We start from the raw sequence: 115,343 nt of genomic DNA, 5'->3' as shown, positions 1-115,343 counted from the left end.
TCGCTGCATCAAAAAGCAACACATTTTTGCCACGGCGTTTTGCTGCTTCAGCAATTTCAACACCGATGTAACCAGCACCGATAACGGCAACGTTTTTCACGTCTTCTGATGCTAACTCTTTATCAACCGTTTGTCCGTCTTGGAATTTTTTCAAGAAATGGATGTTTTTCAAGTCACGTCCAGGTACTTTTGGTGAAATCGGTACAGAACCAGTTGCGATGACAACTTTATCATAAGATTCAACGATCGTTTCACCATCATTGGTTACAGCGTGCACTTCTTTTTTCTCAAAATCGATATGATCAACCACTGTTTCCATATGGATTTTTGCACCTTTTGCTTCAAAATCTTCACGTTTTGTATAGAACAAGCCTTCGTATGAATCGATTTGACGTCCAACCCATAAAGCAGTCCCACAACCTAGGTAGCTTAAGTTTGTATTACGGTCGATCATTACGACCTCTTGGTCTTTGTAGTTATCTAATAGTGTATTGGCAGCAGCAATCCCCGCGTGGTTTGCACCGATAATAACTGTTTTTGTCATGGAAAATTTCCTCCTTTTGTTTACATTGTCATTATAGCTTGCTTGTGAATTTGAAAACTATCAACTTTTTCGCGATTTTAAAAATTTATGACAGTTTTTCGTTGATATACGTCACTTTCAGCGAATCAAGTTTCTATATCAAAATTATTTTCGTCTTGCAAGCAAAAAGATTGTGAAAAATTATGTATTTAAACCTAAGGGTTTTCCTTGTTATAAAAGCATTCTGCAAACCGATTGAATAAATTTCACAATATTCTACTGCTTTTTCGTACCTATTGCGGCAGCGATTCGCCGTGTTATACTGAAGAGAAAAACAGATAGGATGGGATCTTGATGAAGAAAAAAATCGTATTGCCACTACCGCCCTTATTGTCGGCATTAGAGCCACAGGATTTTTATTTAGAAGAAGAACTGCTTTTCGAAGGTGCTTTCTTCGAAGGCGGTGACTATAGCTATGATGCTTGCAAAAATCTCATCTTGAAGCAATGTCATTTCAAGAAGGCGACGATGCAAAAAACACGCTTGAGTCAATGGGAATGCCAAAACGTTCTTTTTGAGAATTGCGATTTTTCTAATCTGGAATGTTTTGGCGCCAGCTTTCATCGGGTTCACTTTAAACAATGCAAATTGACCGGCACCAATTTTGCGGAAAGCTATTTCCGTGACTGCACCTTTGAAGATTGCGTGGCGAACTTTGCTTCTTTTAGCAACACCAATTTACGGACGATGCTGTTTCGTCAGTGCCAACTAAACGACAGTGAGTTTTATGAAATGGATTGGAAACACTTGACGCTACAAGAAAACCAGTTGAACAATAGCAACTGGTTTCACACAAAATTAGCAACTTTAGATTTTCGGACCAATCAATTTCAAAAGATCGCGTTGTCCTTTGAACAATTGCGGGGGCTAACGGTCGATCAAGAACAAGCCTTGGTCATCGCCGCCGGTCTAGGTTTGGTGATCGATTAACGAATTCTGCGCCATAAAGCAATCAACATCCAGATGGATAACACTAAACTGATCAATAAGGCTATCCCCCAACCGAAAATACTATTGGTAAAAGGCAGTGGAACATTCATGCCAAAGAAACTGGTGACGATGGAAGGCACAGTCAATAAGAGAGACCAAACGGTCAAAAACTTCATGGTATCATTCAAGTTATTGTTTAACAGATTATTATAGGTTCCAGATAGTTGCTCTAAAATTTGAAAAGCCAGCAACGTCATTTCCACTGCCTGTTTGGCTTCGATCAGGGCATCATCCAGCTGTTCCCGCTCGTCATCATCCATCAAGCGATAAATGGATAACGCTTTGATCTGCTCCAAGAGGACCGCATTTTGTTTCGTGGCAGACACTAAAAAGACTAAACCGACTTCCAAATCGGACATTTGCAGCAGGTTTTTATTGGTGGTTTTTTCCCGTAGTCGCTGATTCAAGCGAATCCGTTCACTATTGACTTCTTCGACTAGCGGAAAAAACGTGCCTGAAATCAAGAATAAGCTTTGAAACAAAAAGTGCAGCGGTGTTTGCTGCGGCTTTTGCAGGATCAAGCGCTCCATCATCGGAATCACATAACGGGTATCATGGGAGGCAAAAGTAAAGATCTGCTTCTTTTTTAAAATAAACGTCATTGGGCTGGTCTCAAAATGATTGTCTCGCTTTTCTTGCTGAGGTACGTTGAAAACCAGCAGCAATGCTTCTTCTTCGGCATCGTATTCGACTCGTGCGCGTTCGTTTTTATCTAGAGAATACGTAAGCATCTCATCCGACAGATGATATTGTTTTTTGTAGTGCCATCACGCTTTTTGCGTCTTGCTGGTCGACTTGAATCCATTCATAGTTTCCATCATAAAAGACATGTTTGTTTTCCACAGTCCATCCTCCACTCTTGCTTTCTTCTATTATAAAAGAAAACAGCCAGAAGCCCAATCAAAGGACTTTTCTGGCTGTATCGGCTATTGCTATTTGCGGGCGTCTTTCAAAGCATCTTCCACCATTGTTAAAACGGCCTGTGCCGCTTGCGGGTCTTCGACAAAATTGAATTGATCGCCATCGATCTGGATCTTTGGACTCTCATTGTATTCTTCGTACCATTGATCGTAGCGTTTGTTCAACTCTTTGTAGTAGTCGTATAACGAAGGATCAAAGGTCAACTGCTCATATTCCCGCCCACGTTTTTCAATACGCTCTAGCATCGTTTCAAAAGAAACGCGAATATGCACCAAAAGATCTGGATGCTTTTTGTGGGCTGCATACGGCAGCTCTTCCAACATATTGGCTAACAATTCATCATAGACTTTGACTTCGGTATCGGTTGCTCGCCCAAGGTCCGCATTTAAATGGAACAACAGTGAATCCTCATAAATGGAACGGTCCAAGACGTTATTGTCGTCTTTCATAGCTTGCTTGATACTTTCAAATCGTTTATTTAAGAAATAGATTTGCAGTAAAAACGCATATTTATTTGGATCTGCATAAAATAATGGTAACACTTCATTGTCATCGATCGATTCATAAAAGGCTTGACTGCCAAAATGATTGGCGATCAATGCGGTCAAACTTGATTTACCGGCACCAATCGTTCCTGCTAATACGATCACGCTCATATCCCCCAACTCACTCATCACTAAATATTGTATGTTGCATTTGCGATATCAACTATACAACACTATATCTTGTGCCGTCAACTGAAACTTTCGAAGCACAGATCAAGAAGTTTTTCAATAAAAGTTTAAAGATTTTTGCTTTTTTTTGAAATCTCATACGGAATGCTTAACGAAAGAGCCTTCTTCTAGTAAAATAGGAAAGGATCTTTAATTAAATTGTGTTTTTGTCAGGAGATAGTTACAATTGACTGACAAACGATAAATGAATCATGTGGGGTAAGCTCCCTAGAGAAATGAGGAAAATAATGTCAATTGGTACTGGCATAGCTACAGGAAAAATCATCTTAATGGGTGAACATTCAGTTGTTTACGGTGAACCAGCAATTGCTTTCCCTTTTGCGGGAGCAAAAGTACAAGTCGAGATCACAGCAAATGAAACAAACACCTTGATTTCAAGTTACTATCACGGTCTGCTTGAAGAAGTCCCCAGCCACTTAAAAAATGTCAAAGACTTGCTGCATCGTCTGCAACAAGATTTCCACACGGGTCCTTTTGCAACCTCCATCGTCAGCACCATCCCTTCTGAACGGGGAATGGGTTCTAGCGCGGCGGTCGCTGTTGCACTGACTCGCGCTTTTTTTGATTGGATCAAAAAAGACTTTACAAAAGAAGAATTGATGACCTATGTCAACTTTTCTGAAAAAATCGCTCACGGCAATCCTAGCGGGATCGATGCTGCGGCAGCCAGTGGGACGGATGCCATTTACTTTATCAAAGGGCATCCCATCACTTCGTTTCCCCTCACGATCGACGGTTATTTGCTCGTCGCTGATACTGGTATCAAAGGGCAAACGAGAGAAGCTGTCAAAAGTGTCGCCCATCTTTTTGAAACCAGCAAGCAGCTGGCCAGTCAAGCGATCCAGCGTTTAGGGATCGAAACCAAAAGAGCCAAAGAGGCAATTATAGCCAATCAATTAGAAATATTAGGCGAAAGCATGAACAATGCCCATCAGGCACTGCAGCAGTTAGGGGTCAGCAATCAGCAACTGGATCAGTTGGTTTCCTCAGCATTGGCACACGGGGCTTATGGGGCGAAGCTGACCGGCGGGGGCCGAGGCGGCTGTATGATCGCACTAACCAAAACGAAGGAACAGGCTGAAAATATCAGCCGTATTTTATTGTCCGATGGCGCTCGTGCGGCATGGATACAAGGATTAGGAGTTTATGAACATGTATAAGGGAAAGGCTCGTGCCTACACGAATATCGCATTGATCAAGTATTGGGGAAAACAAGACGAAACCTTCATTTTACCGATGAACAATAGTTTGTCCCTGACCCTCGATGCTTTTTACACAGAAACAACGGTGGCTTTTTCACCCGATTTTACGCAAGATCGCTTTACATTGGATGGTGTGGTGCAAACAGACGCTGCCACAAAAAAAGTTGCGGACTTTTTGGATCTGGTACGAAAAAAAGCGGACTGCCCGTGGTATGCCACGGTGGAAAGTCAAAACTTCGTCCCAACCGCTGCTGGACTTGCCTCTTCTGCCAGCGGATTAGCGGCATTGGCGGGTGCCTGTAGTGAAGCACTGGACTTAAACTTGTCGGAGCAAGCGTTATCCCGTTTGGCCCGTCGCGGTTCTGGTTCGGCTTGTCGGAGTATCTACGGTGGCTTTGCTGAATGGCATCAAGGCACCGATGAGACTTCTTTTGCCACCCAAGTGCCGTCGAATGGCTGGGAAGAAGAATTGAGTATGATCTTTATTTTGATCAACGCACAAGCCAAAGAAGTCTCCAGTCGTGAGGGGATGCGCCGAACCGTTGAAACCTCGAGCTTTTATCCAGGCTGGCTTTCTGCCACTGCGAGCGATCTAGTGAAAATGAAACAAGCGATTGCCGAAAAAGACTTTACTGCTTTAGGTGAAACGACCGAGGCCAACGCCTTGAAAATGCATGGAACGACCTTAGCCGCCGAACCACCTTTTACTTATTGGTCTTCTGAATCTTTACGAGCTATGGAATGTGTCCGAATGCTGCGAAAAAAAGGATTGGCTTGCTATTTCACGATGGATGCTGGTCCCAATGTCAAAGTTTTATGCCAAAAACAAGAAGAACAAACGATTTTACGTGAATTAAGTGCTCACTTTGCCTCAGAACAATTAGTAACTGCTCATGCGGGCAAAGGATTAGCCTTTTTACCGGTGGAAGAATCTTCCCCCATCAACTAAGAAGCCATTAAGAAGCCATCGATTAGGAGTGTCGAAATGATTGAACTATCCGTTCCTGGAAAACTATTTATTGCTGGTGAATACGCCGTTGTCGAACCTGGTCATCCTGCAATCATCGTTGCCGTTGACCAATTTATCACGGTCACTGTTGAAGAGGCCCGTAAAAACGGCAGCATCCAGTCTGCCCAATACAGCGACCTGCCGATTCGCTGGACGCGTCGCAAAGGCGAATTAGTCTTAGACCACCGAGATAACCCGTTCCACTATATTTTGGCAGCCATTCGTCTGACGGAAAAATATGCCCAAGAAAAAGGCATCCCCCTTTCCTTTTACGATTTAAAAGTGACCAGTGAACTGGATAACTCGAATGGTCGCAAATATGGCCTCGGTTCTAGTGGTGCCGTGACTGTTGCCACGGTCAAAGCATTGAATCTGTACTATCAAATGGACATGGATCGGTTGACCCAATTCAAAATTGCGGCTCTTGCCCATCTCGCTGTTCAAGGCAATGGGTCGTGCGGTGATATTGCGGCCTCTTGCTATGGCGGCTGGATCGCTTTTTCAACCTTCGATCACGACTGGGTCTTAGCCAAACAAAAAGACCATACCTTAACAGAATTGATCGCTTTCGATTGGCCAGGATTATCGATCCGTCCCTTGACGGTTCCGAAATCTCTTCGACTATTGATTGGCTGGACAGGCTCTCCTGCTTCCACCTCTGATTTAGTGGATCAAGTCTATCAATCCAAAGAAGAAAAAGAAAACGCCTATGCGGCCTTTTTAGCAGCCAGCAAAGACTGCGTCAATCGATTGATCGACGGCTTCTTAAATGAAGACAGTCGCACGATCAAAAAAATGATCACGGAAAATCGAAAGCTCCTGCGGGAGTTGTCCGCACTGACTGGTGTGCCGATTGAAACTCCAGCACTTAAAAAGCTTTGTGATCTAGCAGAAAATTATTGTGGTGCAGCCAAATCTTCCGGTGCCGGCGGCGGCGATTGCGGTATCGTGATCGTTGACCAAAAAACCGGTATTTTACCATTGATGAGTGCGTGGGAAAAAGCCGAGATCACCCCCTTGCCGCTGCACGTTTACCATTACCGGGAGGACCTATCATGAATCGAAAAGATGAACATGTTTCCTTAGCAAAAGCGTTCCATAAAGAACACAGCAACGATTTTGATGCAGTTCGCTTGGTTCACCAGTCGTTTCCACAAATTGACGTGGCTGATGTGTCAATTGCGACGACTGTCTTTGACCGCTCATTTTCCAGCCCTTTTTTCATCAATGCCATGACCGGCGGCAGTGAAAAAACCTTAAAAATCAATCAAGAGTTAGCAGAGATCGCACAAGCCTGTGATTTGATGATGGCAACCGGCTCCGTTTCGGCTGCCTTAAAAGACCCAAGTGTCGCCGATTCTTTCCGTATCGTCCGTAAAGCCAATCCTGACGGCTTCTTATTAGCCAATATTGGCGCGGGTAGTCCCATTGAAAATGCACAGCGGGCAGTGGAACTGTTTGGTGCCGATGCCTTGCAGATCCATCTGAATGCACCGCAAGAATTAGTGATGCCCGAAGGCGATCGTCAATTCAGCCAATGGCTGTCCTTATTGGAAAAAACGATGGCTTCTGTTGCCGTTCCGGTTGTCGTAAAAGAGGTCGGCTTTGGGATGTCCCGTGAAACGATCCAGCAGTTACTGGCGATCGGCGTACAAACGATTGATGTTGCTGGCAGCGGCGGCACAAGTTTTACTCAAATCGAAAATGCTCGTCGAAAAAAACGTGAATTGGCGTATTTAGACACCTTTGGTCAATCCACCGTGATTTCCTTGCTGGAAGCAAATGAGCTCCAACAGCCCTTTACCCGCATCGCTTCAGGCGGGGTTCGGGATGCTTACGATATCTTCAAAGCACTTTGCCTTGGTGCAAATAGCGTAGGACTATCCGCCACGATCCTCGTGCTGCTTTTGTCAAAAGGCAAAGAAGAAACTATCGCCACCTTACAATCATGGAAGGAACAGCTGCAGCTGCTCTACACAATGGCAGGACAGACAAGTACCAAAGACCTTACCAAGGTCCAGCTGATTTTTTCTGGTGCTGTCAAAGAGTGGTGTGAAGCACGTCAGATTCCCTTAGCAAAGTATAGTTTGCGTTAAGCGATCCAATCGCTGACTACCACATCAAATAAGTAAAAGCAGTATAATTCGTTTTTTATTGTACTGCTTTTTTTGTGCGCTTTTCTTTATAATAGAGAATTCTCCATTTAACATTTGGATATCAATGTTATTTAATCGCTACTTGATAATCACTTTCATTATCAGGTACGTTGTTTTTTTACCATCTTGTTTTCGAATGTGCTATGCTCAAGTTGAGGGAGGAACAATCGATTATTTCTTGAGAAAAGGATCGGTTTTTTCATTCCTAGACTACATTCAAAAGGAGGCGTTTCTTATGAGCAAATCAGAATCGTCGGCTGTTTTTTCAACGATCGCTTGTTTGCTTTTGATGGCAACTGGCTTTCTTATGGCATCTTTTTCCATTCCTTACAGCTTTGTCCCTTATCTGTTAGCGATTCTTGCTGGTGGTTGGAAACAAACCTGGGAAGGCACGCAAGAATTGGTGCACGACAAACGGTTGAACGTCGATCTATTGATGGCATTAGCCGCCATCGGTGCCTGTATCATTGGTCATTGGTTTGAAGGGGCGATGTTGACCTTTATCTTTTGTTTGAGCGGTGCCCTTGAGGAATATACGACCAACAAAAGTACGCGAGAAATTAGTTCATTAATGGCACTGCAACCAACGACTGCCTTAAAAATGATTGAAAGTGGCGAGCTCGTCGAAGTACCAGTAGAAGCCCTTCAGTTAAAAGATACGATTATGGTGGCAAAAGGCAGTGCGATCCCGATCGACGGTATCGTGATCCAAGGAAACAGCAGCGTTGATGAGGCGGCCATCAGTGGCGAATCCATTCCTGTCGAGAAACGTTTAGGCAGTGAAGTCTTTGGCGGAACCATCAACCTCGGTCAGCCATTGTACATTGAAGTTACCCAAACGAGTGAAAACACCCGCTTTGCAAAAATCATTCAATTGGTGGAAGAAGCACAGCAAATGCCAAGTCAAACGGCGACCCTGATAGAGAAAATCGAACGGATCTATGTGCCGATCGTCTTGATCGCCGTCCCGCTAATGATCGTTTTGTGTACGTTTTTCACGAATTGGGGGTTCCAAGAAAGCTTTTATCGCGGCATGGTCTTACTGGTGGTGGCATCTCCTTGTGCTTTAGTCGCCTCTGCTACTCCTGCGACCTTAGCAGCCATTTCTCACGCTGCTCGTTTAGGCGTTTTATGCAAAGGCGGACAAGCCTTAGATGCCTTTGCCAATGTCAAAGCGATCGCTTTTGACAAAACCGGAACGCTGACTCGTGGCAAACCTGCTGTCACTGATGTCCATCTGTTGCTGGATGAACCCTTTATTCCCCAACTGATCGTCGGGATGGAAAAACAATCAAATCACCCACTGGCTGAAGCGATCTTGGCGTATTTTCATGATGAAAAGCCGTTGGAATTAGCCGTGGAAGAACAAGCGGGGGTCGGTCTAGCCGCCACTTACCAAGCTGCCCATTGGACGATTGGAAAAGAAGTCGATCTAACCTCTGTTGCCGCCAGTGAGCAAACCCGCATCCAAGAATTGAAAGCAACTGGAAAAACCTTGATTTATATCAATCGTGACCGTGTGTTAGCAGGGTATTTAGCGCTATTGGATCAGCCCCGTCCTGAAGCTCGCGAGAGTCTTGCCTACTTCAATGAGCAGGGGATTCATACGACGATGCTGACGGGTGATCATTTAGGTACTGCTAAAGTGATCGCAGCAGAAATCGGCTTGTCTGACTACGAAAGTGATTGCCTGCCTGATGAGAAAACCACTCGGATCAAAGAAATGAAAGAAACCTACAAAATCAATGCGATGGTCGGTGATGGGATCAATGATGCCCCCGCCTTAGCGACCGCAAGTGTGGGGATCGCGATGGGCGAAGGAACCGACGTCGCAATGGATGTGGCGGACATCGTCTTGATGAAAAATGATTTGCTGCGCTTGGTCGACAGTCACCGTTTGGCTAAAAAATTACAGCGGATCATCAAACAAAACATCGTCTTTTCTATCAGTGTCATCTTGTTGCTGATTGCTTCAAACTTCCTTGAATTTCTCACGCTGCCTCTAGGGGTCGTGGGTCATGAAGGAAGCACGATATTAGTTATCTTAAACGGGTTGCGTATGCTTTTGCCATTACACAAAGAAACACCCCAGCAAGCCAAACCAACCCGCAAAGATTGCGATGATTGTGTCTTGTATCAACAGTCTTTGCATACGTGACCACTATTTGCACTAGCAAAAACGCCCATTGTTGGCACTTCACTAGAAGTCCATCAACGGGCGTTTTGCTGTTTTTTCCTATTTATGCGTGATTGGCAAGTTGTTCCGTGTAGAGTTTGCCATCGTACATCTTAAAGAATGGATAATAGCAGAGAATGGAAACCCCTAAGTTGATCAAAGCGATCAGGATGGCTCGGAAATCACCGCCGGTTCCTAAAAACGCCCCAATTCCGACTGGCGAGATCCAGGGAATGCCCGTAATGACTTTATCGACAAAGCCAAATGAGCTAGCAAAGTAAGCAATCGTGACGTTGATCAAAGGGGTTATGATAAAGGGGATGATCAAATACGGATTGTAGACGATCGGTGCCCCGAAGATCACTGGTTCATTGATATTAAAAAGTCCTGGTAAGATCGCTGCTTTTCCTAAGACTTTGAGCTGTTGTGATTTTGCCACAAACAGCATCAATAAAACCAATCCAAGCGTACTTCCTGCGCCGCCCATAAAAATATACATGTTCACGAAATCCCCAGCAAAAATATTATTGGCACCATCGATATTTTCCGTTAGAGCCACCAACAGGATGGGATTGATGAAACTATTTTTAATAACAGCCGTCCCATGAACCCCCACTGCCCATAAGAGATGGATAAGGAGCATAATCACGATGATTCCTAACCAAGAACCCGTCAACTCTTTCACGAATTCAAAGGGTTTGGACAGCAATCCGTAAAGATCCGTGTGGAAAACCGCCAGTACCCCGTTGATCGCCACCATCAAAAAGGCGATCAAAATCGCTGGGATCAATGACGCAAATGCTTTGCTGACTCCATCAGGAACTCCTTCAGGCATCTGGATGGTGATCTTTCTTCTTACACAAAAACGATAGACCGACGTAGCAAGCACTGCGGTGATGATCCCAATAAAGATGCCTACCCCGCTAAAGCGTGTGATCCAACCGCCTATGGCGATCCCATTGTAAACAATGGCAGTTTCGCTTTCTGACTGCAGCAATTGAGCTGCCCCATCGGTAATGTCGACTTGAATGATCGTCATTAAAAAGGCAAACAAACTTAATAACGCCCCTACAAAACTGCTCATAGTCAAATGATCTTCTTTATGATAAATCTCAGTTAAATAATACCCTGTTGCTAAACAATAAAAAACAGCAATCGAGCCGACAGACATCGTGGTCACGACACTATAAAGCGGGGAAAATCGTAAAATCGTTTGTTCGAAAAAGCCAGCCAGTGGTGGAATGATCTGCGGTAAATTATTGATGATCAAAAAGATCGATCCGACGATCGTAAAAGGGACGGTAATGATCCCTGCTTGCATGATTGCGCGAATAAAGCGTAAATTCGCCAACTTATTCAAAGGCGGCATCAAACGCGTTTCTAAAAAGGTAAAAACACTTGTCATCGTTACTCCTCCAACGAAGGGATCGCCCCTTCTTCAATCAGCTTTTGATACCAATAAAAGCTGTCTTTTCTCACTCGTTTTTGTTCTTTTTCCTGTGCATCATTGCGATCCACGTAAATGAAGCCATACCGTTTTCGAATCCCCTCATGTACACTGATCAAATCAATGGCAGACCACGGACTGTATCCGATCAGATCCACCCCAGCATTGATCGCGGCTAAGCATTGGCTGATATGCTGCGACAAATAATCGATACGGTACGGATCATGAACCGTGCCATCTGCTTCTAGATGATCTTCTGCCCCTAAGCCGTTTTCGGTAATGATGATCGGTAAGTGGTAACGATCATAAAGAGTCTGCAACGTCGTTTTCAGCCCCAAGGGATCGATGGTCCAATTGAAGGCATTTTTCTTCAAGAACGTATTGGTGAACCCTTTGTAAAAACCACGCTCCATAATGTCTTCACTTTGCTGATCGCTGATACCGTTTTTCATATCCCCAGCTTCCGTCGGCTGCTCCACTGTCACTGTGGTGTAGAAGTTCATCGCGACAAAGTCAGGCAGAGCCCGTTTCATCAACGCCTCATCCTCCGGACCAAAGTCAATCGTGAGCCCGTTTTGGTTCAAATAATCTTGAAAGACCGTGTTGTAACGACCGAAGCAGGCAAAATCAAGGTAAGCCCAGTTCCGGACACTGTTGAAATACAACGCTGCTTGGTTGTCTTCTGGTCGACTAGTCGCCGCATAGACCAACGAAATATTCGGCACCGGTCCGATTTTGCCATTCGGAACGATTTCATGACACGCTTCGAAAGCATATTTTTCAGCGATCATCAGGTGATGAAATTGCTGGTATTTTTCTGATAATGGAATTTTTTTCCCTAATATTTTTTGATCCACCAGCAGCATGATATTTGGTTCATTGATCGTCAGCCAGTGCGTCACTCGATCCCCATAGGCTGTAAACAGCGTTTTGGCATATGCGGCAAATGCCTCAACAGTGCTGCGTTTTGTCCAGCCGCCTTCGTCTTCCAATGCTTGCGGCAAGTCAAAATGGTTCAACGTCACAAAGGGCTGAATTCCGTGTTTTAGCAATTCATCAATGACATCGCTGTAATGATCCAATCCTTTTTGATTGACGGTACCGCGCCCTTCTGGTAAAATTCGCGACCAAGCGATCGAAAAGCGGAAAATTTTGATCCCCATTTCTGCTAACAAGGCGATATCCTCTTTGTACTGGTGGTAATGGTCGACAGCCACTGTAAAATCTGCGATCTCATGGTTGTCTCTTGGACGAGTATCTTGGACACTCAGCCCCTTACCGTCGGTTTGATACGCCCCTTCGGTTTGGTGCGCGGAAATCGATGCTCCCCACAAAAAATCGGTTGGAAATGTTTGTTTCATATCGTACTCCTTATCCTAAATAAGATGCGTTTGACATCTTAGAATTATTGCTTGCATGGCAAAGACAATATTCTGAATTATCTCTTATTTTTCGCGGTAACGCAAAAAATAACTCCTGTCAAGTAAGACCCTCTTGAAGAGCTGCTACTTAGACACAAAAAAAGCAAAGTCCAGTTTCCTAGACTTTGCTTATGATTTAGAAGTAGCAGCTTATTTTTTCTCTGCTTTGTCTTCGTTCAATAGTGCTTTTCTTGAAAGGTTCACACGACCTTGTTTGTCGATTTCTGTAACCTTCACTAAGATTTCGTCGCCTTCTTTGACAACGTCTTCCACTTTGTTGACCCGTTCGTTCGCAAGTTGTGAAATATGAACTAAGCCGTCTTTGCCTTTGATCAAGTTGACAAACGCACCGAATTTTTCAATACGGACAACTTTCCCAAGGTACACTTCGCCAACTTTTACTTCTTTCGTCAATTCTTCAATGATCTTGATGGCTTTTTGGATCATTTCTGCATCAGCAGAAGCAATCGAAACTTTTCCGTCTTGATCGATATCGATTTTCACGCCAGTTTCATCAATGATGCCATTGATGGTGTCGCCGCCTTTACCGATTACATCTTTGATCTTCGCAGGATCGATTTGGATCATTTCGATCTTCGGTGCGTATTGGCTTAACTCTTCACGAGGAGCAGCCAATGTTGATGTCAATTCATTTAAGATTTCCATCCGCGCTTTTTTCGCTTGATCTAATGCTTCTGTCAAGATTTGTTCAGTGATTCCTTGGATCTTGATATCCATTTGTAACGCAGTGATCCCATCTTTGGTTCCAGCAACTTTAAAGTCCATATCGCCAAGGTGATCTTCTAAGCCTTGGATATCCGTTAAGATCGTGTAGTTTTCACCATCAGATACAAGTCCCATTGCGATACCTGCAACTGGTGCTTTGATTGGCACCCCTGCATCCATCAACGCTAAGGTTCCTGCACAAATACTTGCTTGAGAAGAAGAACCATTTGATTCTAATACTTCTGCAACTAGACGGATTGTGTAAGGGAAGTCTGTTTCATCAGGAATCACTTGTGCTAAAGCACGTTCGCCTAATGCACCATGACCGATTTCACGACGTCCTGGTGAGCCAGCACGACCAGTCGAACCAACAGAAAATTGAGGGAAGTTGTAATGGTGGATGAATCGTTTTGATTCTTCAACCCCTAATCCATCAATGATTTGGTGTTCACCTAAAGGTGCTAACGTACAAGCAGACAAGGCTTGGGTTTGTCCCCGAGTAAATAGACCAGAACCATGAACACGTGGCAATAAGCCAACTTCTGATGCCAATGGACGGATTTCGTCTAATTGACGGCCATCCGGACGAATCTTGTCGATGGTGATCAATTCGCGAACCACATCTTTTTCAAGATCTTCTGCGATTTGTTTCACTTCTTTCAAGAATTGTGCTTCCTCTTCATGTCCAGCAAATTTTTCTGCATACACTTCTTTCACTGTGTCTTTGACTTTATCGATCTCGTCTTCACGAGCCAATTTTTCTTCCGTCATAACAGCAGTTTTCATTGTTTGGTAGTAGCCGTCGAAAATTTCTTTTTTCAAGTCAGCATCTACTTGTAACAATTTGACTTCCATTTTTGGTTTGCCCACAGCTGCGACAACTTCTTCTTGGAAGGCAACCAATTCTTTGATAGCATCAAAACCAAATAATAACGCACCTAACATGTCTTCTTCAGAAACTTCTTTCGCTCCTGATTCAACCATGTTGATGGCTTTTTTCGTTCCAGCTACTGTCAATTCGATATCGGTTTGTTCTGCTTGTTCTACTGTTGGATTCAAGACGTATTCGCCATTGACCCGACCGACATCGACACCAGCGATCGGTCCGTCAAACGGGATATCTGAAATAGATAACGCTAAAGAAGAACCTAACATTGCCGCCATTGCTGGCGTACAATCTTGTTCAACACTCATTACGATGTTTGTAACTTGTACTTCGTTACGGAAGCCTTCCGCAAACATTGGACGGATCGGACGGTCGATCAAACGGGCAGTCAAGGTTGCTTCCGTACTTGGACGTCCTTCACGTTTGATAAAGCCACCAGGTACTTTCCCTACGGCATACATTTTTTCTTCGTAATTGATCGTTAATGGGAAAAAGTCGGTATCTTTTGCTTCCTTAGATGCAACCGCTGCACTTAGGACAACCGTGTCGCCATAACGAACCAATACAGCTCCGTTTGCTTGCTTGGCTAATTGGCCAACTTCTACTTCTAATGGGCGGCCGCCCCAAGTTGTTTTGAATACTTGTTTTTCTGTCATGTTCTGCTCCTTTTCATCGGATCCCAGCAAGTCACTACTAAACAAATGAAAAAATCGGAATGTCGTTCCGCTGCTTTCATTTGGTTAGTAGGATGCTGCTTACAAGGACCCAAAATTCTTTTTGGCTGCGCTTTTTGATTCACCAGTCAAAAGGCCGCTATTTCGGTGTTTCACTTTTTAGATGGCTCGAGCTTACCTGTCAGACTGCATCAGCTGTTTTAGCCGACAATGCAGTCGCAGTGATTCCGCTGCTTGGTCACTACGCTCGCTGCTCTCACCTAGTAGGTTTCATCATCTGCTCTGTGCGGCTTGCGCCGCTCAGTCGCAGTGATTCCACTGCTTGGTCACTACGCTCGTTGCTCTCGCCTAGTACTATTCATCATCTGCTCTGTGCGGCTTGCGCCGCCCAGTCGCAGTGATTCATAGCAAAAAAGTGAGATTCGGGTTGAACCTCACTTTTCTTTGTTTGATTAACGACGTAATCCTAAAGCTTGGATTAATTCGCGGTAACGTTGTACGTCTTTTTGACGTAGGTAAGCTAATAAGTTACGACGATGTCCAACTTTTTTCATCAACCCACGGTATGAATGGTGGTCTTTTTTGTGCATACGTGCATGTTCGTTCAAATGGTTGATTTCTTCTGTTAAAACAGCGATTTGAACTTCTGGAGAACCAGTATCTCCTTCATGACGTGCAAATTTGTTGATGATTTCGTTTTTGCGTTCTTTTGAAATTGCCATGTTTTTCACCTCTTTTTCTTTTTCCCCTGCGACTGAGTAAAACGTTGGTGATTCGTTAAACCAAGTAACAGGTACTGTGCTTTTCACACGTAATTACTTTACTTGATTCTAAGTAAAAAAGCAAGTTTATCTACCTATTCTTTTCGTTTCTTTTGAAAGCTCCTCCGAAACTTATGTTATACTTAGGATACTACTCTATCTAAAGGAAGTGTAAGGATGAGCGTTCTTTCCCGAATCGAGAGCATGAAAAATGAATTATCGCTTTCTGAGAAGAAACTCTTCGCATTCATGGAGGCCAATCCTGAAAAAGTGCCATCGATGACTGCGAGTCAATTAGCAGAAGCCACTGGGATCAGTGCACCAACCGTTGTACGTTTTGCGAAAAAAACTGGCTTTGCTAGTTTGACAGATTTAAAAATACAATTATCTGCCGAATCCGGCTTGCGCCACAATGCCAATGAGCATTTAGGTTATGCCGATGTTGAATTAAACGAGCCCTTTCATGCCATCACCTCAAAATTGAGCCACAATGCCCAGGTGACCATGAATGAGACGGCCCAATTATTAGAAGAACAGCTGATGTTAGCTGCCGCTGAACTGATCGCGACTCGTGAGCGCATTTTTGTCTGCGGGATCGGTGCTTCCTCATTGATCGCACAAGATATCCAACAAAAATGGACTCGCTTAGGCAAGATCGTCGTGTTTGAAAATGACTACAATCTCTTGTTGCCGCAACTTGTCAAAAACGAGAAAAAAAGTCTGGTCTGGGTCATTTCCAACAGTGGACACACGCCTGAGATGGTTCACTTAGCCGAAATCGCTAAAAATCTTGGCGTTCCGATCCTGTCACTCACCCGCTTTGGCAGCAACCCGTTGACGAAGTTGGCGGATGTTCCCCTGCAAGTGTCCCGTTCCAAAGAAGCCAACCAGCGGAGTGCCGCTACCAATTCGATCATCGCCCACCTATTAGCGGTCGATGTCCTTTTCTATGTCTTTTTAAGTAAAAATGAAAAGCTGGCACGCAATATCTACGCGTCACGCCAAGCCATCGCTGATTTTCGTGAGAAGTATTTGTAAAATGTTCATACCCAAAAGAAATCCGCAGGAACATGTTCCTGCGGTATTTTTGCTTCCAATCGGACACTTTGATCAATCAATGGCATTTCTAGCAGCTACTTCTGCCAACCAAAAACTGGACGCTTTAGGATAACGCTCGAAGTTATTCTTCAAATCTACTCGATAAAAACCATAGCGGTTTTTATAAGCGTTCAACCAGCTCCAGCAATCCATAAAGGTCCACATATGGTAGCCGAAACAAGGTGACCCATCTTCGATCGCGCGATGCAGCTGACGCAAATGGTCTTCAACAAAGGTAATCCGATACGTATCATTGACTTGCCCCGTGGCATCCATGAACCGTTCTTCCTCTGACACCCCCATGCCATTTTCGGAAATAAACCATGGCATGTTTTGATAGTCATTCTTCAGACGCATCGCAATATCGTAGATCCCTTCTGGATAGATTTCCCAGCCACGATGAGGATTGATTTTTTTCTCTGACCAATCGTACCCACGAAACAACTGACGCGGCTCAAAGGGATTGGATGCTCCATTCTGCGGAAGGGGCGCTTGGATCCGCAACGGTTGATAATAATTGCAACCGATAAAATCTACGGTATTTTCACGAAAAATTTCCGCATCTGCTGCCTCATATTCAGGGGTCAATTGATGCTCCTTGAACAAGCTCGTTAGTTTTTCAGGAAATTGTCCATAAACGACACAGTCCAAAAAACTGCGAATATACAAGAGGTCCGCCCATTCAGCGGCTTCTCGATCAGCCGCTTCTTGGCTTTTTGGATAAACAGGTGACAAATTCAAGATGATACAGATTTCTCCATCAGGAAGTGCGAGTTTACGAAACTCAGCAACCGCCTTCGCATGAGCTAGCAAAGTATGATAACCCACTTGGATCGCCCGCTTGAAATCACGCACTTGCGGCCAATGAGCATCTCCGTAATACCCACATTCAATATGCACCAATGGTTCATTAAAGGTCGCCCATTTTTTCACTAAATCGCCGAATTGTTCAAAAGCAGTTTTTGCATAAAATGCAAAATGGTCCACGGATTCCCTGGCTTCCCAGCCTCCTTTCTCCATCAGCCACCAAGGCATGTCAAAATGAAACAAATTAATGATCGGTTCGATGCCTTGATCCAGCATTTCCTGAAAATATGCCCGATAAAACTTTACTGCCGTCTGATTCAATGTTTTTCCGTCTGGTAATAAGCGGGTCCATGCAATCGATGTCCGATGGGAATTTAAGTTCATGGCCTTCATGTTTGCCACGTCTTCACGGTATTGATAGTAGGTATTTGAAGTGTCGCTTGGTCCGACACCATCGTAAAAGCGTGACGGCTCTAACTCAAACCATTTGTCCCATGTAGAGGGACTTTTGCCGTCAACAGACGCAGCCCCCTCGGTTTGCGGTGCTGACGCGGCCGCTCCCCATAAAAAGTTTTTTGGAAAGTGAATCATTCTTTTGCTCCTTTCTGAGTTACCTGCCACGTACGGTCAGGGTTGGATCGTTGAAATACAAATCGATACTGCTGACCTGTTGTTTCGACTTCCAGACAAAACGATGCAGTATCTTTCAAAGAAATTGCCAGCTGCTGCACTGATGCTTCATCGATCACGAGTTGAAAAGCTACTTGCCCTTGATTAGGCACCCATACTTTTTGAAAGCCACACAGGACTTTTTTCCTCGGCACATATGCTTTTGTGTACTCTTTTAGATAACATTGAATGACTTCTTTGCCAGAAACTGCAGAATGATTTTCGAGTGTGCCGCTAACGATAATGCCTTCACCTGCATATTCAGCCGAAACCGCGCTGCAAGTAAAAGAGGCATAACTAAGACCATAACCAAAAGAATATACTGGTGTGCCGTTTTGATCGAGGTAGTCTTTTTGAAACGCTGTGTTGCGATAATTATAACAGACTGGCAGCTGTCCAACCGTATCAGGAATAGAAACTGCTAATTTCCCACTAGGAACCGTTTCGCCAAAAAGAATCCGAGCAATCGCTTCCCCTCCATATTGGCCGGGATAGCCAGCGTAAAGCAGTCCATCGAATACTTCTTTCAAAGGGGCTAAGCAATGCGGTCGACCAGAAATCACGATCCCAATCAGCGGCTTTTTCCTCTTCTTCAACGCAAACAGTAAATCCAACTGGCATTGCGGCAAATCGAGGGTAGCTAAGTCGATGTTTTCTCCGCTGGTCATTTCCTGAGATCCCCTTAAGGCGGCGCCGTTCTTGTCAAAATCCGTTGTGAAATCACGGGCACTGGAGCCACCAATCGTCACTAAGATGACATCAGCGTCTTCTGCGATCTGACAAGCCCGCCGTCGTTGCGCCGTTGTTCCATTGGCGATTTCGCAGCCTTTTTCGTAGGCGAAATCCACTTGATGCGTATTTAATTTGGTCAACCCTTCCCAAAGAGTCATACACATTGCTTCCTCCTTAAATGGGGTATAATCCCCCAGCTGATGATACAGCTGTTTAACGTGAGGCCCAATGACAGCAATTTTTTGTCGCGTTTTCTTCAAAGGCAAAATGCCATTGTTTTCTAGTAAGACGACAGATTCTTCTGCTAATTTTAAGGAAGCTTGTCGGGCCTTTTCTTTGTCTGGTAATGAAACGTGGGGCGTTGCTTCTTTAAACAAGCCAAGTTTTTCTTTCAAAAGAAGCACACGCCGGACCGCCTCATCGATAACCGTTTCCGCAATCAATCCGTCAAGGACAGCTTCTTCCAATACAGGGAAAACTTCGTCCCATAAACTAACATCTACACCGCTGGTCAAGGATTTGGCGGCTGCTTGCGAGCGACTTCCCAGCCAGTCAGCAATCCGATCCAACCCACACCCATCAGCCATAACGATTCCCGCAAAGCCACTTTCTTCTCTTAAAACCTCTTGCAGCAAATACGCATTGGCATGGCAAGGAACGCCATCTAGATCATTGTATGCAGCCATACACCCCAAAGCCCCAGCAGCAATCCCCGCTTTCATTGGTGGCAGATGAATTTCACGGAATTCCCGATCACCGATCGCCACTGGTCCTGCATTGTGCCCCCCCATTCCTGCACCTTGGGCAGCAAAATGCTTCAACACCGCTAAAACGTTCTGTTTTTCTATCGTTGTTTTTAATCCTTGCAATCCTCTGACGGCCGCTTTGGTAAAGCTGCTGGTTAAAAATGGATCTTCACTGAAACATTCTTCAGTTCGTCCCCAACGCGGATCTCTAGCAATGTCCAATGCGGAAACTAAGCCGACATGGGCCCCTTTTGCTCGAATCTCTTGAGCAGTGATAGTTTGGGCCGCTTGATACAGGTCGGGATTCCAACTAGAACCGACACTAAAATTGACCGGAAATGTCGTGGCTTCCAAACCTTGGTGCCCGTGGGGACACTCTTCACTGAGAAAGGCTGGAATCCCCAACCGAGTGTGCTCCTGCAAATAAGTTTGAATCATAAGGGATAGCTCATAGGACTCCGCGGTCGTCAGGCCAGTTTGCTGATTTCTACCTGACCAAGGATCAGCCCGAAACACGCCGTAGATCCAGCCAAGACTGCCAAAACGAGCTACTTCTTTTTTAAAGGTTTCAGTCAACATAATTTTTCCGTTAGTTTTTTCATAGACTTCCCAACCATACAGACGCTGATTCAGCTGGCCGATTTTTTCTTTCAACGTCATTTGCCGTAAAAGTGTCTCAATCATATGCTTCTCCATTTCTATTTAGTCTTCTAAATAAAGCATGATGGTCTGGATTTCAAATGGCTGGAAATGGATTGTGATGCTTTGGGCATCCAGCGGCTCAATCGGCAGTTCAGCGACGGTTTCTTCCAAAAGATTCGTTAAAACCGCTTTTTTGATTCTTTTTTGGCAACGCAATTGACAGGCGGTGGTTTGATTATGATATTCATACAACCGCACGATCAGTGCCTCTTCATCTTCGGCTTTTTTCACCGTATCCAGCAAGACATTCTTTTGATCGACTGCTAGAAAAGCTTCTGCTGATAGTTGCGGCACACCTGGAACGGTTAGAACGGGAACATTCAATGCCAAAGCTTCTTCCATCGTTTGCGCGTCTTGCCAAGTCCCTTCGTGGGCGTACAAGGAGTAGGTAAACTCATGAAAGCCTTGATCCGCTTCTGGATACGGATCGATCGGCGATTTGATCAAAGAAAGCCCGATCTTTTGATAATCCGTATTGAACCCATATTTCGAATCTGTCAAAATACTAACCCCATAATTTCCTTCTGAGAGATCAACCCATTTTTGACCACAGCTCTCAAAACGTGCTTGGTCCCATGTCGTGTTTTGATGCACAGGTCGTTTTACCTGCCCAAACTGAATATCAAATGTCGCTTCCAATGTGTTGACATCAATCGGCAGCAATGCCTTCAGCAGCAATTGATGCTGCTGCCAATCAACCGCTGTTTCAAAATCGATTCTTCCGGTGCCATGATAAAAATGTAGCCATTGGGTAATAAAAGAATCTTCAAACTGACGTTTGATTTTCAAGGTATCACGAATCTCACCTTGCTCAACGACCTCAGCTGAGAGAACTTGCTTCACAGGATAAGGCTTCTTCTGGTAATAAATATCAATATCCCACGCATCATAATCCATCGGCAGATCTTCATAAGCCACTAACTGATTCAACCGCTCGCCTTTTGGTACGATCTCTCGTTGATGCCGTTTGTCAATTAAAGAGATGATGTCAAAGTGTTCGTCAAAAATCACTTTAAAATCCGCCGTTTCAAATGATTCCTCCAGCCGCATTGCCACTTGCTTTGATTGAGGCACAGCTGAGACAGGGGTCAATGTTTTGCAGCTCAAGCCAGCCATGGCGGGAATTTTGACTAAGAGCCGGTCATCATGGGTCCGCTGAGTCGAGTAAGCTTCTTTGACCCCTGTTTGATCGTCTAAATAGACCAGACCCGTCCGAGCTTGTCCCAGCGGGTTAAAGACATGCCATGAAGTAGCTTTGGGTGCTTGTGTTTCTGGAAGCAAAGCGTGGATCAGCTCGCAGCCTTTATCAAAGAGCTGCCGATACTCTTGATCCGTCTGATCATAGACTTCTTTGATCGAGCTTCCCGGCAGAATATCGTGGAATTGATTGAACAGCAGCTGTTTCCAAAGTTGTTCTAATTCAGCTTGTGGATAGCGATTCATCCCACAGATACTATAAAGTTTTTCAATCGTCTGTAAGAAGAATTCTCCTTGACGATTGGCCTTTTTGTTTTTTCCGATGGAAGTCAGGGTCCCGCGATGGTATTCAAAGTACAATTCGCCGTACCAGACCGGTCCTGGTTTTTCAGCAAAAGAATTTGCCAGTCGATCAAAAAAGCCCCCCACATGATTGCCTGTGATCGTCGGCATGTCTGGCAATGTCTTTTGCAGCCGTTTTTGAACTTCCAACATCTCTTTCGTCGGACCTCCGCCACCGTCACCATACCCATAGGCAATCAAAATTTCGTCGTGCTGATCTTTTTGCTGATAACGTTCAAAACTCCCCTTGATCGTATAAGGATCTAGCAATCCATTATACGTCGTATAATAATCTCTTGGACTGTATCCTTCACTGATGGTTGTAATAAAATGCGTCAAAACGCGGCTTCCATCAATTCCTTGCCAATAGAAGGAATCATATGGAATTTGATTAAACTGGTTCCATGACAGCTTCGTCGTCATAAAGTATGGCGTATTTGTTTTGCGTAAAATTTGCGGCAAGGCGGCTGAATAACCGAAGACATCCGGTAGCCATAAGATGCGGCTATCGACTTGAAATTCCTCTTTCATAAACCGTTTGCCATAAAGGATCTGACGAACCAGTGATTCTCCTGAAGTCAAATTGCAATCGGCTTCCACCCACATCGCCCCGTCAACTTCCCATCTTCCTTCTCGAACTTTTTCTTTGATTGCAGCGTAAAGTTCAGGATAATGGGTTTTCATGGAGTGATACAGTTGTGGTTGGCTTTGAAAAAACGTGTAATCTGGATACTCCTCCATCAATTTCAAGACCGTCTGGAAACTGCGCTCGCCTTTTTCAATTGCTTGCTGCGCCGTCCAAAGCCACGCCAGATCGATGTGGGTATGGCCGACAGCCGTCACCTTTTGTTTTGGTTTATGCGCTGGTAGGTAACACGATGAAAGCAGCTGCTTTGCTTTTGTGAGACCTTCATAGAATGCCGTTGAGTAGGGGGTACGAAAATCCAAGACATTGGCGACTTGACCAAGGACTTGTTGATAAAATGCTTCGTCACCGCCAAACGCACGAATGGCACGCCAACTATCAAACAGCGTATAAAAATCATACCAGATATCATTAACTGCAGGATCCAACGCCAATAAATTGACCTGCAGCGGGAATGGTTTGTCGGATCGGCCTGAGAACAGATCGATCTTCAGATTGACTACTTTTTGTAGAAATTGTTTTGTCAATGTAATTTCTCGATGATTGACATCGATGGCTTGGACATAGGTATCGTCCAAATAGATTTTTATTTGGGGATTGGTGGTGTTGTCCCACTCTGAAAGGCTTGAGTACACTTGCAGGACACAAAGATTTTCCACCCAGTCAGCAGGAACTTGAATGCTACCTTGCAATTGGTAATAGGCATTTTTTTCTCCAAAATAAGTCCCTTGCTCATACGGTACCCAAGTCTCTCGTTTTAAAAAAAGTGGGGCTACCGGTTGCTGATGACGTACGCGGTATTGTTTTAATTTGTATAAAATTTTCCGAATGCGTTCAAACTCATAAGGCTGCATAACTCTCATTTTTCTTTGGACTCCTCTAGCAGATTTTTGAAAAAAACGGGTTGAGATTGATCGTCTCGGCCCGTTTTCCACTTATCACTTTATTTAGTTTGCTTTCCAACGGTCATAAGCCGCTTGGTAGACTTCGACGTATTCGTCAATGCCCATTGCTTCGATCGTTTTCACATAGTCGTCCCAATTATCTAACGGTTCGACACCTGTGATAAACTTGGCTTCCATTTGTTCTACATAAGTTGTCAAATCAGTGGCAGTTGCTGCTACCTTATCGTTTTCTTCAATCGTTAAATACAGCAGCGGAAATGGTACTTCAGCGATGTCTTCCATCTTCTCAGCTGTTTCTTTGGCAACCCAATCGTTGAAACGAGTATCCGGTTCTTCATTCGCCGTTTTACGGATATGGTATTCGTCGGTTGTATCGATAACAAGGTTTGGCGTTGTCAATCCGTATGCTGGTGTGATCTTGCCACGTTCGTCTTCGGTATTGTTAGTATCGATGCCGTCTGCATAGACACGAACTTTTTCACCGTCCGCATTTTCTTGGTACTCCCATAAAAACCCTTCTGGTCCTTGTTCGATATATTTTGAGCCTTCTTCTGAATAGAAGTAATCCACCCAGCGCATAGAAGCTTCTGGAGAAGGATTGACATTGGTCAAAGCAAAGGTCCCTCGTGAAATTCTTGGACTACCGGGAATCTTAGCTTCTGGAGCCCATTCAGAAGTCACTGGTTGGAACATTGGATCATTCATAGCCTCTTCCTCACTGCGACCAGTAGTAAAGAAGCTGAAATAGTCGGCAAAAAGCCCAAGTTGATTGTTTTCACCCTTCGCTTTTTTCTGTTCATCTGACTGTCCATAAACTTCTTTATCTAGCAAGCCTTCATCGTACAATGTATTCATATATTCCAAGAATGCTTTGTAGTTTTCTGAAGTCGGTGTGTAGGAGACCACATCATCATCCACTTGGATGCCGCGGGTCCGTAAGCCAAAGGCAGCCATCAACCAAACTCGTGTCGAGTTCATATCAACATCCGTCAATGGGATCTCGTCTGCTTGACCATTGCCGTTAGGGTCTTCGTTTTTAAAACGTGTCAGAAGCTCTTGCAATTCGTCTGTGGTTTTTGGCAGTTCAGATACACCTAAATTATCGAGCCACGTGCCGTTGTACCACATCGGACCTTGCCACCAGATTGAGGTTGCATTCCGTGAGATCATCGGCAGAGAGTAGATGTGCCCATCCGGTGTTGTGATCGACTTCAAGATTGAGGGATCTTCTTGCGTCAGTGCATACAGGTTTGGCATGATTTCCGGCGTGATATACTCCTCTAAGGGAAGCAAGATCCCTTGTGAACCGTAATCGATCTCCATCGAAGCAGTCAATGCTTGCGAACCAGCACCATAAACGATATCCGGTAAATCTCCAGAAGCAAAGGCTAAGTTCAGTTTCGTACTAAAGTCAGCGGATGGCGGTGTCGTATAGGTCAGTTTGATGCCAGTTTTTTCCTGATAATCCTGTAATGTCGGCATGTCTTCCCATTCCGCCAACCCTACACCAGGTGCCATGATATTCAGTGTCAGTTCTTCACCTTCTTTGATGATCGGAAACTGACTGTCATGATTGATGGCCACTTCTTTCTTTTCCCCAGTACCTTCATCTGAAGAATTACCGCACGCACCTAAGACGAGCATACTGCACAAAGCAACACCTACTATTCCTAAAAGTTTCTTTTTTACTCTCATTTTCTTCCTCCTTTAAGTTTTTTTATCCTTTAATTGAACCAACCATCATGCCCTTGACAAAATACTTTTGTAAGAACGGATAGACGATAATTACCGGTAATGAAGAAACGATCATGACGCCGTACTTGATGACTTGAGCAAGTTGTTGTTTGCTATATAGCATATTCGCCATTTCTGAAGTCACATTATTGACGGTATTTGATGACATATCTTGAAGAATCAATATTTCTCTTAAAATCATTTGTAACGGATACATTGATCGATCAGAAAGATAGATCAATGCGTTAAAAAAGCTGTTCCAATGTCCGACGCCATAGAATAAAGCCATTACCGCAATGATCGGCGTTGATAGTGGTAAAACGATCTGCATGAATAGCCGAAAATCAGAACAACCATCCACAATTGCTGCTTCTTCCATCTCCCGTGGAATCGTGGATTGAAAAAATGTTCGCGTGACAACAACATTGTAAACCGAGACGGCTCCTGGAATCACTAGTGCCCAGACAGTATTCAACATGCCTAAGCTGCGAATCAACAAGTAGCTGGGAATCAAGCCACCGGACAAGAACATGGTGACCAACATAAAATTGGTGAAGGCGCGTCGCCCATAAAAATCCTCTCGTGATAAGGCGTAAGCGCAAGGTAAGGTCACTAAGAGATTGATCGATGTCCCTAAAACCGTATAATAAATCGTGTTCAAATAGCCACGCCAGATACTGCTATTGCCTAGTAGTGTTCGATAGCCTTCAAAGGTGATTCCTTTTGGCAAAAGCCACATTTCACCAGAGTTTACCAGATGCGGATTTGAGATTGAAGCACTGATGATATAAATCAGTGGATACAAAACGATCAGCAAAGAAATTGCTAAAAACACATAAACAAAGATCAAAAAGATTTTATCAGCACGGGTATCTTTTATTAAAGACGTTGTTTTCACTTTTGGTCCTCCCTTCTACAATAAACTAGAGTTGCTTAAACGTTTGGCGATATGATTGACTACGATCAACAAGACTGAATTGATCAATGAGTTAAATAAGCCGACTGCCGCAGCAAAACTGTACTGCGCATCTAACAGCCCTTGCTGGTAAACAAAGGTCGCAATCACATTCGAGGATTGCATATTCAAAGGATTCTGCATCAAGATGATTTTTTCAAACCCAACTGACATCAAGCTGCCGAAGCTCATGATCAATAAGATCACCATCGTGGGCATGATCGTTGGAATATTGATATACCAAACGCGTTGAAGACGAGAAGCGCCATCGATCGTTGCCGCTTCGTGCAGTTGCGTATCAACTCCAGATAGGGCTGCCAGATAAATCACAGACCCCCATCCCGTTCCTTGCCAAACGCCCGACAGTACATAAATCGTTTTAAACCAGCGAGGATTGGTCATAAAGCTGATCCGCTCGAAACCCAAAAATTCTAATAGGTGATTGATGATCCCTGTTGAGGGAGATAAGAAAGCAATGACCATACCAACCATGACCACCACAGCAATAAAGTTTGGAGCATACGTGACTGTTTGGGTAATTTTTTTAAATGGGCCGTCTTTGATCTCATTCAAAGCCAATGCCAGGATGATCGGCAGCGGAAAACCGACAACCAATGAATAGATACTGATTCCTAAAGTATTTTTGATGAGTTCCCAAAAATAATAGGAATCGAAAAAACGTTGAAAATGTTTAAACCCAACCCAAGGACTGCCCATAATCCCTAATGAAGGCATATAATCCTTGAATGCAATAATGATTCCATACATCGGTCCATACGAGAAAATCAAAATAATCAAAAACGCTGGCAACACAAACAAGTACAATTGCCGATTTTTCTTGATCTTCATTTTTATATCTTGTTTCTTTGTTTTAGGTACTGAAACGGTTTGTCTGATTGGCGCTGTTTCCATTCTTCCTCCTCCTTGCTTGGTGTTAGCCTTATCATGAATTGTATTCGCTTTCAAATCAATGTGTATTTTTTTCCCTATGTGTCGAAACGCGAATCCCAACTGCCCCAACGTTCGGGTGACTGATATCCGACCATAAGAGATATGGCTCATCCGCATTTTTATAGACTGGTAACGGTTTTTTAGTGGCTAGATCAATTAGCTCGTCTTCTTCAGTTGCTCCGATCTCTGTTAAAGGAATCTGTTCGCAAGCGACTGCAGCGATACTGCGAAATGCAAAATGAGCCTTGCCGTCTTTTTGATAGGTCAAATACCATTCATTTTTCCAAGCTGTTGGTCTTGCCCGCGTTTCATAGATGCCTTCACCATATAGCGCCAACCAATGGCCGATTTCTTCTAAGCGTTGGGTCTCTTCGAATGTAAATTCGCCATCAGGTGTTGGTCCGACGCCTAAAATCAAATTCCCCCCTTTACTGACTACATCAATCAAGGTTTCCAGCAGTTCTTGGCTGCTCTTAAAAGTATCATTCGGCACATAGCCCCAATCATTTCCAATCGGGATATTGCTTTCCCAAACTTTTTTAGGAATTTCTGCTAATGCAGGAATTTTGCGTTCTGGTGTCACATAATTTTCATGACGGCCCCCCATCATCCGATCAACGATGATCAATTCCGGCTGTTTCTCACGCGCAATCTCAGCTAAACGATCCATTTGTAGGTCTTCTTTGCCTTGTCCGCACCAACCGGCATCTAACCAAAGAAAATCGACTTTTCCGTAATTGGAGGTAATCTCCGCAATCTGGCGATGCACAAACGACACATAGCGTGCCCAAATTTCTGGATGAAGATGGGTATCGTAACTGGCATGACGGCCTTTGACGGTATCATCATCCAACCAGTAAAAAGGAGAATACCAGTCAGCTTTAGAATAATAGGCTCCTGTGGCGATCCCTGCTTCTCGAAATGCCGTAAACACTTCTTGCAATATGTCGCGTTTAAAGGGACTTAATTTCCCGCCGATTTTAAACTCTGATTCCATTGTATTGAACATCGAAAACCCATCATGATGCTTTGTTGTGAATAAACAGTACTTAAACCCTGCATCCTTACAGATTTTTGCCCATTTGCGGGTATCCAGCTTCTTCGGTTCAAACTGATTGATCAACTGCCAATAATCCAAACGCAGTGCTTCGATGGTTTCTCGATAAGGGTGGTTTGCTCTAGCCCATTCATCTTTTTCAGATAATTGCCAAGACTCAACGATCCCCGCTTCGGCATACAGCCCATAATGGAAGATCACTCCGAATTTCAAGTCTTGAAACCATTCCAGACGTTGCTTGAGCATTTCTGTTTCTGGGACTAGTTCTTCTTGAACGTTCCCTTTGGCTTCTTCAATATCACCGCGAATCTTTGTCATTCATTTGCACTCCTTTCTTTGTTCTAAATGTAAGCGAAAAAAATGTCCTATAACAATATGTAAGTTTTTTCGCTATGTTAAAACGAACAACTTCGTCTATAAAAGGTGCAAGGAATAAAGCTTGATTTCGATGAACGTTTTTGGAGAAATGTAGCGTTTCAAATACATTTGCTGTGTTTTTCTTGTTTTCGATGTGTGATTTTTCCATTTACTCCCACTGGCTATATATCAATGATACGATTAGAACAACAAATAAAGCGGATACAACAAAACTTGTATCCGTAAGAAAGTGAGGGGCTTATGAAACAAACGAATGGTATTTATCATGTTTCCTATCAAGTCGGCGATTGGTTACTTCATTGCCTGAAGTTGCAGTTACTCTGGTTTTATTGGGTATTTCGATACGGGATATTTTTAGGTATTTTTCCTGCCACCGCTACGATTATCCAAGCTTTTTTCGATAGCTTCCAAAAAAAGGAACGACCAGCGTCTTTGAAGACTTGGTTCAAAACTATCGTGAAAAAAAATTTCCGTCGTGCCAATCAATTAGGCGCCATGCAAGCGGGTTTGTTGTTGTTCTTATGGTTGGAATTACGTATCTCTAGTACTTTTATCCAAAATAGCTTGATTCACTTTTTTTTGCTGCTGCTATTTATCAGTGCCCTTTTGATCAGCTTGTACCTTCTGCCGGTCTATTTGCGTTATGATTTGACGCTTCTTCACTATTTTAAACAAGCAATATTACTAATGGTTATCAGTGTTCCCCAAACAATTGCGATGATTTTGGGAATCTTAGTGATTACTATCATTTTGACTTTTTTGCCAATCTTATTAGTCATCGGCTTTGTTCCCTTTTTCCTATTCCCCAGTAGCTGGTTCTCTTTTCAAGCGATTCAGCGCTCGGAATCACTGATGAAAGAAGGACGCTCGTGATGAAGGACATTTTTATCCAAAGTAATGAAAACCTCGATGATTTTTTTAGTCACGCACTGCAAGAACTAGAATTGAGGGAAACGCCGAATGGCCATCCCTTGCGCTTGATTCATCGACCCGGTTCCCTGAAAATTTGCCACGGCCCACTAGAAACGATCATTTACTATCAAGAAAAAGCGCATTTGTTTCGGGCATTAACTTTATGGGTGCATGAAGATCGCCCAGTCTATGTCTTAGAAGAACAGCCGCATTTTGAAGCAATTGGACCAATGATCGATCTGTCCCGCAATGCGGTGATGACCGTCAAAAAGCTGGAACGGTTCATTTTATTAACAAGTAAGATGGGCCTCAACCGCCTCATGCTCTATATGGAAGATACTTATGAAATTCCTGAGTACCCTTATTTCGGACATTTGCGCGGTCGTTATACCCAAGTAGAATTAAAGGCTCTAGATACCTATGCCCAAGCCGTAGGAGTAACTTTGATTCCAGCGATTCAAACATTGGCACATTTGACGAATCCTTTAAAGTGGCAGTTCGCTGGAAATATTCGGGACACAGAAGATATTCTACTGGTGGGAGAAGAAGAAACGTATACTTTTTTGGAAGCAGCGATCCGTTCGATCCGTTCGTGTTTTGCAACTGATCAACTGCACATCGGTATGGATGAAGCACACCAATTGGGGAAAGGAAAGTATTTAGAAATACACGGGTTACAAGACCGGTTCACGATTATGGCCGCACACCTAAAGCAGGTAGCTGCGCTTTGTCAAAACATAGGTTTTGAGCCGATGATGTGGAGCGATATGTTTTTTAGAATCGGTGCGCCTACGGGTGATTACTACGATTCAGACGTGTGTTTTCCGACAGAATTATTTGCTGACCTTCCTGCGGTCAAAATGGTTTACTGGGATTATTATCATCATGATCATGCCTCTTATCAGCGAATGTTTGCGAAACACCGGGAATTAAAACAGCCGATCGTCTTTGCTGGAGGTATCTGGACGTGGAACGGTTTAGCGCCGAACTACGGCAAAAGTTTCGCCACTATGCGTCACGCCTTGCAAGCCGCCAAAGAAAACGATGTCCAAGAAGTCTATGCCACACTTTGGGGCGACGACGGAGCTGAAACACCAGTGATTGCTGCGCTACTAGGTTTGCAATATTTCAGTGAAGCGCAGTTTGGAAACGACCTTTCGTTAGAGAATTTAACTAAAAAATTTCAGCTTTTTCACCAGTCAATAGCCAACGACTTTTTACTGCTTGATCGCTTTGATCAAACTGCAGGTGTGCAAAAAAACAATCCTCACGGAGAAAACCCCAGCAAGCTGTTGCTCTACCAAGACTTGCTGTATGGCTTGTATCAAGAAAATTTAACTGATCTTTCTTTAGCATCCTACTATCAAACATTGGCTCAAGAGTTGGCTGCTGTGAAAGCAACACGGGACACACAAACGATGTTTGCCTTTTATCAGCAGCTGGCTGATGTTTTGGCACAAAAAGCCTGTATTACCAACCAGATCACCAGTGCCTATAAAAGCAAGGATCGCACCGGACTGCACCAAGCAGTAGATGCGCTCAGTGTCTATAAATCCGCCTTGCAATCCCTTTATGAAGCCCATCGTCAAGTCTGGTTTGACTGGAATCGACCTTTCGGTTTTGAAATTATCGATCTGCGATACGGCGCCTTGCTGATGCGCTGCGATACGACACTCTGGCGGCTTACTGCCTTCTTGGACGGGGAGCTCGATACGTTGGAAGAATTGACTCAACCGTCCTTACCAATGGTGACCCCTTTCAGCGGCAGTACTTCTGTGGGTCGCAATTTATTTCATGGAATCTATAGTGCGGGGAAAATTTCTGATGTTTAAAAGAAGGAGTGAGAACTTATGAAAATATCCTTGCTGCGCCGAACCGTCATCGTGAGTCTGCTGACTATTGTTAGCCTATTCTTTCTCTATTTTCTAACAACCGGTTCTTCTGCTCCAGTTCATGCCCAACCTTCAGAAAAACTGGAGATGACAGGCAATATTACAAATCAAGCAGCGGCGGAGGCGTGTTTGGCAGTGCTGAAAGAAAATTTACAAGCAGCCTCTGACCAAGACGCGACAGCCTATGCCGCAACGCTAGTGGCAGCGGCACGAGCAGAGACGACCCAAGAATTAGCTGATTTTTTTGCAGAAGAACAGCTGCAGCACACGCTGCTTTCTTTTGAAGTCGTTAAACAAGAGACAGGATCCATGCTGGTCGCGGCGCAACAGAAAACGATCAGCCCAAAAGATTCTTCCTACCGTGATCACATCACAGAGGCTTACCATACCTTTGTCAAGGAAGCAGATGGCTGGAAAATTCAAGAAACAGTCATGACGAATACAGAATTTCTTTAAGTGATTGAAAAAGGAGTTATTTTTAATGAGAACGTATAAAAATTGGCCTGCCGACTACCCTGACCCAAACTGGTTCCTCCATGATCGGTTTGGCTTATTCATCCATTTCGGCCTATTCAGTATTGGCGCTCGACACGAATGGTTTATGACGACAGAAAAAATTGAACCCACCACCTATCGCGAGAACTATTTTTCTCAGTTTGATCCTGATCTTTTCAATGCAGAGGAATGGGCTCAAACCGCAAAGAAGGCCGGTTTTCAATACATGGTCTTCACGACGAAACATCATGAAGGCTTTGCCCTTTGGGATACCGCTCTCAGCGAATACAAAGTGACCAATACCCCCTTCAAGCGAGACCTCTTAGCAGAACTGCTGCCGGCATTTCGCAAGGTCGGCATTAAGATTGGGCTGTATCATTCGCTGATCGATTGGTATCATCCAGATTTCACGCTCGACGGCCTGCATCCGCAACGAGAGACTATTCAAGCCCGTCAGACGAATAGCCAGCGTGACATGCGCCGCTATCAAGATTTTTTAGCTGGTCAAGTCACTGAACTATTGACTAACTATGGAACCATCGATTATATGTGGTTTGATTTTCCATATAGTCATCGAGATTGGGGATGGTCTAAAGGCAAAGGTGCCGCCGATTGGGATAGTAAGCGGATCGAACAAATTTGTCGAAACCTGCAGCCGAACATGCTGCTGAATGACCGTCTGGATTTGGGCCGAGGGATTACCACCCCTGAGCAATTCCAACCAGACAAACCATTAGAAGCGGATGGATTGCCTTTGATATGGGAAGCGTGCCAAACGATGTACGAAACGTGGGGCTATGATCGTGATGCTCAGCACTGGAAATCCAGTGAAATGATGACCAAAATGCTGATTGACACAGTGGCAAAAGATGGGAACTTTCTTTTAAATATCGGCCCAAATGCTCGTGGAGAAATCAGCTTACCAACTCGCAGCCATTTAGAAGCCATCGGTTCATGGATGCATTATCATCAACAAGCGATTATCGGCTGTGGTGCCAGCTCTTTTCAACCGCCTATTGACAGTCGTTACACCCAAAACGGGAATAAACTTTACTTGCACCTCTTTTCTTATCCATACAAATCCTTGCATCTTCCAGGGCTTGCAGGACGCGTAAAGCATATCCGTTTCTTACATGATGGCTCCGAATTGTTTTATCGAGGATTTGATCCCGAGGAAGTGCTCACTTCAACGGAAGCCATCATCAACAAAGAGGACCTTGTTCTCAGCTTACCCGTCTGCCCACCAGATGTGTTGGTACCAGTGGTCGAGATCACTTTAAGAGAAATGTAAGCACCCGTTGCACTGCCCTAAATGAAGAATCTATTTATACAAAGACGTTGCCCTTACTTCCTTTACAAAAAAATGACTAGAAGCGGATCGCTTTTAGTCATTTTTTATGGCTATTTGTTCAAGAACTCCTACAAATTTGCCTATACGAAAGTAGCCTACCAGCTTGTTGAACAGGTGATGAGAACATCCAGACGAGTTGCGTGCTTAATCCATCCTTAACGGTACTTACCACAGGAGGTTCAAAGTTCCTTAGACAAATAAAGAACAAGATCGTCATTATTGCAGCAAGGCGCATTCATCGCACAATTCTGATTATTGAACCAAACACCAGATCCATCTGGAATATAGCCTTGTTTTACATACAGTCTCTGGGCCGATCCATAACCATTATGCAGGCCTACCCCCAATGTCACCACGGCAGCTATTTCTCGTGCCTTTTCTTCGGCTGCTTTTAAAAGCTGACTGCCTACCCCTTGTTTTTGATAGGATTCAAAAACATTAAAATCCACAATTTCTGGATACAAGCCTTTAAATGGTCCGTGCTTTGCTAGAGGGACCAAGGTCAAATACCCGGCAGTTGTGTTGTTTATTTTGGCAAGCAAAACGCATCTCTCCCCCGCTTCTTGCTCGTTTAAATAATCAATCAAGAGCTGCTGGCGAGAAGGCCATCCTTGCTTTAAAAACATTTGATCCATTTCAAGGATATCTTTTCTCTTCAACGGTTGAATGTCTATGACCACTTATTTGCTCCATTTCTCCCCCTCACTCGGGGCTATGTTCATTCTATACAGTGTGTCGCTGGCATTGATTTGCCTTATCGTTAAACTTATTCATCATAAAAAATAATAGGGATTATCAGGGATTGCTGCTTCACCCAATTCCTCTAGCAATCAGCTGAATGTCGCTTCCCACCCATCATAGAGCTTTTGAACTGTCTCTTTTGGCCGATTGGGTTCATTATAAACTTTTTGGCTAATGGCCGCTTGGAGCCAAAAAATCGCTTGGATCACTTCACGACTAGTCTGGGCCTCAGGTACATCCGCCCAGACGGATAAAGCGATCGCCTGTGTTTGGGCAAGCTGTTCCTGTGCAACTTGTTGTCCATTGGCAAACGTCGTCAACTGGAATTCATTGCTGATTTTTTCGTAGGTTGGATAAGTATAGCCTGCCGCTTCTCCTAAGACATAATAGAAAAAATTATCATTGTGATTGATCATGGTATAGCCTTTTTCAAAAAAGACATCTGCCGGCGCCATATTCTGGTTCCACCGGGTCCAATAGGAGATTTGGCAATTCTCCGTCAACGTTGTCTGCTCTTGGCGATTCAAGCGGTAAAACCCATCATTCCAGACCCGCACAACAAAGCCGAGACTTTCAACAAAGGCCGCCAGCTCATTGACATAATCAATAAAAACTTCGATTCCGCTAGCTTTTTCCCCATAGCGCTCGCGGGCTGCTTCGATCATTTGCGGAAAGTTTTCTAAATGATCAAAATCAATAAACTCATCGGCACCAATATGAAAATAGGTGCTGTCTTCAAACAGTTGCGCATATTCCCGATAAACTTCCTGAATAAAAGCTACCGCTTCTGAATCCAAAATGTTCAGTGCTCGTTCATCACGCGTGCCATCGGCTGTCGGTAATTGCCACTCGGGCTTTTGAGCCAATACTTGCCGCAAATGACCAGGAGAATCAAAATCAGGGATAATGGCAATTGCATGATTTCGAGAATACGCAATCAATTCACGAATTTCCTGCTTGGTCAAATATTCTTCCGAAACGATTTCTGGAAATTGCTGGGATTCAATCCGAAAGCCTTCGTTTTCCGAAAAATGAAGCTGCAGATGCGTAAATTGGAAGCAAGCCATACTGCGGACGATTGCTTTCAAATCAGTTAGAGAATAAAATTTACGCCCGATATCGATCATCAGACAGCGTTCTTTAAGCGCTGCTAGATAGCTTTTCTGTGCTAATTGACCTGTCGCTTGATCTCGGCCATATTTGGTTAACGCGTAAAAGACGTGTTCTGGCGAGGACACACTGATTGTTTGGGTTTCAAATCGAAAATCAGCATCCAGCTGCGGATCGACCACTATTTGCGGGAGCGGTTCCTTCGCCGACTGCCAACCTATCTCCTCAAAAAAGACGGCAGCTCGTTGCTGAGCTTCTTTCAAATCAACTGGTATATTCATCTCATTCTTCCTCTTACTTTCAATAATTTACGTTCAATAATTTCTCATTTTTTGGTTCATTTCACGGTATTGCCCTGGGGTCACACCCACTATTTTTCGGAACTTTCTCGTATAGTTGGAAACATCATAATACCCATTGTTACGAATAATTTCTTTGATCGGCAAATCTGTTTCAATCAGTTCTTCTTTGATTTTTTTCAGCCGTAATTCTTGAATATATTTGGAGAAGGTTTTGCCACTTTCTTTTTTTACAAAACGGCTGACATAAGAGACAGATACACCCACTTCCTCTGCCACCGATTCTAGCGATAGCTGAGAGGAATGATAATTTTCTTGAATAAAACTGAAGATTTTCTCATTCATTTCCGACTCGTCATCCAGCGGCTGTTTCTGCACCTTTGTACAAATCTGCTGGGCAATCGTTAACAAGGCCGTCTGCAATTGGTTCAAGCTGTTGAAATCGGCACTTTCAGAAGCAGTATGCAGTACCTCTGCCCCCACCAGTTCACCGCCGACTTGCGCGATCGTATTCAACAAGTAGTAGCCGTACATTTTTTGGACACGAGGCGAAGTCTGCTTGCTTTCGCCTTCTTCAATCAAACGTTGGATCGTTTCACTGGCAATTTCAATATTTCCTTGATTCAAGGCTTGGATCAATTTTAATTTTTGATTGTCTGGATAATTGATCGGTAAATGTTTGGTCTCTTGGGAAAGCTCCGCATAGTAGCTGATTTGCTTCCCTTGACTTCCTTGATTTTCCAGTGCCGCCAATCCTTCGATATACGATTCATTAATAGCCGTTAGTTGATCCACCGTCATCCCGACACCCATTGCGGGTGTTAGGGAGATCGCTTGGGTAATTTTTTCCGCGATAGCATCTACAATTTCTTTTTGTTCTTTGCCATCAACAAAGCCAACGGTCAATGCCAGCATTTCTGTGGACAAAATTTCAGTGGCATATGCCGTATAATCAGCTTCTTTGATTTCTTCGATATAATCAATTAAAAATTTCTTATCCCCTTGCTTGGCTTTGGTATCAACAGTTTTCGTATCAATGGCGATCACAAAATAATTCGACTTAGGAAAACAAACATGGACAGCTTCCAAAAGCAGAGCCAATTCTTGTTCTGAACGGAAACGTCCACTCATTAATTTGCGCAATACTTGTTCTCTCGCATGGGGTGTTTGTAAACGAACTTCCTGATGCAGTTCTTGGTGCTCTACCAAAAATGCCGCTAGCGTATTATGGACATCATCCATCGAATGAAGAGTCATTTTTGGATCACGATGAAACTCCTGAACCAGATTTTCTATTTTGCGAATCGGCCGATAACTGCGTAAACCAAGCATCACGACTGCGGTGATACCCGTAAACAATATGGCGATAAATACTAGGACGAACTGTTCTTGCACACGGTTGACTGAAGCCAATGCTTGATTCGGATTGGCGACAGCTACGACCGAAATATTCAATTCTTTGTTGGCAATTGCTTGAACAAAATACGTCGATTGTTCAAACCGCATTCGTCCTGTTTGAATGCCTTTTTTCATTCGCTCAGGATGATTTAAAAAGCGTGCTAACTCATCATTGGTGGTACTGGCTAATAACTGATACTCATCATTGATGATATAGGTATTGCTGAGCCCATCACTATTGCTTAAATCAAGGATTCTCTTCAAATTGTTTTCTTTGATTTCGTAGATTGCTGCGCCGTAAACGGTCATTTCTTCACTTTGAATTGGAACGATATAAAAGAAACGCGAATATCGCTGTTCTCCACCAGCACCTTCCAATGTCAGTAACGTCGGCGCTGGAGAGTCCAATTGTGCGACCAATTGAACTTGGTCCATATCGTTTTTTGGCAGTACCTTATTCAAGAATGTGTCGACTGACAGTGAGCCAACGGTTGAATAAAGGGTCGCCGGGGCTTCTTTATAATATAAATAGACTTCTTCGACTAGATCGTTAGTGATTTTATATGTCTGCATCGCTTCTTTTGCTTCTTTAGTCAAGTAAGGATGCTGTAGGTATTTCAATGAAACAACATGATCATTGGTCATTTTTTGGGTCAGATAATTCAATTGAATAAATGTATTTTCTAATGAATATTTCAATTGGATCAATTGATTTCTGGCCGTCAGCAGTACTTGTTCATTGATACTTTTGACAGATGTATCATACCAAATCCATGACACGGCTAAAAAAGGCACTAAAAACACGATTAAATAAGAGCTGATGGAACGAATGATTCCCCTAAATAGTTTTTGACGATTCTGTTCCGTGTACTTTCTCATTTGCATCACCTATTCTCTGTTATTTCAAAAGCTCAAAAACGCTTTCATTTATCGGTACTTATTTAGGAGAAAAGAATGTATGATACTCTAATAAAATACGCTTTATTTTAATAAAAAACAATGTTTTTTTACAAGTTAGCTATCAGGCTTGTATTTTCTTAACCAGTTATAACAAGCGCCTAATAAATTTGATTCATTGCCAAAACGACAGGCACAAATGTTTGGCACGATAACAGTACTTGGAATCTGTTCAGCAATCACAGCCAATCGTGCGTTTACTTGAGGGATCAAGAAACGGCTAGCACTGATTCCACCACCAATCAAGATAATTTCCGGATCAATCATGTACTGCAGGCTATAGCAAGCTGCCGCCAGCTTATCGACAAAATCAGCGACCATTGGCAGACATCGCGGATCTTGTTCTTGAACCAGTGTATCAATGCGCTGCCCATTGATTGTTGGATCTCCGATACGCTCTGCTGTTTCTTCCACAAGAGTTCTGGTTGACCCTGCGATGCTCCAAAGTTCCCAATCCTTTGTTTCGGTCGGAAAAAGCATATAGCCAAACTCTCCTGCTAGTAAGTGTTTGCCGCGAACCAATTGATGGTTAATCATTAAGCCACCGCCAACGGATGTACCTAGGACAATTGTCGCAAAGGACGCACAATTTTGAGCGTGACCCAACCACTTTTCTGCCAATAACGCACAGTTGCCATCATTTTCGGCAGCCACTGGACATTGGTATTTGCTTCGCAAATGCCTAACCAGTCTTTTGCCAAATCCTTCATACAAAGGTGATGTCATCCCGATTTCTTGGCTTCGTGGATCAACCAGTCCCGTTGAGCTAATAGCAATACCATCAAATGTTGCGGCATAGAATGCATCGATGTGTCGACATATGCGTTGCGTGACTGTGGCATATTCCTTGTTCATAGGAAATTGAGTCAATTGTCTGCGTTCCCCTTGACTATTCACTAACCCACATTTAATAGCAGTACCGCCAATATCAATTGCTAAAATCCACATTTTCTTGACCTCACAAGGCTTTCTTTTATCTTGCATTTAGTATACGCAACCAATGTTTTCGGCGACCATATGTATTTCTTGCAACAGTGTGTCAAATCCGCCCAAGCCATAAAAAAGCCCGCAACGAAAGATATCTTGCATTTAGAAAGAATATACGTTGTACAGAAAGTGATAGCTTATCTGCTTATTTTTAAAACACTAAAAAGATCAGGTTTAACGCTCAGCTTCACAAAACTGTTCATCCTGCAAAGCAAAAAAAGAAATCCATTAGATACGGTGCCTGAGAATTTTGTCAACAAATGAAACAGCTACCCTTTTTTTGAGATAAGCTATCTAGTTTATAAAACAAAAAACCGTCACGCATAAGACATCCTCTCATGCGTGATCGGCATTCTACTTAGTCATTGCTTTTTAGAATTTTTTAGAACTTAGTTGCTGACTCTGGGTGTCACAACAGAAAATCTATTCGCAGTAAACTAATTTTGTTCTGTTCTTACGCTCTGGTCATTTATTGCTCATTTGATTCATAAAACCTCAATAAACGCTTGTGCTCGTTCAATACAGTCCCTGCTCCAAATAATCCACCAACGGACCCAAGTACTTTTTATCCGTCCAATCACAATCTTGTCCGTTGGCTTCCATGAGTGCCTTCGTCTGTGGGTCATAGGTGTGAGGCGCTTTCTTAGCCGCAGCTTTTCTTAACATTTTCACTAAGTTTCGTTCAAAGAAATTCATTTTGCTTTCCTGCCATTGTCCTCTGCCGTAAAAAAGGGGGATGTCTTTTAGCGGACCCGTGAGATTCTGTTCTCTGAGTTTTTTCACAACATCTTCTTCAGGAGCAGAGGCTCCCGCACAAAAGATAAGTATCTCTTTGTCTTTTAGCTGGTTGGTATTCTTTTTTAAAAAGGACAGTCCAGCAATACCCGATGCATAGATTCCCCCACAGAAGATAATTGTGTCATAATCCATTACTTCAGCTATTTTCGCTTTTGGGGTTTCTAGGCTGGAAAAACCTGTTGCATCTTGAAGCCAGTGGACATACTTTTTGACAGCGCCGTATTTCGATTGATAAACAATCATGCCGTTTTTCATGGGGGAACTCCTCTCTGCAGTTAGGACTGCACCTTATGGTTTTGTGCCAGCTATTGCTTGTTCTAAAAACGTTTCGTACGCTTTTTCCTGTTGTGCATAGATTTCATCTAGTGGAATACCAGGTGTCGTTACTGAGAAAATCGTACCGATTCCGATCGTGTAAATGAGCATATGCATGTGTAGCTGTTTGGCGGTTTCTATACTGATAGTCAAATCGGCGGCAATCCTTTGGGCTACTTGAGGATTCGTCTCTAACTGATACAGATCTTCTAATGACGAAACATTCGCTCTTTTTTGTAAGACAAAAATACTCAAAATATGGGGTTCTTCTTTCGCCAATTGCAAATACGCGTGTCCGGTACTGCGAAACAGATCCTGGGGGTCGCTATGGGCTTCTAGATACGCTTGTAAAAATTGCCGTGCTTTCTGCTCTACTTCTGTTCGCAGGCCCTCCATATTGGTGCAGTAACTATAGATGGGCTGGACTGAACAGCCTAACTTCTCGGAAATATTCTTGACGATCACTTGCTCCATACCGCCTTTTCGAGCAATCTCAAAGGCGGCATCAACCACCATTTCCTTTGTTATTCGTTGTTTCGGCATTCATTGCCCTCCTTAAGCACAAGTTTCGTTATATAAACTCTTTATATAAAGAGATTATATTCTTTTGTTCCTTCGAAGTCAATTGGATCCAAGATGCTATCCCTCGCTCTTTCTATTGAATAAACAGCTGTCGCTTTCTCACAAATCATCGTTCATAGGGTGTAAATCTTCCGTTACTTTCCAATGATTGCTGGCTCTTTTATCCGCACAAAAAGGTACAGCCCACAGAAAAAGGCTGTACCGTAGATAATACGTATGGACTCTTTTACACTCGAAGCTGCTACACTTCTGGGGTGTCCTCTGGTGACGCTTCGGGGATCGGTTCTTCCTCTTCATACAAGGAGGAAACCCGCGTATACCATTCAAACACATGGGTAATGACCACTTTAGCTGCCGCATACACAGGAATCCCTAAAATGACCCCAACAAGGCCAAACAGTTTTCCTGAAGTCAAGAGGACTAACAGGATCGTGACAGGATGAATCGACAACTCGTTTCCTAGAACTAATGGCGAAATCAAGCGGCCTTCAATGGTCTGCTCAATGACAAAGACGATCAGCACTTGGATCAGTAACACGGGTCCACCGACGATTCCTAAAAAGACCGCAGGGATCATGGCCAAAAAAGATCCTAAGTAAGGGATCAAATTTAGAAATCCCGCTGCAATCCCCAGTGTGATGGCATAATCTAAGCCAATGATACTAAACCCGATCATAAACATCACTGCGACCGCAAACGCCACCGTCAGTTGTCCCCGAATATAGGAGGATACTTGATCGTTCATCTCTTTTAAGACGACCAGTGATGGCTGGCGCATTTTGGTTGGCAGAAATTTAACAAAATAAGGGGCTAGTTTACGGCCATCTTTCAGTAGGTAGAACAAAATAAATGGCATGGTAATGACCGCTAAAACGATCGTTGCAACGGCGCCGAAGAAACTGCCTAGATTTTGAATCGTGCTGCGGGAAAGGTTTTGGACGATATCCGTCAAAGAAGAAATCAGCTTCTCATTGGAGGCTTCGATCTGCTCTTGGACTTGCGAGAAGATTGGATCAGAGAGAATCTCATTCACCTTATTCTCGATGATCGTCAAGTAGCCTGGCAAATTATCCGCAAAGCTCATGGATTGCTCTTGGATCTTAGGGATGATCACCACCACACCCCAGACGATCAGACCAACCACTAAAATAAAGAGACCGAAAATACTGTAGATTCGTTTGATTCCCTTGCGTTCTAAGTAGTCGACGGTGGGGTTCATCAAGTAATACAAGATCCCCGCCAAAATGATTGGCAATCCGACGATGGCTAAAAATTGCCAGACGGGTTCAAACAAATACGACACTTTCGTAAAGAGCAGCAAAATTAAGAGAATCAATAAAATGACCAGCAAGCTGGTCACTGCTTGATTGTTTAAAAACCATTTCCAAAACCAGGAATGCGACTTTTTCTGCGTTTCTTTCATGACATTCTTTGCCTCCTAGTCGTACGTCACCTGCATGCCGACTTCTAGTTTCGGCAGAACAGTTGGCGTTAAATAAATCGCACTTGAAAGCTGATCTTCAGCCGGCACTTCGTCAAAGACAAAGGTCACATGCTGGATCGTTTGCAGGATTTGGTTTACGACCGTCCCTACATATTGGACTTGATAGGTCTGATCACCAAAAGTGATCTGGTCCCCTTTTGTGACGACTAACGCTTGCGAATCAGGAATCGTTTGAATGACTGAATATTCTCGCAGTGTGTCGGTCGCTTCTTCCCCAAAAAAGATGATCATTCTTTCTTGCGAATCGATCGCTTGTGGACCGATTTCTTTGATCGTCCCTTTTTTCATATGACAAACTCCCCTTTCTATCTTCTCGTTTATTATAACATAAAGAGTTTTTCTACCCGCCCAAAACCGCATTCTATGGTAGAATTAAATAGGAATGAAACTATTAGGAGGTTTTTTTATGTTGCAAACGATTTATTTAGGTACGTACACTCGTCGCGAAAGTAAAGGGATCTATTCGATCGCTTTAGATACGGAAAAAGGAACACTGACCGATTTGACCTTATGCGTGGAAGAAAAAAGTCCGACTTATCTTGCCCGCAGTAAAAAAGAAGCAGTTTACAGCGTCACAGAAGTAGATGGCAACGGCGGCGCAGCTGCTTATACCCCAGACTTTACCTTGCTGAATACCGCAACGGAAGAAGGCGCACCACTTTGCTATGTAGCAGTTGATGAAACCCGTCAGCTTTTATATGGTGCCAACTACCATAAAGGTGAAGTGAATGTTTATAAAATTCTAGAGGATGGCAGCATCGAAGCAACGGACAGCATCTACCATGATGAACCCGTCGGCTCTCATGAAAACCAAGACAAACCTCATGTCCACTATACTGACTTAACACCAGACCAACGTTTAGCAGTTTGTGACCTTGGAACAGACCGGGTATATACTTATGATATTTCAGAAGATGGCAAACTGACAGAAGTTGCCGTTTACGTGGCAGAAGACGGAACTGGCCCACGTCACTTGGTCTTCCATCCAAATAACCAATACGCTTACTTAGTGGGCGAATTAGACAGCTCATTGACTGTTTTACGCTACAATGAAGCAGATGGCAGTTTTGAGAAAATCCAAAAGGTGCCAACGATCCCTGCAGACTTTACGGATTTCAACAGTGGCGCTGCGGTACGTATCTCGAACGATGGCCGTTTTATTTACAGCTCAAATCGCGGCCATAATTCAATCGCTGTTTTTGAAGTAACCGATGAAGGCGCTGGCCTGACTTTTGTTCAATCAATCTCGACTGAAGGCGACTTCCCTCGCGACTTCGATTTGGACCCGACAAACGATTATCTCGTTTGTGCCAACCAAAATTCTGATAACCTAACGTTATACAAACGCGATGAAGCCACTGGCAAATTGACTGTCTTAGAAAAAGACATCTACGCACCAGAATGTGTCTGCGTCTTATTCAAAAAATAAAGTTTTGGAGGATTCCCCCATGTTTGATAAAACACCAAAGGAACTTGTGCTCAAAGATTTTTCTAATATCTACAATAAATGTCAATCAACCTTTGAACTAGTGACGAGCCGCAAATACAATGAATCATTGGTCCTATTAACGACTGCAGAAACGTATGCGATCGCTGAAAAAGCCTATATTCGCTGCGATACTGCCAAAGAGCTGCAAACAGCGGAAGTCATTGCTTTCTTTGATGCTTTTGAGATCTATTATTTTGAATTAAAACAAGTCCTTTTTCATGATGACGATGATTTTGTTTCTTTAAAAAATCGTTTAGAAAAAATGAAAGACACTTACGAAGCATTGACAGCCTCATTTCATTTGTTATGATGAAATCAAATCAAATGTGAAAAAGGTGACGTTATGAACCAAGAACAAGTGTTGGATCGTTTACGAGAAGAATTGGCCATGCCGTTTTTCGAAGCAAAACTAGAAGACAAAGAGTATTCCGAAGAAGACTACCAACAAGTCAAAGTGGATTTGGTAAAATACTTTGATGACTATGTACGCAATGTAGAAAATTAAGAAACAGCCTGCGATGATTCCTTCATCGCAGGCTGTTTTACTGTTATAACGTCACTAGAAAGTTTTGATTCGTCGTAGCTTCGATTTGAGGATGCTGTTTTAAATAGTCAGCAATCAGTTCCGTCATATCGACTTGAATCTCACGAACGATTTTTTCGGCAGAAAACATGGCGTAGTTGCCGCCACCTACTGCACGGTATTGATTAATGACGATCTCTAATTCTTGATCCATCGCAATGGCTTTTTCTTCAAAGTCCAAGCGGGTGATTCGCTGACCGACGGGTTGACTAAGATCGATCGTATACTCGATGCCTTCATACATATCGTAGTTATAATATTGCGGCTTTGGCTCAATAAAAGCAGGATTGAAGACGATCTGACCGTCAACAACGGCTAAATAATCCGCCGTTTGTTCTAAAGCGGCTTTTAATTCGGCACCTGTTATTTTGACTACAGCTAACGTATTTGGGTAAATATAATTAGTGATCACATCTCGCATCGTGATTGTTGCGCCAAAGCCTTTGCCCTCATTGTTGAAAAGAGCAGTACCAGAAATTTTGGCGCCGCTGGCAGCCATCTGAACACGATTGATAAATTCAATATAAGGGTGCTCTTTCAAGCGTGCCCCCATCGGATCGGTGATTCGCATATCCCCACTGACTTTGCCTAACGGCTGATCTAGCCAGGTTTGTAATTCTTCTTCGATGGGTGCTAACAAAGCCAACGTCTCTTGATCTGGGACAGCATCTGCAACAGGGATCAACGCAGCCGTACTGTTTGTGACATGAACCCCTGTCTGATTTTTTTCAACCGTCAATTCGATGGCGCCGATAAAGCTTCCACGATAACCGGGCTGTACAACGGGGACACCATTGATTTTTGTGGCGATCTCACGGTGCTGGTGTCCTGTGAAGAACGCATCGATTCCTGAGACTTCCTGCAATAATTGATAGCCCTCATTTTCACCAGTCAATAATTCGGTCGGTTCTCCAGTGACTAAATCACGCTCGAAGCCTCCATGGTAGCTGACGACAACGATATCGGCTTGTTCTCTTAAGTAAGGCACATAGTTTTTCGCTGTCTCAACGATGCTGACAAACTGCATCCCGCGAATCGTCGCAGGCTGTTCCCAATGAGGAATATATGGCGTCACCATTCCTAAGATCGCGATCTTTACCCCTTCTTTTTCAATGATGGTGTAAGCTTGGCCAAAGAATGGTTCTCCCGCTTCATTTAAAATATTCGCTGCGAGTACTGGTGTTTGGTAGCTGGCGATCGCTTCTTGCAAATAAGGCAGACCGTAGTTGAACTCATGATTGCCTAAGACATGGACATCAACGTCTAGGTGGTTGACGACAGCGGTCAATGCGGCAACGGAGTGCTGGCTTTTGGCGATGTAATAGCTTAAGGGCGAGCCTTGGATAAAGTCGCCATTTTCGATCGTTACGACCGGTCCGGTGGCTGCTTGACGTAGCTCTTTCATTTTGGTAGCAACTTTTGCCACGCCGAATCCTTGTTCCGTGTCATCGGCAAAATTGGTTGGATAGACATAGCCATGCATATCGCTCGTTTCTAAAAACGTGATTTTCATTCAAAAGACTCCTTTTCCCCTCAATAGACCAAAAGGGCATGCGCATAAGTCGAAAACCCTCGAAAGCCAGCATTTTCTGCTTCCTTGTGTCTTCAACCCTTATGGCACAAACCCTTTTGTCTTTCATTCTCAGGTGTTTCCCTGATTATACCCTATTTTGACGAAGAAATTCAGAATTATTGGTTCCAAGCATCTTCTAATTGTGGTTTTGCGTTTTCAATCAATTGATCGACATCTTGATCTGTATTAGACAAAATGTTTTCCATGATTGAACGCATTTCATTGTAAGCAGGATCAGCATTTTCAATCACTGGGATCGAGAACAATTCTTTGGTTGCATCTTCTAATTTGGCAGCTACTTTTGTTTCAGGATTGTTTTTGTATTCATCGCTTTCCAAAACAGATTCAACAACTGGCATGTAGCCGGTATCGATCGCCCATGTTTTTTGCGCTTCTGGCGAAGTTAAGTATTTCATGTATTCAAAAGCAGCGGTGCGTTGCTCTGGTGTTGCGCTGTTGAACATATACAAGTCAGTTCCTTGTTGCAAGTTGATTGGTTCTGGACGAGCTGCTACGTCATATTCAAATTTGCCTTCGGTATCTTTTTTAACAAAGCCTTCCCCTGCGATTGAGCCGACATACATTGCGATTTGCTCGTTGGCAAATGGACCAGACAAGTATTTGTCAGAACCAGCGATTCGGAAGTAGCCGTCTTTAACACCATCTAGGTAGTAGTTGATGACTTCTTTTGATTCATCGCTGTCTAATTGCAAGTCTTTGTCAAAATCAACGCCTTGATTTTTCATTGCGATGGCATAGTAGTTGTTTAATGAGTCAAAACCAGCACCTACGACTTCACCGTTTGATTTTTCATAGATTTCTTGAGAAGCTTCTTTTAATTCTTCCAGGTTTGTTGGTACGTCAATACCATACTCGTCTAACATGTCTGCATTGTAAAACAGCATTTCTGTAGATTTGTTGAAAGGAATCCCGTATTGCACGCCGTCGATTTGTGCACCATCTAAAAGGGCACTGCGGATCTCTTCTTGGTCACCCCAACCGATAGTATCATCGTTGATGTATTCGCCAAGGTCAACTAACATGTCATCTTGGGCAGCATTCCATAACCAACCAGGATATGCTTGGGTGATAGTTGGCAGATCTTTTGGTGAAGGCAAGGTTGAATTCACCTTTGCTTGCAAATCAGGATAGCTTGATTGGTTCTGCAATTCGATCTTGATGTTTGGATTTTCGTCCATGAATTGCTCGGTCAATTTCGTCAATGATTCTTCTTGCGCACCATTCATTGCATGCCAAAAGGTGACAGTCGTATCTTCGCTTAGTTCTGTAACGATTTCATCACTTTCGGTAGAACCAGATGAATCGTTGTTGTTTCCACAAGCCCCTAATACCAATGTCGCGGCTGCAGCTGCTGCAAATGCAAGTTTCTTTGTTTTCATTTTTTCCTCTCCTCTATCACTCTAAAATAATTTTTTCACCGCGTTGCGGCAATATTCTTTCACCATACGGATTCACCAGATTTTCTGGTTTCAGTGTATGGATTGGAACCAATCGTTGGGGCTCGATCCAGGCAATGATCTGATCTAAATCAGCTGGTTTTGCATGTCCCGAGTTTGGCAAACGGACAAATTCGATCTCCAGTGCTGCCAGTTGATCCAAAAAGACTTGATAAGCTGGATCAAAATCGCCTAACGGCTGTGCATCACTGTGAATATACAATCCACCTGTTTGCAAGTTTTCAAAATGCGCGACTGCTTGCCAAAGGTACTGGCTCGTGTCGGCACATAATGCCTGATATGAAATAGCAAAGGCTGGATCGAGGGTCGCTGGTACTTGATCATCGATCGTATAGAACGGTACATCTTTATCGAAAATTTCTTTCAGCAATGCGGCTTGCGTCGCCTCTAAAACAACCGTCCGCGGCGCGGCTTCAACAAGCGCCATAAAGCGCTCGACATTGGCTGGATAGCCATTGAAAGTAATTTGTCGTTGGGGATTTTCTTTGACCAAACGCACGAAGGTCTCGATCAATTCTGTTTCACTTTCCACTGTGATCGCTTTGGGGTCCGGTTCTCTTTCTGGAAAGCTGATGCTGACCCCTTCCATCATCAATAAATCCGTGTGTTTGGCTAACTGACAGAATTCTTTGGTACGCTCTGGATGATAGCCATGCAAACGCAAATCACCGGTATAAGCGATAAAATGATCTGGCGTGCGAATCAACAAAGCTGCCGCACCGTACGCATCATGATCGACTCGAATGATCTCGACTTCGATTTCCCCGACCCGAATCACATCATGGGGTTCTAAGCCGATCAATTCACGGACAAAGCTTTTTTCTTCATGAGGAACGGGCAGCAAGAAGTCCCCTTTTTGATTCAACACTTCGAGGATCGCTTTGGTTTCCTTCAAGGTGTACATAGGAATATTTGGGTCTAAAAAGTTGATCATCTTGGAATGATCCAGATGGGCGTGGGAAAGAAAAACTGCTGTTTCTTGGTATTCTTTCGTTTCGCTTCCTTGGTACGTGTAATCTAAGCGTGGATCGTAGACATTTTTCAGTTCTGGTATCCAGCGATGCGCAACTAACGTTTGTAATTCTTCATCTGGTAAGGGTGTTTCTGGATGATACTCCGAACCGAAGTCAAAAAAGATATGGGCATCTTTGTACGCAACTTCGATGACGGTCCCTCCAATCGTTAAGATCCCGCTATGGAAGGTGATCGTTGTTTTATCCTTTGATGCCATCTTTAGCCACTCCTTTGATAATTTCTTTTCTAAAGATCAAGTAAATGATCAGAATTGGAATGACGGTCAAGGTCGCTGCCGCCATCTGTAAATGAACATCGCTGCCGCTTTCTGTGGTAAAGGCAGCCAACCCATTATTTAAGAGGCGGTATTTTTTCTCATTGGTTACTAGCAACGGCCATAAGAAGGAATTCCAGCTAGAGATGAAAGTCAAGATCCCGACTGTCACCAAGGCTGGTTTTGACATGGGGATCAAAATCCGCCGAATGTAAGCCAAATCGCTAGCACCGTCGATTTTGGCCGCTTTGTAAAAGGTATTGGAAATACTTTGCAAATAACCGTTTAAATAATAGATGTAAAAAATACTGGTCAGAAAGGGAATGATCAACGCACTATACGTATTCAATAAGCCCATTCGCGCAATCGTATTGTAATTGGTGAAAATGATCGATTCATAAGGAACCATCAATAACGAGATCATCAATCCGATAACTAACCGTTTGTATTTGAATTCAAGACTAGTCAATGCAAAGGCAGCTAGAATCGCAGTGATCAGCGTCGCGATAGTCGTCACCGCGGAAACGAAGACCGTATTAAAGAAGTAGCGTAAAAACGGTGCTCGGGTAAAAACTTCCCCGTAGTTGCTCCACTGGAAAGACTCTGGCATGATCGTCGGTGGAATACTGGTTGCTTCACTGTAGGTCATTAGACCAGCTAAAATCATATAGACAAAGGGAAACAGCGTGATCACTGCTAAAATTGCTAAAAACAGCATCGAAACAATCGTGACAATTTTTTTCATTCGTTTATTCGCCCACTTTCTTCAAAAGTTTATTTTGGATAAAGGTGACGAGCAAAATAATGATGAACAAGATCACGGTTGCCGCCATTGCAATCCCCGGACGTCCGGCGATATGGAATTTGTCATAAATATAAAAGACTGCCGTGGTTGCACTGCGGGCGATCCCTGGCTGTCCGCCAAACAAGGCATATACTTGAGTATAGACTTTAAAGGCACTGATCAGATTGACCGTTAACAAGAAGGCAAAAGTCGGGATCAACTGCGGAAAGGTGATTTTCCGAAAAATCTCGCCATCGGTGGCGCCAAACATTTTTGCGATTTTGTAGTGTTCTTTGTCGATGTTGCGCATTCCTGCCAACAAGATAATAATGTTGAAGGCGAGGCTCGTCCAAACGCCAAAGATGATCAAGGTCGTCATACTCATATTGACATTATCCAGCCAGTTGACTGGTGGAATGCCGACAAGACTCAACAAATAGTTAATGATCCCGTAAGAGCCATTGAAAAAGTAGCGAAACACGATCCCGATGGCAATCGTACTCGTGACATAAGGCATAAAGAAGATCGTTTCAAAAAAACTTTTGTATTTGACTTTTTCAAAAATGATCCACGCAATCGCTAAAGAAAGGATCAACGCGATCGGTACGACCGCAAAAGCAAAGAGCGCCGTATTTTGCAGTGCTCGAAAGAAGACTGGGTCCGTTAAAACCCTTTGATAGTTCTCAAGCCCAGCATACTGTTGGTTAATCAAGGTTCCTTTTTGGAAACTCATGATGAAGGAACGAAACAGCGGATATACACTGAATAAGAAAATAATGACCAATGAAGGCAGTAAAAACAGCCATGCTTTCGGTTGGTTCTCAGGGTTATAATTTTTTTTGAACATTAGTAGACCCGCTCTCCTTTTTCATCAAAGATAAAGGCTTTTTTGTAATGAAAATCAAATGACACTTGCGCGCCTTCTTCAATGATTTCTTCAATACTAACGATCGATTTCATATGTTTGTCAGCCAGATCAAAGTTCAAGATTCGTTCTCGTCCGATCAGCTCCACACTCTTGACTTCCGTTTGGAACAAACCTGCTTGCAAGGTGGTCAGCACATCTTCTGGACGAATGCCTAACGTGTATTGGCCGTCTGTTAATGGTTTCTTGAAGCGAAGGTCGGTAAATCGGTCAACTGGTACAGTGAAGGCAGGATGGATCATTTGGCCATCTTTGACTTCTACTGGCAAGATGTTGATGATTGGATTACCGATGAATTTCGCTACAAAAAGATTGTTTGGTTCTAAGTAAAGGTTTTGCGGATCATCATTTTGTTGAATGATCCCCTCGTTCATCAAGATGATCTTATCACTGATAGAAAGAGCTTCTTCTTGGTCATGGGTCACGAAGATCGTGGTGATGCCCACTTCTTTGACTAACCGACGGATCTCTTCACGGATCTTCAAGCGCAAACGGGCATCTAAGTTACTTAATGGTTCATCCAGTAGTAAGACTTCTGGACTTTGCACCAAGGCACGCGTGATCGCTACCCGTTGCTGCTGTCCGCCCGAAAGGGTTCCTGGTTTTTTCTGACTTAACTCTTCAATATTGGTCAGTTTCATGAACTTTTCAGCAATTTTCTGTGCTTCGTTTTTCTTGATCTTTTTCTCTCCGACTGTCAGTGGAAACATGACATTTTCTAAAACAGTCATATGGGGATAAAGGGCATAATTCTGAAAAACAAACCCGATATTGCGGTCTTTTGGCTCGGTCTTAACAACGGAAGAACCATTAAAGAGGATATCACCATCGGTGGGACTCAACAACCCCGCGATCAAATTCAATATCGTCGATTTCCCACAACCACTTGGTCCCAACAAACAAACCAAATCGCCTTTTTCTATTGTAAAATCTACTGCTTTCAAGGCTTCAAACTTATTATCGAAAACCTTCTTCAACCCGACTACTTCTATCAAAACTGCCCCTCCATTTTCTCTTTTTCCTCCGAATAGTTGACTGGCATTTCAAGTCACAAAAAAAACGAACTCTTGATGTTTCGGTCAAACGCTCAAAGAAATTCGATTTTAATCATAACAAACGAATGTTTTTATTCGATACCATTATTGTAAATGTTTTGTAAAAATCATTGGGAATTATGAAAGAATTTTTAATTAATTTACCTTTTAATGAGAAAACAATGAGCCAAACAACGCAGTTTCTAGCCAGTAAACACGAACATTTTAACGTTTTTAGAAAATTTTCATGAAAAACGGGTAAAAATTATCAATCCTTTAGTATCCATTGATGTTAACACTATTTTTACGCGACTTTTTGTCCAAAAGCACCTTTAGTAATTGTTTACTAAGACCATCAGTATTTCTTCTTTTAAAATAACAAAAAAAAGGATGATTATTTAAAAAACAATCATCCTTTTTCATTCTATCCTTTGCCTCAGTCACCCGTCAGCGTCAGCAACTTCGTTGAAACTTGCTCAAGAAAATAACGGTGGTGCTCAATGATCAGCATAGAAGGCTCCACCAAATGGATCACTTCCTCTAATTGCTTTTGATTGAAGACGTCCAAATAATTTAGCGGTTCATCCCAGATAAACAATTCTGCTGGTGTCGCTAATGATTTGGCTAGTTCCACGCGTTTACGCTGCCCCATGCTCATTTGCTGGATCGGCGTTTGAAAGACAGCTCTTTCCAAGCCAAGCTTTTTTAAATTATTTAGCAGATCTTGATAATTCAAGCCATGCTCTTGGGCAAATTCTGTCAGCATCCCACAGTTGTCCTCGTAGTTTTGTCGGACATAACTGATGGTGATCCCATGGGCTGTTTTGATCGTCCCTGTCTGCTGTCCATCGAAAGTACCTAAAATACTCGCAATCAAACTGGACTTGCCAGATCCGTTGGCCCCTTGAATCCCCAAGCGCTCTTTTTGACGGATCGCAAACGTCAGCGGTTTAAACAAAGGCTGCTCATAGCCGAGCTGAAAATGCTCTGCTTCCAGCAACACATCATGATGGCTAACAAGCGGAGTCATTTTCAGAGGATCAATCCACTCAATGTCTTTTAACAACGCAGACTTGTCTTGAATTTGATCTTCCATCCGTTTAACGATCGCTTTCGAGCGCTTCATGGTCCGTGCCGCTCGGGCACCGATCGCCCCCGTATCATAGATTGCCCCGCTGCCTTTTTTGGTCGGCGACCCTAATTTGTCCCGTTCGCGTCCTCGGGACCACTCCGCTTTCTCGGCTGCCGTCTGCTTCAAACGACCGATTTCTTTTTTCAACTTGCTGTTTTGTTCTTGCTCATACGCATCTTTTTGCTGCTTTTGCAGCTCATAGACTGAATAATTCCCTTTGTACAACACCAAGCGGCTTTTTTCGATCGCCAACACATGATCGACGACGTCATCGACAAACTGTCGATCATGGCTCACAACGATAAACCCGGTTTTTTGCTGCAAATAGCGGGCAACATGTTCGCGAGCGGTCACATCCAAATGGTTGGTTGGTTCATCGATCAAAGGAAAATTCTCTTCATCAACGAACAACCGCGCCAACAGGACTTTCGTTTGCTCTCCGCCAGATAAAGTGGCAAAGGGCCGCCAAAGAACTTCTGGATCAAGCTGCAGCAGGTTCAATTCCCGTTCCAAACGCCACTGCTCAAATTCGCCAGATTCCTGTAAAACAAAAAGCGTCAGTTGCTGATCGTCAGCGACAGGTAAGGGAAAATAAACGAATTGCTGCTCATGGGTGATCGAGCCGCTATAAGGCAATTCATTGAGCAGCAGACGCAGCAAGGTCGTTTTGCCGCGACCATTTCTGCCAATCAACCCTAATTTCCATTGTGTATCAAGGTTCAAGTTGGCATCCTCAAAAAGCAACCGTTCTTGGCTGTCAAAGCCAAAAGTTAAATGATTAATACTGATATTCGACATAAATATACCTCGTCTCTATTCACGGAATAGAGTAGACCTAAAGCTATTTTCAGAATCAGTTTTTAGAGGTACACAAAAAGATCCCCCATCGAAAAAGTCAACCAATCCTGAAAATCTGCAGACTATCCCCTTGGAGGAACAGTTTCATGCAGCTTTCAACAAATTGGTTAATTTTTCAATGGAGGATCCCTCATTTCGTTTAACAGTGCCCTAAGTATAGCATTGATCGGCAAAAAAGCGCAAGTTCAGTACCCCCTGCTGCTTTTCCTTTATATTTTATTCACAAACTAAACCCGTTATCGCTGGAAACGTTTCATAAAAAAACACTTGAAACACAAAAAAACCATCAGGTTGGTTAGTCCTGATGGCAAAAGGAGTAAAATGAAAAATAAAAAGGTTGTTGGTTGTGAATTCATTATACCTCCGATAAAAAAACTTTACATGTGAAAAACATAACAGTTAAATTAAATAACTCTTGTTTAACTTGAATGTTTATCATTTTTTTAACAATAAAGCCGTCATCCGTTGAATGGCAAAAGAAATTTCGTCGGTTGCTTCATCTTGCTTGGCTTCTGCCGCATCAAAGGCTTCTTGGTCGATTTTGTTATCGAGACTCAAAATCATCTCATCACAGCCAGCAACATATTTCATATACGCCCGTTCGAATTTTTTATGGATCCCCATCACATTCGCTGGGGGACGCAATTTGCTGATTTTTTCCAGCATCAAGCGGTATTTGTCCGTGCCTTCTTTAAAAATTCTGGTAATCTCAGCTAGCCGCTCAGGTGTTACCTCGGCTTCTTTCTTCTCGTCGATCGCTTTGCGGATCTCTTCATAATTGGGATTCATTTTCTCCCCGATCGCTTCTGTTTCTTTGACAAGATCGTTGATTGTTTGTACATAAAAACCTAAGTTTGGTCGCACAGTGGGTCCCCTACTTTCTTTGTTATTATCTCCTATTTTACCGTTTCTTACTGCAAATGAAAAGGTCAAGTAACAGCCGCAGGGTTTATCGAAAATAAGCCAGCAAAAAATGGCCTGCTGCCCAGGGAGAAGGACAGCAGACCATTGATTGTTTTTCCGTTTATTTTTGGCTTATTTGCGTCCCATTGCTCGTTGGATCGCTTTGACGATCTCAACGACTGGAATGATCGCAAAGGAGGCGCCTAAAACGATGCCCCATTGATACAAGTCAAGGTGTGCAACACGGAAGATATCATTTAATCCTGGCACGATGAAGATCACCAGCATCAACGCAAAGGACAATAGGATCGCCCAGTTGAAGGCTTTGTTTCTAAATGCCCCTACTTTAAAGAGCGACTGATGGATCGATTTGACGTTGAAGGCATGGAACAACTGCATCAATCCTAACGTGGCAAAGGCCATCGTTAAGGCATCGGCATGGATCGCATCGTACGTATTGTGAACGGGCCATTGGATCGCTGACCAATAAACGAACAGCACGGTTGCCGCTTCTAAGATCCCTTGGTAGATGATACTGCTCATCACACCACCAGAGAAGAAGTTGGAACTGCGTCCCCGCGGTGCATGTTTCATTAGATCTTTTTCAGCAGGCTCCATTCCTAAAGCAATTGCTGGGAATGTATCCGTTACTAGGTTGATCCAAAGCAAGTGGATCGGCAATAGCGAGTCCCAACCCCACAAGGTTGCTAAGAACAAGGTCAAAACTTCCCCTAGGTTAGCGGCTAGCAAGTATTGAATCGCTTTTTGAATATTGGAGAAGACTTTTCGTCCTTCTTCCACTGCTACGACGATCGTAGCAAAGTTGTCATCTGCTAGGACCATATCGGAAGCACCTTTAGAAACTTCGGTACCTGTGATCCCCATGCCGACACCAATATCGGCTTGCTTCAGTGATGGTGCATCGTTGACCCCGTCACCAGTCATGGCAACGACTTTGCCTTCTTGTTGCCAAGCTTTGACGATCCGAACTTTATGTTCAGGTGATACCCGTGCATAGACTGAGTAGTTCGCTACCTTTTGGGCAAACTCTTCTTCGCTCATTTTATTGAGTTCAGCGCCAGTCAAGACGGCATCATCATCGCCCGGTTTGATGATCCCTAAACGTCCCGCAATGGCTTCAGCTGTATCGCGGTGGTCTCCGGTGATCATGATTGGACGAATCCCAGCTTCTTTGGCTAAACGTACCGCATCGGCTGCTTCTGCCCGTTCTGGGTCGATCATTCCGACTAAGCCAGCAAAGACCAAATCATTTTCGACGATTTCTGATTCTAAGTTTTCTGGTACTTGGTCTACATATTTGTAGGCCATCCCCAATACCCGCAGTGCTTGTTTTGCCATATCGGTATTGTTGAATAAGATTTTTTCTTTTTCTTCATTGGTCATCGGCAGCTCTTGGCCGTCCAATAGTACTTTTGAGGTTCTGCCTAGCAAGACATCTGGTGCGCCTTTGACAGCAACTAAATAGCGGCCGTCTTCTTGTTGGTGGATCGTACTCATAAGTTTTCGGTCAGAATCAAATGGCAGATCTGCTACCCGTGGTTCTTGATTGACAAGATCTCGCACATGGAATCCTTGATCCATCCCGAATTGCACCAATGCGGTCTCAGTCGGATCACCGATCAAGTTGCCTTCTTCACCAAATTTTGTATCATTGGCAAAGTTCATGACTTTTAATGCCATGTTGTCTAACGGAATATCTTCTGAAGCAGCATGTTGGTTGTCATTGACATACAATTTTTCCACGGTCATTTGATTCAACGTCAACGTACCAGTTTTATCAGAAGCGATAATATCGGTTGCCCCAAGGGTTTCAACCGCTGGCAATTTACGGATCACTGCATTTCGTTTCGCCATTACTTGCGTACCTAAGGCTAAGATGATCGTTACGATCGCTGGCAGCCCTTCTGGGATCGCCGCTACTGCTAATGAGATCGAAGTCAATAGCATGTCGACCCATGACGTATTGTTAAAGATCGTTCCAACAAAGAACATGATCACTGCAATGATAATGATGGCGATCGTCAGGAATTTTCCTAGTTCATTTAAGTTACGCTTCAATGGTGTTTCGGTTTCTTGGGCGCTAGCCAGCATGCCAGCGATTTTCCCAACTTCAGTTCCCATCCCTGTATTGACCACGACCCCTTTGCCGCGGCCATAGGTCACATTACTGTTTGAATATGCCATATTGACGCGATCGCCGATACCGACATCCGTCCCTTTGATGACGGTCAATTCTTTTTCGACTGGTACGGACTCACCGGTCAAAGCAGCTTCTTCAATTTTTAAAGAACTTGCTTCTAAAAGGCGTAAATCTGCCGGTACGACATCGCCAGCTTCTAATAGGACAATATCCCCCGGCACCAATTCATCGCTCTTGATGGTGACGGTATGACCATTACGCAACACATTGGCATTTGGTGTAGACATTTCTCTTAGTGCTTCGATCGCCTGCTCCGCCTTCGCCTCTTGAACGACACCCATGATCGCGTTGATAATGACAACTGCTAAAATAATAATTGAGTCCACGACTTCATGGGAAACGACTGCTGAGATAATCGCCGCCGCTAGCAAAACAATGATCATTAAATCTTTGAATTGTTCAAAGAATTTTTGTACCATCGATTTCTTTTTGCCTTCTTCTAATTCGTTGGGACCGTACTCAGATAAGCGTTTTTGTGCTTCATCGTTCGTTAATCCATTGGCATCTGTTTGCATTTCTTCCAGAACATGCTGCGCTTCTTGCGCATAAAACGCCTGCGATAGCTGTTCCTTTTTGTTTTCTTCTGACATGTTTCTCCTCCTTTTATATTTACTCTTCCTTTATTGTACATGATATGAAAAAAAATAGACTTATGTATGCACTGTCTAAGCATACATAAGTCTCACTGTTTAAGGCAGCACCAGAAATTTCTTTCAGGATGGTGATACTGCCGCAGATAAAATCCGCCAATTACTCCCTCATGTTCATGTCAATAACCTACATTATACAAAAACTTTTCAGGTCTGGCAATTTTAATTTTGCTGAAACTAGCAGAAGGATTTCTCCTAAGAATCAGGCGATGATCGAACCGTTTGGCATGCCTTTTGGTGCTTCCACGATTTGCAGACGACCGTCATTGTCTTCTGCTGAAAGGATAATTCCTTGGCTGAATTGTCCCCGCATTTTCCGCGGTTTCAAGTTAGCAACGATCACGACTTTTTTACCGATCAAATCTTGCGGTTCTGGATAAAATTCAGCGATCCCCGATAAAATTTGACGATCTTGATCATCTCCCGCAGCTAAGCGGAATTGCAGCAACTTGTCGGCGCCTTTGACTTTTTGACAGTCAACGACTTCTGCCACTTTTAATTCGATCTTGTCGAAGTCTTCGTATTTGATCTCGGCTTTTTCGGATTGCAATGTGGTTTCTTCTGGATTCCATTTGACTGTTTCTTCTGGACTTTGCGTCCCTTCAGCCATTTTCTTTTGGATGTAGGCTACTTCTGTTTCAAGTTCCAAACGAGGGAAAATCGGTGTGCCTTTGGCAACGACTTTCGTACCGCTTGGAAATTCACCAAAGCGTAAATCTTTCAGATCCATGGCAACAGAAGCCAATCCTAATTGTTGGAAAATATTGGCTGGTGTTTCTGTCATCACCGGTTGCAATAAGATCGCAACGATGCGTAAGCTTTCCGCTAAATGAACCATTACACTGTTTAATTCAGCACGCTTTTCTTCTTCTTTGGCTAATACCCATGGTTGAGTTTCGTCAATGTATTTGTTGGCACGGGAGATCAATGTCCAAACTTCTGACAATGCCGTACTGAATTCCATTTTATCCATGGCTTCATGGTAACGACCAACCACATTGGCCGCAGTCGTTGACAGCTCGCTATCAAAAGGCGTCACTTTTGAGGCATAATCTGGGACTAAGCCATCACAATATTTATTGATCATAGCGATCGTCCGATTCAACAGGTTGCCTAAGTCATTGGCTAGATCGTAGTTCAAACGAGAAACGAAATCTTCTGGTGTAAATACACCATCGCTACCAAAAGGAACCGCCCGTAAGAGGTAATAACGCAACGCATCTAAACTGTAGCGCTCCACTAACATTTCTGGATAAACGACATTGCCTTTAGATTTCGACATCTTGCCGTCTTTCATCATCAACCAGCCATGACCAAAGATTTTTTTCGGCAATGGCAAGTCTAATGCCATCAGCATGATTGGCCAATAGATCGTATGGAAACGCACGATTTCTTTCCCAACCATATGCACGTCAGCTGGCCAATATTTTTGGAACAAGGAATCGTCGTCTGAGCCATAGCCCAATGCCGTAATATAGTTGGATAACGCATCGATCCACACATACACCACGTGTTCAGGGCTAGCAGTGACTGGAATGCCCCATTTAAAGGTCGTTCTGGAAACAGCCAGGTCTTCTAACCCTGGTTTGATGAAATTATTCAGCATTTCATTTTTACGTGATTCTGGTTGAATGAACTCGGGGTGCTCATCATAGTATTCAACCAAACGATCGGCATATTTGCTCATGCGGAAGAAATAAGAAGATTCCTTCACCAATTCTACCTCATGACCGCTTGGCGCTTTACCGCCGATGACTTTGCCTTCTTCATCTCGGTAAACTTCTGCTAATTGCGTTTCAGTAAAGTATTCTTCATCAGAAACGGAATACCACCCTTCATATTCACCAAGATAGATATCTCCTTGATCAAGCAATTGCTGGAAGATTTTTTGAACAGCTTTTTTATGGTAATCATCCGTTGTGCGGATAAATTTATCGTAACTGATGTCTAGTGTGTTCCATAGTTTCTTGACGTCAGCTGCCATTTTGTCGACGTATTCTTGCGGATCTACGCCAAGTTCTTCTGCTTTTTTCTCGATTTTTTGACCGTGCTCATCGACACCCGTCAAATAAAAGACATCAAAGCCCATCAATCGTTTGTATCGTGCTACCGCATCACAAGCGATCGTCGTGTAAGAATTCCCGATATGCAGCTTGCCGCTTGGATAATAAATTGGCGTCGTAATATAGAATGTTTCTTTTTCAGCCATGGACGCAAGTCCTCCTTTTCACTAGTAAAGTGTATACTTAGGTAGTATACAGTTCGCAACCCAAAAATGCTATAATTTTAATCAAAAAAGCGCATAAACTAAGACCTTTTTCCATGGTCTACAAGGAACAAAGGAATCGTTTTGGTCCTTAACACGCAGCAAATAAACCAGCAGATTTGAGCATTTCTTTTCTACTAGTTATCATAGCGCAGATAGCCGTTCACTTCAATGTTCTAGGGGAAGAATCTGATCCTGACAACGAATCTCTTAGGAAATAAAGGTGTTTTATCTCTCTTTGATTAACAGGTGCTTCTTTTGCTATAATGAGGAAGACTTCACTTATAGAAAGGAACGCTATGACTCGAAAAAACAAACAGCATTTTTTGCTTTTAACTGTACTTTCTGTGGGACACTTGCTTTTTTCAACCACAAGTTACCCCTTTTTGTTTGCGTACTTCAATAGCCATGATTATGCTGCGCTCTTTGCAACAGCGATGGCAGTCCTCCGTGTGCTTTTTTTGCTCTGGATCGCTCTTTGGGGCTATTCAGCACTCAAAGAACACCCGCCGTCTTCTTGGCTTTATCTCGCATTATTTTTCCTTAATTTGATCGTTCCTTTTTTTTTCCGTTAAGGAAAACCGTCGCGTTCAGCTACTTACTTTATCTAAGGCAGGAGAAACCAATGAAAGAATTTACCTCAAAATCAGCTGAAAAACACTACTATGAAAAAGAAGCGTCAGAAGCAGAGTTTCTTACATGGTATCAGGCGCAAGATCAGCCGAAATACGAGAAACCTTCCGTAACCGTCGATATGGTTTTGATGTGTTACAACAAAGAAGAAGAACAATTAAAAATTGCGCTGATCCAAAGAAAAGGCCACCCTTTCCGTAATTCTTGGGCATTGCCGGGAGGCTTCGTCAATCCTAATGAATCGACGGGGCAAAGTGTGATCCGTGAGACGCAAGAAGAGATCGGGGTCACCATCTCCAAGCAAAACATCGAACAGCTGCATACCTTCAGCACCCCAGATCGCGATCCTCGCGGTTGGGTGATCACCGTCAGCTATTTGGCTTTTATCGGTGAAGAACCCTTAAGTGCCGGTGACGATGCGAACCAAGTACGCTGGTTCTCTTTAGAAAGAAAAGCCAATCAAATTTATTTGACCAGCGGCGAGATCGAGATCATTCTTGACCTAGTGACTGGCGCCTCTGTTGGAAAAGATACATTGGCTTTTGACCACAGCGCGATCATCCTCAAAGCTTTCAAACGGGTTGCCAACAAGATGGAACACGAGCCACAAGTGCTACTCGTGTTAGGCAAAGACTTTACGATCACGGAAGCCCGTAAAGTATTCGCCAAGTTTTTAGGGATCGATTTTAAAATGATCGATCATTCCAACTTCAAAAAATCCATGCTCCAATATTTTACGGAAGTTGGCGAAAAGCCCGTCGGCATCGGGCGTCCCTCAAAGATCTATCGCTTAAATGACGCATTTTTAGGTGACAAAATGTAAAAAAATACAACCCCCTGTCAAACCGTAGTTTGGCAGGGGGTTGCTGGTTAATCATAATTAGTGAACGTGGTTCCTAGAAACAAAAATCAGAAAGATTTTTTCTATACCCTAGGCGATCCCTGGCGTTCCTTCCAGTTCAAGCGGCTCAGCTGCTCATTTCGCCTGAGAGCCGTTCTAGCTTCTGTTGGTCCTGCGTATCCAACGTAACAAAACGCAGTTCTTTGCCGTACCACTGCGCTTTGTACTGGATTTTACGAACGAATTGATGCCAATCACTGATGCTGTAATGACCAGCTTTTAAAACCGTATCTTCTGCGATTTGTTCCAAATAGATCGTATCGTACTGTTTTACGAGATGGTAGCTGACTTGATCGATGAATTCCCGCTTTTGACAGCAGTGAAAACGATAAAGGCGAGCGACCTTTCCTTTTAGCTTCTGATAATTTCGCGCCTGGGTCAAAAGGATTTTCTTCCGTTTGACCGCCGTCGCTTTCACCTGAAGTTTGCGTTCTGCTCGCGTCAGCTTTTGCTTCGTTTGGATGGCATGCTCACAGGTGATGGGTATCGGCTGGTTGGCTTTGACCAACTGCTGCGGATCATAAACAACAGCGACAGAGGCTTGCTGCTTCGGCAATGGCGGGATCTCTTCCAAACAAAGGATCGAGATGTAAAACTCTTCGTTGTTTTTTGCTGAGATCGTTGCCGATTTGATCTTGCCTTTGATCGCCCGATGCTTTTTTACGGGAACCAATGTTTTAAGCTTTGGCAGCTTGATTTGATCGTCTTCAAAATAAATGGTGTGCTGCTGATTATTGGTGGTATACGATTGCCAGATACTTTTTTTGGTTTTCATTTTTGGAAAGCCAGCCCGCTTTTGAAAGTAATTTCGAAACGCTCGGTCCAGATTCCGTTGTGCATTCGCCAATGCCAAACTATCGGTCTCCTTCAAAAAAGGATACTCTTTTTTTAGTTTGGCTGGCGTCAACCCTTGCTTTGCTTCATTGTTGGCCAGCTCCTCCATCTTTGCCTCCAGCAGTTGATTGTACGTAAAACGTACACAGCCGAAGGTTTCGATGAAAAACTGTTTTTGCTGTCCATTAGGATAGATCCGAAATTTGTATGCTTTTAAAACACCCAGTTTCATCTCCTCCTAACACTCCCTATACCTTTGACGCTAGTTCCCCTTTTTTTGTGCTAACTTTTCTTGATAGATCTTGGCTTCTTTTTTCGTGGCATAAACGAAATGTCCTGGTGCGATCTCTTCCATTGCTCGTTCTTGGTTATCGTTTGGTTCGCTGACGTATTTGATCCGTTTGCGTTGACGCTCATGGTCAGGATCTGGCAGCGGAATCGCTGATAAAAGACTTTCAGTATACGGATGGACCCCGTAATGATAGATTTCATCGCTGGTGCCTACTTCTAGCAGTTTGCCGTTGTGCATCACGCCGATCCGATCGCTGATGTGTTTGACCATCGATAAATCATGGGCGATAAACAAGTACGTCAATTTATGTTCTTCTTGCAGATCTTGCAGCAAGTTGACGACTTGGGCTTGGATCGAAACATCCAATGCCGAGATCGGTTCATCACAGATGATGAATTTTGGATCGACGGCTAACGCGCGGGCGATCCCGATCCGCTGACGTTGTCCACCTGAAAATTCATGAGGATAACGGGTCCCGTGACTTGGGTTTAGTCCGACGGTTCGCAAAAGTTCATCCACCCGATCATTACGTTCTTTTTCATTTTTGGCTAGTCCGTTAATATCGATCCCTTCGGCAATAATGTCCCGAACTTTCATCCGTGGATTCAAGGAAGCATAAGGATCTTGGAAGACCATTTGAACTTCTCGACGAAAATCAGCCAGCGGTTTCTTGCCTTTGATTTTCATAACATCTTGTCCATCAAAAAGAACTTCGCCTCCGGTAGGGTTATTCAAACGAATCACCGTCCGTCCAGTCGTCGATTTTCCGCTTCCGGATTCACCGACTAGACCAAAGGTTTCTCCTTCATAGATTTGGAAGGAGATATCATCGACGGCTTTGACTTCGTCTTTGCGGCCAACGTTAAAATATTGTTTGAGATTCTTTACTTCAAGTAAAACTTTTTCCAACCGTTTCTCCTCCTTTAGACAGATGCCTGAGTATTTTTTTCTTGGAATTTTTTCCAGCGAATCAAGATCTCATCCGGCGGAGTCACTTTCGGTGCTTGCGGCGCTAATAGCCAAGTGGCCGCTTTGTGCGTCGGTGAGACGTCAAAGAATGGCGGTTGCTGTTCAGCATCGATCTGCAAGGCAAACTCGTTCCGTGGATAAAAAGCATCGCCTGTTGGCGGATCTAACAAATCTGGAGGTGAACCAGGAATCGCGTACAAGCGATCGCCTGTTCCTTCTAACGTCGGCATCGAACCTAACAAGCCCCAAGTGTATGGATGTTGCGGGTTGTAGAAGATCTCTTCTGCGGTCCCCACTTCGACGATTTTCCCACCGTACATCACGGCCACCCGATCCGCCACATTGGCAACGACCCCTAAGTCATGGGTAATGAAGACGATGGACGAATTGATTTTCTTCTGGATATCTTTTAATAACTCTAAGATTTGTGCTTGGATCGTTACATCCAATGCAGTCGTTGGTTCATCTGCAATCAAGATCTGCGGGTAACAGATCAACGCGATCGCAATGACGATCCGCTGCCGCTGACCACCAGAAAATTGATGCGGATAATTTTTCAAGCGTTTCTCAGCATTCGGGATGCCGACAAGGTTCAATAGTTCCAACGCTTGTCGCAAGCCTTCTTTTTTACTGATTTTGTTGTGCTTCATCAATGATTCTGCCACTTGCTTGCCAATCGGCATCGTTGGGTCCAATGAAGTCATTGGATCTTGGAAAATCATGGCGATTTCCTTGCCACGGATTTTTTGCAGTTCTTTTTCGGATTTTTTCAAAATGTCCGTCCCATTGAAGAGGATCTGGCCATTATCGACATTGGCATTGCTGGCTAACAACCCCATGATACTGCGGGTCGTCACGGACTTGCCGCTCCCAGATTCGCCCACGATCGCCAAGGTTTCTCCTTTGTATAGATCGAAACTGACATCGCGGATCGCTTGGACTTTCCCAGCAAAGGTGTCAAAAGAAATTTCTAAGTTTTTCACTTCTAAGACTTTTTTCATAGCAATCACTCTTTCATTTTCGGATCAAAGGCATCACGCAAACCGTCTGCCAGCAAGTTGAACCCAATCATAATCACAGACAAGGTCACAGCTGGTACCCACATTTGGTAAGGCAGGAACAAGAAGGTTTTGTAGCCATCGCTTAGTAACATCCCTAAAGATGCTGAAGGTGGTTTTAATCCTAGCCCAATAAAGCTTAGGAAGGCCTCGAAGAAAATCGCCGAGGGAATACTGAACATCATTTGTACGATGATCACGCTGGAAATATTCGGTAATACGTGTTTCATCGCAATCTTGAGGCGACTTTCCCCCAGCGTCGTTGCGGCTAAAACGAATTCTTGATCTTTTAGTTTCATCGTTTGGGCCCGTACGATCCGCGCCATTGGAATCCAGTTAGTGATCGCCATTGCTGCCACGATCGAGAAGATCCCAGGTTCAAAAACCACCAACATCAAGATCATTACCACCAAGTTGGGAATACCAGATAAGATTTCTAGAAAACGTTGCATCACATTATCGATCCGTCCACCTAAAAGACCAGAGATCAGGCCATAGGTTACACCAAAGATGATGTCAAGCATTGCCGCGATAAACGCGATCAACAAGGAAATACGTGTCCCTACGAATAGACGACTCAATAGGTCACGACCCAAGCCATCCGTTCCTAAAAGGAAATACGTCCCGTCAGGAACATTGGCAGCTGCATACTTATCTACTAGCTCGCCTCCCACCATCGCATAGCCGTTTAAGCCATTGATGTTGATACCAGGAATTTTCGGCGGCAGATTTGTAAAGGTTACATTTTGCGCGGTTGGATCATGCGGCGAGACAAAAATCGTAATGATTGAGATCGCGATAATGATCAGCAACAAAATGATTGAGAAGACCGCGGCTTTGTTCTTTTTCAGACGACGCCATGAATCTTGGAAAAACGTTAATGAAGGGGTTGCGATCGCTTCACGCTCTTCATTGGTATTTTTTTGTAACGGTTGAAATTTGGCTGCATCGATGGCAGCAACATCATTTGCTGTGTAAGATTTCTCTGCCATTAGCCACGACTCCCTTCTGAAACTCGGATCCGCGGATCAACGATTCCATATAAAATATCAACAACAAGAATAACAAAGACCAACATCGCGGAATAAAGAATTGTTACCGCCATGATCGTTGGATAGTCATTGGTCATGATTGATTTTACGAACTGTTCACCGATACCTGGGATCGCAAAAATATTTTCTACGACAAGAGAACCCGTCATCAAACCGACAGCTAGCGGTCCTAACAGCGTCAATAACGGAATCAAACTATTCCGCAAACCATGCTTGAAGGCAATTTCCCAGCGGCTTAACCCTTTTGCTCGTGCCAACTCGACATAATCACTATGCAGCACTTCCACCATCTCGGTTCGAATAAACCTGGCGGAATCCGCTAATGGAGACATCGCCAAGGCGACGGTCGGTAGGATCGTGCTGGCAAAAGTCTCCCACTTAGCAATCGGTAAGATCCCTAGTTTGATGGCAAAAATGTATTGCAGCAACACGGCAAAGACAAAGTTAGGGATCGAACGTCCTAAGATCGCCACTAAGGTAGACGTTGTATCGATCCAAGTATTTTGTTTCATCGCAGAGATCGTTCCTAAAATGATCCCAAAGAACGTACCAAAGATGATCGCTTGTAGCCCTAGTTGCAGTGAAGGTCCGATTCTTCCTGATAATAAATTCGCTACTGGCTGGTTTTTAAATTGGAAAGAGATCCCAAAGTCACCTTTTAGTAAATTGGTCAAATAAAGCCAATATTGGGTAATGATCGGTTTGTCCAATCCTGCTTGCTCATTTAGCAAGGCAATTTGTTCTGGACTTAATTTTTCAGCATTCGTATATGGTGTTCCTGGCAAAAATTGCATCAAGAAAAAGGTGATCGTGGCAATCAGCCATAATGTTAAGACCATGTAGAACACTCGTTTCAATAAATATTTCAAAAAGCTGTTCACGCAGTTTCCCCCTTAAGTATTTTGACTTCTATTCAATAATTATGTAAATTAACATAGTACGAATCATTAAAAAGGAGTCAGATCATGAAAATAAAAAAAAGTAGTGGGCTCATACCCCTCCTATGCCTCGCAATTTCTGGCGGATGGTTAGCCATAAAAAATGAATTTTCCATAGCAGCTCTTTCAGATGCCCTTTTCTTGTGGGCGCTGTTCTTTTTGATCATTGGCGGTTTTTTATGGGTATTTGCTTCTGGTTTCTTTGACCATTTTCAATACTCCATGAAGAAAGCTTTTTCCAAAAATAAAACAGATTATCTGAAATTATCCCAAGTCGGCAAACAGAGCTACGCCTTTTGGTTATGGCCTGGTGTCTTCTTGTTATTCCTTTCATTGCTCTTTTTAATGATTGCTACTAGTTAATTTCATTCTTATAGTTTTACTCATTGAAATGAGAAGAAAAGGCTGAGACAAGAAATTGTCCCAGCCTTTTCTTCGGCATTTCAAGTCAACTACTCGTGATTATTCGATTGATGTCCACTTGTAGTCGTATTGTGCGCCCGCTGCGTGAGCAACAACACCTTTGACTTTTGTTGCACGTAAGTGTGCTTCCGCTTTTTGATAAACTGGAATGACACCTTGTTCATTCATAATGATTTTTTCTGCATTGACTAGGTCTTCCCAACGTTTGTCAGGGTCATTGGCATTGGTTGTACCCGCTGCTTCAACGGCTGCATCGTATTCTTTGTTGCTCCATTGTCCACGGTTGTATGAGTTGCCTGTCGTAAACAAGTCAGTAAAGCTACTTGCATCGGCATAGTCAGCACCCCAACCGCCCATTACTGTATCAAAATCACCAGCGTTTGAACGATCCAAACGAACAGAGAATGGTACTGGACTTAACGTGACTTTCACACCGTCCAATGTTTTTTCGATCGTATCTTGCAAGTACTCAATGATTTTCTTCGTTGAGTCTGTATCAGAAGCTAAGATATCAAATTCTAATGAATCGATCCCTAATTCTTCTTTGGCTTTTTCCCAATGTTCTTTGGCTTGCTCTTCATTGTATTCAATGACACTGCCAGCTGCTTCCGTGAAGTCCGTATGATCGCCAGGGCTGAAGGTCATACCTTCTGGTACCAACCCAGTTGAAGCAATCGAACCATCCCCTAAGATCGATGTCACTAAGGCATCACGATCGATCGCATAAGAGATCGCTTTACGTAAGTTTTCGTTACGGAAAGGTGAATCTTCATCACGTTGGTTCAATTCTAGGTAAGAAGTCGTTGCTTCTGGTTGAGAAACGAAGGCTTCATCGTTAGCCATTTGTTGCGCTAATTCACCTGTTAGGATGACATCATCTGCTTGTCCATCTTGGAAAAGGTTCAAGGCAGTTGAGGATTCCTTCACGACGCTTACGTTGATCGTTTGTAATTTAACAGTATCTTTGTCCCAATATTGGTCGTTCTTTTCATAAGCCCATTCCGTATCCGTTCCTGGTCCATCAAACCCAGTCAAGACAAACGGTCCATTATAGACAGCATTGTCGCTAGTTGACGCATATTGATCGCCATTTTCTTCTACCACTTTTTGATTTTGTGGGAAGAAGGATGGGAATGCTAATAAGTAATCAAAGTAAGGTGTTGCTTTTGCTAGGGTGATTTCTAATTCATAATCCCCCACTGCTTTGATGCCTAGCTCTGATGGATCCGTATCGCCTGCTGTGATGGCATCTGCGTTCTTAACTGGTGAAAATAGATACGCGTATTCTGATGCTGTTTCAGGTTTGACTGTCCGTTGCCAACCATAGACGTAATCTGCTGCTGTAACAGGGTCACCATTTGACCATTTCGCATCTTCACGTAATTTGATCTTGTAAGTCAGTCCATCCTCGCTAACTTCAGCTGCTTCAGCTGCACCAGCAGGTTGTGGTGTACTGTCAGCATCCAAACGATAAAGTCCTTCATATACATTGTTCAATGCACTGAAGCTGATCGTATCGGTTGCTAATGAGAGATCCGCACTTGGCATTTCTTGTGAAACCACTACGTTAAACACTTGTTCTGCACTGCTGTCGCCGCTTGCTGCTGTGTCATTGCTTGAACTATTTGTTCCGCCCGTTGTACAACCGGCTAACGCCACGCCACATACAGCCACTAAACCATAGGCCCATTTATTCTTCATCCTGTCCTACCCCTTATTTGAATTAATTTTCAGAATAATCATGCGATTTCTGAAGTTAGATAAGATTTTAATTAATAATTATTAAAAAAGCAATCCTTTTTTCGATAAAAAACACCTCTGACAGAAAGTTTTCTTGGTATTTACTTACCTTACTCTCATCAAACATTCGTTAAATGCTATTTTCCCTTTCTTTATTTATAAGAAATAAAGCAAAAAAAATAATAAAAAAACATGGTTAAATGTAACTTACATTCATTTTCCGTCTTTCTTTTTCATTTGATCCGTCAAAATGAGAAATGTCTGATAGAAGGGTAAACATACAGAAATCGCCAATGATTTTTTCAGAACAGACCAAAAAAAGACCTGATTGCATGCTTGCTGATCAGGTCTTCTCGCCTTAAAGACATTTGTTTCATCCCCGAAAGGATGTCCTTCAATGATTAATGGATCGCGCCGCCAATTGCTTTTAGATCTTCTTTGTCGGCATAATCAACGATGGCTTCCACCGCTGCAGTCAATCCTTTGGCGATGTCTTCGATGCTCATTGCAGGCTGTCCTGCTTTATCGACGACTTGCTGAGGAATAAACGGCACGTGGATAAAACCACCCTTCATTTCAGGGTATTTTGTATCGATCATGTATTGTACTTGATACATGATGTGGTTGCAGACGAAGGTTCCAGCAGTATTAGAAACGGCTGCCGGTATTCCTGCTTTTTTCATGTTTTCTACCATTGCTTTGATCGGCAGTTGTGTGAAGTAAGCAGGCTTCCCTTCTGTTTGGATCGCTTCATCGACGGGTTGATTGCCTTCGTTATCAGGAATCCGGGCATCATCCACATTGATCGCCACTCGTTCTGGTGAGATGGCAAACCGTCCACCCGCTTGGCCAATGTTTAAAACGACATCTGGGTGGATCTCTTCAATTTTCTCTGCGACGATCGCTGCTGATTTCCCAAATACAGTGGGGATCTCTGCTTTCACGATCTGTGCACCATGAATTGTATCTGGCAACAATTTCACTGCTTCTAAGGCAGGATTGATTGCTTCTCCGCCAAATGGATCAAATCCAGTAATTAATAATTTCATTTCCATCATCCTTCCCTCTTTGTTTTACCACTAAAATGCCCAAAAGTACATTAAAGCGATGTGGATCACTAACAACAAGAATGCAATTGGGGCTTGTGCTTTAATGACGCCATTGGGGTCTTTCATCTCTAACAAGGCCACTGGCAATGCGTTGAAATTGGCTGCCATCGGAGTCAGCAATGTGCCACAAAAACCAGCGGTCATTGCCAACGCACCAGCAACGACTGGGTCGCCGCCTTGCGCCATCACAAAAGGTACACCGATGCCTGCGGTAATAACGGTAAATGCCGCAAAGCCATTTCCCATGATCATAGTAAAGATCATCATTCCTAAACAGTAAGCCACGACACCGATAAAACGATTGCCTTCTGGCACGACACCAGAGATTCCTTGAGAAATCACATCACCGACACCAGCAGCGTTAAAAATGACACCTAGTGCTGCTAATAACTGCGGCAAGATACCGGCAGTTCCGACTTGACGAAGCATCCGGTCGGAATCGTCCAGCACTGTTTTCGGTTTAGCGGAAGTCAACACGACTGCCAACAAGAGCGCTAAGATCGATGCGATCCCGATTCCAACTTGGCCTCCTAATGGTGTATAAGAAATCACCACAGCGATCAATGCTAAGCTGATACATGGCACGAAGATCGTACTACCGATCCGTTTAGCCGATGCTTCTGCTTTTTCATCATCCACGTCCACGATTTTACCAATCTGCACTTGTTTGAAGAAAGTCAAACAGCCCATCAAAACGATCAAAATCCCGTCCACAAGATACGGCAAGAAATTCCCGAAAGCAAAGACGATCCCTAGCAGTAACCAAAAAGCAGAGGTGCCTAATCGGGTGGGATGATCCGCTTCGCGAAAAACCCGTACAGCCGTCATGATCGACAGCAATCCGATCAAGATATAAAAGAATTCCAGTAATCCGTTAACGATTCCTTCCATCTATTTGTCCTCCTTCTTGCCATATTTTTTTGCTAATTTACGATCAAAGAGCAAGTTCGACAACGTAGCAATGACTAAGACGATCAATGCGATCGGCAATGAGGCTTGCGCGATCGAACTAGCTGCCACATCGTAGCCAAGAGATTGCAATGTTCCTACGATCAATAGCACACCAGAAGCAGCCACAAAGGTATTTTGGGCAAAGAAATTCCCGAAGTTTTCGTTAGCGGCAGCCCGAGCTTTGATTTTTTCCTGATCTTTTTCATCCAGTTCCCCAAATTTGTTTTCCCCAGCAGCTTGCGCCATCGGGTTAACGATCGGGCGGATAAATTGTGTATGTCCTTGGATCCGAATAGAGAAAAAGCCAGCAAGTTCTCGAATAAACAAGTACAAGCTCAAGAACTTCCCTGGTGTTAAGCCTTTGATCTTTTCAATCAATATGACTGCCTGCTGCTTCAAGCCAAAACGTTCTGACAAGCCGACCATCGGTAGTGTCAGTAAGAACAGTGTAACGAGTCGATTATTGACAAACGCTTCTCCTAACATTGTTAAAAAATCAACAACAGAAATCCCCGACACAAGCGCGGTGACAAAACCAGCAACGATTACGACAGCAATAGTATCTAGCTTCAGCAAAAAGCCGACTAAAATAACTAGGATACCAATTAATTTAATCCATTCCATCAAATCATCCTTTCACGATAAGTTATTTTTAATGGATACCAGCTTTTAGTATAATCTATTTTTTTCTTGTAAAACAATGTTTTTTGAATTTTCTTTCGAGGAATACGCTTTCTTTAATGCGTTTTTTAATTACTTAGATAGTAAATAACAAAAAGAAGAACTGCGCTTGTGCAGTCCTTCTTTTGCTTTTTATGTTTAAGAAGCGGAGGCTTCTTTTTTCATTTGTTTGCTTCGCAGCTGTCCGCAAGCTGCGTCGATATCTGTCCCGTGTTCTTTACGAATCACGCAATTGATACCGTTTTTCTTTAAAATGTCATAAAAGGCTAACACATCAGCTTTTTTACTTCGAGCGTATTGGTCATGCTCACTTACTGGGTTATATGGGATCAAGTTGACGTATGACAATTTCTTTTTATCCTTCAATAAAGCTGCCAACTGACGGGCATGTTCTGGCCGGTCATTGACATGATCCAGCATGATGTACTCAAATGTGATACGACGATTGGTTTTTTCTAAATAATAGTCGACCGCTGCCATCAGCTTTTCAATCGGGAAACTCCGATTGATCCGCATCATGGAGGTTCTGACTTCGTTATTTGGGGCATGCAGCGAAATCGCTAGGTTCACTTGCAAGCCGTTCTCCGCAAACTCTCTAATTTTATGCGCTAAGCCGCTGGTTGACACAGTAATATGCCGCGCGCCGATCGCTAAGCCTTTCGGGTCATTGATGATCTGTAAGAAATGCATCACATTGTCATAGTTATCAAAGGGTTCGCCGATCCCCATGACCACCACGTGAGAGACTCGTTCCCCCTCATTGCGTTCATCAAAATAGTGTTGTACTAACATGATTTGAGCCACGATCTCGCCTGCCGTTAAGTCTCGTTGCTTCTTTAATAACCCACTGGCACAAAACGTACAGCCGATGTTGCAGCCGACTTGGGTCGTCACACAAACGGACATGCCATATTCTTGACGCATCAAGACCGTTTCAATCATGTGATTGTCTGGCAATTGGAATAAATACTTGACGGTTCCGTCACTGGCTTCTTGTACCACCATCTGTTTCAGGGGATTGATCACAAAGGCTGCCGACAGTTTCTCAATCAAAGGTTTCGGTAGGTTGGTCATTTCTTCAAAGCTGGTTACTCGTTTTTCATAGAGCCACTCCCACACTTGGTTGGCACGGAATTTCTTTTCTTTTTGTTCAGTTATCCACAAAGATAGATCTGATTTGGTAAGTCCATAAATCGATGGGTTCACTTTTTTCCCTCTTTTCAAACTAGTCGCTACATACTATAACTGAATTCTTTGTGAAAAGCAACCGTACATTGGCTGATCTTCAAAGCATTCTAGCCCCACGCTTTTGTGGTATTCCTCTTTTTTGAAGATGCTCTTTCTTCCATTCATTGAATCTTTGTCCATAGGAAACCTCTCACAAAGACCTGCATGAAAAAAACAAGCAGTGACAGAACCTGCTCCGATGTACGAAACAAAGCGGCTCTTTCCTGCTTGTTTTCATGAGGGGGCTGTTTCCTCGTGCGCGTTACTTTCATTACATGATCACATTTCAAAAGAAAGCACTCTGCCTTCTTTGGCGGTCAACATGCCCCGTTGCGGCGGCTGCAGTTGCAAATAAAGTTGTAGCGACATTTCTAGTATCAGCTCTTTGTCTCCCTGCTGAAAAACGCCGTAATAATGTGTCTGTTCCCGCTTTTCTTCATATGTATGACTCACAAGATAATATCCTTGTTCCATGGTTTCGTTGCGCTTTTTTGTTTCTGAAAGAAAACGGCGAATATGTTTATACGTAAAGAAACTCAATAAAATGACAACTGCTATTAATACTACATACCCCATTGACAGATTTACACCTCGATCGTTGATGTGGCAAAAGTCGGCTCAACACCAATACTGATCATCAAGGCAGCATCGACTTCACACATCACTTTATCGTCTAAGTGACAAACCTTTTCTTTCAAACGGCTTTTGTCGATCGTGCGAATCTGTTCCATCAAAATGACGGAGTCTTTGCCAATCCCTGTGCAGGAAGCGGAAATCCCAATATGCGTTGGTAATTTCGGCTTCGCCATTTTTGCCGTGATCGCCGCAATGATCACAGTGGGACTGAAGTGATTCCCTAAGTCATTTTGAATGATCAAGACTGGACGTATCCCGCCTTGCTCCGATCCAACCACTGGTGAAAGATCGGCAAAATAAATATCTCCCCTTTTTACCATAGGACCACCCTAACTTTTATATTCTCGCGGAACCCTTGCTGAAAGGGTACACGCTACTTCATAGTGAATCGTTTCTAACTGGTCTGCAACATCCTGCATCGTAATTTGTTCCCCATGATTCTCACCGATCAAGGTGACTGGTGTACCGACAGCAAATGCCCGCGGCAAACGAATCATCAATTGATCCATACACACTCGACCGACGATCTCACAACGCTCGCCTTCTACTAAGATCGAGAAGCCTTGCATTTTTCGTAACCAGCCGTCAGCATAACCGATAGGCACGGTGCCGATCCATTCCTGACGTGGAGTGATATATGTTTCACCATAGCCAATCCCCGCTCCTTTTTCAAGTAATTTCACTTGTATCAGTTCAGAAACGAGCGAAAGCGCAGGTTTTAAGGAAAATGGTTCGCTCAGCGCATGACCTGATGGGTTCAACCCATACATTGCGATTCCAAAACGGACCATATTTCCTACTGCTTCTTTGTGCCATAAAGAGGTTGCGCTATTGCCTGTATGTATATATGTCGGCAAATAGGGCAAAACAGTTAAGACTTCTTTAAAACGTTGATGCTGGGTTTCCCAATAGCTCGTGTCTGCTTGATCCGCTGTGGAGAAATGGGTAAAGATCCCTTCCCACTCAAAAGAGGGGTGATCTTCTAACCAAAGAACGGCTTGGCGCACTTCTTCGACAGTCAAAAAGCCGATTCTCCCCATACCAGTATCCACCTTAATATGCACTTTAAGCGGCTTATTTAGAGGGTTCTCCTCTAAATAAGCGCCTGCTTCTAGCAGCCAGTCCATCGAAGCGACTGGAAATGACAAATCATAGGTCGTCAGCAAGGCAATATCACACACGTTCACGACACCTAAGATCAAAATCGGGTCAGTGATCCTTGCTTCTCTCAATTCGATCGCTTCATCGATCGTCGCAACGCAAAAACCATCTGCGCCGCCTTCTTTGGCTGCAAGAGCGGTTTGAACCGCTCCGTGTCCGTAACCATTCGCTTTGACCACCGCAAAAAGAAATGTCTCGCTTGGTAAGTGAGCAATCTCATGTTTGATATTTTCGGTAATCGCAGTTGTATCAATTATCGCTTTCGTTGGTCTATGGTAAGCAACCACCATTTCCAGTTCCTTCTTTCTACTAGTGCTTGATCAGACGAACAAATTAAGTTGGTTTTATGTAGTCGGCTGTTCGTCCATGAAGTATCAAAGTCTTCTTGACTGACAGACTACTTCAACTTGGTTTATTCACTATCTAGTACTTCTAAAATAATTTGTGCAAAAGCAGTATCATTTGTATGGGTGATACTGACAAACGTTTTTTCTAAAGGATGCGGTGCTTTAGTAACGATCGGGGCACCGAATTCATTGGTCAAGACTTCAATATCATGAAAAGAAACTTTGCCGATCCCTGTCCCCCAAGCTTTCGAGAACGCTTCTTTGCAGGCATAGCGCCCGCCAAGGAACTCTACCTGACGTTTCAGCGGCAAGCGTGCAAATAATTTTGCTTCCTTCTCTGTTAAAATACGCGTTATAAACTGAGGTTTTTTTTCAATTAATTCTTTCATTCGAGGCAGCTCGACTGCATCGATCCCGATTCCTTTGATCATTCTTTTCTCTACCTTCACCTAAGATAGGGTTTTCCAAATTGGAAATACCCCTTGTTCAGCTAGTTACCATTCTACCAAAAAAATGGCGAATTACCATTCAAATCTGACGAGTTTATACGGAGATTAAGATTTTTAATCGTTCGTATTTGTTTTTTATATAAAAAAGACCTTGCAAGTTTCCTTACAAGGTCCACAAACTTAATTAGTCTTGGTTGTTTCTGATTACGAAACCGCGTTTTTTGTCGTTGCTGCGGCGATTGTTTTTACGGGCACCATCTTTTGAATAGTTGCCGCGGGCTTTATTGCCGTTGCCGCCGCCACGGTTCCCACCGTTTTCTTTGCGGTTACGATTGCCGTTGCTATTGTTGCTGCGACGACCATTTTTGTTGAATGATTTTTTCCCTTGAGGCAATGGACGCTCTGGTGTGATCTTCACTGGTGCTAAATCAGCAGGATCTTTTGCCATAGTTTTTAGAAGCAATGCTGCTAAATCTTGTGCAGAATAACGTTCTAATAGATCGTCGGCTGCTTGCAAGTATTTATCTAAGCCATTTTCATCCAATTTGGTTTCAACAGATTCGATTGCGGCACCTAATTGACCTTTGAACGCTTCTTTTTCGGTCGGTGGGCGCATTGGTGTCATCCGTTTTTTCGTTAAGTTTTCAATGACGTGCAGATAGCTCATTTCGTTTGGTGTAACGAAAGTCACAGACATTCCGCCTTTTCCAGCACGGCCAGTACGTCCGATCCGGTGAACATAGCTTTCAGGGTCTTGAGGGATATCGTAGTTGTAAACGTGTGTAACACCAGAGATATCTAATCCACGAGCTGCAACGTCTGTGGCAACTAAGATATCTAGTTGACCACTCTTGAATGAACGCAAAACGCTCATTCGTTTTTGTTGAGAAAGGTCTCCATGAATGCCTTCTGCTTTATAGCCGCGGGCTTCTAAGCCGCGCGCCAATTCATCGACACGACGTTTCGTACGACCGAAAACGATGGTCAATTCTGGCGTTTGCACATCCAATAAGCGAGTCATGATATCAAATTTTTCGTAGTCTTTTGAACGAACATAGTATTGATCGATCAAATCAGCAGTCATTTCTTTAGCTTTGATCTGTACATGTTCAGGCTCTTTCATGAATTTCACGCCGATGTTTTTGATTGCTGGCGGCATTGTTGCTGAAAATAGCAATGTTTGACGAACATCTGGTACTTGGCTGATGATTTTTTCAATATCTTCCAAGAAGCCCATGTTCAACATTTCATCCGCTTCATCTAATACAAGCGTTTCAACGGTGCCTAATTTCAAGGTGTGGCGGTTGATATGGTCTAACATACGACCTGGTGTACCAACTACGATGTGGGGACGATCTTTTAGTTGACGGATTTGACGGCCGATATCGGCTCCACCGTAAACTGCTTGTACACGAATTTTTTTGTCTTTACCAAGACGGTACAATTCTTCTTGGGTTTGGATCGCTAATTCACGGGTTGGGGCAATCACTAATCCTTGTAGTTGATGGTTCGTTGGGTCAATTTTTTCTAACATTGGCAAACCAAATGCGGCGGTTTTACCAGTACCGGTCTGTGCTTGACCGATCACGTCTTTGCCTGCTAAGGCTAATGGAATCGTTGCTTCTTGGATGGGTGTTGCTTCTTCAAAGCCGGCACGCTCAACAGAAGTCAATAATTCGTTGGATAATTCTAGATCTTTAAATTTCAAATGGATCCTCCTAGGCTGGTCATCTTTTCGATGCCTGTTTTTCTATCATCGAAGCGTAGGTTAGTTCTTCAGAAACACAAGAGTAGTCCCATTTACTCTTATCTTTCTCTCGGTACCGAAAAACCGCTTCACGAAGGCATTATAAAAGGCTAAAACAAGTGTTGTTTGTCTCAGCCATCATTTTATCTCAAAACGTCAATGTTTTTTACAGTAATCATTCTGTGCTTCATCTTTCGGCGTTAGATAAGTATAACACGCTTTGAAAGTTTCAGCAAGATTTCAACTCCCTTTTACATTCCTTTTAGTGCATCAACGACTTCACTCAGGCCCATGCCATTGCTGCCTTTGATCACTAGGCTATCGGAAGGTTCTAAAGTTTCTATTAAGGAGGCGATCAGCTGTGGTTTTTCATCGATCGCAAAATAGCGCACCTTGTCAGCAAGGGCAGTGTTCGCTAGTCGTTTTTGCAATGCCTGCATTTCTTTGCCATAAAGGAAAACTAGCAGGAACGAGTCATCCAAGTGTGCGGCCATCTGCTCATGCATTTGTGCAGAATCTGGTCCTAATTCAAGCATATCTGCCAATACGGCGATCCGTCGTCCTGCTAAGGGCAGTTTGCGGAAGCTATCCAATACAAGACCCATGGCCGTCGGATTGGCATTGTAAATATCACTCAAAATCGCTGCCCCATTACCAGCAGTCACCCATTGGGTACGATTTTTCGTCAATTGAAAATGCGCCAAGCCTTCCTTGATCGCTTCATCTGCTACACCAAAATGACGTCCTAACCCAATCGCGATCAAGGCATTTTTGACATTATAGCCGCCTAAGACCGGTAAGGTAAAGGTGGTACCTGCAACCGTAAAAATCGTTTGATCTTGCGATTCCTCCACGATGTCTCCTTGTAGATCTCCCTCAGTTAAGCCAAAAGTTTCAATGGACTGCGTTAAATTGGGAACAAAGGGCTCTAACAATGGTTCATCAGCTGGCATCATAAAGAAGCCGTCTTTTTTCAATCCTGCGGTGATCTCCATTTTCGCTTTGGCGATCCCTTCTCTGGACCCTAAGTTTTCAATGTGGGCTTCGCCAATCAACGTGATAGCGGCAGCGTCAGGTTCTGCTAAGCGCGAAAGGACTTCGATTTCACCTGCATGATCCATTCCCATTTCTAAAATCAACACTTGGGTATCTTCTGGCGCATGCAAGATAGTCAAAGGCACGCCTAGTTCATTGTTGTGGTTGCCTTGGGTTTTATAGGTCTGGTACTTTTGGGCCATGACCGCTTCCACCATATCTTTGGTGGTCGTTTTCCCGTTACTTCCAGTAATACCGATGATTTTCGGTGCAAGCTTTTCTTTATACGCTCGTGCCAATTGTTGAAAGGCTTTGACGGTATCCGTGACAGGAATCACAAGGATGTCTTGCGGCGGTTCGATCGTAGGGTGGCTCCACAGTGTGGCGATCGCACCATTGTCTTTGGCTTGTTGGGCAAATTCATGGCCGTCACGGGTCCCCGCTAAGGGAACAAAAAGACTGTTTTCTTTGATCAGACGGCTGTCGAATTCCACAGAGGCAAGTGGTGTTTCATTTTCGATTTGCTGACCAAATACGGCAGCGGCTTCTTTTACAGTAAAATTCATCAGGTTCGCTCCTTTTTCCTAAAAAAAGAAAGCACAAGATCGCTTCAAGTATTTTCCTTGAGTTGAGCTGGCTTTCTTCCTGCTATTTATTCTGCTTCGTTTTCTGCTTCTTTTTCTGTTGCTTCTACATTGGTCAAGAACGAACGTCTTTGATTGAAACGATTCATCCCTAATTGGATCAATTCTTCGATCAAATCCCCATAAGGCAAGCCGGTCTTCTCCCATAGCAGTGGGTACATGCTGAATTCAGTGAACCCTGGCATCGTGTTCAGCTCATTTAAAAAGAGCTCATTTTTATTGGTCAAAAAGAAATCACAACGGCTCAATCCGCTGCCGCCTAACATCGTATAGGCTTTTTTCGCAAACTCTTGAGCTTTGGCTTGTGTTTCTTCTGGAATTTGTGCAGGAATCTGCATCTCGATTCGGTTGTCAATGTATTTGGAATTGTAATCATAAAAGGCAACATCTTTTACGATTTCTCCCGGCATTGTGGTCCGAACGTCTTCGTTTCCAAGAACGGCTACTTCGATCTCACGGGCTTCGATTCCTTGTTCAACGATCGCTCGGGTATCGTAGCGATACGCTTCTTGTAGCGCATTTTGCAGTTCTTCACGGTTCTCGGCTTTCGAGATACCGACACTTGAGCCCATGTTGGCAGGTTTGACAAACATTGGATAAAGCAGACTGCCTTCACATTGATCGAAAATCTTTTTCGGATTTTCTTTCCACGCATTTTTCAAGACTGGTACATAGGGAACTTGCGGAATCCCCGCAGCTTGCAAGATGTACTTGGTCATGATTTTGTCCATCCCACAGGCACTAGTCAAGACACCGGCTCCGACATAAGGCATTTCGATGGTTTCTAAAAACCCTTGGATCGTGCCGTCTTCGCCATTTGGTCCGTGAAGTAAAGGAAAGACGATCGCGTCTTCTTCGTAGATTGCCCCAGGTGAAATTTCTTCCCCTTTGGTTTCTTCATTGGTCAATGCCAAAGTATCTGGAGACGTTGGTGCCTCAGTCAATAATGGGCCTTTTAACCAGCGTCCTTCTTTGGTGATCATTACTAATTGAACTTGGTAGTAATTATAATATACAGCATTAACAACTGAAAAAGCGGATAACAGTGATACCTCATGTTCTGCACTGCGTCCCCCGTATAATAAAATGATTTTCAAAAGAATTTCCTCCTGTATTCATTGATTCTACCAAACTAAGTCTTCCACATTTTAGCACAAAATCGACCAACCGGCATTAAATCTTGCAGAAATTTCTTTAAGCTTACACAGTCGTTAGTTGAATGTTTTTCATTTTGTCAGTACTATGAATATATCACGGCACGTTTAAAGAGGTGGGACCTATGACAGAACAAACCGCTCCTTCTAGAAAAGGACGATTAAAACAAATCGTTCAAGTCTTTTTGAAATACAAAGTCGTTCAAAATATCAGCAAACAGCAGCACCCCGAAATGGTGCGTCAAGCGTTTGAAGAATTAGGACCAACATTTATCAAAATCGGGCAGATGCTTTCGGTCCGCAATGATCTGCTTTCCAGCACCTTTGTCGATGAATTCAAGCAGCTGCAGGACAATGTCAAAAGCGATCCATTTCCCAAGGTCAAAGCACTGCTGGAAAAAGAACTGCAGCAGCCGCTAACGGAAGTTTTTTCCGCTTTTGATGAAATTCCAGTCGCCTCAGCTTCCATCGGACAAGCCCATCGAGCAAACTTGCTCAGCGGCAAAGAAGTGATCGTCAAAGTGCAGCATCCAGGGATCATTGCGGCAATTCAAGTGGATCTCGATCTTTTTGAAAAAGCCCTGCCGTTGGTTCGCGCAATTCCAGAAGCCAATGTGGTGGATTTAAAAAGCGTGCTAAGCGAAGTCCGACGATCCCTTGCCAATGAAACAAATTTTTTGCAAGAGATGAAAAACGCACAGGAATTCTACCGCAACAATCACCAAGACCCGCAGTTGGCATTGCCAAAAGTTTATCCCGAATGGTGTACCCAAAAAGTATTAGTCATGGATTACATGGCAGGTGAAAGCTTGAATTGCTTACTGACCCGCAAAAATCAAGACATCGTTTATGACAATCAGTCCGTTAAAGCAGTGAAAAAACAAGTGGGGACGCTATTAGTCGAAAACTTTATGAAACAAGTCTTTGAAGATGGCTTCTTTCACGCTGATCCGCATCCTGGCAATCTTTTCTTGCATGTCTTCACGGATCAAGCCAACCGCCCACAACCATTTCAAGTCAAGCAGCGCGTCGGTGTCCTCGGCGGGGTCGATTATTCGTTGAAATGGCAAGAAGAAGCTGTCATGCCGCCTTACCAAGTGATTTTCTTGGACTTTGGGATGATGGGTCATTTGGATCAGTCTTTACGCAGCCGTTTAGCCGATGCGTTGATTGCTCTTTATACCCAAGACACCCAAGAAGTCGGCAAAGCCGTCTTGCGGTTGTGCAACAGCAGCGGCAGTTCCTTTGACGAAGTCGCCTTCTACCAAGACCTGCAAAAATTTGTTGAAAACTACTATAATATGCCGCTAAAGGATATCGACTTGCAAAAAGTGATGGCGGAAGTCATCACGATCTGCCATGATAACCAACTGCAGATGCATCGAGACATCACCTTGCTGATCAAGGCTTTTGGTACCTTGGAAGGTGTGATCAAAGCCTTAGATCCCGAATTATCAATGATGGAAGTCACTCAGCCTTTTGCACAAAAATATTTCCTACAGCAGCTGAGTATTGAAGACGAGGTGAAAAAAAGCGCCTTGGCAACCGCAAAAAGCTTGCGGGCACTTAGCCATCTTCCCGATCGGACCTTGGCTGTCTTAGACACTTTTGCGACTGGTAAACACCGATTGAATCTAGAGATCCGCGAACAAAAACAGCTATTGGACCGCTTTGATCAGATGGTCAATCGACTGGTGATCGGTATTATTCTAGCTGCGGTCATCCTTGGCTCTTCCTTATTGGTGGTCGCCAGCCCGCAACAAGGAGCCTTCGTCCATCAGATGGGAATCTTCGGATATACCTTAGCATTTTTCGCGATCGTGGCTTTAGTCAGCAAATACTTCTATGATCGTTTTCGCAAGAAATAAATAAGCACCTTCAATTCCCGTGGTTCATGCAGAAGCTGGGTCTTGAGGGTGCTTATTTTGCAAGGGTCTGTCGCAATTCATCTTCAAAGATTCGTTTGAAGGCTTCCCGATCCTCTTTCGTAAAAGGCTTCGGTCCTTTTGTGCGCTTGCCTGCTTTACGCATCTGCGCACCTAAGTAGCGTTGTCCGAGTAAAAAATCGATCGTTTCTGGCAAATACTCTGTGCCGTTATGGTGAAAAACCCGCGCTTTTTTGGGCAAGACTAACGAGGCTAAGCCATAATCTTGGGTGACGAGAAAATCGCCGGGTTCTATTTCCTTCACGATTTCATAATCCGCGCGATCCGAGCCTTTGTCGACATAGACAAAGTGAACGTGGGCAGGATAATCTTTGGTCGTATAATGATCGACACTGGTCACGATCACTACCGGCAGCTGATACTGCTGAGCCAGTTCAATCACTTCATTTTTCACTGGCGAACCGTCGCCGTCAATAAAAAGCCGCATCTGCTTGCTCCTCTCACAAATTTCTTCGTTTACAATTACTTCTATTGTAAGAGGAGCAAGGCGAAGATGCAAGCAGACTTTACAGCCGTTTCCTTGAGGATGCATTTAAAGCCTCAGGAAGAGCAACTGCCTCCGCCCTAATAACTAGCAGCTACCCTAAGCAAGGCTTATCCCTCAACTTTAGAAAATGCTCGCTCTTTTAGCTCATAAACGACATCGCAAGCCTTGGCTACTTCTTGTTCATGGGTCACTAAGATAATACATTTTTTTTGCTCATGAGCAATTTCTTGAAATAGTTTGACGATCTCTTTGGACGTCGTTTCATCCAAGTTTCCAGTCGGTTCATCGGCTACGATCAGCTCATGCTCACAGCACAATGCGCGAACGATCGCCACCCGCTGCTGCTGCCCACCCGATAATTGGGTCACTTTTTTCAGTGCCAGCTCTTCCGTGATGCCAACTTTGGCTAAGTTTGCTAAAGCGTAGGCCTTTTTATCGGCTTGCTGCGACTTCGCGATCGCCATCGCTGTCACCACATTGTCCAATGCCGACAGATAAGGCAATAGATTATAGGCTTGGAACACGATGGACACATCTTTGCGGCGGTACTCCCGCAGCCCGATTTTTGCTAACGTTTCTTCGTTGTAGAAAATCTTTCCTTCTTTCGGGGTATCTAGGCCTGTGATCAGCGACAGGAAGGTCGTTTTCCCCGATCCGCTGGAACCTAAGATCGCATACATCTTGCCAGGCTCGAAGGTCAAGTCAACGCCACGAAACAGGGCTTCTGCTTCGCTTTGATACCAATAGCCTAATTGTTCTGTTCGTAATGTCATGTCGTTCCTCCTAAGAAACCAAGATTTTTTTCGGGTTCAGCCGCAAAATGCCCGCCGACGAGAGTAAGATCGAGCCAAAGCTGATCCCTAGACCGAGTAATGCCAATAGACCAATTTGTTGAGGGGAAACGGTAATTTCTAAGGACTCCACTTCTGCTGATTGGGTGAAGGATGGGAAAGAACCGCCACGGTTGCCGCCCATTTGCGGCATCTCTCCGCCTCCAGGTCCAGCGTTTTCAGCAGCTGCCTGATCCGTCGTCGTTTCGGTTTGCTGTGCCAATAATTGCTCTCCGACGGCATTACCGACTAGATTACCGCTAGCGGCCGCGATCCCTAAAGCAAATACCATGCAGACAAAAATCTCTGTAAAAAACTGTAGGATCACTTTGGCTCGTGACTCGCCTAAAGAGAGCAATACGCCAATCTCATAGCGACGTTCCCGAATCGACATCATCACGATCAACGTCAAAATAATGATACCGGCAGCAGCAACTAAGACAATAATATTTTTGGCAAAGCTCGCGACATTATTCAACGGTGTCAACATCGATTGATACATCTGATCATTGGTTTGGATGCTGTAGGTTTCTGTATCGATCAACCCTTCTGCTTCTTCCACGAATGCCGTCATTTCAGACGGATCACTCAAGGTATAGGTTGCTGAATCAATGGTATCCTCATTGCCGCTCAACGTATTGGCAAGGGTATAAGAGGCAATGATCGTGTTGGCCGGGTTGAGAAAGTTAAACATTTGGCTCATGCTGTTGCCAACTTCACTCGTTTCATAGATTCCTTTGACCGTCACTTCTACTTCATTGTCCTCTGCATCAGTGATTGAAAATGTATCTCCGACCGCCAAATCATTCGCTTCAGCTAGTGAGGATTCAATCAAGACTTGGTTCGTACCTTCATCCTCAGAAGTAATCCCTTCTCCATCCGTGATCGTCGCTGTTCCTTCCGAAAAAGTCGTATATGCTGCACTGGATGATACGCCAGTGATTTGGAAATCACCTGTACTCATACTCCCACCAGGCATACCTCCTGGCATACCGCCCATTTGCCCCGACTCGCTGCTATCGGTTGCTTCTGACTCTGTCGAGGAGTCACTGCTAGAGATCGGTTCGATCCCGCTGACGGCATCAGCCGAGGTACTGACTTCAAAACTATATGAAGCAACCCCGTCTAAATCAGCGATTGCTTGGGCATCTGTGATCGCTACAGGTGTCGATTGAAAACTCCCTGGATCTGGACGTGTGCTCTGGTCATCGCTGTCAGATGAAGAACTTCTTTGCTGAAAAGCCTGCTCACGGTTGGCTTGCAACGTCACGGTTGCGCCGACACTTTTCTGAGCATTTTCAGTCGCTACTAGCGCTGCACTGCGAATCGTCAAACCCGCCAATACAAAAATCAAGATTGCAGAAAATACGGCGATCAGCAGCAGACTCCGGCCTTTTTTCGCCCATAAACTTTGGAGCCCTCGTTTCAAAAAATTCATCTTTGTTCCTCCTGAATGGCAAATTATTGTATTTCGACTATAAGAACCTTAGCTTAAATTGAACTTAAATCTTCCCCTGATTTTTCAAAACGTTGGAACAGACCGCAGCTGTCTTCTGCGATCTGCACGTTTTATTGATGACCCCCAGGGAATGATCGAGGAACCTTCAACTAACGGCCAAAGCCGCCGCCCATTTGATTGGTTGTCGCTGTCGCTCCTGATTGGGTCAAGTTGGCGATCGTTTCCGTGACGGGCAACGTTCCTAATTCCGTCCCATCACTAAGGGTCCCACCAGCATAATAACCAGAAACAGCTTGCGCATCATTCGTTCCCCCACTGACCAATGTATAGCTGCTATCCGTCAAATCTGGGCTAGAAAGAACCACATGTTGGTAGCTTTTACTTGGTGCATAGGACAAGATCGTCTGTCCTTGACTATCCTTTAAGGTCACAAGGGTCTCTGCTGCTTGGGTTTGATCGAAACTGATCCCGATCGACTGTTGACTTCCCCCACTGACATTCATGGCCATATCGGTCGTACCAGCAGCTAACAAGACACCGCCAGTGATTTCAAACGTCCCGTTATAATCCAAAGCGCCATTGCCACCGGTCGTTGGACCATTTACGATGACGACCCCATCACTCATAGTGACATTGCCGTTACTGTCCAGGCCATCCCCTTCGGCATCGACCACCAACGTCCCACCAGTGAGTGTGATTTGTTTGCTGTCATCTGCGGTATCGCCACCGCCAGGACCGCCACCAAAGCTGTCTTGCCCAAATTGGCCAGTGGTTTCCTCTGTATCACTGCCGCCACCGGCATTGATCCCGTCATCGCTAGCCACGACGTGTGTCGTACCACCAGCAATCGTGATCACACTTGCTTCTAGTCCTTCATAGGATTCTTCGATAGCAATCGTCCCATCGGAGATCGTCAATTCATTGTCCGCATGTATACCGTCGTCACCACTGTTGGCAGTGATCGTACCACCTGTGATGTTGATGGTATCGTTGGCATGCAGGCTATCATCTGCACTATCGATCGCAAAGGTACCGCTGCTGATGGTCATCACACCGCCAGCTTTCAATCCTTTGTAGCTTTCATCCGTCACTAGCGACTGACTTTGTGCCCCGTCAGCCGTTTTGATCGTGAGATCGGCTGATTGGATGCTTAAATTTGTTTCTGCTTGGATGCCATCACGCCCACTTTGGATCGTAAAGGTACCGCCATCGATCGCAACGTAGCCTTTTTCCGCATCTTCCGAATTATTCGCTTGGATGCCATCTCCTTCAGTGGTGTTCAGTGTGTAGTTCCCTGCCAAGATCGACACGGAATCTTTTCCTTTGATGGCATTGTTTTTCGCTGTGATCTCAATCGTGCCACCAGCTAAAACCAAATCATCTTTGCTGCGCAGCCCGTTGCTGTAATTTCCTGTGATCACCAACGTTCCATCACCGTTGATGGACAAATCTTCTTTACTATAAAAAGCGGCATCTGGTTCCGTCTCACCTTCCGCCAAGGTGTAGCTGCTGCCATCTATCAGAGTATTTGTCGTATCACTGGCTAAGGTCGTGATGACTTTTTCTGCTTGTTCGATGACGACTGCCGCCCCGTCTTCATTGGTGATCGTGACACCCGCAAAGATCAGATGGACTTTTTCTTCTTTATTGACGTTGACAACCAGTTGACCATTACTTAAGGAACCGCTGACGACATAGGTACCAGCTTGCGTGATCGTCACCGTTTGGTCTTCCACTGCAACGCCATCAACAGCCGTCGTATCGCCGTCATTCAATTCAAGTTGCGTGGCGGTCGCCTCATCGTAGGAGGCATCCACGTCTTCTTCTTCGTAACTGCCATAATAGTCCGTAGCATCATCAAGAGTCGTTGCAACGTTGGTCACTGCGGCAGAACCTGAAACAGCCGCTGCAGAACTGGAGCTGCTGCTCGTGCTACTACTATCGGTTTGCCCACAAGCGCCTAGGAGCAGCGATGAGAGTAAGAGCGGATAAATGAGTTTTTTCATAAGAGGTTCCTCCTTCTACAGCTCATCGCGGTTAGCGGTGAGCTTGCCTAAAACAACGGGTAAATTGCCATTACGAACCCGAACTTCATCAATGATTTGTTTTTCTTGCGCTTGGTCTTTTAACAGCAACTGATAACGCAACTCATATAAGCTCCCCATCGTGGTCGTTCGAACCGATGTCAGTTTGGCAGAATGCGTATATTTTTCAAAGAGATCATCGAATAGTTGCGGATAATCCAAATCTTCTGGAATCGTGACTTTCAGTTCTCGTTCACTCGTGGCTTGTCGATCGCCAAAGGGCACCGTGTATAAAAGGGTCAAGAAAAGCGCCACGATGATGGAAAAAATCACGACATAGCCGACATAGCCCATCCCAGTTGCCAGACCGATCCCCATCGACCAAAAGACGCTGGTAATCTCTCTAGACCCTCCTGGAACCGAGCGGAAACGAATCAAACTGAAGGCGCCTAAGATCGCCACACCTGTGCCAAGATTGCCGTTGACTAGCATGATCACGGATTGAACGAGGATCGGTAAGACCGCCAAGGTAATGACGAAGTTTTTTGTGTAGACATTGCGGATCATATGGATCGCCGCTACCAATATTCCTAAAAGCAATGAGGCGGCGATACAGATCAATAAGCTACGCCATTCCAAGGTGCTCGTATCGCCAGAAAACAGACTAGATAACATGTAACCATTCCTCCTTCTTGAACAAATGCCGTTGATACGTTTGAGCATATTTTGAAAAGCTACCTTTGCGGACGCTGTATTTGTTCAACAGCTCCACAAACCATAATGGATAAGCGCCGAGGGCTTTCACTTCCATCAACACCCCGATTTCAGGTGCTACCAGCGCCCCCTCACTGCCAGAACCGAACATAAGATCATAGGTGCGAAAGCGAATGTTTTGGTCGAATGTCACGCGAAATTCACTATCATCATCAATAAACAGCGACAAGCGATCATAGGCAATCAACACTTTCGGCAGCAAGTCTGGGTTTTGCTTAAATAGCCAGTGAATCTCTGCAGCGATTTGCGGTGCTTCTGCCATTGACGGCAAGACCCCGGTTTGCAACCAGCCGCAATAGTCAGCATAGGGCATCGGGACTCGGCGTTTGTAGACCACGCCATTGACTTTCTTTTTGATCTCTAAAAAAATCAACTGCTGCTCTGTCGGTATGCCATAGCTGCGGACCCGAAATTTTTCTTTGTATTTCGGTTTGTCCATCGAATGACGAATAAAGCGGTAATCGTGGGTATCGTAATACAAGGACATAATCGTGTGCTGCCCATATTCATCGATCGCCATTCTTTGCTGCAGCTCAGCAAGAAATGCAGGAAATTGCTCCTTGGCTATTAAATATTTTGTCTCTTTTCTTTGAAAGACTTTTTTCAATTTCATAAAAATGTTCCTCCCTTGAAATCCATGCACTGAATTTACGGCAGCTATCTTAAATGCAGCTTAAGGCAAAACAGTTTTTTTAAGCATTTTTTATGCTATTCGTGCTATTCTTATCCTTAAAGAGGTGGGAACATGATTAAACTATTAGTGATCGAAGATGACAAAACATTATCTGATAATATGAAAGAAATCGTCAGCGAGATCGGTGACGTCACACAAGCCTATGATGGCAGTGAAGGCTTATACGAGGCAGAAACGGGGATCTATGATTTGATTATTCTCGACTTGATGATGCCAGAGATGAACGGTTATGAGGTGCTTTCTGCCCTAAGAAAAAAAGGACTCCAAACACTCGTCCTGATTTTAACAGCCAAAGACGGCTTAGAAGACAAAGTGACCGGTTTTCAAAAAGGGGCAGATGATTATTTGACCAAGCCTTTTTATCGGGAAGAATTATTGATGCGGATCAAAGCGTTGCTAAAACGCTCCTTAGGTTTGTTCAATGAAAATACCTTGGAATATAACGGATTGCTGTGCAACCTTGGCACCAATGAGGTCAGTTACCAAGGGCAGCTTTTGCCGATCCAAGGGAAAGAATTTGAGCTGCTGCTTTATTTTCTACAAAATAGAAACATTATTTTGACTAAGGAACAGATTTTTGATCGCATCTGGGGATTTGATTCAGAAACGACCTTGACTGTCGTCGAAGTCTATATGAGCAATCTGCGGAAACACTTGCGCCAGACAGGGATCGACAAAGAGATCCGTACGTTGCGAAATGTCGGCTATATTATGCAAGGAGCCTAGTCTATGAATAAAGAACGCTCTAAGAGACAACGGCTGCACTCCTTTCTCCTAAATGTCAGTGCCTTTGCGTTGGTTTTCTTACTTTTAGGAACCATCGTCCTCCAATTGTTCAACCAATCGGCTTATCGGCAAACCGACATTTCTTTGGAACAAGCAGTCAAAGATACCCGCTTGATCCAAGCAGAGATCAGCGCTTCGCAATCCAATCTAGAGGTATTGCCACCAGATAGTGCCATGCCAAAGATCCCTGGGACCAATCGCTTCAATACCCAGTTGATTCTCTGGTCTGAAGACGGTGAGATATTAAACAAGCAGACCTTGGGCGGCCGCTTTTCACAACTGGCAAGTTTATCTTTAGATACAAGCCACTTAGACAGTATCACATCTTTTTCAGTGGTTGATCAGTCCTTGTCAGAGGAAGAAGAGACCCTTTTGTTTCGTTCGATCACCACCAAAGCACCAACAAATGATGCTGGTGTCGGCTATATCCAAGTCTTGGCGAACACTAACCAAATCAAAAATGCGATGAACAATTTCCAAACGATTTTGATTTTATCGATGATCTTTTTCTGGATTCTTTCGATCGGGATCAGCTATTTGCTTTCCAGCTTGAACATGCGCCCCATTTTAGCCTCCTGGAAAAAACAGCAGGAATTTGTCGAAAATGCATCCCATGAGCTGCGCACACCATTGACTATCATTCAAAACAGTCTGGAACGCCTGTTTACCAAGCCCAATCATACGATCATTGAAGAATCTGAAAGCATCGCCCAAGCGTTAGCGGAAACTCGGCGGCTGACTGGATTAACGGCAGATTTGCTGACGATCGCCCGCAGTGATTCCAATCAATTGCTTTTGACAAAAGAAACCATCGAGCTAGCTCCTTTTATCGATGACTTAGTCAAACCTTTCAAAGAAATTGCCGAATTGGATCAAAAACACTTTGTTGTCGAAAACTTTGCCAAAACGACCGCTTGCTTTGACCAAAAGAAAATCCATCAAGTCCTCGTGATCCTCCTAGATAATGCCTTAAAATATACCAGCAGTGGTGATAAAATCACCCTCTTATCGGAGATTTCTAACAAGCAATGGCTGATCGAGGTCAAAAACACAGGACCAGCCATTTCTGATGAAGAAAAAGCCCGTATCTTTGACCGCTTCTACCGCGAGGATCGTTCCCGCTCCAAAGAGACCGGCGGCTATGGTTTAGGCTTAGCGATCGCCAAGCAAATCGTTGAAGAGCACAAGGGACAAATCCAGGTCAAAGATTTGCAGCCACGAGGGGTTATTTTTCAGATTCGTTTACCTAAAGAAGGATAAAGGAGAAAAACAAATGCAGGTCATCACCCTTAAAGAACACCCTGACTACTTAGCAGAAGCCATTCGTTACTTCCAAAAACAGTGGGCTGGTCCCGACTCCCTCATGGTTTATGAGGATAGCCTGACCCATAGTTTTTCAGCAAATCCTTTGCCGCAATGGCTGCTGCTGGTCAACGAAGAAATCGCAGCAGACGGACGTTATCAAATCATCGGCTGCGGTGGCTTGATCCCCAACGACTTCATCAGTCGGATGGATTTGACCCCTTGGCTTTGCGCCTTGTATGTGGACCCTTTGTGGCGTGGCCAAGGCGGTGCCCGCCTTTTGATCGAAACAGCCAAGCAACGTGCTGCTGGAGCTGGCTTTGATTCTTTGTATCTATGTACGGATCTTTCTACTTTTTATGAGAAATTTGCTTTTGAACCGATCGGAACGGGCTACCATCCTTGGGGAGAGTCTTCCACCATCTATCGCTGTTCTCTCACCTAAATGAACAAAAAAAAGCTGTGAACAAAAATGTTCACAGCTTTCTTTACTCACAGTACTATTGCTAGTAGAATACCCTATCTCCACAAAAGGAATATTCCGACACCCTACAAATCCGGTAGGTTGCTTACGCGGTGTGCCTCTGCTATCAATCTGGTCAGCTAATGCTAGACCTTCTCGACTCGTCGCATGAGGATTACTTTACCATAAAATTAGTCGGAATACTACTGTTTTTTATAAAATTAAAACTGCTGATAAGCATTTCTCAAGAAAGAGTGCCTATCAGCAGTTTTTCATGAATCAATTGTTACTTTTCAAATAGAAACATTCCAATTGATGGATAAAAAAACTTAGGATAAGAAGGTCGCTACTTTGGTCGTAATCAAATCGATGGCTACGTGGTTTTCGCCGCCTTCTGGTACGATGACATCGGCATACCGTTTGGTCGGTTCGATGAATTGATGATACATCGGTTTTACCACCGTCAAGTATTGTTCGATCACAGAATCCAATGTCCGGCCACGTTCTTCCATGTCACGTTTGATTCGGCGAATGATTCGAATATCATCGTCTGTATCAACATAAAGTTTAATATCCATTAAATTACGCAATCGCTCATCTTCTAGAATCAAGATCCCTTCCAAGATAATGACTTCTTTGGGTTCTTGAATGATCGTTGCTTCGCTGCGGGTATGCGCGACATAATCATAGACGGGTTTTTCGATCGTTTGATATGCAAGCAGCTGTTGCAAGTGATCGATCAACAAATCAGTATCAAATGCAAAAGGATGGTCATAGTTGGTGTTCAACCGTTCTTCAAAGCTCAGATCACTTTGGTCTTTATAGTAGGAGTCTTGTTCAAGCATCATAATAGAATGATTGGGGAAATGATTAAAGATCGCCCGACTCACGCTTGTTTTTCCACTACCTGATCCACCTGTCACACCAATAATAATGGGCTTGCCATTCGTCATTCAATTAACCTCTTTCATCTTAAAAAATTCACACTGGTTCTATTATAGCGAAAATTCGGCAAATTACTACTGTTTCTGCAGAATCAGTGCTGCAATAAAGGAAGTAATTGCTGCAAACGTTCGATCTCATAAGTAGGCTGAATCTCACCACTGTTTTTTTTCTTTGGATTGAACCAAATCGTATCGATCCCTGCCAGTTGTCCGCCTAAGATATCTGAAGTCAGTGAATCGCCAATGATGACTGTCTCTTGTTTTTTAACGTTTGGTATGCGAGCAAACACATAGTCAAAATATTCTTTCATTGGTTTTTGATACCCTGTATCTTCTGAAACAAAAATATCACGGAAATACGGCTTTAATTTGGCATCTTCTAAGCGGCGATATTGGGTTTCAGAAACCCCGTTCGTCACCACGTATAGGTCAAAATGCTGCGCCAACTCCGCTAAGATCTCATCACTGTTGTCTAACAGTTTATGTCCTTCATTTAGAAATTCCCGATAGGCCAATTCAACTGCTGGACTATCGACCTGAATGCCTTGCGTTTCAAAAAACAAACCGAAACGCTCATTGATGACTTGGTCTCTCGTGATTTTCCCTTGCTCAAACTGCTGCCACAAATCATGATTGATCGTTTGATAGCTTTGTTTGCGCTCTGGGGTCATTTCCAAGCCATGAGCTTCAAATAGTGCTTTTAAGGCTTGATCTTCGGTGTCTTGAAAATCGAGGATCGTGTCATCGACATCAAATAATAATGTTTTATATTTCATTTTCTCCCTCTTTCTCAGCGGAAATGCGCCGCCAGTCCTTTTAATTCTTCTTGCGTCAGCGAGCGATAGCTGCCCACTGCTAAATCATCTGGTAGAACCAGCGAACCCATCGCTGTTCGTTTCAGCTGAATGACTTTTTTCCCTCGGGCTAAAAACATCTTTTTCACTTGATGGAACTTGCCTTCAGCAATTTCTAACGAAACAAAGGAACGAGCCGATCGGGCATCGATGATCGTTAGGGCAGCTGGTTTGCAAGTGACACCACCATGAAAGGTGATCCCTGTGGCAAATGCCGCCACATCTTCAGGAGTCACCAAGTCATTGACCACCACTTCATATCGCTTGGTCACCTTTTTCGTGGGATGCAGCAAGTCATAGCCTAACTGACCATTCGTCGTAACTAATACCAACCCTTCCGTGTTCCGATCCAATCGACCGACGGCATAAAGATCTGGGTGCTGGTCCTTTGGTGCAATCAAATCGATCACTGTCTGGTGCTGCTGATCAACATTCGCTGTAACAACACCATTGGGCTTGTTGACGATATAATAGCGTTCCTGCGTCTCCAACTGCCGACCCGCAACGATGATTTGATGGATGGCGCTATCGACATTGCGCTCAGGTCGCCCTTCAATCCTTTGATCCACGAGGACTTTTCCTTGCTGAAACAACCGTTTCATCTCTTTACGAGAAGTATTCAATTGTTGCTCGATCACTTTATCTAAACGCATAAATTTTTCTCCATAGTGGCTATTATAGCTCAGGATCTAGCGAAAGGAAACTGCCAGGATTTCAAATGATTTGACTTTCTTTGTCTTTTTGCGTAAGGTTAAAGAGTAAAGTAAATATAGTTTCTCATACACAGCGTTATGACCTGGTGGAGAAAAGTTGAACCAAAACTTTCTGGGGCAGTTGTGTACACAACTGCCCTTTTGCGTGTTTTCACTCACGTACCACTTAATGTGCAGAGTTAACAAAATTTGCTTAAAAAATCTCGTTATTAACGAGAAAATTTTAGGAGGAATTGAGTTATGTCAGTATCATTAGAAGTTACGAAAAGAGAAGTTCGCCCACGTTCTTTACGGAACAAGTTGCGCCACGAAGGAAAAGTACCTGCAATTGTCAATGGGTACAAAGTAGAAAGCACACCGATTGCTGTCAATGCAGCAGAATTAGAAAAAATCTTGCGTGAAAATGGATTGAATACCGTAATCACGATCAGTTTAGAAGGCAAAAAAGTCAATACACTGATCAAAGAGTATCAATCAGATACCTTCACACGCAATTTAACCCACGTTGAATTCCTATCTGTCGATATGAATGAAGAAACAGAAGTAGAAGCAGAAGTAACCTTAATTGGCGAATCTGCTGGTGTCAAAGCTGGTGGTGTTCTAGCACAAAACTTGTATACAGTCGTTGTATCAGCAACACCAGACAAATTGCCTGAACGTGTTGAGATCGATGTAACGTCATTAGAGATCGGCGATTCATTAACAGTGGCTGATCTGCCTAAGAACGACGAGTACACGATCGTGACCGATCCAGAAGAACAAATCGTTGCGGTCACTGAACCACAAGAAATCTCTGAAGATGAAGAAGCTGGCGAAGCTGCTGAACCAGCAGTTATCGGTGAAGACGAAGAATAATCATAGAACATCGTTCTTAAGATCGCGTCTTCAATCAACAGACACTTCTAAGAAATGCAAGACTCTTGAAGGGCTTTTCCTTTAAGAGTCTTTTTCATTCTTACGAAGAGCTGATGAGCTGCAACTGACTATTTTCCACTGAAAGACGTCATGGGAAAGCTTGATCCAGCCAACCCATCAAATTTTTAAGAAAATAGTTAAAATGCGTCGCTGGCCAAAAAGAAAAGCAGAAGTAGTTGCATTTTTGACGGTTCTTCATTATGATAAATAGACAAATTTGATGTTATTGGCAAGCCTACTTGAAGGAGGGGTTTTTATGTTTGAAACATTTGATGATCACCGCAGCCGCTACGCTTCTGGCGGGATTGTTCAAACACTGCCTGGCGAACTGATCGATAGTATTTGGTTAATCATCGATCTCGATTTAAAAGGGTTTATTCCGTTGACAAATCTGCTCACCTTTGAAGTCCAAAACAATCACGGTCGTGTCACACTGCTTTTTTCTCAAGCACAAAGTCAAATCGAACTCGGCGTTGATCTTCCTTACCGTTATTCCGACCTCTATCCCCAAAAAGTCTATGTGTATGACGATGGGCAGCGGCAAACGATTTTATTACCTAGCGAGACTCGTTAACAGCGCTTCGTGTTTCTCTTTTTATAACGTTACTTACATAAAAAACCACCCTTTTTATTTTAAAAGGTGGTTTTTTTTGATTCCTTCCTCTCATTTAATTCTATAATATACAGGATTCGAGGAAGCAACCAATGAATCCCCCGTTTTTTATTACGTTTTATTGACTATTTTTTGAGTGTTAAAATAACGTGTGAAGTTCCCTTATAATAAGGACAGTTGCAAAATTCAGCTGAAAGAGGTGCCTAGTTTTGAAAAATATCCTTGAAAAAGATATTATGCAAATGCTGCGTCTGTCCACGATGCTCTTGAGCGAAAATCCCCTTCCTTTGAATAAAGCTGCTGCCGACCAAAATCTTTCCGTCAAAACGATCCGTCGGCTACTGTCCAGTTGTTTAAACGAGGACCCTTCCTTCCATTATGATGTGCAGCAAGGACACATTCGTGCCTTTCATGATTTGCAGCAGCCCCTAAACTTCTCCCATACAGAAATGCTTGCTGCATTGTTTAATAAAAGTACAAACTATCAGTTGCTCTTGTTACTGTTAAAAATGCCGACCATTTCCTTTTCAGACCTCCACAAGCGGTATTACCTGAGCCCCTCCAGTTTGCATCGGCGCTTTTTGTCCTTTTCCTTTTTTTTGGCACCTTATCATCTAAGGATCGACCGTCGCAGTTTTCCTTTGATTACTGGCAATGAACGGCAACTGCGCTATGTGATTTTTCGACTCACCCTCTTAGCAAGCCCGACGCTTTCTTCTAATCAAGCGTTTCAAGAACTGAAGCAGATTCATCAGTTGCGGGCAAACGCTTTTTATCCCAACACCCCCGCCACGTTTACTCAGCAAGTTTATCCAACATGTTTTGTGCCGCGTTTTTATTTAGTTGGTGAACGCAGCTATTTATTTTTGTGGCAACAGCTGCTAACACTGGAGCCTTTTTATGTGCCAACAGAAGAAGCCTTCCTTTTGCGACGAATCATCACGCCGATTTTGTCGGAGCATCCGCTCCAGCAGCCATTAGAAGTGCTTTTGTCGAAAATTTTCCAAGCCCATCTTTTGGGCGCCTTACTGGAAGGCAATTTATTTGTCTATCCGCCACTAAATCCTTGCCTATCTGAACGTTCCCAACGCTTGGTCCAGGCTTTTTTGACTCAGCTTCCCCATTACGAAAAACTCTTAAAAAAGCATCCCGAGTTGCCCTTACTCTATGAATGCATTTGGCAAGAGCTCTCTTTTTTCCAACCGATCATTGCCTTTTCGCAAAAAAAAGAGCGTCCGCTTAAGTAGCGACACGCTCTTTTGAGGTTCATTTAGTTGGCAGTGAATTATTTTGCGTCAGCATCAACGATTTTCACTGAACCTTGCCATTGTTCTTCCACAAAGTCTTTGATTTCGTCTGAATGCAGCACTTCGATCAATTTCTTGATTTTGTCGCTATCTTCGTCACCACTGCGGACAGCGATCACGTTGACATAAGGCGAATTATCCGCTTCTAATAAAACAGAATCATCCGCTGGGTTCAAATCGATCCCGAATGCGAAGTTCGCATTGATGGCAATTAGGTCTGCTTCGTCGTTTTGATAAGCAGTCGCCAAAAGAGATGGATCGACGTCATGTTTAAATTCTAAGTTTTTCGGATTTTCAGCAATATCATCAAAGGTTGCCGTTTCTGTATCAACGCCGTCTTTTAAAGTGATCAAGTCAGCATCTTGTAAGATCGTTAGGATACGACCCCAGTCAGATTCAGAAGTGGAAGTAAGAACCGTTGCACCATCTTCTAGTTCTGAAATATCAGAGATTCGTTTTGAGTAAAGACCCATTGGCTCGATATGGATCGCACCAGCATTGACAAAATCATAGCCATTGTCTGCGATTTGTTTGTTCAAGTAAGGAATGTGTTGGAAGTAATTGGCATCGATATCGCCATTTTCCAATGCTTTGTTTGGCAACACATAATCATCGAAGGTTTTGATTTCAAGATCAATGCCTTCTTCTGCTAGTAAAGGTTTGGCTTGTTCTAAAATTTCCGCATGAGGCGTAACTGATGCACCGATCACTAATTTTGTTGATTCTCCCTCAGCCGCAGATGAGTCAGAGCTTCCTGAATTTGAGCCTGTGCCACAAGCTGCTAAAGCGGCAGTTAACAATAAGGTTGTTGCAATACCAAAAATCTTTTTCATATCCATTTCCTCCCATATTTTCCACTTTTTGTTCTTCGTTTCATTTACCGTTTATCGGTGGCTTTCGCAAGGAAATCGCCGATTCCTTGGATAATGAAAACGATAATTAAAATAATCACTGTTGCAACAAGCGTAACAGTGTAATTTCCACGTTGAAATCCTTCTTGCCAAGCCAAAGCGCCTAGCCCGCCGGCACCGATCGCGCCTGCCATGGCAGTATAACCAATCATTGAAATCGTTGTGACTGTCAGTCCTGAAATCAATGCTGGAACACTTTCGGGAATCACGATCTTGTAGATGATCTCCCAGTAACTAGCACCCATCGCTTCCGCTGCTTCAATCACACCAGGATTGACTTCACGAAAAGCAATTTCCACCATCCGAGCATAAAACGGTGCCGCCGATAAAACTAATGCTGGGATCGCTGCTTTTGCCCCTAGGAATGAACCGACTAATAATGTTGTAAACGGAATGATCAAGACCATCAAAATCATGAATGGCGTTGAACGAAAGGCGTTACTGATGATGGAAACCACGTTATAGAAAATGTTGGCTCCCGCTGTTTGTTTACGCCCTAGTGAATAAAGCGCCAATCCTAGAAGCAAACCGATCACGACCACTAAAACCATGGAGAAGAAAGTCATAAACAAGGTGTCTAGGGTTGCTTGCTGCATATTAGCCCAGTCGACCTTTTCAAAATTAAAATAGGTTTCTACAAATGACTTATCCACGTTCAATCACCTCCACGCCTACTTGCTGCTCTTTGAAAAAGGCGATCGCTTTTTCGATCTCACTTGCTTCACCTGTCAATAAAACCGTCAAGCCGCCAAAGGATCCCTCATTGGTTTGTTGGATCTTTCCGTAAACGACATTGACATCGATCTGGAAGCGACGGATTGCTTGTGAAATCACTGGTTCATTGGCGTTGTCTTGTGTGAATGTTAAAGTCACTAAATGCCCTTGCGGATTTTCTCGTAAGAAGGCTTGCCGTAATTCTTCAGCATCTTCTTCTGGCTCCAAATCTTGCTGAACAAAACGTTTGGTCACTTCCTGCTGTGGGTTACGGAAAACCGATTGCACTGACCCTTCTTCCACGATCTGCCCATGCTCCATCACCGCGACCTTATTGCAGATTTTGCGAATGACGTTCATTTCATGGGTAATCAGGACGATCGTCAAATGCAATTTTTTATTGATGGAAAGCAAGAGATCCAACACTTCTTCTGTTGTTTGTGGATCTAACGCACTCGTTGCTTCATCACACAGCAAAATTTCTGGTTCATTCGCTAGTGCACGAGCAATCCCGACTCTTTGCTTTTGTCCGCCAGACAATTGTGCCGGATAGGCATTCTCCCGTCCTTCCAACCCAACTAATTTAATCAGCTCTTGCGCTCGTTGACGGCGTTTTGCTTTTTCAACGCCAGCCAACTCCAATGGCAATTCAATGTTTTCCGCCACCGTTCGAGACCATAAAAGATTAAAGTGCTGAAAAATCATGCCGATTTTTTTGCGGAAGTTTCTCAATTCTTTGTTTTTCAATGCCAAAATGTTTTGACCGTTAATGACTACATCTCCTGCTGTCGGCAATTCTAGGCCGTTCAACAAACGTACTAATGTACTTTTCCCAGCACCAGAGTAACCGACGATTCCGTAGATATCGCCTTTTTCCACTTGCAGTGAAACATCATTGACGGCGTGGACAGCCGTTTGCTTTTTGCCGAATGACTTTTTTACATGCGACAATTCGATTAATGCCATGTTATTCCCATCTTTCCTCTTTGGTTGGTTAAACACAAAAAAAGCTTTCATCCTCTGTACATTATACTGTTACAAAGGACGAAAGCACAACTTCCGCGTTACCACCTTGATTTACTGTCGATTCGCATCAACAGCCTCGCTCAGTACTTGAATTGCTTCGCATACTGCTGCACTGTAACGGGTGCCTCCCGTGATAGGCTTGTTTCCACTCACCTATCATGCTCAAAGACCATCTTCCATCCTCTCTCCGTTGCCCATTTGCACCAAACAGGGCTCTCTGTGTACGTTAAGAACATGTACTCTTCTTTTCAAAGCATTCATTTATTGAGCAAATTATAGCAACGTCTTATCCGACTGTCAATTCTTTTTGAAAAAATAGTCGTTTTTACAGCTTTGACTTACAAGGCTTCAAATTGACTTGGGTCAACCTCTTTGAAGCTGACCAGCCAAGCGTTCATTTCGTCTTCATCATTTAAGGTATCAATCGATTGATCGATTTTTTCATTTACGGAAGAAATCACGCCCGTCAATGGACTTGGAAATTCACTGACTGCTTTTTCCGCTTCCAGCTCAACAAGGGTCTCTCCTTGTTTTAAAGCAGTTCCTGCTTTTTGAATCGAAGCAAACGTGACCGCACCAAGTTCTTCTTGCGCTTCTTTTGTTAAACCGACACAATATTCTTTCCCGTTAAACAAAACCCACAAATTATCTTTTTTTCTTAAGCATTTCTTTTCCATGATTCTAGTAAGACTCCTTCATATTCATTTTCTTTAAATCCATTAATCAAAAAGCGGTCGCCGCTAACCAGCAGTGGGCGCTTGATCAACATACCATCGGTTGCCAGCACATCGGCTGCGTCTTGGGCAGTCATGGTCGGCACTTTTTCTTTTAATTGTAATTCACGGTATTTCATGCCGCTTGTGTTAAAGAAACGGGTTAACGGTGCTTCGCTTGATTGGATCCAAGCCAGCAATTGTTCCGGTTGAGGCGGTGTAGCTACCATATCGATCGCTTCAAAGGGAATCTCGTGCTCTTCTAACCAACGCTTCGCATTTCGGCATGTACTGCATTTTGGGTACCAATAAAATGTAATCATGTGAACTCCTTAAAGTGTTTTTGGTGCGGTCTCAGCTTGATAGCGCATCGATAAAATCAAACCGATCCCAATCATATTGCTTAATAGGGCAGATCCTCCTTGGCTGATAAACGGCAGTGGAATCCCCGTCAACGGTAAGAGACCGATGTTTGCGCCAATGTTTTCAAACACATGGAAGAGAATCATCATAATGATCCCAGTTGCCAAGTAGGCATAAAATTCATTGTTGGTATCGAAACATACGCGGATCATTCGATAGATTAAAATAAAATACAATAAAATGACAAACGCGCTGCCAATAAACCCAAAATTCTCACCGATCACCGAAAAAATCATATCGGATTCTCGGACTGGTACATACACATCGCTGACATTAAATCCTTTCCCGAACATCCCACCAGAGGCGATCGCCATCAGAGCATACGCCAATTGGAAGGATTGCCCTTGGGTATCATGAAAAGGATCTAGCCACGAATCGATACGGGCGAATTGGTATTCTTTAAAGATTCCTGTATTGTACAGAAACTCGCGACCAACATCGGTAGTCACTAAGAAAATCGTTCCACCGCCGAGAATCACAAATGCCGCAATCACTGGCACGATGATTCGCCATGAGATTCCTGACATCAAGAAGACCCCACCGAAAATCGCTAGAAAGACCAACATCGTACCAAAGTCATTTTGTAAGGTGATCAGGATCAGGACTGGGATCGTGACGGCCAACATTTTTGCAATCAGTGACCCATCTGTTTTCAGATCCCGTTCCCGATGCTTGACATTGTGCTGCGTGACGACCAACGCCAACATCATGATATAGGCGATCTTCATCAATTCTGAAGGCTGCAAGGTAAAAGGACCAAAACTAAACCAGTTTTTCGACCCTGTCGATGCTTCCATCGTCCGATCATAAAATTTCAGTAGCGCCAACATAACGGCTAACCCAGCTCCATAAATATAGGGCGTCAATTTCCAGAGCCATTTTGATTTGATCTGCATGATAACGATCACGGCAACAACGCCTAACACATACCATAAAGCTTGAAACCCTAACGTTCGCAGCATATTCGGGTTATTCGGATCGTGTGTCAGCGCCACATACAGGGACGCCAAACCAATCAGACATAATAAAAATACGGGTAGAATCACACCGTAGTCAATTCGATTATCGTTCGTTTTTATTCGTGAATTTTCCATGTCCACACTCTCTTCTGTAGAATCTTTATCCATTATAGTGATAATTGAGGAGAAAAGAAAGGATTGTCCATGAGCATTCACAAAAAATTTAGAAACTTTAATGATTTTCGGGAAAAGAGGGTTAAAAACAATCCAAAATTGTTTAGAATTACAACGAAATAATCGCTGAATTCGTCCATTCTTCTTATTAATCAAATACCTTATTCTATGTATTCTTCTTTATTTTTGATAAATCTTTGCTCTATGTAACAGAATAAAGCAACTTTAACTCCATGATAGATCCCCGCCTAGTTTTCGTTTCAAATAAATAGCAACAAATGACTACTTTTTACAAAATATAAATTGATATACGACAATCGTATTTACCACATTAATGTGGTAATGAAATGTTATTTACGCCACCATATAATTTCACTAGAATACAATTAAGGAAGCGCTTCCGGAGGTGAACCAATGATTTTAAGTAATCGAGAACAGCTACTGTTGCAATTGCTATTAGAACAAAAGGAGTTTCGCCCTGCCTCTTTTTTTCAAAAGCAGTTAAATGTATCCCAAAAAACGGTTTATAACAATTTAACGACTTTAGAAAAGAAACTAAAAGATTCGGGACTAGCTATCAAAAAAGTACCAAGAAAAGGAATCTTTTTATCTGGTTCTGAATCAGCGAAACAGAATGGTTATCGATTGTTAGCAAAAAAAGAGACTAAACTCGAACTATTTTCACCTAATTATCGTAAAATCTTTATTTTCGCTAACTATCTGTTTTCAGTAAAGCCAATGCACTATCAGGAATTCTCTGAATATTTTTATATTAGCAACCAGTCAATAAAGAAAGATGTTGATGAAATCGTTGCTTTCTGTCGATTCCATCACGTATCTACAAAAATGACTACTAGTGGACTCAAGCTAACCTCAGTTGAATCTGCTACTCAAAACGTATTCAAATCTTTTTTAGAGCAGTATACCGACGCCAAAGCCAGTGAAAATCTTTTGGTGAGCAATCTCTTTGACTCTAAGGTACTCGATTTAACGAAGAAATTTGTCTCAGATATGACTCAAACAATCGGTCATCCAGTCAATAATTATTCTATTGAATCCTTGAAGCTTTCATTGCGAATTTTTCTTTCAAGACTTCTTATAGATAAACACATTGAAAAACAAGAGCATCTAGTATTTGACGAACTTAGACGAATGAAATTCTATATGATCGCGGTCGATTTTTCTGAAATGATCCAACAGCAACTACCTGTTCAATTTAGTGATACAGATATTCAATATGTATGTTCCCTGTTATTAGCACACGGTATCGAACCATTTGGACAAATGGATGAGCCTCACGAATCTATTATCACAAATTGTACGAAACAAATTATTCAAAAAATGTCACATATGTTAAACGCAGATCTGACACAAGATAAATTATTACTGCAAACATTATTGGCTCATATCGTTCCCATGATCCATCGATCAAAGACAGGCATTTTATTGAAAAACCCACTGATAAAAAGTATCAAAAAACAATACTCAACAATGTATACATTGACCAAATATGCAATTGGAGATTTGGAGGAGCGATTTCAAATCTTATTAACAGAAGACGAAGTCTCTTTTCTGACGATCCATTTTCAGTTAGCCTTTGAAAAGATAAAAATTACTAACCATATACTAATTGTTTGCCAATCAGGTTTTGCTACATCGGAGTTGATTTTTAACCGTATCAAACAGACGATCGCTGCTGATACCGTATTGGAGATCATTCCTTTAAGTAAACTGGCCAGTACATCTCTTGAGACTGTTGATCTGATCATATCAACTATTCCATTGGACATTACAGCACCGCCAGTTATTTATATTTCGCCGCTTCCTACTACCGAAGAAATAGGAAGAATCTCAGCAAAGATATCTAATCTTAATGAGAATGAGAAAAATTTTTACTCAAAAAAATACCAGAAAACGACTTTATTACAAAAATATTTAGATCCTACTTTCCTTTTTGTCAAAAAAAAGTTTCGAACAAAAAAAGATGTACTGGATTTTTTAGCAGATGATTATCTGAAAAAAAAGCTTGTTACAACAAAATTTAAGCATTCTCTATTTGAACGAGAGGAACTAGGAAGCACTGGATTAAAGACGGGAGTAGCCATTCCACATGCTGATCCACATACAGTGAAAGAAACAAAACTTGCTTTTCTCACCCTCGATGCGCCAATTACTTGGGGAGACACAAAAATCCAACTAATTGTTTTGCTTGCGATTGCTGAAGAAAACATGATCGAGGCAAAAGAGTTGATCGCTTCGATTTACGGATTGTTTAACTCAGCCGAAGAAATTCAATGGATCGTTAATAGTCAAACGCAAGAAGAACTGTATCAAAGATTGTTAAGAGGAGGAAATTGATCATGTTTTTTGATCACCAAATCGTGTTACTTGAAAAAGATTCTAAAACAAAAGAGGAAGCTTTTCGACTATTAGCAGACGAACTCATCAAAACTCATTGTGTAAATGATCAGTTCTATCAAAATATCGTACAGCGAGAAGAAACCTTTCCTACAGGTTTAAAAATTAACGGCATTGGGGTAGCGATCCCACACACGGACAGCAAATTTGTTTTACGATCCCAAGTCGCTTTTATGTCACTTGCCTCTCCCCTTTCATTTATTGAAATGGGTTCACAAGAAAAGAAAATCGATGTATCCCTGTTGTTCATGCTTGCACTGAAGGAACCACATGAGCAATTGGGTATGCTGCAAAATCTTATCTCTATGTTTCAAACACCCGGGGTTTTGGAAGCCCTATCCTCAGTAACGACTAAAGAAGAGTATCTTTCGATTATTGAAAAAAATGGACTGCAATAAAAAGGAGGAACAATTATGTTAAATGCATTACAGTGGTTCGTTGATCTAGGTTCAATCGTTGTTTTGCCGATTTTAATTTTTATTTTTGGAATAATTTTGGGGACAAAACCTAGCAAAGCCTTTACTTCAGCTTTAACTGTTGGTGTTGGGTTTGTTGGATTGAATTTGGTGATTGACCTTCTAAGCAGCAGTTTGGGTCCCGCAGCACAGCATATGGTCGAACGTTTAGGATTAAATTTGACAACGATTGATGTCGGATGGCCTGCCGCAGCGGCAATTTCTTACGGGACGATTTTAGGAAGTCTTGCGATTCCGATTGGTGTGGTCCTAAATGTTCTACTCATCATTTTAGGGCTGACTAAAGTATTGAATGTAGATATTTGGAATATTTGGCACGCAGCCTTCATCTCTTCTCTGATTTATGCCCTCACTGGAGATTTTGCAATGGGGATCGCGGCGACCGTCATCTATTTGATGATGATTCTTTTAATGGGAGATATTTTAGGTCCGATCATTAATAAGTTCTACGGGTTTCCTAATATTACTTTTCCTCATGGTACCGCCGCACCAGGATTCATCTTTGCACTACCGATGAATTGGCTCTTTGATCATATTCCAGGACTAAAAGATTGGAAAGCAGATCCAGAAACCATTCAGAAAAAATTTGGTGTCTTTGGCGACTCTACTGTTATGGGCTTTTTGATTGGTCTCATCATGGGAATACTTGCCGGATATGACACAGCAGGGGTCGGCCAATTAGCCGTCCAAACAGGCGCTGTGATGGTTTTGATGCCCAAAATGGTGGCTTTACTGATGGAAGGTCTAACGCCTATTTCTGAATCTGCAAATGAATTCGTCAAAAAACGGTTTCCTGGAAGAGAGCTTTACATCGGTATGGATGCAGCATTATCGGTTGGTCATCCAGCTGTCCTATCTTCCTCATTGCTTTTAGTTCCGATCACTATTTTGTTAGCCGTAGTTCTACCAGGCAATACGACCTTGCCTTTTGGTGATTTAGCAACTATTCCCTTTCTGATTTGCTTGATGGCTGCTGTTTTTGGAGGAAACATTATTCGAACAGTAATTGCTGGAACGATTTATATGGTAAGCATTCTATATATTACTTCGTGGGCAGCACCGCTTGTCACTACTGCTGCTCGATCCGCAAACTTTGATCTACAAGGAAACTCTATGATCACTGCTATGGCTGAAGGTGGTTTATGGACCACATTCCTTTATGTCGGCTTAACCAAAATATTAAGCTGGGGCGGTTTAGCCATAATTGGCGTCTCTGTTTTGTTTGGATTGATTTATGTAAATAAAATTCGTCCCAAGAAACAAACATCGAAATAATAGGAGGAAATGATAATGAAAAAATTACTGATTATGTGTGGCACAGGTGTTGCAACTTCAACGATTGTAACAAATAAGGTAAAAGAATGGCTGAAAGAAAAAGGATTAACTGATCAAGTGAAACTGTATCAATCCAAAGTGGCAGATGAGATGAATAAAATTGATAACTATGACATCGTGGTGAGTACAACGGTTGTTCCAGACTCAATCAAAGATCGTGTAATTATGGGGCTACCGCTCTTAACAGGGATTGGTACAGAAGAGATGTACGCGGAAATCGAAAAGAAAATCAAAGAGTAAGGAGAATGCCCTATGTTGGTCACAACAAAAGAACTATTCACACATGCAGAAAAACACAACTATGCATTACCCGCAGCAAATTTTTTCGACTTAACTAGTGCAAGAACATACGCGGAGACTGCTGAAAGTTTGAACAAACCTTTGATATTGGCCTTCGCTCAATCCCATATGAACATGTTGACTTTAGAAGAGGCTGCCATGATTGGAAAATTTTTAGCAAAAAAAAGCACTACACCTATCGCTCTGCACCTAGATCACGGTACCGATGAAGAGGTCATCAAAAGAGCCATTCATTTAGGTTTTACTTCCGTAATGATCGACGCTTCTGAGGAGTCATTCGAAGAAAATGTCCGTCGGTCAAAGGAGATCGCCGATTACGCTCATAAAAATGGTGTCGTTGTTGAAGCGGAAATCGGGCACGTTGGGTCGGAAAACAGTCTGGAATCAGCCGTAAATAGTCAATCTATTTACACAGAACCTTCTGAGGCTGTTGCATTTGCCAAATTAACCGGTGTTGATTCGTTGGCAGTTTCTATTGGCACCTCTCACGGACATTATCAAGGGATACCCAAAATAAATTTTGACGTTTTAAATGAAATACACCATGCCGTCAATGTTCCTCTTGTTCTGCATGGCGGATCCTCTTCTGGCGATGAAAACCTTGAAAAATGTGCCTTAGAAGGTATCCGTAAAATAAATATTTTTACGGACTTCGTCACTGCTGCTATGAATGAAATTCACAAAAATCAACCAAATGACTATTTCGATCTACTTCACTCAGCAAGCAATGGAATGTCCAAGACACTCGAGCACTATTTTAAAGTCTTTCATACCAAATCTTATCGTGAAGGAGAAAGCTAATGAAAAAAAGAACTTTAAGAACGCCATTCTTTGTCGTCAATCCCAAAGCCTATCTTTATGGAAAACAAGCATTGGCATTGGCAAAAGCTGCTGATGAGTTGTCGTCTTTATATGACATCGACATTCTATTTACTGTGCAGCAAGCAGACGTTTCTCTAATTAAACAGGCAACAACACATTTATTCATCACTGTTCAACATTTAGACGGAATCGAAATCGGTCGAGGAATGGGTTATGTTTTACCCGAAGCAGTGGCAGAAGCCGGTGCTGAAGCTACCTTTTTAAACCATGCTGAACACCCCATGACATTGCAAGAACTGACTAAAGCGATGCAACGCTCAAATGAATTGGGAATTTTAACAATTGTTTGTGCGAATTCATTGACTGAAGCAAGAGCCGCAGCTTCCCTAAAACCCGATGTGATGGTTTGCGAGCCAACAGAACTAATTGGGACAGGACAAACCAGTGATCTTCAATACATGACGGAAACAAATCGTGTTGTTCGTGAAATTGATCCAGAAATCCTAATTCTGCAGGCAGCTGGTATATCTAGTGCTGCCGATGTTGAAAAAGCTTTGTCGTCAGGGGCTGATGGCACTGGTGGGACAAGCGGCATTGTGCAAGCAGAAGATCCAGTTCAAACCCTTACAGAAATGATCAAACAAGCGGTGAAGTATAAAAAGGAGGATTAACACTGTGAAATTTTTAAAAGAGCAACTGACGTTAACTTCTAACGGGAATCGAGTGTCTTACCACAACATCACAGAAGAAGTGAAAACGATGGTTGAAAAAAGTGGAATTTCAAATGGAATCTGTCTCGTACAGTCTCCTCATACGACCTGTTCGGTTATCTTTGAAGAATACATGCATGATACAGACTTTAACGGAGATGAATTTCTTCAAGTTGATTTAAACCGAATTCTCGATAAGATTATTCCTCGTGAGTTATCAGAAAATACCGATTACCGTTATCCTGGACCAAAGCATTTAGAATTTTTGATGAGTCTGGACGATCCAAACTACCCAACAGATCCAGCAACGATTTTAAACGGCGATGCACATATTCGCTCGAGTTTTTTCGGTGCAAGCGAAAGCTTTATTTTAAGTAACGGCAAGTTAGAGATCGGTTCCGTAGGCTATATCTATTTTGTTGATTTCGATCAAAATCGTGTGCGAAATAGGACATGCCATGTAATGCTAATGGGCGAATAAAAACAGTTACCGGGTAAACCAGGAAAAAATGAGATTACTTATCGCATGCAAAAGAAAAACCATGAATCCTCTAAAAGAAGATTCATGGTTTTTCATTTCTTATGCCAGCTGCAGGATTCGAACCTGTGACCTACGCGTTACGAGTGCGTTGCTCTACCAACTGAGCTAAGCTGGCGTTGTATGGCACAAAGAAAATTATATGCAAAAACGGTTGTTTTGTAAAGAGGTCTGCTGAAAAAAATCTACTTACTGAAATTTTCCGAAAATTGTGATATAATAGAAGTATCAAGGAGGTTTTTACATGGCAACATTTGGTAAATTCGAAACAACAATTGTCCCGTCACAAGAAGGTTCAACGTTTGAGGTCGCTACTCCTGTCATGTTCACGTTCCATGGGAAGAAACAAACTGGTACCATCACAAAGCAGTTGAAAAACTCTGCGGTGGTCGAGCTGAACGAAACCCCAGAAAACCAGAAATTAGTTTCGCAAAGTAATGGTGTATTGATCATCAATTACAAACAATTAACCAAACTATAACCCGTTTAATGCAAGGAGAAAATCAGTTGATTTTCTCCTTTTTTCATTGTCTGATTTTATGAAAAGCTAAAAAAAGCCATGGATAACCGATCGAACCGTTTTGGCTGTCGATCTTCTTCCATGGCATCATTGACGAGGCAAAACTTCAGTTGCCTTTGTCTTATTTGTATTGATTTATTTTGTACCGAATAGACGGTCACCGGCATCGCCCAAACCAGGAACGATATAGCCGTGTTCATTTAGGCGTTCATCAAGATTTGCAGTATAGATGTCAACATCTGGATGGGCATCTTGCAATGCTTTCACGCCTTCTGGTGCAGCAACTAAGCAGACGAATTTCATGTTTGAAGCGCCGCGTTTTTTCAGTGCGTCGATCGCCATGATCGCTGAACCGCCCGTAGCTAACATTGGGTCAACGATAAATAATTGACGTTCATCGATGTCTTCAGGTAATTTTACGAAGTATTCGTGTGGTTCTAGCGTTTCTTCATCACGGTACATCCCGATATGACCAACTTTTGCGGCTGGGATCAATTCAAGGATACCATCAACCATGCCTAGACCTGCGCGCAGGATCGGAATGATCGCTACCTTTTTACCAGATAGTGTTTTTTGTGTTGATTCTTCAATTGGTGTTTCAATCACTAGATCTTCAAGCGGCATGTCGCGAGACACTTCATACGCCATCAACATTGCGATTTCATTAACAACTTCACGGAAAACCTTTGTTCCACAGTTCTTGTCGCGGATCATTGTTAATTTGTGTTGGATCAGCGGGTGATCGATTACTTGAAATTTACCCATTTAAAAAAATCTCCTTTGGTTTTTCTCTTATTTTAAAGCAAATCGGCTCTTGTTACAACCATCTGCCACAGGCAATACTGCTTTTCCTCAAAAAAAGGATTGTGTTAGAAGGAAGGAGACAAGACGGCATGAAAAGCGCCTCTGCGTTCATTCTAGCCCCTTTTTCACTTTCGGTGATCAAAGAGCTGTAGCGCAGGAAAAACGCTTGAGACGTCTTGTCTGACCTTAACTTCTGTCACAGTCCCCTTTTATTTATTTTTATAAAGTGGATAGTTGTCCGTCAATTCTTTGACTTGCGCCGTGACTTCTGCCAAAACGGCTTCATCATTTGGTTTTTCTAAAACTTTGACGATCAATTTCGCCACTTCGACACAATCTTCTTCTTTAAAACCACGACTAGTGATCGCTGGTGTCCCCACGCGAATTCCACTCGTTTTGAAAGGACTTAATGATTCGAAAGGAATCGAGTTTTTATTGACGGTGATATTGACTTGATCCAGCAAAGCTTCTGCTTCTTTGCCGTTCAAATCAAAGCCGCGCACATCGATCAATAATAGGTGATTGTCTGTTGCACCAGAGACCAAGCGGGCATGTGGTGCTTGGTTGAAGACTTTCGCCATTGCTTGTGCATTGCGGATGACTTGCTCAGAGTACTCTTTGAACGACTCATCTTGTGCTTCTTTAAAAGCAACAGCTTTCGCTGCGATCACGTGCTCTAATGGGCCACCTTGGATACCAGGGAAAACGGCACTATTGATTTTTTTCGCTAAGTCTTCATCATTTGTTAAAATCAAGCCGCCTCGAGGGCCGCGTAATGTTTTATGGGTCGTAGAAGTCGTGATGTCCGCATAAGGAACTGGGTTTGGATGAAGACCAGCCGCTACTAAACCAGCGATATGCGCCATATCCACCATCAATTTTGCGCCAACTTCATCAGCGATTTCACGGAACTTCGCAAAATCGATTGTACGTGAGTAAGCACTGGCACCAGCAACGATCAGTTTCGGTTGATGCTTACGCGCCAAAATACGAACGACATTGTAGTCGATGACTTCTGTTGCAGGATCAACACCATAACTAACAAAATTATAGGTCTTGCCGCTGAAATTCACTGGTGAGCCATGAGTCAAATGACCGCCTGCGGAAAGATCCATCCCTAATACTGTATCGCCTGTTTCGATCAACGCTAAATAAGCTGCTGTGTTGGCTTGAGAACCAGAATGCGGTTGAACATTGGCATATGCCGCACCGAAAATACTTTTCGCCCGTTCAATTGCTAAGTTTTCTACCACATCAACAAATTCACAACCGCCATAGTAACGACGACCTGGATAACCCTCAGCGTATTTATTTGTCAAAATACTACCTTGCGCAGCCATTACACCTTCTGAAACGATATTTTCAGACGCAATCAATTCCAAATTGTTTTGTTGACGATTCGTTTCTTTTTCGATCGCTTGCCACAATTCGGGATCAAACGTTTGATAATCCATGCTTACAACACCCCTTTACCTTAATGGTAGCATTGTATCACATTTCTTCATAAGCTACCTATAATGAATTCTGGTTTTTTGCTAATTTTCTTGAAAGAAACTTTGATTTGCAGCTTTTTTCAACCGATTCATATAAGCAGCCCCTAAGCCGCTTTCTGGAAACGTGGGTGCAAATAAGACATCTAACTCAGCAATCGATTCATCTAACGCCCGTAAACCAGCAAACAGCCCTTTTGTCGCGGCTTCCACACTGTCATCAAAAAATAAATAGATGGCTGCAGCTTCAAAGCGGACTTGCTCGGCGATCGTTGGTCCAGCTAAAACCCCTACCTTAAACTGCTGTTCTTTTGACCAAGCCATGGCTGCCGGCCAATCTTGGTCATTGACCATCATGACGTTGGTATTCGGTGCATAGTGCTTGTATTTCATGCCCGGCGCTTTGGGTGCTTCACTTTCTGTTACTAAGTGCTGATCGACGAGGACTTTTGTTTGTAAAACTGCTTCAAGCTGTTCTTTAGAGATCGCACCAGGACGTAAGATGATCGGCGGCGCCGTTGGGTCACTCAAATCTAAGACCGTTGATTCGACACCGATCTGCGTCACCCCATCATCCAAGATGCCAGCGATTTTGCCTGCCAGATCATGCTGAACATGCGCAGCTGATGTTGGGCTTGGTTTACCAGAAGTATTAGCGCTAGGGCCAACCAATGGCTGTTGGGCTTGTTTGATCAACGCTAACGTCTTGGTGTTGTTTGGCATCCGAAAAGCCGCTGTGGATAAGCCGCCAGTAACAATGCTAGGTAAACTGTCTTTTTTGATCGAAAAGATCAAGGTTAAGGGCCCAGGCCAGAAAGTTTCCATCAATTTATCAGCAAAAGGATGCTTGTTATCCACAAACGGTTCCAACTGCTCTGGCTCGGCAATATGAACGATCAAAGGGTTGTCACTAGGTCGCCCTTTGACTTGATATACTTGCGCAACAGCCGTGGGCAAAAGCGCGCTAGCCCCTAGTCCATAGACGGTTTCCGTCGGGAACGCCACCAATCCCCCCTCAGCTAAAATAGCTGCTGCTTCGTTCAACTGTGTTTGATCAAAAATTTTTGTTTCCACAATTTATCCACATCCTTTTTTGAGAAGTTTCCACACTTATCAACATTTTCTCGTTTCTTTTCCACATTTTGTGGATAAGTCGTTTGTCAAGTGTGGATAACCCTGTTTATAACTCGGTTTATTTAGAAGTCGTTCATTTCATAAGGTTTTTGCAATTTTTCTGTAGCAAAAAAAATTTATTTATCCACATCTTGTGGATGACTGACGAACACCATCCGGTCTTGACCCGCAAGATCTTTTACTACAGTGACTTCTTTGTTGGGAAAAGCGGCTGCAAAAAGCTGTTGAACAGCTAATCCTTGCTGAAAGCCGATTTCTAGCGCCATTTGCCCGTTAGGCGCCAAACAATTCGGTGCTTGCTGTGCCAATTGCTTATAGATCGCCAATCCTTGTTCTTGTGCAAAAAGCGCCATTTTAGGCTCTTTTTCTCTTACGCTGATATCCATCAGCGGCCACTCTTCAGCGCTGATATACGGCGGGTTGGAAACGATCAGATCCCATTGCTGATCTGCCACGGGTTCTAAGGTATCTCCTTGGAAAAAGCGAATCTCCGCGCCTAAGGCTGCCGCATTTTCTTTAGCAACGGCTAATGCCTCTGCTGAAAGATCCACGGCACTTACGGCCCACTGCGGACGTGCCAATTTTAAGGCAATGGCGATCGCTCCAGTACCTGTGCCGATATCTACGACTCGCAGCGGCTGATCTGCTGGTAATTTTGCCAAACACTTTTCCACCAGCTCTTCGGTTTCTGGACGCGGGATCAAGGTTGCAGGGGTCACTTTTAAGCGATGCCCATAAAATTCTTCATACCCTAATAAATATTGCGGTGGTTCATGCTGCAACAGCTGTTCAAGATCTGCTGCGATCTGTGCCTCATCTTCCCTTAAGATGGGTTGGTCCATCTGCAGCAGCCAATCGAGTTGCTGCCAGTTTTTTCGCTGTAAAAACAGGTATTGGATCGCATACCCGTCCAGCCCTTTCGTTTCTAAAAAAGAAGAAGCCCGTGAAAGGACTTCTCGATAGGTTTTAGCCATTTTGCATCTCATCTAATTTTGATGTTTGATCGTAAACGATCAGTGCATCAACAATTTCATCGAGTTTTCCAGCTAAAATTTGATCCAATTTTTGAATAGTCAACCCGATACGGTGATCTGTTACGCGGTTTTGCGGGAAGTTATAGGTGCGAATCCGTTCAGAACGATCGCCGGTACCCACTGCTGATTTACGGTTTGCGTCGTATTCGCTTTGTGCTTCTTGCTGCATTTGGTCATAGACCCGTGCTCGCAAGACTTTCATCGCTTTCTCACGGTTTTTCAGCTGTGAACGCTCATCTTGCATCGCAACAGCGATCCCTGTTGGCAAGTGAGTCAGACGAACAGCAGAAGCTGTTTTGTTGACGTGCTGACCACCAGCACCAGAGGCATGGTAAATATCGGTCCGAATATCTTTGTCTGCGATATCGATTTCGACTTCTTCAGCTTCAGGCATAACCACGACCGTTGCCGTAGACGTATGGATTCGGCCTTGTGATTCGGTAGACGGTACCCTTTGCACTCGGTGGGCGCCACTCTCATATTTCAATTTTGAAAAGACGTTGTCGCCAGTGATCATCATGATGACTTCTTTGTAGCCGCCGATCCCAGTGACGTTGGCATCCATGACTTCGACTTTCCAGCCTTGGTTTTCCGCATATTTTTGATACATATTGAAAAGATCGCCAGCAAATAAGGCTGCTTCATCGCCGCCTGCTGCACCACGGATCTCCATGATGATGTTTTTGTCATCATTCGGGTCTTTTGGCAATAACAAGATTTTGATGCGTTCTTCTAAAACGTCTTTTTCTTTTTTCAAGTCAGAGAGTTCTTCTTTGGCCATCTCAGCCATTTCTGCATCTAGGTTTTCCCCAAGCATTTCTTCAGTGTCCTTGATTCCTTCAACGACTTCTTTGTAACGGCGGTAGACTTCCACCGTTTCCCGTGTATTGGCTTCTTCTTTTGAAAGCTGCATGAAGCGTTTGGTGTCAGAGATCACGGCTGGATCACTTAGTAATTCGCCTAATTCTTCGTAACGGTCTTCGATTGCTTGTAACTGATCGTACATTGATTATTCTCCTTCTTTTTTCATTCCCGGGTGAAAGTAATGCTTGCGGCAAACTGGATAATACGCTTCATTGCCGCCGATTTGTACTTGATCGCCCTCGTAAACGGGTTTTCCGTCGATATAGTGCAAGTTCATGGTTGCTTTTTTATGACAGAACCAGCAGATGGTTTTCATCTCTTCGATTTTATCTGCGTAAAGCAGCAAGTATTTTGAGCCTTCAAATAATTCATTGCGGAAATCATTTTTCAAACCAAAGGCCATCACAGGGATACCTAGCTCGTCCACGATTTTGGTGAAAGCCAACACGTGATGCTTCTTTAGGAACTGTGCTTCGTCGATCAAAATACAATAAGGTTTGTAACCGAGGTCTTTGATCAAATGGAACAGATCCGTTTCATCAAAAATCGGGATCGCGTCTCGTTCTAAGCCGATGCGACTCGAAACATTTCCCACGCCGCTTCTGGTGTCCAATCCACTTGTCATGATCACGACTGGTTTGTCTTGTTCTTCATAGTTGTGAGCAACTTTCAGTATCTCGATCGTTTTCCCACTATTCATTGCGCCATATTTAAAAAAAAGCTGTGCCATCTCGCCCATCCTTCCTCATACTCCTTTGGTATTATACTTGAAAAAGGAGAATTTTTACAGACTTAAATTCGACACCTGCCGCCTTTTACGCAAGAGTTTTACGAAAAATTAACGGATTTTTTGCCGCCGCCATCTCTTACTCGTTTCTGGCTTTTTGAGCAACTTCTGCCAATACTCGACAAGCCAGCGGATATTCTGGATTTTCATTCCCATTGATATCCGTTGCAATGATCACAAATCCGAGCTGCTGATACAGCGTGATTGCTACATGGCTCCAGGTTTGCGTATGAAGATACATCGGCTCGTTGGCTGCCTCCAAGACAGAAACGACTTGCGTGACCAAGCCGCGAGCGATTCCTTGACGTTGAGCTTGCGGCATTACTGCTACCCAATGGACTAGTGGAACCGGTGTGCCGTCTTGCTTGGCTTTTTTCCAAGCGGTAGCCGTACCGACCGGTGTACCTGATTGATCAAGGGCAAAAAACATTCGTTGGCCTAGCTGTGCTTGATCGGGCATAAATTCCTTTTCAAAATACGCCAATGCCTCTGCCTCATTGTCAAACTCTCCGACGGATGTTTCAATCCGTGCCCAGTGCCTTTCGTCTCCTGCTTGGTAGCTGCGTAGCGAATAGTTATCGGATTGAATGGGCTGGATCGGTGTGCTTTTGTGTGCTCGCTTCATCCAGATTTCTGCATATAGAATTGATTTATCTAACATTGGTTGTGCCTCTCTTTCATTGGTTTTTCCTTGTTCAAAGGTTTATTTGAGAATCAATTTGGAATCAATCATGTAATTTCTTTACTAGAAAAATTTCTGTTAGCTGATTTTGCGTATGGGCGATTCTCCCAATTTCATCATAGCCCAATCGCTGATAAAAATCAGGCGCTTGAAAATCAAAGGTTGCCGTCTGACAATTTTCACAGCTAATGCTTTCAACTGCTGTTCAAAAGCAGTAAGAATCTGCTTACCATACCCTTTCCCCCGCTCGGATGCTTTGACCCACAGGATGTCAAGATAACCGATGTGATACATCGAGGCATAGCCAATGCCACCAGCAATAACCATCCCCTCTTTTTTGATTACACAACTGAAGCTCTGATAGGTTTCTGTTTGCGTAAATGGTTTTTGGTGCTTTGTATACGCTGTTAACGCTGATTCTAAAGCAGCCAATTCTTGCTCGTTTCCTTGTTCAATGACTAGCGCCACAGTCAATCCCGCCTTCTTATTTCTTCATAGTCAGCCATGATCTGATTGACCGTTTCTGCTATCGTTTGCCCTTCTTTAATCAGCCTTTCCTTTAAGGACTCCTGCGGGAAAAGCAAGTCACGCTCAAGCCACCATTCACGCATGTTCTCCTCGGAAAAATGGTCTCTCTGCATTCGGGTCTGATGTCTTTTGACCGTTTCCTCGAAAGAAAGATCAAAATAATAAACTAGCTTTTTTTGGGGAAAGAGTTTCATTAGAAAGTCGAGAAAGTCTTGGTATTTTTCACGAGAATAAATCCCCTCAACAAGTATCATCGGCACTTTCCCCTTCGCATATAGGACAGCTTCTTTCATCAAACCGCTGGCTAAATTATTAGGGGTATCTTTGACACAAAAAATTTCTCGCCGAAAAACATCTTGTGAAATCAGCACTGCCTCTTCCCCAAAAACGTGTTGAACAGCTCTGGCAATAGTGGTTTTGCCGCTGCCAGAATTACCTCGAAGTAAAATCAAAATACTTTCCATGCAAACTTCCTTTCTTCATTGCCCTGTTTTTTAAGCATATCTCTTGTTTTTCTCTACTAGAAGCATACCATAGAAGCAAAGGAGGAATACCTATGAAAGATACGGCAATTTTTGCTGGCGGTTGTTTTTGGTGCATGGTGAAACCTTTTGACTCGCAGCCAGGCATCCTCAAAGTGGTTTCTGGCTTTACTGGCGGCCATGTGCCTAACCCAACCTACCAACAAGTAACGACAGGAACCACCGGTCACACCGAAGCAGTTGAGATCACCTTTGATCCTGAGGTCATCTCTTATGA

105 protein-coding genes, 1 tRNA gene, 1 pseudogene and 1 other annotated feature (2 of these 108 cut by a window edge) are annotated in these 115,343 nt (G+C 43.4%); of the genes and pseudogenes, 33 read left to right on the top strand and 74 right to left on the bottom strand.

Going from position 1 to position 115,343, the window contains the following annotated elements; genetic code table 11:
• Window positions 1-544 carry the 5' portion of a H2O-forming NADH oxidase gene (nox, locus tag ACI3E5_RS03155; RefSeq protein ID WP_005228102.1) on the bottom strand. The gene continues 791 nt to the left of window position 1, outside the view, so 544 of the gene's 1,335 nt are visible here — the first part of the coding sequence; it begins with the start codon at window positions 542-544; its stop codon lies off the left edge, out of view.
• 333 nt (window positions 545-877) lie between these two features.
• On the opposite strand from nox, the gene ACI3E5_RS03150 reads away from it, so the two are divergent.
• Window positions 878-1,513, top strand: coding sequence for a pentapeptide repeat-containing protein (locus ACI3E5_RS03150; protein WP_142964535.1), 636 nt, complete (start codon window positions 878-880; stop codon window positions 1,511-1,513).
• Here the strand turns inward: ACI3E5_RS03150 and ACI3E5_RS03145 are convergent.
• Both ACI3E5_RS03145 and ACI3E5_RS03140 read right to left on the bottom strand, forming a co-directional pair.
• Window positions 1,510-2,416, bottom strand: a pseudogene (locus ACI3E5_RS03145) (magnesium transporter CorA family protein). The gene ACI3E5_RS03150 and the pseudogene ACI3E5_RS03145 overlap by 4 nt on opposite strands.
• 89 nt (window positions 2,417-2,505) lie before the next feature.
• Window positions 2,506-3,150 carry a deoxynucleoside kinase gene (locus tag ACI3E5_RS03140; RefSeq protein ID WP_010749130.1) on the bottom strand — a complete coding sequence of 215 codons (645 nt, stop codon included), beginning with the start codon at window positions 3,148-3,150 and terminating at the stop codon, window positions 2,506-2,508.
• A gap of 305 nt (window positions 3,151-3,455) precedes the next feature.
• Between ACI3E5_RS03140 and mvk the strand changes: the two genes are divergently transcribed.
• From mvk to ACI3E5_RS03115, 5 genes are all read left to right on the top strand, one after another.
• Window positions 3,456-4,388 (top strand): mevalonate kinase, encoded by a 933-nt coding sequence (mvk, locus tag ACI3E5_RS03135; protein ID WP_015510390.1) that lies wholly within the window; start codon window positions 3,456-3,458, stop codon window positions 4,386-4,388.
• Entirely contained in the window at window positions 4,381-5,379 is a 999-nt protein-coding gene (mvaD, locus tag ACI3E5_RS03130) for a diphosphomevalonate decarboxylase (RefSeq protein WP_005228088.1), read from the top strand. Before mvk ends, mvaD begins: the two co-directional genes overlap by 8 nt.
• Before the next feature lie 36 nt (window positions 5,380-5,415).
• Window positions 5,416-6,498 (top strand): phosphomevalonate kinase, encoded by a 1,083-nt coding sequence (locus ACI3E5_RS03125; RefSeq protein WP_005228086.1) that lies wholly within the window; start codon window positions 5,416-5,418, stop codon window positions 6,496-6,498.
• Entirely contained in the window at window positions 6,495-7,535 is a 1,041-nt protein-coding gene (gene fni, locus ACI3E5_RS03120; RefSeq protein WP_005228084.1) for a type 2 isopentenyl-diphosphate Delta-isomerase, read from the top strand. The genes ACI3E5_RS03125 and fni overlap by 4 nt, the downstream gene beginning before the upstream one ends.
• A 295-nt stretch (window positions 7,536-7,830) precedes the next feature.
• Entirely contained in the window at window positions 7,831-9,753 is a 1,923-nt protein-coding gene (locus tag ACI3E5_RS03115; RefSeq protein ID WP_271770879.1) for a heavy metal translocating P-type ATPase, read from the top strand.
• Between the two features lie 82 nt (window positions 9,754-9,835).
• Here the strand turns inward: ACI3E5_RS03115 and celB are convergent, their stop codons facing one another.
• The 4 genes from celB to rpsO form a co-directional block, all read right to left on the bottom strand.
• A complete protein-coding gene (celB, locus tag ACI3E5_RS03110) occupies window positions 9,836-11,176 on the bottom strand; it encodes a PTS cellobiose transporter subunit IIC (protein WP_142964533.1) in 1,341 nt (446 codons plus the stop codon).
• A 2-nt stretch (window positions 11,177-11,178) separates the two neighbouring features.
• Window positions 11,179-12,579 (bottom strand): glycoside hydrolase family 1 protein, encoded by a 1,401-nt coding sequence (locus ACI3E5_RS03105; RefSeq protein ID WP_142964532.1) that lies wholly within the window; start codon window positions 12,577-12,579, stop codon window positions 11,179-11,181.
• A gap of 210 nt (window positions 12,580-12,789) precedes the next feature.
• Window positions 12,790-14,907 carry a polyribonucleotide nucleotidyltransferase gene (gene pnp, locus ACI3E5_RS03100; RefSeq protein WP_005231801.1) on the bottom strand — a complete coding sequence of 706 codons (2,118 nt, stop codon included), beginning with the start codon at window positions 14,905-14,907 and terminating at the stop codon, window positions 12,790-12,792.
• Window positions 14,908-15,377: 470 nt separating this feature from the next.
• Window positions 15,378-15,647, bottom strand: coding sequence for a 30S ribosomal protein S15 (gene rpsO / locus ACI3E5_RS03095; protein WP_005228072.1), 270 nt, complete (start codon window positions 15,645-15,647; stop codon window positions 15,378-15,380).
• A 216-nt stretch (window positions 15,648-15,863) separates the two neighbouring features.
• Between rpsO and ACI3E5_RS03090 the strand changes: the two genes are divergently transcribed.
• Entirely contained in the window at window positions 15,864-16,724 is an 861-nt protein-coding gene (locus ACI3E5_RS03090) for a MurR/RpiR family transcriptional regulator (protein WP_005228070.1), read from the top strand.
• 72 nt (window positions 16,725-16,796) lie between these two features.
• Here the strand turns inward: ACI3E5_RS03090 and ACI3E5_RS03085 are convergent, their stop codons facing one another.
• The 7 genes from ACI3E5_RS03085 to ACI3E5_RS03055 form a co-directional block, all read right to left on the bottom strand.
• The gene (locus ACI3E5_RS03085; protein WP_498820761.1) at window positions 16,797-18,182 is read right to left on the bottom strand and encodes a glycoside hydrolase family 1 protein; all 1,386 of its coding nucleotides are present in this window, start codon (window positions 18,180-18,182) and stop codon (window positions 16,797-16,799) included.
• Entirely contained in the window at window positions 18,179-20,422 is a 2,244-nt protein-coding gene (locus ACI3E5_RS03080; protein WP_225582082.1) for a glycoside hydrolase family 3 N-terminal domain-containing protein, read from the bottom strand. Before ACI3E5_RS03080 ends, ACI3E5_RS03085 begins: the two co-directional genes overlap by 4 nt.
• An 18-nt stretch (window positions 20,423-20,440) precedes the next feature.
• On the bottom strand, window positions 20,441-23,488 hold the full coding sequence (locus tag ACI3E5_RS03075; protein WP_034869060.1) for an alpha-mannosidase: 3,048 nt from the start codon (window positions 23,486-23,488) through the stop codon (window positions 20,441-20,443).
• An 84-nt stretch (window positions 23,489-23,572) separates the two neighbouring features.
• On the bottom strand, window positions 23,573-25,225 hold the full coding sequence (locus tag ACI3E5_RS03070) for an extracellular solute-binding protein (RefSeq protein ID WP_142964531.1): 1,653 nt from the start codon (window positions 25,223-25,225) through the stop codon (window positions 23,573-23,575).
• A 22-nt stretch (window positions 25,226-25,247) separates the two neighbouring features.
• On the bottom strand, window positions 25,248-26,162 hold the full coding sequence (locus tag ACI3E5_RS03065; RefSeq protein ID WP_005228060.1) for a carbohydrate ABC transporter permease: 915 nt from the start codon (window positions 26,160-26,162) through the stop codon (window positions 25,248-25,250).
• Between the two features lie 15 nt (window positions 26,163-26,177).
• On the bottom strand, window positions 26,178-27,131 hold the full coding sequence (locus ACI3E5_RS03060; RefSeq protein ID WP_005228058.1) for an ABC transporter permease: 954 nt from the start codon (window positions 27,129-27,131) through the stop codon (window positions 26,178-26,180).
• A gap of 55 nt (window positions 27,132-27,186) precedes the next feature.
• Window positions 27,187-28,545: an alpha-L-fucosidase gene (locus ACI3E5_RS03055; RefSeq protein ID WP_005228056.1), complete on the bottom strand. Its 1,359-nt coding sequence runs from the start codon at window positions 28,543-28,545 to the stop codon at window positions 27,187-27,189.
• Window positions 28,546-28,845: 300 nt separating this feature from the next.
• Here ACI3E5_RS03055 and ACI3E5_RS03050 point away from each other — a divergent pair, with 300 nt between their 5' ends.
• The 4 genes from ACI3E5_RS03050 to ACI3E5_RS03035 are packed head-to-tail and all read left to right on the top strand — an operon-like array spanning window position 28,846 to window position 33,195.
• On the top strand, window positions 28,846-29,478 hold the full coding sequence (locus ACI3E5_RS03050; RefSeq protein ID WP_005228052.1) for a DUF624 domain-containing protein: 633 nt from the start codon (window positions 28,846-28,848) through the stop codon (window positions 29,476-29,478).
• Window positions 29,478-31,349 (top strand): beta-N-acetylhexosaminidase, encoded by a 1,872-nt coding sequence (locus ACI3E5_RS03045; RefSeq protein ID WP_118215551.1) that lies wholly within the window; start codon window positions 29,478-29,480, stop codon window positions 31,347-31,349. The genes ACI3E5_RS03050 and ACI3E5_RS03045 overlap by 1 nt, the downstream gene beginning before the upstream one ends.
• 18 nt (window positions 31,350-31,367) lie before the next feature.
• Window positions 31,368-31,865 carry a hypothetical protein gene (locus tag ACI3E5_RS03040; protein ID WP_498820760.1) on the top strand — a complete coding sequence of 166 codons (498 nt, stop codon included), beginning with the start codon at window positions 31,368-31,370 and terminating at the stop codon, window positions 31,863-31,865.
• A gap of 25 nt (window positions 31,866-31,890) precedes the next feature.
• Window positions 31,891-33,195 carry an alpha-L-fucosidase gene (locus ACI3E5_RS03035; RefSeq protein ID WP_142964530.1) on the top strand — a complete coding sequence of 435 codons (1,305 nt, stop codon included), beginning with the start codon at window positions 31,891-31,893 and terminating at the stop codon, window positions 33,193-33,195.
• A gap of 239 nt (window positions 33,196-33,434) precedes the next feature.
• Here ACI3E5_RS03035 and ACI3E5_RS03030 read toward each other — a convergent pair whose 3' ends face one another.
• The 8 genes from ACI3E5_RS03030 to ACI3E5_RS02995 all read right to left on the bottom strand — a co-directional run bounded on the left by ACI3E5_RS03030 (window position 33,435) and on the right by ACI3E5_RS02995 (window position 42,234).
• On the bottom strand, window positions 33,435-33,935 hold the full coding sequence (locus ACI3E5_RS03030; protein WP_005228042.1) for a GNAT family N-acetyltransferase: 501 nt from the start codon (window positions 33,933-33,935) through the stop codon (window positions 33,435-33,437).
• A gap of 150 nt (window positions 33,936-34,085) precedes the next feature.
• Window positions 34,086-35,387: a beta-N-acetylhexosaminidase gene (locus ACI3E5_RS03025; RefSeq protein WP_142964529.1), complete on the bottom strand. Its 1,302-nt coding sequence runs from the start codon at window positions 35,385-35,387 to the stop codon at window positions 34,086-34,088.
• A 33-nt stretch (window positions 35,388-35,420) separates the two neighbouring features.
• Window positions 35,421-37,688: a helix-turn-helix domain-containing protein gene (locus tag ACI3E5_RS03020; RefSeq protein WP_271808546.1), complete on the bottom strand. Its 2,268-nt coding sequence runs from the start codon at window positions 37,686-37,688 to the stop codon at window positions 35,421-35,423.
• Window positions 37,689-37,817: 129 nt separating this feature from the next.
• Entirely contained in the window at window positions 37,818-38,744 is a 927-nt protein-coding gene (locus tag ACI3E5_RS03015) for an ROK family protein (protein WP_005228036.1), read from the bottom strand.
• A gap of 519 nt (window positions 38,745-39,263) precedes the next feature.
• Window positions 39,264-39,800 carry a flavodoxin domain-containing protein gene (locus ACI3E5_RS03010; protein ID WP_142964526.1) on the bottom strand — a complete coding sequence of 179 codons (537 nt, stop codon included), beginning with the start codon at window positions 39,798-39,800 and terminating at the stop codon, window positions 39,264-39,266.
• A 33-nt stretch (window positions 39,801-39,833) separates the two neighbouring features.
• The gene (locus ACI3E5_RS03005; RefSeq protein ID WP_142964525.1) at window positions 39,834-40,403 is read right to left on the bottom strand and encodes a TetR/AcrR family transcriptional regulator; all 570 of its coding nucleotides are present in this window, start codon (window positions 40,401-40,403) and stop codon (window positions 39,834-39,836) included.
• A 280-nt stretch (window positions 40,404-40,683) separates the two neighbouring features.
• Entirely contained in the window at window positions 40,684-41,865 is a 1,182-nt protein-coding gene (locus ACI3E5_RS03000) for an AI-2E family transporter (RefSeq protein WP_142964524.1), read from the bottom strand.
• 15 nt (window positions 41,866-41,880) lie between these two features.
• A complete protein-coding gene (locus tag ACI3E5_RS02995; protein ID WP_005228025.1) occupies window positions 41,881-42,234 on the bottom strand; it encodes a PTS glucitol/sorbitol transporter subunit IIA in 354 nt (117 codons plus the stop codon).
• A gap of 118 nt (window positions 42,235-42,352) precedes the next feature.
• Here ACI3E5_RS02995 and ACI3E5_RS02990 point away from each other — a divergent pair, with 118 nt between their 5' ends.
• From ACI3E5_RS02990 to ACI3E5_RS02980, 3 genes are read left to right on the top strand one after another with little or no spacing between them, the layout of a single operon-like run.
• Window positions 42,353-43,375, top strand: coding sequence for a lactonase family protein (locus ACI3E5_RS02990; protein WP_142964523.1), 1,023 nt, complete (start codon window positions 42,353-42,355; stop codon window positions 43,373-43,375).
• A 19-nt stretch (window positions 43,376-43,394) separates the two neighbouring features.
• The gene (locus tag ACI3E5_RS02985; RefSeq protein ID WP_005233740.1) at window positions 43,395-43,745 is read left to right on the top strand and encodes a hypothetical protein; all 351 of its coding nucleotides are present in this window, start codon (window positions 43,395-43,397) and stop codon (window positions 43,743-43,745) included.
• A 33-nt stretch (window positions 43,746-43,778) separates the two neighbouring features.
• Window positions 43,779-43,940 (top strand): hypothetical protein, encoded by a 162-nt coding sequence (locus ACI3E5_RS02980; protein ID WP_016609874.1) that lies wholly within the window; start codon window positions 43,779-43,781, stop codon window positions 43,938-43,940.
• A 43-nt stretch (window positions 43,941-43,983) separates the two neighbouring features.
• Here the strand turns inward: ACI3E5_RS02980 and ACI3E5_RS02975 are convergent, their stop codons facing one another.
• From ACI3E5_RS02975 to metG, 10 genes are all read right to left on the bottom strand, one after another.
• Complete coding sequence (locus ACI3E5_RS02975) at window positions 43,984-45,531, bottom strand: bifunctional metallophosphatase/5'-nucleotidase (RefSeq protein ID WP_005228018.1); 1,548 nt, start codon at window positions 45,529-45,531, stop codon at window positions 43,984-43,986.
• Window positions 45,532-45,707: 176 nt separating this feature from the next.
• The gene (locus ACI3E5_RS02970; RefSeq protein ID WP_016609876.1) at window positions 45,708-46,991 is read right to left on the bottom strand and encodes an ABC transporter substrate-binding protein; all 1,284 of its coding nucleotides are present in this window, start codon (window positions 46,989-46,991) and stop codon (window positions 45,708-45,710) included.
• A gap of 16 nt (window positions 46,992-47,007) precedes the next feature.
• The gene (locus tag ACI3E5_RS02965) at window positions 47,008-48,300 is read right to left on the bottom strand and encodes an MBL fold metallo-hydrolase (RefSeq protein ID WP_271770875.1); all 1,293 of its coding nucleotides are present in this window, start codon (window positions 48,298-48,300) and stop codon (window positions 47,008-47,010) included.
• Window positions 48,284-49,102 carry a carbohydrate ABC transporter permease gene (locus ACI3E5_RS02960; protein ID WP_005228015.1) on the bottom strand — a complete coding sequence of 273 codons (819 nt, stop codon included), beginning with the start codon at window positions 49,100-49,102 and terminating at the stop codon, window positions 48,284-48,286. Before ACI3E5_RS02960 ends, ACI3E5_RS02965 begins: the two co-directional genes overlap by 17 nt.
• A gap of 4 nt (window positions 49,103-49,106) precedes the next feature.
• On the bottom strand, window positions 49,107-49,988 hold the full coding sequence (locus ACI3E5_RS02955; protein ID WP_005228014.1) for a carbohydrate ABC transporter permease: 882 nt from the start codon (window positions 49,986-49,988) through the stop codon (window positions 49,107-49,109).
• On the bottom strand, window positions 49,988-51,061 hold the full coding sequence (locus ACI3E5_RS02950) for an ABC transporter ATP-binding protein (RefSeq protein ID WP_271770872.1): 1,074 nt from the start codon (window positions 51,059-51,061) through the stop codon (window positions 49,988-49,990). The genes ACI3E5_RS02955 and ACI3E5_RS02950 overlap by 1 nt, the downstream gene beginning before the upstream one ends.
• A 475-nt stretch (window positions 51,062-51,536) precedes the next feature.
• On the bottom strand, window positions 51,537-53,030 hold the full coding sequence (gene abc-f, locus ACI3E5_RS02945; RefSeq protein WP_271770870.1) for a ribosomal protection-like ABC-F family protein: 1,494 nt from the start codon (window positions 53,028-53,030) through the stop codon (window positions 51,537-51,539).
• A 495-nt stretch (window positions 53,031-53,525) separates the two neighbouring features.
• On the bottom strand, window positions 53,526-53,954 hold the full coding sequence (locus tag ACI3E5_RS02940) for a hypothetical protein (RefSeq protein ID WP_005228008.1): 429 nt from the start codon (window positions 53,952-53,954) through the stop codon (window positions 53,526-53,528).
• A gap of 171 nt (window positions 53,955-54,125) precedes the next feature.
• A complete protein-coding gene (locus ACI3E5_RS02935; protein WP_271770867.1) occupies window positions 54,126-56,804 on the bottom strand; it encodes a cation-translocating P-type ATPase in 2,679 nt (892 codons plus the stop codon).
• A 262-nt stretch (window positions 56,805-57,066) separates the two neighbouring features.
• Window positions 57,067-59,073, bottom strand: coding sequence for a methionine--tRNA ligase (gene metG / locus ACI3E5_RS02930; RefSeq protein WP_498820759.1), 2,007 nt, complete (start codon window positions 59,071-59,073; stop codon window positions 57,067-57,069).
• A 356-nt stretch (window positions 59,074-59,429) separates the two neighbouring features.
• Here metG and ACI3E5_RS02925 point away from each other — a divergent pair, with 356 nt between their 5' ends.
• Window positions 59,430-59,705 carry a hypothetical protein gene (locus tag ACI3E5_RS02925; RefSeq protein ID WP_498820758.1) on the top strand — a complete coding sequence of 92 codons (276 nt, stop codon included), beginning with the start codon at window positions 59,430-59,432 and terminating at the stop codon, window positions 59,703-59,705.
• Between the two features lie 50 nt (window positions 59,706-59,755).
• Window positions 59,756-60,586 carry an NUDIX domain-containing protein gene (locus ACI3E5_RS02920; RefSeq protein WP_005228002.1) on the top strand — a complete coding sequence of 277 codons (831 nt, stop codon included), beginning with the start codon at window positions 59,756-59,758 and terminating at the stop codon, window positions 60,584-60,586.
• A gap of 145 nt (window positions 60,587-60,731) precedes the next feature.
• Here ACI3E5_RS02920 and ACI3E5_RS02915 read toward each other — a convergent pair whose 3' ends face one another.
• Genes ACI3E5_RS02915 through opp3b form a run of 5 tightly spaced genes read right to left on the bottom strand, consistent with a single transcriptional unit; the run spans window position 60,732 to window position 65,750 of the window.
• On the bottom strand, window positions 60,732-61,730 hold the full coding sequence (locus ACI3E5_RS02915) for an RNA-guided endonuclease TnpB family protein (RefSeq protein WP_010749109.1): 999 nt from the start codon (window positions 61,728-61,730) through the stop codon (window positions 60,732-60,734).
• Window positions 61,731-61,760: 30 nt separating this feature from the next.
• Window positions 61,761-62,699 carry an ABC transporter ATP-binding protein gene (locus ACI3E5_RS02910; protein WP_005227998.1) on the bottom strand — a complete coding sequence of 313 codons (939 nt, stop codon included), beginning with the start codon at window positions 62,697-62,699 and terminating at the stop codon, window positions 61,761-61,763.
• Window positions 62,700-62,713: 14 nt separating this feature from the next.
• Complete coding sequence (locus tag ACI3E5_RS02905) at window positions 62,714-63,766, bottom strand: ABC transporter ATP-binding protein (protein WP_216593164.1); 1,053 nt, start codon at window positions 63,764-63,766, stop codon at window positions 62,714-62,716.
• Entirely contained in the window at window positions 63,766-64,809 is a 1,044-nt protein-coding gene (locus ACI3E5_RS02900; protein ID WP_271770863.1) for an ABC transporter permease, read from the bottom strand. The genes ACI3E5_RS02905 and ACI3E5_RS02900 overlap by 1 nt, the downstream gene beginning before the upstream one ends.
• Window positions 64,809-65,750: an oligopeptide ABC transporter permease gene (opp3b, locus tag ACI3E5_RS02895; RefSeq protein WP_005227991.1), complete on the bottom strand. Its 942-nt coding sequence runs from the start codon at window positions 65,748-65,750 to the stop codon at window positions 64,809-64,811. Before opp3b ends, ACI3E5_RS02900 begins: the two co-directional genes overlap by 1 nt.
• 84 nt (window positions 65,751-65,834) lie before the next feature.
• Here opp3b and ACI3E5_RS02890 point away from each other — a divergent pair, with 84 nt between their 5' ends.
• A complete protein-coding gene (locus tag ACI3E5_RS02890; protein ID WP_005227990.1) occupies window positions 65,835-66,170 on the top strand; it encodes a DUF3899 domain-containing protein in 336 nt (111 codons plus the stop codon).
• Between the two features lie 99 nt (window positions 66,171-66,269).
• Here the strand turns inward: ACI3E5_RS02890 and ACI3E5_RS02885 are convergent, their stop codons facing one another.
• The 12 genes from ACI3E5_RS02885 to ACI3E5_RS02830 form a co-directional block, all read right to left on the bottom strand.
• Window positions 66,270-67,931, bottom strand: coding sequence for a peptide ABC transporter substrate-binding protein (locus ACI3E5_RS02885; RefSeq protein WP_271770861.1), 1,662 nt, complete (start codon window positions 67,929-67,931; stop codon window positions 66,270-66,272).
• 440 nt (window positions 67,932-68,371) lie between these two features.
• On the bottom strand, window positions 68,372-69,019 hold the full coding sequence (gene pcp / locus ACI3E5_RS02880) for a pyroglutamyl-peptidase I (RefSeq protein WP_005227979.1): 648 nt from the start codon (window positions 69,017-69,019) through the stop codon (window positions 68,372-68,374).
• Window positions 69,020-69,049: 30 nt separating this feature from the next.
• The gene (locus ACI3E5_RS02875; RefSeq protein WP_123834489.1) at window positions 69,050-69,970 is read right to left on the bottom strand and encodes a DUF979 domain-containing protein; all 921 of its coding nucleotides are present in this window, start codon (window positions 69,968-69,970) and stop codon (window positions 69,050-69,052) included.
• On the bottom strand, window positions 69,971-70,654 hold the full coding sequence (locus ACI3E5_RS02870; protein ID WP_010749105.1) for a DUF969 domain-containing protein: 684 nt from the start codon (window positions 70,652-70,654) through the stop codon (window positions 69,971-69,973).
• Between the two features lie 195 nt (window positions 70,655-70,849).
• Window positions 70,850-71,917 carry a dual-specificity RNA methyltransferase RlmN gene (gene rlmN, locus ACI3E5_RS02865; protein WP_231435901.1) on the bottom strand — a complete coding sequence of 356 codons (1,068 nt, stop codon included), beginning with the start codon at window positions 71,915-71,917 and terminating at the stop codon, window positions 70,850-70,852.
• Window positions 71,918-72,217: 300 nt separating this feature from the next.
• Window positions 72,218-72,514 carry a hypothetical protein gene (locus ACI3E5_RS02860; protein ID WP_005227970.1) on the bottom strand — a complete coding sequence of 99 codons (297 nt, stop codon included), beginning with the start codon at window positions 72,512-72,514 and terminating at the stop codon, window positions 72,218-72,220.
• Between the two features lie 8 nt (window positions 72,515-72,522).
• On the bottom strand, window positions 72,523-72,894 hold the full coding sequence (locus ACI3E5_RS02855; protein ID WP_005227961.1) for a type II toxin-antitoxin system PemK/MazF family toxin: 372 nt from the start codon (window positions 72,892-72,894) through the stop codon (window positions 72,523-72,525).
• Window positions 72,895-72,903: 9 nt separating this feature from the next.
• On the bottom strand, window positions 72,904-74,025 hold the full coding sequence (gene alr, locus ACI3E5_RS02850; RefSeq protein WP_413132362.1) for an alanine racemase: 1,122 nt from the start codon (window positions 74,023-74,025) through the stop codon (window positions 72,904-72,906).
• Between the two features lie 122 nt (window positions 74,026-74,147).
• On the bottom strand, window positions 74,148-74,513 hold the full coding sequence (gene acpS / locus ACI3E5_RS02845) for a holo-ACP synthase (protein WP_015510424.1): 366 nt from the start codon (window positions 74,511-74,513) through the stop codon (window positions 74,148-74,150).
• Window positions 74,514-74,715: 202 nt separating this feature from the next.
• Complete coding sequence (cshA, locus tag ACI3E5_RS02840) at window positions 74,716-76,239, bottom strand: degradosome RNA helicase CshA (protein ID WP_005227956.1); 1,524 nt, start codon at window positions 76,237-76,239, stop codon at window positions 74,716-74,718.
• A gap of 290 nt (window positions 76,240-76,529) precedes the next feature.
• The gene (locus ACI3E5_RS02835) at window positions 76,530-77,879 is read right to left on the bottom strand and encodes a UDP-N-acetylmuramoyl-tripeptide--D-alanyl-D-alanine ligase (protein WP_498820757.1); all 1,350 of its coding nucleotides are present in this window, start codon (window positions 77,877-77,879) and stop codon (window positions 76,530-76,532) included.
• Window positions 77,880-77,965: 86 nt separating this feature from the next.
• Window positions 77,966-79,054 carry a D-alanine--D-alanine ligase gene (locus tag ACI3E5_RS02830; RefSeq protein WP_498820756.1) on the bottom strand — a complete coding sequence of 363 codons (1,089 nt, stop codon included), beginning with the start codon at window positions 79,052-79,054 and terminating at the stop codon, window positions 77,966-77,968.
• Between the two features lie 182 nt (window positions 79,055-79,236).
• Here ACI3E5_RS02830 and ACI3E5_RS02825 point away from each other — a divergent pair, with 182 nt between their 5' ends.
• Window positions 79,237-80,979, top strand: a complete 1,743-nt coding sequence (locus ACI3E5_RS02825; RefSeq protein WP_086295762.1) for an ABC1 kinase family protein — start codon at window positions 79,237-79,239, stop codon at window positions 80,977-80,979.
• Window positions 80,980-81,031: 52 nt separating this feature from the next.
• Here the strand turns inward: ACI3E5_RS02825 and ACI3E5_RS02820 are convergent, their stop codons facing one another.
• The 6 genes from ACI3E5_RS02820 to ACI3E5_RS02795 all read right to left on the bottom strand — a co-directional run bounded on the left by ACI3E5_RS02820 (window position 81,032) and on the right by ACI3E5_RS02795 (window position 87,244).
• On the bottom strand, window positions 81,032-81,484 hold the full coding sequence (locus ACI3E5_RS02820; protein ID WP_005227952.1) for a YaiI/YqxD family protein: 453 nt from the start codon (window positions 81,482-81,484) through the stop codon (window positions 81,032-81,034).
• 167 nt (window positions 81,485-81,651) lie between these two features.
• Window positions 81,652-82,317, bottom strand: coding sequence for an ABC transporter ATP-binding protein (locus ACI3E5_RS02815; RefSeq protein WP_016609898.1), 666 nt, complete (start codon window positions 82,315-82,317; stop codon window positions 81,652-81,654).
• 10 nt (window positions 82,318-82,327) lie between these two features.
• Window positions 82,328-83,812: an ABC transporter permease gene (locus ACI3E5_RS02810; protein ID WP_142965597.1), complete on the bottom strand. Its 1,485-nt coding sequence runs from the start codon at window positions 83,810-83,812 to the stop codon at window positions 82,328-82,330.
• A gap of 170 nt (window positions 83,813-83,982) precedes the next feature.
• Entirely contained in the window at window positions 83,983-85,839 is a 1,857-nt protein-coding gene (locus ACI3E5_RS02805; RefSeq protein WP_413132364.1) for a carbohydrate-binding domain-containing protein, read from the bottom strand.
• 15 nt (window positions 85,840-85,854) lie between these two features.
• Entirely contained in the window at window positions 85,855-86,532 is a 678-nt protein-coding gene (locus ACI3E5_RS02800) for a DUF4956 domain-containing protein (protein WP_005227945.1), read from the bottom strand.
• Window positions 86,522-87,244, bottom strand: a complete 723-nt coding sequence (locus ACI3E5_RS02795; protein WP_015510432.1) for a polyphosphate polymerase domain-containing protein — start codon at window positions 87,242-87,244, stop codon at window positions 86,522-86,524. Before ACI3E5_RS02795 ends, ACI3E5_RS02800 begins: the two co-directional genes overlap by 11 nt.
• A gap of 132 nt (window positions 87,245-87,376) precedes the next feature.
• Here ACI3E5_RS02795 and ACI3E5_RS02790 point away from each other — a divergent pair, with 132 nt between their 5' ends.
• From ACI3E5_RS02790 to ACI3E5_RS02780, 3 genes are read left to right on the top strand one after another with little or no spacing between them, the layout of a single operon-like run.
• On the top strand, window positions 87,377-88,051 hold the full coding sequence (locus ACI3E5_RS02790; protein WP_498820755.1) for a response regulator transcription factor: 675 nt from the start codon (window positions 87,377-87,379) through the stop codon (window positions 88,049-88,051).
• Between the two features lie 3 nt (window positions 88,052-88,054).
• Complete coding sequence (locus ACI3E5_RS02785; protein WP_005227932.1) at window positions 88,055-89,371, top strand: sensor histidine kinase; 1,317 nt, start codon at window positions 88,055-88,057, stop codon at window positions 89,369-89,371.
• A gap of 13 nt (window positions 89,372-89,384) precedes the next feature.
• Window positions 89,385-89,858, top strand: coding sequence for a GNAT family N-acetyltransferase (locus ACI3E5_RS02780; protein WP_005227930.1), 474 nt, complete (start codon window positions 89,385-89,387; stop codon window positions 89,856-89,858).
• 347 nt (window positions 89,859-90,205) lie between these two features.
• Here ACI3E5_RS02780 and udk read toward each other — a convergent pair whose 3' ends face one another.
• The 3 genes from udk to ACI3E5_RS02765 all read right to left on the bottom strand — a co-directional run bounded on the left by udk (window position 90,206) and on the right by ACI3E5_RS02765 (window position 92,327).
• On the bottom strand, window positions 90,206-90,829 hold the full coding sequence (gene udk / locus ACI3E5_RS02775) for a uridine kinase (RefSeq protein ID WP_005227927.1): 624 nt from the start codon (window positions 90,827-90,829) through the stop codon (window positions 90,206-90,208).
• A gap of 83 nt (window positions 90,830-90,912) precedes the next feature.
• The gene (locus ACI3E5_RS02770) at window positions 90,913-91,596 is read right to left on the bottom strand and encodes a YjjG family noncanonical pyrimidine nucleotidase (RefSeq protein WP_016609901.1); all 684 of its coding nucleotides are present in this window, start codon (window positions 91,594-91,596) and stop codon (window positions 90,913-90,915) included.
• Window positions 91,597-91,610: 14 nt separating this feature from the next.
• Window positions 91,611-92,327 (bottom strand): 16S rRNA pseudouridine(516) synthase, encoded by a 717-nt coding sequence (locus ACI3E5_RS02765; protein ID WP_325816071.1) that lies wholly within the window; start codon window positions 92,325-92,327, stop codon window positions 91,611-91,613.
• Between the two features lie 300 nt (window positions 92,328-92,627).
• Between ACI3E5_RS02765 and ACI3E5_RS02760 the strand changes: the two genes are divergently transcribed.
• From ACI3E5_RS02760 to ACI3E5_RS02750, 3 genes are all read left to right on the top strand, one after another.
• Window positions 92,628-93,242 (top strand): 50S ribosomal protein L25/general stress protein Ctc, encoded by a 615-nt coding sequence (locus tag ACI3E5_RS02760; protein ID WP_005227923.1) that lies wholly within the window; start codon window positions 92,628-92,630, stop codon window positions 93,240-93,242.
• A gap of 316 nt (window positions 93,243-93,558) precedes the next feature.
• Window positions 93,559-93,876 (top strand): DUF960 domain-containing protein, encoded by a 318-nt coding sequence (locus ACI3E5_RS02755; protein WP_005227922.1) that lies wholly within the window; start codon window positions 93,559-93,561, stop codon window positions 93,874-93,876.
• A gap of 248 nt (window positions 93,877-94,124) precedes the next feature.
• A complete protein-coding gene (locus tag ACI3E5_RS02750) occupies window positions 94,125-95,162 on the top strand; it encodes a helix-turn-helix domain-containing protein (RefSeq protein ID WP_087628037.1) in 1,038 nt (345 codons plus the stop codon).
• 38 nt (window positions 95,163-95,200) lie between these two features.
• On the opposite strand, the gene ACI3E5_RS02745 is transcribed toward ACI3E5_RS02750, so the two are convergent.
• The 6 genes from ACI3E5_RS02745 to ACI3E5_RS02720 all read right to left on the bottom strand — a co-directional run bounded on the left by ACI3E5_RS02745 (window position 95,201) and on the right by ACI3E5_RS02720 (window position 100,103).
• Window positions 95,201-96,055, bottom strand: coding sequence for a MetQ/NlpA family ABC transporter substrate-binding protein (locus ACI3E5_RS02745; protein ID WP_010749087.1), 855 nt, complete (start codon window positions 96,053-96,055; stop codon window positions 95,201-95,203).
• Between the two features lie 44 nt (window positions 96,056-96,099).
• The gene (locus tag ACI3E5_RS02740; RefSeq protein ID WP_005227919.1) at window positions 96,100-96,786 is read right to left on the bottom strand and encodes a methionine ABC transporter permease; all 687 of its coding nucleotides are present in this window, start codon (window positions 96,784-96,786) and stop codon (window positions 96,100-96,102) included.
• Window positions 96,779-97,813 (bottom strand): methionine ABC transporter ATP-binding protein, encoded by a 1,035-nt coding sequence (locus tag ACI3E5_RS02735; RefSeq protein ID WP_005227918.1) that lies wholly within the window; start codon window positions 97,811-97,813, stop codon window positions 96,779-96,781. Before ACI3E5_RS02735 ends, ACI3E5_RS02740 begins: the two co-directional genes overlap by 8 nt.
• 71 nt (window positions 97,814-97,884) lie before the next feature.
• Window positions 97,885-98,134 (bottom strand) — a binding site (T-box leader).
• A 77-nt stretch (window positions 98,135-98,211) separates the two neighbouring features.
• Window positions 98,212-98,550 carry a glycine cleavage system H family protein gene (locus tag ACI3E5_RS02730; protein WP_010749086.1) on the bottom strand — a complete coding sequence of 113 codons (339 nt, stop codon included), beginning with the start codon at window positions 98,548-98,550 and terminating at the stop codon, window positions 98,212-98,214.
• A complete protein-coding gene (locus ACI3E5_RS02725) occupies window positions 98,532-98,909 on the bottom strand; it encodes an arsenate reductase family protein (protein WP_010749085.1) in 378 nt (125 codons plus the stop codon). The genes ACI3E5_RS02730 and ACI3E5_RS02725 overlap by 19 nt, the downstream gene beginning before the upstream one ends.
• A 9-nt stretch (window positions 98,910-98,918) precedes the next feature.
• Window positions 98,919-100,103 carry an FtsW/RodA/SpoVE family cell cycle protein gene (locus tag ACI3E5_RS02720; RefSeq protein WP_498820754.1) on the bottom strand — a complete coding sequence of 395 codons (1,185 nt, stop codon included), beginning with the start codon at window positions 100,101-100,103 and terminating at the stop codon, window positions 98,919-98,921.
• 453 nt (window positions 100,104-100,556) lie between these two features.
• Between ACI3E5_RS02720 and ACI3E5_RS02715 the strand changes: the two genes are divergently transcribed.
• From ACI3E5_RS02715 to ACI3E5_RS02685, 7 genes are read left to right on the top strand one after another with little or no spacing between them, the layout of a single operon-like run.
• The gene (locus ACI3E5_RS02715) at window positions 100,557-102,500 is read left to right on the top strand and encodes a BglG family transcription antiterminator (protein ID WP_312779163.1); all 1,944 of its coding nucleotides are present in this window, start codon (window positions 100,557-100,559) and stop codon (window positions 102,498-102,500) included.
• Between the two features lie 2 nt (window positions 102,501-102,502).
• On the top strand, window positions 102,503-102,958 hold the full coding sequence (locus ACI3E5_RS02710) for a PTS sugar transporter subunit IIA (protein WP_142968510.1): 456 nt from the start codon (window positions 102,503-102,505) through the stop codon (window positions 102,956-102,958).
• Between the two features lie 15 nt (window positions 102,959-102,973).
• On the top strand, window positions 102,974-104,311 hold the full coding sequence (locus tag ACI3E5_RS02705; RefSeq protein WP_312779159.1) for a PTS galactitol transporter subunit IIC: 1,338 nt from the start codon (window positions 102,974-102,976) through the stop codon (window positions 104,309-104,311).
• Between the two features lie 15 nt (window positions 104,312-104,326).
• A complete protein-coding gene (locus ACI3E5_RS02700) occupies window positions 104,327-104,611 on the top strand; it encodes a PTS sugar transporter subunit IIB (RefSeq protein ID WP_015510443.1) in 285 nt (94 codons plus the stop codon).
• Window positions 104,612-104,623: 12 nt separating this feature from the next.
• Window positions 104,624-105,472, top strand: a complete 849-nt coding sequence (locus ACI3E5_RS02695; protein WP_325816074.1) for a class II fructose-bisphosphate aldolase — start codon at window positions 104,624-104,626, stop codon at window positions 105,470-105,472.
• Window positions 105,472-106,164 (top strand): triose-phosphate isomerase, encoded by a 693-nt coding sequence (locus tag ACI3E5_RS02690; protein ID WP_249850389.1) that lies wholly within the window; start codon window positions 105,472-105,474, stop codon window positions 106,162-106,164. Before ACI3E5_RS02695 ends, ACI3E5_RS02690 begins: the two co-directional genes overlap by 1 nt.
• Before the next feature lie 4 nt (window positions 106,165-106,168).
• The gene (locus ACI3E5_RS02685) at window positions 106,169-106,684 is read left to right on the top strand and encodes a YjbQ family protein (RefSeq protein WP_005227898.1); all 516 of its coding nucleotides are present in this window, start codon (window positions 106,169-106,171) and stop codon (window positions 106,682-106,684) included.
• Between the two features lie 102 nt (window positions 106,685-106,786).
• On the opposite strand, the gene ACI3E5_RS02680 is transcribed toward ACI3E5_RS02685, so the two are convergent.
• Window positions 106,787-106,859, bottom strand: a tRNA-Thr gene (locus ACI3E5_RS02680).
• Between the two features lie 126 nt (window positions 106,860-106,985).
• On the opposite strand from ACI3E5_RS02680, the gene ACI3E5_RS02675 reads away from it, so the two are divergent.
• Window positions 106,986-107,222, top strand: a complete 237-nt coding sequence (locus ACI3E5_RS02675) for a hypothetical protein (protein ID WP_005227896.1) — start codon at window positions 106,986-106,988, stop codon at window positions 107,220-107,222.
• Window positions 107,223-107,396: 174 nt separating this feature from the next.
• On the opposite strand, the gene upp is transcribed toward ACI3E5_RS02675, so the two are convergent.
• The 9 genes from upp to ACI3E5_RS02630 all read right to left on the bottom strand — a co-directional run bounded on the left by upp (window position 107,397) and on the right by ACI3E5_RS02630 (window position 115,048).
• A complete protein-coding gene (gene upp / locus ACI3E5_RS02670; RefSeq protein ID WP_005227894.1) occupies window positions 107,397-108,026 on the bottom strand; it encodes a uracil phosphoribosyltransferase in 630 nt (209 codons plus the stop codon).
• A 248-nt stretch (window positions 108,027-108,274) separates the two neighbouring features.
• On the bottom strand, window positions 108,275-109,519 hold the full coding sequence (gene glyA / locus ACI3E5_RS02665; RefSeq protein ID WP_317738403.1) for a serine hydroxymethyltransferase: 1,245 nt from the start codon (window positions 109,517-109,519) through the stop codon (window positions 108,275-108,277).
• 81 nt (window positions 109,520-109,600) lie between these two features.
• Window positions 109,601-110,629: an L-threonylcarbamoyladenylate synthase gene (locus ACI3E5_RS02660; RefSeq protein WP_142973548.1), complete on the bottom strand. Its 1,029-nt coding sequence runs from the start codon at window positions 110,627-110,629 to the stop codon at window positions 109,601-109,603.
• A 176-nt stretch (window positions 110,630-110,805) separates the two neighbouring features.
• Window positions 110,806-111,663 (bottom strand): peptide chain release factor N(5)-glutamine methyltransferase, encoded by an 858-nt coding sequence (gene prmC, locus ACI3E5_RS02655; RefSeq protein ID WP_060791560.1) that lies wholly within the window; start codon window positions 111,661-111,663, stop codon window positions 110,806-110,808.
• Window positions 111,656-112,729, bottom strand: a complete 1,074-nt coding sequence (gene prfA / locus ACI3E5_RS02650) for a peptide chain release factor 1 (RefSeq protein WP_005227884.1) — start codon at window positions 112,727-112,729, stop codon at window positions 111,656-111,658. The genes prmC and prfA overlap by 8 nt, the downstream gene beginning before the upstream one ends.
• A 3-nt stretch (window positions 112,730-112,732) precedes the next feature.
• Window positions 112,733-113,317, bottom strand: a complete 585-nt coding sequence (locus ACI3E5_RS02645; RefSeq protein WP_005227882.1) for a thymidine kinase — start codon at window positions 113,315-113,317, stop codon at window positions 112,733-112,735.
• A gap of 136 nt (window positions 113,318-113,453) precedes the next feature.
• Entirely contained in the window at window positions 113,454-114,035 is a 582-nt protein-coding gene (locus ACI3E5_RS02640; protein ID WP_434236582.1) for a GNAT family N-acetyltransferase, read from the bottom strand.
• 99 nt (window positions 114,036-114,134) lie between these two features.
• The gene (locus tag ACI3E5_RS02635) at window positions 114,135-114,524 is read right to left on the bottom strand and encodes a GNAT family N-acetyltransferase (RefSeq protein ID WP_231435895.1); all 390 of its coding nucleotides are present in this window, start codon (window positions 114,522-114,524) and stop codon (window positions 114,135-114,137) included.
• A gap of 2 nt (window positions 114,525-114,526) precedes the next feature.
• The gene (locus tag ACI3E5_RS02630; RefSeq protein WP_060791562.1) at window positions 114,527-115,048 is read right to left on the bottom strand and encodes an AAA family ATPase; all 522 of its coding nucleotides are present in this window, start codon (window positions 115,046-115,048) and stop codon (window positions 114,527-114,529) included.
• Between the two features lie 92 nt (window positions 115,049-115,140).
• On the opposite strand from ACI3E5_RS02630, the gene msrA reads away from it, so the two are divergent.
• On the top strand, window positions 115,141-115,343 hold the 5' portion of the coding sequence (gene msrA / locus ACI3E5_RS02625) for a peptide-methionine (S)-S-oxide reductase MsrA (RefSeq protein ID WP_060791563.1). 316 nt of this gene lie beyond the right edge of the window; 203 of the gene's 519 nt are visible here — the first part of the coding sequence; its start codon is at window positions 115,141-115,143; its stop codon lies off the right edge, out of view.

Source organism: Candidatus Enterococcus avicola, from assembly GCF_047470845.1.
Classification (GTDB): domain Bacteria; phylum Bacillota; class Bacilli; order Lactobacillales; family Enterococcaceae; genus Enterococcus_D; species Enterococcus_D casseliflavus.
Note: the sequence above shows the minus strand (reverse complement) of the source record. Positions and strands in the feature narration are given on the sequence as shown.

Excerpts from the sequence above, each read along its gene's own strand:
- alr (WP_413132362.1), bottom strand. The coding sequence starts at position 74,025 with ATGGTGGTTGCTTACCATAGACCAACGAAAGCGATAATTGATACAACT.
- ACI3E5_RS03055 (WP_005228056.1), bottom strand. The coding sequence starts at position 28,545 with ATGACAAAGATTCGCGGTGATATTGAAGAAGCCAAAGGGAACGTTCAA.
- ACI3E5_RS02810 (WP_142965597.1), bottom strand. The coding sequence starts at position 83,812 with ATGAATTTTTTGAAACGAGGGCTCCAAAGTTTATGGGCGAAAAAAGGC.
- ACI3E5_RS02630 (WP_060791562.1), bottom strand. The coding sequence starts at position 115,048 with ATGGAAAGTATTTTGATTTTACTTCGAGGTAATTCTGGCAGCGGCAAA.
- ACI3E5_RS02645 (WP_005227882.1), bottom strand. The coding sequence starts at position 113,317 with ATGGCACAGCTTTTTTTTAAATATGGCGCAATGAATAGTGGGAAAACG.
- ACI3E5_RS03125 (WP_005228086.1), top strand. The coding sequence starts at position 5,416 with ATGATTGAACTATCCGTTCCTGGAAAACTATTTATTGCTGGTGAATAC.
- ACI3E5_RS02900 (WP_271770863.1), bottom strand. The coding sequence starts at position 64,809 with ATGGCAGAGAAATCTTACACAGCAAATGATGTTGCTGCCATCGATGCA.
- ACI3E5_RS02915 (WP_010749109.1), bottom strand. The coding sequence starts at position 61,730 with ATGAAACTGGGTGTTTTAAAAGCATACAAATTTCGGATCTATCCTAAT.
- ACI3E5_RS02855 (WP_005227961.1), bottom strand. The coding sequence starts at position 72,894 with ATGGTAAAAAGGGGAGATATTTATTTTGCCGATCTTTCACCAGTGGTT.
- ACI3E5_RS03005 (WP_142964525.1), bottom strand. The coding sequence starts at position 40,403 with ATGCCGAAACAACGAATAACAAAGGAAATGGTGGTTGATGCCGCCTTT.
- ACI3E5_RS03085 (WP_498820761.1), bottom strand. The coding sequence starts at position 18,182 with ATGATTCACTTTCCAAAAAACTTTTTATGGGGAGCGGCCGCGTCAGCA.
- ACI3E5_RS03070 (WP_142964531.1), bottom strand. The coding sequence starts at position 25,225 with ATGAGAGTAAAAAAGAAACTTTTAGGAATAGTAGGTGTTGCTTTGTGC.
- ACI3E5_RS03000 (WP_142964524.1), bottom strand. The coding sequence starts at position 41,865 with ATGAAAGAAACGCAGAAAAAGTCGCATTCCTGGTTTTGGAAATGGTTT.
- ACI3E5_RS02780 (WP_005227930.1), top strand. The coding sequence starts at position 89,385 with ATGCAGGTCATCACCCTTAAAGAACACCCTGACTACTTAGCAGAAGCC.
- ACI3E5_RS03015 (WP_005228036.1), bottom strand. The coding sequence starts at position 38,744 with ATGCAAGATAAAAGAAAGCCTTGTGAGGTCAAGAAAATGTGGATTTTA.
- ACI3E5_RS03020 (WP_271808546.1), bottom strand. The coding sequence starts at position 37,688 with ATGCAAATGAGAAAGTACACGGAACAGAATCGTCAAAAACTATTTAGG.
- ACI3E5_RS02995 (WP_005228025.1), bottom strand. The coding sequence starts at position 42,234 with ATGAAAAAAGGGACGATCAAAGAAATCGGTCCACAAGCGATCGATTCG.
- ACI3E5_RS02710 (WP_142968510.1), top strand. The coding sequence starts at position 102,503 with ATGTTTTTTGATCACCAAATCGTGTTACTTGAAAAAGATTCTAAAACA.
- ACI3E5_RS02700 (WP_015510443.1), top strand. The coding sequence starts at position 104,327 with ATGAAAAAATTACTGATTATGTGTGGCACAGGTGTTGCAACTTCAACG.
- ACI3E5_RS03115 (WP_271770879.1), top strand. The coding sequence starts at position 7,831 with ATGAGCAAATCAGAATCGTCGGCTGTTTTTTCAACGATCGCTTGTTTG.
- prmC (WP_060791560.1), bottom strand. The coding sequence starts at position 111,663 with ATGGCTAAAACCTATCGAGAAGTCCTTTCACGGGCTTCTTCTTTTTTA.
- ACI3E5_RS02785 (WP_005227932.1), top strand. The coding sequence starts at position 88,055 with ATGAATAAAGAACGCTCTAAGAGACAACGGCTGCACTCCTTTCTCCTA.
- rpsO (WP_005228072.1), bottom strand. The coding sequence starts at position 15,647 with ATGGCAATTTCAAAAGAACGCAAAAACGAAATCATCAACAAATTTGCA.
- ACI3E5_RS02690 (WP_249850389.1), top strand. The coding sequence starts at position 105,472 with ATGAAAAAAAGAACTTTAAGAACGCCATTCTTTGTCGTCAATCCCAAA.
- ACI3E5_RS02640 (WP_434236582.1), bottom strand. The coding sequence starts at position 114,035 with ATGTTAGATAAATCAATTCTATATGCAGAAATCTGGATGAAGCGAGCA.
- ACI3E5_RS02970 (WP_016609876.1), bottom strand. The coding sequence starts at position 46,991 with ATGAAAACAAAGAAACTTGCATTTGCAGCAGCTGCAGCCGCGACATTG.
- ACI3E5_RS03105 (WP_142964532.1), bottom strand. The coding sequence starts at position 12,579 with ATGAAACAAACATTTCCAACCGATTTTTTGTGGGGAGCATCGATTTCC.
- fni (WP_005228084.1), top strand. The coding sequence starts at position 6,495 with ATGAATCGAAAAGATGAACATGTTTCCTTAGCAAAAGCGTTCCATAAA.
- ACI3E5_RS02975 (WP_005228018.1), bottom strand. The coding sequence starts at position 45,531 with ATGAAAATCACGTTTTTAGAAACGAGCGATATGCATGGCTATGTCTAT.
- ACI3E5_RS02805 (WP_413132364.1), bottom strand. The coding sequence starts at position 85,839 with ATGAAAAAACTCATTTATCCGCTCTTACTCTCATCGCTGCTCCTAGGC.
- udk (WP_005227927.1), bottom strand. The coding sequence starts at position 90,829 with ATGACGAATGGCAAGCCCATTATTATTGGTGTGACAGGTGGATCAGGT.
- ACI3E5_RS02765 (WP_325816071.1), bottom strand. The coding sequence starts at position 92,327 with ATGCGTTTAGATAAAGTGATCGAGCAACAATTGAATACTTCTCGTAAA.
- metG (WP_498820759.1), bottom strand. The coding sequence starts at position 59,073 with ATGGCTGAAAAAGAAACATTCTATATTACGACGCCAATTTATTATCCA.
- celB (WP_142964533.1), bottom strand. The coding sequence starts at position 11,176 with ATGACAAGTGTTTTTACCTTTTTAGAAACGCGTTTGATGCCGCCTTTG.
- ACI3E5_RS02755 (WP_005227922.1), top strand. The coding sequence starts at position 93,559 with ATGTTTGAAACATTTGATGATCACCGCAGCCGCTACGCTTCTGGCGGG.
- ACI3E5_RS03150 (WP_142964535.1), top strand. The coding sequence starts at position 878 with ATGAAGAAAAAAATCGTATTGCCACTACCGCCCTTATTGTCGGCATTA.
- ACI3E5_RS03140 (WP_010749130.1), bottom strand. The coding sequence starts at position 3,150 with ATGAGCGTGATCGTATTAGCAGGAACGATTGGTGCCGGTAAATCAAGT.
- ACI3E5_RS02870 (WP_010749105.1), bottom strand. The coding sequence starts at position 70,654 with ATGGAATGGATTAAATTAATTGGTATCCTAGTTATTTTAGTCGGCTTT.
- ACI3E5_RS02835 (WP_498820757.1), bottom strand. The coding sequence starts at position 77,879 with ATGAATTTTACTGTAAAAGAAGCCGCTGCCGTATTTGGTCAGCAAATC.
- ACI3E5_RS02715 (WP_312779163.1), top strand. The coding sequence starts at position 100,557 with ATGATTTTAAGTAATCGAGAACAGCTACTGTTGCAATTGCTATTAGAA.
- ACI3E5_RS03060 (WP_005228058.1), bottom strand. The coding sequence starts at position 27,131 with ATGGAAACAGCGCCAATCAGACAAACCGTTTCAGTACCTAAAACAAAG.
- ACI3E5_RS03045 (WP_118215551.1), top strand. The coding sequence starts at position 29,478 with ATGAAGGACATTTTTATCCAAAGTAATGAAAACCTCGATGATTTTTTT.
- ACI3E5_RS03035 (WP_142964530.1), top strand. The coding sequence starts at position 31,891 with ATGAGAACGTATAAAAATTGGCCTGCCGACTACCCTGACCCAAACTGG.
- ACI3E5_RS03075 (WP_034869060.1), bottom strand. The coding sequence starts at position 23,488 with ATGAGAGTTATGCAGCCTTATGAGTTTGAACGCATTCGGAAAATTTTA.
- ACI3E5_RS02955 (WP_005228014.1), bottom strand. The coding sequence starts at position 49,988 with ATGTTCAAAAAAAATTATAACCCTGAGAACCAACCGAAAGCATGGCTG.
- ACI3E5_RS02790 (WP_498820755.1), top strand. The coding sequence starts at position 87,377 with ATGATTAAACTATTAGTGATCGAAGATGACAAAACATTATCTGATAAT.
- ACI3E5_RS02920 (WP_005228002.1), top strand. The coding sequence starts at position 59,756 with ATGAAAGAATTTACCTCAAAATCAGCTGAAAAACACTACTATGAAAAA.
- ACI3E5_RS03040 (WP_498820760.1), top strand. The coding sequence starts at position 31,368 with ATGAAAATATCCTTGCTGCGCCGAACCGTCATCGTGAGTCTGCTGACT.
- abc-f (WP_271770870.1), bottom strand. The coding sequence starts at position 53,030 with ATGTCGAATATCAGTATTAATCATTTAACTTTTGGCTTTGACAGCCAA.
- mvaD (WP_005228088.1), top strand. The coding sequence starts at position 4,381 with ATGTATAAGGGAAAGGCTCGTGCCTACACGAATATCGCATTGATCAAG.
- ACI3E5_RS02875 (WP_123834489.1), bottom strand. The coding sequence starts at position 69,970 with ATGGAAGGAATCGTTAACGGATTACTGGAATTCTTTTATATCTTGATC.
- ACI3E5_RS02695 (WP_325816074.1), top strand. The coding sequence starts at position 104,624 with ATGTTGGTCACAACAAAAGAACTATTCACACATGCAGAAAAACACAAC.
- ACI3E5_RS02980 (WP_016609874.1), top strand. The coding sequence starts at position 43,779 with ATGAACCAAGAACAAGTGTTGGATCGTTTACGAGAAGAATTGGCCATG.
- ACI3E5_RS03050 (WP_005228052.1), top strand. The coding sequence starts at position 28,846 with ATGAAACAAACGAATGGTATTTATCATGTTTCCTATCAAGTCGGCGAT.
- ACI3E5_RS02890 (WP_005227990.1), top strand. The coding sequence starts at position 65,835 with ATGAAAATAAAAAAAAGTAGTGGGCTCATACCCCTCCTATGCCTCGCA.
- ACI3E5_RS02860 (WP_005227970.1), bottom strand. The coding sequence starts at position 72,514 with ATGGGGTATGTAGTATTAATAGCAGTTGTCATTTTATTGAGTTTCTTT.
- ACI3E5_RS02735 (WP_005227918.1), bottom strand. The coding sequence starts at position 97,813 with ATGGCATTAATCGAATTGTCGCATGTAAAAAAGTCATTCGGCAAAAAG.
- ACI3E5_RS02770 (WP_016609901.1), bottom strand. The coding sequence starts at position 91,596 with ATGAAATATAAAACATTATTATTTGATGTCGATGACACGATCCTCGAT.
- pcp (WP_005227979.1), bottom strand. The coding sequence starts at position 69,019 with ATGAAATTATTAATTACTGGATTTGATCCATTTGGCGGAGAAGCAATC.
- ACI3E5_RS02795 (WP_015510432.1), bottom strand. The coding sequence starts at position 87,244 with ATGAAATTGAAAAAAGTCTTTCAAAGAAAAGAGACAAAATATTTAATA.
- glyA (WP_317738403.1), bottom strand. The coding sequence starts at position 109,519 with ATGGATTATCAAACGTTTGATCCCGAATTGTGGCAAGCGATCGAAAAA.
- ACI3E5_RS02725 (WP_010749085.1), bottom strand. The coding sequence starts at position 98,909 with ATGATTACATTTTATTGGTACCCAAAATGCAGTACATGCCGAAATGCG.
- prfA (WP_005227884.1), bottom strand. The coding sequence starts at position 112,729 with ATGTACGATCAGTTACAAGCAATCGAAGACCGTTACGAAGAATTAGGC.
- ACI3E5_RS02760 (WP_005227923.1), top strand. The coding sequence starts at position 92,628 with ATGTCAGTATCATTAGAAGTTACGAAAAGAGAAGTTCGCCCACGTTCT.
- ACI3E5_RS02965 (WP_271770875.1), bottom strand. The coding sequence starts at position 48,300 with ATGGCATCAAAGGATAAAACAACGATCACCTTCCATAGCGGGATCTTA.
- ACI3E5_RS02990 (WP_142964523.1), top strand. The coding sequence starts at position 42,353 with ATGTTGCAAACGATTTATTTAGGTACGTACACTCGTCGCGAAAGTAAA.
- upp (WP_005227894.1), bottom strand. The coding sequence starts at position 108,026 with ATGGGTAAATTTCAAGTAATCGATCACCCGCTGATCCAACACAAATTA.
- ACI3E5_RS02705 (WP_312779159.1), top strand. The coding sequence starts at position 102,974 with ATGTTAAATGCATTACAGTGGTTCGTTGATCTAGGTTCAATCGTTGTT.
- ACI3E5_RS03010 (WP_142964526.1), bottom strand. The coding sequence starts at position 39,800 with ATGAAAAACGGCATGATTGTTTATCAATCGAAATACGGCGCTGTCAAA.
- ACI3E5_RS02730 (WP_010749086.1), bottom strand. The coding sequence starts at position 98,550 with ATGGAAAAGAAATGCTTAAGAAAAAAAGATAATTTGTGGGTTTTGTTT.
- ACI3E5_RS02885 (WP_271770861.1), bottom strand. The coding sequence starts at position 67,931 with ATGAAGAATAAATGGGCCTATGGTTTAGTGGCTGTATGTGGCGTGGCG.
- ACI3E5_RS03090 (WP_005228070.1), top strand. The coding sequence starts at position 15,864 with ATGAGCGTTCTTTCCCGAATCGAGAGCATGAAAAATGAATTATCGCTT.
- ACI3E5_RS02720 (WP_498820754.1), bottom strand. The coding sequence starts at position 100,103 with ATGGAAAATTCACGAATAAAAACGAACGATAATCGAATTGACTACGGT.
- mvk (WP_015510390.1), top strand. The coding sequence starts at position 3,456 with ATGTCAATTGGTACTGGCATAGCTACAGGAAAAATCATCTTAATGGGT.
- acpS (WP_015510424.1), bottom strand. The coding sequence starts at position 74,513 with ATGATCAAAGGAATCGGGATCGATGCAGTCGAGCTGCCTCGAATGAAA.
- ACI3E5_RS02960 (WP_005228015.1), bottom strand. The coding sequence starts at position 49,102 with ATGAAAAAAATTGTCACGATTGTTTCGATGCTGTTTTTAGCAATTTTA.
- ACI3E5_RS02985 (WP_005233740.1), top strand. The coding sequence starts at position 43,395 with ATGTTTGATAAAACACCAAAGGAACTTGTGCTCAAAGATTTTTCTAAT.
- ACI3E5_RS02675 (WP_005227896.1), top strand. The coding sequence starts at position 106,986 with ATGGCAACATTTGGTAAATTCGAAACAACAATTGTCCCGTCACAAGAA.
- ACI3E5_RS02815 (WP_016609898.1), bottom strand. The coding sequence starts at position 82,317 with ATGACATTACGAACAGAACAATTAGGCTATTGGTATCAAAGCGAAGCA.
- ACI3E5_RS02800 (WP_005227945.1), bottom strand. The coding sequence starts at position 86,532 with ATGTTATCTAGTCTGTTTTCTGGCGATACGAGCACCTTGGAATGGCGT.
- ACI3E5_RS03080 (WP_225582082.1), bottom strand. The coding sequence starts at position 20,422 with ATGATTGAGACACTTTTACGGCAAATGACGTTGAAAGAAAAAATCGGC.
- ACI3E5_RS03025 (WP_142964529.1), bottom strand. The coding sequence starts at position 35,387 with ATGAATATACCAGTTGATTTGAAAGAAGCTCAGCAACGAGCTGCCGTC.
- pnp (WP_005231801.1), bottom strand. The coding sequence starts at position 14,907 with ATGACAGAAAAACAAGTATTCAAAACAACTTGGGGCGGCCGCCCATTA.
- ACI3E5_RS02935 (WP_271770867.1), bottom strand. The coding sequence starts at position 56,804 with ATGTCAGAAGAAAACAAAAAGGAACAGCTATCGCAGGCGTTTTATGCG.
- ACI3E5_RS02825 (WP_086295762.1), top strand. The coding sequence starts at position 79,237 with ATGACAGAACAAACCGCTCCTTCTAGAAAAGGACGATTAAAACAAATC.
- ACI3E5_RS02820 (WP_005227952.1), bottom strand. The coding sequence starts at position 81,484 with ATGCGGCTTTTTATTGACGGCGACGGTTCGCCAGTGAAAAATGAAGTG.
- ACI3E5_RS02925 (WP_498820758.1), top strand. The coding sequence starts at position 59,430 with ATGACTCGAAAAAACAAACAGCATTTTTTGCTTTTAACTGTACTTTCT.
- ACI3E5_RS02745 (WP_010749087.1), bottom strand. The coding sequence starts at position 96,055 with ATGAAAAAGATTTTTGGTATTGCAACAACCTTATTGTTAACTGCCGCT.